This window comes from Stenotrophomonas indicatrix (genome assembly GCA_041545745.1).
GTDB lineage: Bacteria > Pseudomonadota > Gammaproteobacteria > Xanthomonadales > Xanthomonadaceae > Stenotrophomonas > Stenotrophomonas indicatrix_A.
In genome coordinates this window covers 3897736-4010442 of the sequence record CP168152.1, presented here as the reverse complement: position 1 = coordinate 4010442, position 112707 = coordinate 3897736, and the positions used below count along the sequence as shown (strand labels likewise).

Annotated in this window: 101 protein-coding genes (2 of these 101 cut by a window edge); 68 read left to right on the top strand and 33 right to left on the bottom strand. The window is 66.1% G+C overall.

All coding sequences use genetic code 11. The features are described 5' to 3' along the window. The 7 genes from ACEF39_RS18220 to ACEF39_RS18190 form a co-directional block, all read right to left on the bottom strand. A protein-coding gene (locus ACEF39_RS18220) for a sensor histidine kinase (protein WP_500286089.1) crosses the window boundary here: on the bottom strand, nucleotides 1-546 show its start. Its footprint begins 816 nt before the window's first position; the window shows 546 of its 1362 coding nt (coding positions 1-546); the start codon lies at nucleotides 544-546; the stop codon falls past the left edge of the window. Beyond that, entirely contained in the window at nucleotides 543-1889 is a 1347-nt protein-coding gene (locus tag ACEF39_RS18215) for a sigma-54-dependent transcriptional regulator (RefSeq protein WP_500286088.1), read from the bottom strand. Before ACEF39_RS18215 ends, ACEF39_RS18220 begins: the two co-directional genes overlap by 4 nt. Nucleotides 1890-2025: 136 nt before the next feature. After that, complete coding sequence (locus ACEF39_RS18210) at nucleotides 2026-2406, bottom strand: PDZ domain-containing protein (protein WP_500286087.1); 381 nt, start codon at nucleotides 2404-2406, stop codon at nucleotides 2026-2028. A gap of 1 nt (nucleotide 2407) precedes the next feature. Continuing rightward, nucleotides 2408-3622 carry an ABC transporter permease gene (locus tag ACEF39_RS18205; RefSeq protein ID WP_500286086.1) on the bottom strand — a complete coding sequence of 405 codons (1215 nt, stop codon included), beginning with the start codon at nucleotides 3620-3622 and terminating at the stop codon, nucleotides 2408-2410. Nucleotides 3623-3643: 21 nt separating this feature from the next. Further along, nucleotides 3644-4948 carry an ABC transporter permease gene (locus tag ACEF39_RS18200; RefSeq protein ID WP_500286085.1) on the bottom strand — a complete coding sequence of 435 codons (1305 nt, stop codon included), beginning with the start codon at nucleotides 4946-4948 and terminating at the stop codon, nucleotides 3644-3646. 10 nt (nucleotides 4949-4958) lie between these two features. Then, the gene (locus ACEF39_RS18195; RefSeq protein WP_032976565.1) at nucleotides 4959-5681 is read right to left on the bottom strand and encodes an ABC transporter ATP-binding protein; all 723 of its coding nucleotides are present in this window, start codon (nucleotides 5679-5681) and stop codon (nucleotides 4959-4961) included. Between the two features lie 31 nt (nucleotides 5682-5712). Next, complete coding sequence (locus ACEF39_RS18190) at nucleotides 5713-6990, bottom strand: efflux RND transporter periplasmic adaptor subunit (RefSeq protein WP_500286084.1); 1278 nt, start codon at nucleotides 6988-6990, stop codon at nucleotides 5713-5715. 214 nt (nucleotides 6991-7204) lie between these two features. Here ACEF39_RS18190 and glmS point away from each other — a divergent pair, with 214 nt between their 5' ends. Then, nucleotides 7205-9043: a glutamine--fructose-6-phosphate transaminase (isomerizing) gene (glmS, locus tag ACEF39_RS18185; RefSeq protein WP_500286083.1), complete on the top strand. Its 1839-nt coding sequence runs from the start codon at nucleotides 7205-7207 to the stop codon at nucleotides 9041-9043. A 239-nt stretch (nucleotides 9044-9282) separates the two neighbouring features. Here glmS and ACEF39_RS18180 read toward each other — a convergent pair whose 3' ends face one another. Beyond that, nucleotides 9283-10002: an AraC family ligand binding domain-containing protein gene (locus tag ACEF39_RS18180; protein ID WP_500286082.1), complete on the bottom strand. Its 720-nt coding sequence runs from the start codon at nucleotides 10000-10002 to the stop codon at nucleotides 9283-9285. Nucleotides 10003-10154: 152 nt separating this feature from the next. Here ACEF39_RS18180 and ACEF39_RS18175 point away from each other — a divergent pair, with 152 nt between their 5' ends. The 4 genes from ACEF39_RS18175 to ACEF39_RS18160 all read left to right on the top strand — a co-directional run bounded on the left by ACEF39_RS18175 (nucleotide 10155) and on the right by ACEF39_RS18160 (nucleotide 15157). Beyond that, nucleotides 10155-11621, top strand: coding sequence for an efflux transporter outer membrane subunit (locus ACEF39_RS18175; protein ID WP_500286081.1), 1467 nt, complete (start codon nucleotides 10155-10157; stop codon nucleotides 11619-11621). A 110-nt stretch (nucleotides 11622-11731) separates the two neighbouring features. After that, a complete protein-coding gene (locus ACEF39_RS18170) occupies nucleotides 11732-12793 on the top strand; it encodes an HlyD family secretion protein (protein ID WP_500286080.1) in 1062 nt (353 codons plus the stop codon). 8 nt (nucleotides 12794-12801) lie between these two features. Beyond that, nucleotides 12802-14379, top strand: a complete 1578-nt coding sequence (locus ACEF39_RS18165) for a DHA2 family efflux MFS transporter permease subunit (RefSeq protein WP_500286079.1) — start codon at nucleotides 12802-12804, stop codon at nucleotides 14377-14379. A gap of 346 nt (nucleotides 14380-14725) precedes the next feature. Then, nucleotides 14726-15157 (top strand): CBS domain-containing protein, encoded by a 432-nt coding sequence (locus ACEF39_RS18160; RefSeq protein WP_049467102.1) that lies wholly within the window; start codon nucleotides 14726-14728, stop codon nucleotides 15155-15157. Nucleotides 15158-15249: 92 nt separating this feature from the next. Here the strand turns inward: ACEF39_RS18160 and ACEF39_RS18155 are convergent, their stop codons facing one another. Both ACEF39_RS18155 and gloA read right to left on the bottom strand, forming a co-directional pair. Then, entirely contained in the window at nucleotides 15250-15678 is a 429-nt protein-coding gene (locus tag ACEF39_RS18155; protein WP_500286078.1) for a VOC family protein, read from the bottom strand. Nucleotides 15679-15770: 92 nt separating this feature from the next. Next, a complete protein-coding gene (gene gloA, locus ACEF39_RS18150; protein WP_500286077.1) occupies nucleotides 15771-16286 on the bottom strand; it encodes a lactoylglutathione lyase in 516 nt (171 codons plus the stop codon). Between the two features lie 126 nt (nucleotides 16287-16412). Between gloA and ACEF39_RS18145 the strand changes: the two genes are divergently transcribed. Continuing rightward, a complete protein-coding gene (locus ACEF39_RS18145) occupies nucleotides 16413-17525 on the top strand; it encodes a PLP-dependent cysteine synthase family protein (RefSeq protein ID WP_500286076.1) in 1113 nt (370 codons plus the stop codon). 60 nt (nucleotides 17526-17585) lie between these two features. Here the strand turns inward: ACEF39_RS18145 and ACEF39_RS18140 are convergent, their stop codons facing one another. Beyond that, nucleotides 17586-17990: a hypothetical protein gene (locus ACEF39_RS18140; protein WP_180165554.1), complete on the bottom strand. Its 405-nt coding sequence runs from the start codon at nucleotides 17988-17990 to the stop codon at nucleotides 17586-17588. A 169-nt stretch (nucleotides 17991-18159) separates the two neighbouring features. Between ACEF39_RS18140 and ACEF39_RS18135 the strand changes: the two genes are divergently transcribed. Continuing rightward, on the top strand, nucleotides 18160-20190 hold the full coding sequence (locus ACEF39_RS18135; RefSeq protein WP_500286075.1) for a M3 family metallopeptidase: 2031 nt from the start codon (nucleotides 18160-18162) through the stop codon (nucleotides 20188-20190). A 107-nt stretch (nucleotides 20191-20297) separates the two neighbouring features. On the opposite strand, the gene ACEF39_RS18130 is transcribed toward ACEF39_RS18135, so the two are convergent. Both ACEF39_RS18130 and ACEF39_RS18125 read right to left on the bottom strand, forming a co-directional pair. Then, on the bottom strand, nucleotides 20298-21098 hold the full coding sequence (locus ACEF39_RS18130) for an SDR family oxidoreductase (protein WP_500286074.1): 801 nt from the start codon (nucleotides 21096-21098) through the stop codon (nucleotides 20298-20300). Then, entirely contained in the window at nucleotides 21095-21661 is a 567-nt protein-coding gene (locus tag ACEF39_RS18125) for a DUF1415 domain-containing protein (protein ID WP_500286073.1), read from the bottom strand. The genes ACEF39_RS18130 and ACEF39_RS18125 overlap by 4 nt, the downstream gene beginning before the upstream one ends. Before the next feature lie 195 nt (nucleotides 21662-21856). Here ACEF39_RS18125 and ACEF39_RS18120 point away from each other — a divergent pair, with 195 nt between their 5' ends. From ACEF39_RS18120 to ACEF39_RS18110, 3 genes are all read left to right on the top strand, one after another. Then, nucleotides 21857-23323 carry a benzaldehyde dehydrogenase gene (locus tag ACEF39_RS18120; protein ID WP_500286072.1) on the top strand — a complete coding sequence of 489 codons (1467 nt, stop codon included), beginning with the start codon at nucleotides 21857-21859 and terminating at the stop codon, nucleotides 23321-23323. 17 nt (nucleotides 23324-23340) lie between these two features. Continuing rightward, nucleotides 23341-24468, top strand: a complete 1128-nt coding sequence (locus ACEF39_RS18115) for an NAD(P)-dependent alcohol dehydrogenase (RefSeq protein WP_108266658.1) — start codon at nucleotides 23341-23343, stop codon at nucleotides 24466-24468. Between the two features lie 382 nt (nucleotides 24469-24850). Continuing rightward, nucleotides 24851-25942 carry a helix-turn-helix domain-containing protein gene (locus tag ACEF39_RS18110; protein ID WP_500286071.1) on the top strand — a complete coding sequence of 364 codons (1092 nt, stop codon included), beginning with the start codon at nucleotides 24851-24853 and terminating at the stop codon, nucleotides 25940-25942. Between the two features lie 38 nt (nucleotides 25943-25980). Here ACEF39_RS18110 and ACEF39_RS18105 read toward each other — a convergent pair whose 3' ends face one another. Further along, nucleotides 25981-26463 carry a YajQ family cyclic di-GMP-binding protein gene (locus tag ACEF39_RS18105; RefSeq protein ID WP_089236993.1) on the bottom strand — a complete coding sequence of 161 codons (483 nt, stop codon included), beginning with the start codon at nucleotides 26461-26463 and terminating at the stop codon, nucleotides 25981-25983. 135 nt (nucleotides 26464-26598) lie between these two features. On the opposite strand from ACEF39_RS18105, the gene ACEF39_RS18100 reads away from it, so the two are divergent. The 3 genes from ACEF39_RS18100 (at nucleotide 26599) to ACEF39_RS18090 (ending at nucleotide 29404) form a co-directional block, all read left to right on the top strand. After that, nucleotides 26599-27495 carry a DMT family transporter gene (locus tag ACEF39_RS18100; protein WP_089236991.1) on the top strand — a complete coding sequence of 299 codons (897 nt, stop codon included), beginning with the start codon at nucleotides 26599-26601 and terminating at the stop codon, nucleotides 27493-27495. Between the two features lie 215 nt (nucleotides 27496-27710). After that, a complete protein-coding gene (locus ACEF39_RS18095) occupies nucleotides 27711-28718 on the top strand; it encodes a methionine ABC transporter ATP-binding protein (protein WP_500286070.1) in 1008 nt (335 codons plus the stop codon). Continuing rightward, nucleotides 28715-29404, top strand: a complete 690-nt coding sequence (locus tag ACEF39_RS18090; RefSeq protein ID WP_025877307.1) for a methionine ABC transporter permease — start codon at nucleotides 28715-28717, stop codon at nucleotides 29402-29404. Before ACEF39_RS18095 ends, ACEF39_RS18090 begins: the two co-directional genes overlap by 4 nt. A gap of 117 nt (nucleotides 29405-29521) precedes the next feature. Here the strand turns inward: ACEF39_RS18090 and ACEF39_RS18085 are convergent, their stop codons facing one another. Continuing rightward, nucleotides 29522-30121 (bottom strand): lipocalin family protein, encoded by a 600-nt coding sequence (locus tag ACEF39_RS18085; RefSeq protein ID WP_500286069.1) that lies wholly within the window; start codon nucleotides 30119-30121, stop codon nucleotides 29522-29524. 126 nt (nucleotides 30122-30247) lie between these two features. On the opposite strand from ACEF39_RS18085, the gene ACEF39_RS18080 reads away from it, so the two are divergent. Together ACEF39_RS18080 and ACEF39_RS18075 are read left to right on the top strand one after the other, a co-directional pair. Then, the gene (locus ACEF39_RS18080; RefSeq protein WP_500286068.1) at nucleotides 30248-30565 is read left to right on the top strand and encodes a hypothetical protein; all 318 of its coding nucleotides are present in this window, start codon (nucleotides 30248-30250) and stop codon (nucleotides 30563-30565) included. Nucleotides 30566-30634: 69 nt separating this feature from the next. Continuing rightward, a complete protein-coding gene (locus ACEF39_RS18075) occupies nucleotides 30635-32731 on the top strand; it encodes a prolyl oligopeptidase family serine peptidase (RefSeq protein ID WP_500286067.1) in 2097 nt (698 codons plus the stop codon). Nucleotides 32732-32849: 118 nt separating this feature from the next. Here the strand turns inward: ACEF39_RS18075 and ACEF39_RS18070 are convergent, their stop codons facing one another. Then, a complete protein-coding gene (locus ACEF39_RS18070; RefSeq protein WP_500286066.1) occupies nucleotides 32850-34043 on the bottom strand; it encodes a pyridoxal phosphate-dependent aminotransferase in 1194 nt (397 codons plus the stop codon). Between the two features lie 194 nt (nucleotides 34044-34237). On the opposite strand from ACEF39_RS18070, the gene ACEF39_RS18065 reads away from it, so the two are divergent. The 10 genes from ACEF39_RS18065 (at nucleotide 34238) to ACEF39_RS18020 (ending at nucleotide 43411) form a co-directional block, all read left to right on the top strand. Then, a complete protein-coding gene (locus tag ACEF39_RS18065) occupies nucleotides 34238-36370 on the top strand; it encodes a S9 family peptidase (protein WP_500286065.1) in 2133 nt (710 codons plus the stop codon). A gap of 56 nt (nucleotides 36371-36426) precedes the next feature. Beyond that, nucleotides 36427-36849: a YbaN family protein gene (locus tag ACEF39_RS18060; RefSeq protein ID WP_500286064.1), complete on the top strand. Its 423-nt coding sequence runs from the start codon at nucleotides 36427-36429 to the stop codon at nucleotides 36847-36849. 128 nt (nucleotides 36850-36977) lie between these two features. After that, nucleotides 36978-37217, top strand: coding sequence for an LPS translocon maturation chaperone LptM (lptM, locus tag ACEF39_RS18055; RefSeq protein WP_176019553.1), 240 nt, complete (start codon nucleotides 36978-36980; stop codon nucleotides 37215-37217). Further along, on the top strand, nucleotides 37210-38061 hold the full coding sequence (gene dapF, locus ACEF39_RS18050) for a diaminopimelate epimerase (protein ID WP_500286063.1): 852 nt from the start codon (nucleotides 37210-37212) through the stop codon (nucleotides 38059-38061). The genes lptM and dapF overlap by 8 nt, the downstream gene beginning before the upstream one ends. Then, nucleotides 38058-38732 carry a DUF484 family protein gene (locus ACEF39_RS18045; protein ID WP_500286062.1) on the top strand — a complete coding sequence of 225 codons (675 nt, stop codon included), beginning with the start codon at nucleotides 38058-38060 and terminating at the stop codon, nucleotides 38730-38732. Before dapF ends, ACEF39_RS18045 begins: the two co-directional genes overlap by 4 nt. Before the next feature lie 16 nt (nucleotides 38733-38748). Beyond that, nucleotides 38749-39642, top strand: a complete 894-nt coding sequence (gene xerC / locus ACEF39_RS18040; RefSeq protein ID WP_500286061.1) for a tyrosine recombinase XerC — start codon at nucleotides 38749-38751, stop codon at nucleotides 39640-39642. Nucleotides 39643-39817: 175 nt separating this feature from the next. Then, nucleotides 39818-40018 (top strand): DUF3079 domain-containing protein, encoded by a 201-nt coding sequence (locus ACEF39_RS18035; RefSeq protein WP_025877286.1) that lies wholly within the window; start codon nucleotides 39818-39820, stop codon nucleotides 40016-40018. A 74-nt stretch (nucleotides 40019-40092) separates the two neighbouring features. After that, nucleotides 40093-40644: an ATP-dependent protease subunit HslV gene (hslV, locus tag ACEF39_RS18030; protein ID WP_025877284.1), complete on the top strand. Its 552-nt coding sequence runs from the start codon at nucleotides 40093-40095 to the stop codon at nucleotides 40642-40644. Nucleotides 40645-40720: 76 nt separating this feature from the next. After that, nucleotides 40721-42100, top strand: a complete 1380-nt coding sequence (hslU, locus tag ACEF39_RS18025) for an ATP-dependent protease ATPase subunit HslU (RefSeq protein ID WP_230112563.1) — start codon at nucleotides 40721-40723, stop codon at nucleotides 42098-42100. 76 nt (nucleotides 42101-42176) lie between these two features. Further along, nucleotides 42177-43411, top strand: a protein-coding gene (locus ACEF39_RS18020) for an IS3 family transposase (protein ID WP_500285465.1) whose coding sequence is annotated in 2 segments (ribosomal slippage) — nucleotides 42177-42528 and nucleotides 42528-43411 — 1236 coding nt in all. Because the reading frame shifts where the segments join, the coding sequence is not laid out codon by codon here. A 123-nt stretch (nucleotides 43412-43534) separates the two neighbouring features. Here ACEF39_RS18020 and ACEF39_RS18015 read toward each other — a convergent pair. Next, the gene (locus ACEF39_RS18015) at nucleotides 43535-44194 is read right to left on the bottom strand and encodes a TetR family transcriptional regulator (RefSeq protein WP_500286060.1); all 660 of its coding nucleotides are present in this window, start codon (nucleotides 44192-44194) and stop codon (nucleotides 43535-43537) included. A 227-nt stretch (nucleotides 44195-44421) separates the two neighbouring features. Here ACEF39_RS18015 and smeD point away from each other — a divergent pair, with 227 nt between their 5' ends. From smeD to smeF, 3 genes are all read left to right on the top strand, one after another. Next, complete coding sequence (gene smeD, locus ACEF39_RS18010) at nucleotides 44422-45603, top strand: multidrug efflux RND transporter periplasmic adaptor subunit SmeD (RefSeq protein ID WP_500286059.1); 1182 nt, start codon at nucleotides 44422-44424, stop codon at nucleotides 45601-45603. Nucleotides 45604-45615: 12 nt separating this feature from the next. Beyond that, on the top strand, nucleotides 45616-48741 hold the full coding sequence (gene smeE / locus ACEF39_RS18005; RefSeq protein WP_500286058.1) for a multidrug efflux RND transporter permease subunit SmeE: 3126 nt from the start codon (nucleotides 45616-45618) through the stop codon (nucleotides 48739-48741). Between the two features lie 110 nt (nucleotides 48742-48851). Further along, complete coding sequence (gene smeF / locus ACEF39_RS18000) at nucleotides 48852-50252, top strand: multidrug efflux RND transporter outer membrane subunit SmeF (protein WP_500286057.1); 1401 nt, start codon at nucleotides 48852-48854, stop codon at nucleotides 50250-50252. Between the two features lie 135 nt (nucleotides 50253-50387). Here smeF and ACEF39_RS17995 read toward each other — a convergent pair whose 3' ends face one another. From ACEF39_RS17995 to ACEF39_RS17980, 4 genes are all read right to left on the bottom strand, one after another. Beyond that, on the bottom strand, nucleotides 50388-50810 hold the full coding sequence (locus tag ACEF39_RS17995; protein ID WP_500286056.1) for a low affinity iron permease family protein: 423 nt from the start codon (nucleotides 50808-50810) through the stop codon (nucleotides 50388-50390). A gap of 73 nt (nucleotides 50811-50883) precedes the next feature. Continuing rightward, a complete protein-coding gene (locus ACEF39_RS17990; protein WP_089236961.1) occupies nucleotides 50884-51210 on the bottom strand; it encodes a hypothetical protein in 327 nt (108 codons plus the stop codon). A gap of 74 nt (nucleotides 51211-51284) precedes the next feature. Continuing rightward, a complete protein-coding gene (locus tag ACEF39_RS17985) occupies nucleotides 51285-51545 on the bottom strand; it encodes a hypothetical protein (protein ID WP_500286055.1) in 261 nt (86 codons plus the stop codon). 201 nt (nucleotides 51546-51746) lie between these two features. Beyond that, on the bottom strand, nucleotides 51747-52199 hold the full coding sequence (locus ACEF39_RS17980; RefSeq protein ID WP_094002387.1) for a nucleoside deaminase: 453 nt from the start codon (nucleotides 52197-52199) through the stop codon (nucleotides 51747-51749). A gap of 79 nt (nucleotides 52200-52278) precedes the next feature. Here ACEF39_RS17980 and ubiE point away from each other — a divergent pair, with 79 nt between their 5' ends. The 5 genes from ubiE (at nucleotide 52279) to ACEF39_RS17955 (ending at nucleotide 58940) form a co-directional block, all read left to right on the top strand. Continuing rightward, complete coding sequence (ubiE, locus tag ACEF39_RS17975) at nucleotides 52279-53040, top strand: bifunctional demethylmenaquinone methyltransferase/2-methoxy-6-polyprenyl-1,4-benzoquinol methylase UbiE (protein WP_025877269.1); 762 nt, start codon at nucleotides 52279-52281, stop codon at nucleotides 53038-53040. Between the two features lie 215 nt (nucleotides 53041-53255). Further along, a complete protein-coding gene (locus tag ACEF39_RS17970) occupies nucleotides 53256-55184 on the top strand; it encodes a M1 family metallopeptidase (RefSeq protein ID WP_500286054.1) in 1929 nt (642 codons plus the stop codon). A gap of 127 nt (nucleotides 55185-55311) precedes the next feature. After that, entirely contained in the window at nucleotides 55312-56043 is a 732-nt protein-coding gene (locus ACEF39_RS17965) for a hypothetical protein (protein ID WP_500286053.1), read from the top strand. 59 nt (nucleotides 56044-56102) lie between these two features. After that, nucleotides 56103-56660 carry an HAD family hydrolase gene (locus ACEF39_RS17960; RefSeq protein WP_500288048.1) on the top strand — a complete coding sequence of 186 codons (558 nt, stop codon included), beginning with the start codon at nucleotides 56103-56105 and terminating at the stop codon, nucleotides 56658-56660. A gap of 306 nt (nucleotides 56661-56966) precedes the next feature. After that, nucleotides 56967-58940, top strand: coding sequence for an LTA synthase family protein (locus tag ACEF39_RS17955; RefSeq protein WP_500286052.1), 1974 nt, complete (start codon nucleotides 56967-56969; stop codon nucleotides 58938-58940). A 184-nt stretch (nucleotides 58941-59124) separates the two neighbouring features. On the opposite strand, the gene ACEF39_RS17950 is transcribed toward ACEF39_RS17955, so the two are convergent. Next, nucleotides 59125-60063 carry a carbohydrate kinase family protein gene (locus ACEF39_RS17950; protein ID WP_059065157.1) on the bottom strand — a complete coding sequence of 313 codons (939 nt, stop codon included), beginning with the start codon at nucleotides 60061-60063 and terminating at the stop codon, nucleotides 59125-59127. A 282-nt stretch (nucleotides 60064-60345) separates the two neighbouring features. Between ACEF39_RS17950 and ACEF39_RS17945 the strand changes: the two genes are divergently transcribed. The 5 genes from ACEF39_RS17945 to rodA (ACEF39_RS17925) all read left to right on the top strand — a co-directional run bounded on the left by ACEF39_RS17945 (nucleotide 60346) and on the right by rodA (ACEF39_RS17925) (nucleotide 66233). Then, entirely contained in the window at nucleotides 60346-61392 is a 1047-nt protein-coding gene (locus ACEF39_RS17945; RefSeq protein WP_025877255.1) for a rod shape-determining protein, read from the top strand. A 121-nt stretch (nucleotides 61393-61513) separates the two neighbouring features. Then, a complete protein-coding gene (gene mreC, locus ACEF39_RS17940) occupies nucleotides 61514-62566 on the top strand; it encodes a rod shape-determining protein MreC (RefSeq protein WP_500286051.1) in 1053 nt (350 codons plus the stop codon). After that, nucleotides 62563-63048 carry a rod shape-determining protein MreD gene (gene mreD / locus ACEF39_RS17935; protein ID WP_089236951.1) on the top strand — a complete coding sequence of 162 codons (486 nt, stop codon included), beginning with the start codon at nucleotides 62563-62565 and terminating at the stop codon, nucleotides 63046-63048. Before mreC ends, mreD begins: the two co-directional genes overlap by 4 nt. A gap of 3 nt (nucleotides 63049-63051) precedes the next feature. Then, nucleotides 63052-65124 (top strand): penicillin-binding protein 2, encoded by a 2073-nt coding sequence (mrdA, locus tag ACEF39_RS17930; RefSeq protein ID WP_500286050.1) that lies wholly within the window; start codon nucleotides 63052-63054, stop codon nucleotides 65122-65124. After that, the gene (rodA, locus tag ACEF39_RS17925; protein WP_500286049.1) at nucleotides 65121-66233 is read left to right on the top strand and encodes a rod shape-determining protein RodA; all 1113 of its coding nucleotides are present in this window, start codon (nucleotides 65121-65123) and stop codon (nucleotides 66231-66233) included. The genes mrdA and rodA (ACEF39_RS17925) overlap by 4 nt, the downstream gene beginning before the upstream one ends. A gap of 277 nt (nucleotides 66234-66510) precedes the next feature. On the opposite strand, the gene ACEF39_RS17920 is transcribed toward rodA (ACEF39_RS17925), so the two are convergent. The 3 genes from ACEF39_RS17920 to ACEF39_RS17910 all read right to left on the bottom strand — a co-directional run bounded on the left by ACEF39_RS17920 (nucleotide 66511) and on the right by ACEF39_RS17910 (nucleotide 68469). After that, nucleotides 66511-66813 (bottom strand): hypothetical protein, encoded by a 303-nt coding sequence (locus tag ACEF39_RS17920; RefSeq protein ID WP_500286048.1) that lies wholly within the window; start codon nucleotides 66811-66813, stop codon nucleotides 66511-66513. A gap of 88 nt (nucleotides 66814-66901) precedes the next feature. After that, a complete protein-coding gene (locus ACEF39_RS17915) occupies nucleotides 66902-68215 on the bottom strand; it encodes a type II toxin-antitoxin system HipA family toxin (RefSeq protein ID WP_500286047.1) in 1314 nt (437 codons plus the stop codon). Beyond that, nucleotides 68212-68469 carry a helix-turn-helix domain-containing protein gene (locus ACEF39_RS17910; RefSeq protein ID WP_500286046.1) on the bottom strand — a complete coding sequence of 86 codons (258 nt, stop codon included), beginning with the start codon at nucleotides 68467-68469 and terminating at the stop codon, nucleotides 68212-68214. The genes ACEF39_RS17915 and ACEF39_RS17910 overlap by 4 nt, the downstream gene beginning before the upstream one ends. A gap of 332 nt (nucleotides 68470-68801) precedes the next feature. On the opposite strand from ACEF39_RS17910, the gene rodA (ACEF39_RS17905) reads away from it, so the two are divergent. The 5 genes from rodA (ACEF39_RS17905) to ACEF39_RS17885 all read left to right on the top strand — a co-directional run bounded on the left by rodA (ACEF39_RS17905) (nucleotide 68802) and on the right by ACEF39_RS17885 (nucleotide 74567). Beyond that, nucleotides 68802-69878 (top strand): rod shape-determining protein RodA, encoded by a 1077-nt coding sequence (rodA, locus tag ACEF39_RS17905; RefSeq protein ID WP_500286045.1) that lies wholly within the window; start codon nucleotides 68802-68804, stop codon nucleotides 69876-69878. A gap of 458 nt (nucleotides 69879-70336) precedes the next feature. Then, the gene (locus tag ACEF39_RS17900; protein ID WP_500286044.1) at nucleotides 70337-70588 is read left to right on the top strand and encodes a hypothetical protein; all 252 of its coding nucleotides are present in this window, start codon (nucleotides 70337-70339) and stop codon (nucleotides 70586-70588) included. Nucleotides 70589-70860: 272 nt separating this feature from the next. Then, entirely contained in the window at nucleotides 70861-72006 is a 1146-nt protein-coding gene (gene mltB / locus ACEF39_RS17895) for a lytic murein transglycosylase B (RefSeq protein ID WP_500286043.1), read from the top strand. Continuing rightward, on the top strand, nucleotides 72003-73247 hold the full coding sequence (locus tag ACEF39_RS17890) for a septal ring lytic transglycosylase RlpA family protein (RefSeq protein ID WP_500286042.1): 1245 nt from the start codon (nucleotides 72003-72005) through the stop codon (nucleotides 73245-73247). Before mltB ends, ACEF39_RS17890 begins: the two co-directional genes overlap by 4 nt. Nucleotides 73248-73349: 102 nt before the next feature. Then, a complete protein-coding gene (locus tag ACEF39_RS17885) occupies nucleotides 73350-74567 on the top strand; it encodes a D-alanyl-D-alanine carboxypeptidase family protein (protein ID WP_500286041.1) in 1218 nt (405 codons plus the stop codon). Nucleotides 74568-74835: 268 nt separating this feature from the next. Here the strand turns inward: ACEF39_RS17885 and ACEF39_RS17880 are convergent, their stop codons facing one another. Continuing rightward, nucleotides 74836-75894, bottom strand: a complete 1059-nt coding sequence (locus ACEF39_RS17880) for a lipid A deacylase LpxR family protein (protein WP_500286040.1) — start codon at nucleotides 75892-75894, stop codon at nucleotides 74836-74838. 295 nt (nucleotides 75895-76189) lie between these two features. Here ACEF39_RS17880 and ACEF39_RS17875 point away from each other — a divergent pair, with 295 nt between their 5' ends. The 7 genes from ACEF39_RS17875 to gnd all read left to right on the top strand — a co-directional run bounded on the left by ACEF39_RS17875 (nucleotide 76190) and on the right by gnd (nucleotide 83537). Then, on the top strand, nucleotides 76190-76468 hold the full coding sequence (locus ACEF39_RS17875; protein ID WP_032975372.1) for a YbeD family protein: 279 nt from the start codon (nucleotides 76190-76192) through the stop codon (nucleotides 76466-76468). Between the two features lie 20 nt (nucleotides 76469-76488). Further along, a complete protein-coding gene (gene lipB, locus ACEF39_RS17870; protein ID WP_229979891.1) occupies nucleotides 76489-77169 on the top strand; it encodes a lipoyl(octanoyl) transferase LipB in 681 nt (226 codons plus the stop codon). A gap of 17 nt (nucleotides 77170-77186) precedes the next feature. Then, nucleotides 77187-78197 carry a lipoyl synthase gene (lipA, locus tag ACEF39_RS17865; protein WP_500286039.1) on the top strand — a complete coding sequence of 337 codons (1011 nt, stop codon included), beginning with the start codon at nucleotides 77187-77189 and terminating at the stop codon, nucleotides 78195-78197. Nucleotides 78198-78386: 189 nt separating this feature from the next. Next, complete coding sequence (locus tag ACEF39_RS17860) at nucleotides 78387-80564, top strand: carboxy terminal-processing peptidase (RefSeq protein WP_500286038.1); 2178 nt, start codon at nucleotides 78387-78389, stop codon at nucleotides 80562-80564. 177 nt (nucleotides 80565-80741) lie between these two features. After that, nucleotides 80742-81365 (top strand): DUF2242 domain-containing protein, encoded by a 624-nt coding sequence (locus tag ACEF39_RS17855; RefSeq protein ID WP_500286037.1) that lies wholly within the window; start codon nucleotides 80742-80744, stop codon nucleotides 81363-81365. Nucleotides 81366-81382: 17 nt separating this feature from the next. After that, nucleotides 81383-82621 (top strand): hypothetical protein, encoded by a 1239-nt coding sequence (locus ACEF39_RS17850; protein ID WP_500286036.1) that lies wholly within the window; start codon nucleotides 81383-81385, stop codon nucleotides 82619-82621. Between the two features lie 10 nt (nucleotides 82622-82631). Further along, nucleotides 82632-83537 (top strand): phosphogluconate dehydrogenase (NAD(+)-dependent, decarboxylating), encoded by a 906-nt coding sequence (gene gnd, locus ACEF39_RS17845; protein WP_500286035.1) that lies wholly within the window; start codon nucleotides 82632-82634, stop codon nucleotides 83535-83537. Nucleotides 83538-83947: 410 nt separating this feature from the next. Here gnd and ACEF39_RS17840 read toward each other — a convergent pair whose 3' ends face one another. Further along, nucleotides 83948-84991, bottom strand: a complete 1044-nt coding sequence (locus tag ACEF39_RS17840) for an oxidoreductase (RefSeq protein WP_500286034.1) — start codon at nucleotides 84989-84991, stop codon at nucleotides 83948-83950. A 188-nt stretch (nucleotides 84992-85179) separates the two neighbouring features. Between ACEF39_RS17840 and ACEF39_RS17835 the strand changes: the two genes are divergently transcribed. The 4 genes from ACEF39_RS17835 to ACEF39_RS17820 all read left to right on the top strand — a co-directional run bounded on the left by ACEF39_RS17835 (nucleotide 85180) and on the right by ACEF39_RS17820 (nucleotide 89535). Further along, nucleotides 85180-85563, top strand: coding sequence for a BON domain-containing protein (locus ACEF39_RS17835; RefSeq protein WP_500286033.1), 384 nt, complete (start codon nucleotides 85180-85182; stop codon nucleotides 85561-85563). A gap of 201 nt (nucleotides 85564-85764) precedes the next feature. Continuing rightward, on the top strand, nucleotides 85765-87582 hold the full coding sequence (locus ACEF39_RS17830; RefSeq protein ID WP_500286032.1) for a sensor histidine kinase: 1818 nt from the start codon (nucleotides 85765-85767) through the stop codon (nucleotides 87580-87582). Continuing rightward, nucleotides 87579-88019 carry a response regulator gene (locus tag ACEF39_RS17825; RefSeq protein WP_025878695.1) on the top strand — a complete coding sequence of 147 codons (441 nt, stop codon included), beginning with the start codon at nucleotides 87579-87581 and terminating at the stop codon, nucleotides 88017-88019. The genes ACEF39_RS17830 and ACEF39_RS17825 overlap by 4 nt, the downstream gene beginning before the upstream one ends. Nucleotides 88020-88023: 4 nt before the next feature. Continuing rightward, on the top strand, nucleotides 88024-89535 hold the full coding sequence (locus ACEF39_RS17820; protein WP_500286031.1) for a two-component system sensor histidine kinase NtrB: 1512 nt from the start codon (nucleotides 88024-88026) through the stop codon (nucleotides 89533-89535). 72 nt (nucleotides 89536-89607) lie between these two features. On the opposite strand, the gene ACEF39_RS17815 is transcribed toward ACEF39_RS17820, so the two are convergent. Beyond that, the gene (locus ACEF39_RS17815; protein ID WP_500286030.1) at nucleotides 89608-90351 is read right to left on the bottom strand and encodes a proteasome-type protease; all 744 of its coding nucleotides are present in this window, start codon (nucleotides 90349-90351) and stop codon (nucleotides 89608-89610) included. 93 nt (nucleotides 90352-90444) lie between these two features. Here ACEF39_RS17815 and folK point away from each other — a divergent pair, with 93 nt between their 5' ends. Further along, nucleotides 90445-90945, top strand: a complete 501-nt coding sequence (gene folK / locus ACEF39_RS17810; protein ID WP_500286029.1) for a 2-amino-4-hydroxy-6-hydroxymethyldihydropteridine diphosphokinase — start codon at nucleotides 90445-90447, stop codon at nucleotides 90943-90945. A gap of 61 nt (nucleotides 90946-91006) precedes the next feature. On the opposite strand, the gene ACEF39_RS17805 is transcribed toward folK, so the two are convergent. Beyond that, nucleotides 91007-91744, bottom strand: coding sequence for a pteridine reductase (locus tag ACEF39_RS17805; protein WP_500286028.1), 738 nt, complete (start codon nucleotides 91742-91744; stop codon nucleotides 91007-91009). A gap of 59 nt (nucleotides 91745-91803) precedes the next feature. Between ACEF39_RS17805 and ACEF39_RS17800 the strand changes: the two genes are divergently transcribed. Together ACEF39_RS17800 and ACEF39_RS17795 are read left to right on the top strand one after the other, a co-directional pair. After that, complete coding sequence (locus tag ACEF39_RS17800; RefSeq protein WP_500286027.1) at nucleotides 91804-92988, top strand: class I SAM-dependent methyltransferase; 1185 nt, start codon at nucleotides 91804-91806, stop codon at nucleotides 92986-92988. Next, on the top strand, nucleotides 92985-93377 hold the full coding sequence (locus tag ACEF39_RS17795) for a VanZ family protein (RefSeq protein ID WP_500286026.1): 393 nt from the start codon (nucleotides 92985-92987) through the stop codon (nucleotides 93375-93377). Before ACEF39_RS17800 ends, ACEF39_RS17795 begins: the two co-directional genes overlap by 4 nt. Nucleotides 93378-93696: 319 nt before the next feature. Here ACEF39_RS17795 and ACEF39_RS17790 read toward each other — a convergent pair whose 3' ends face one another. The 3 genes from ACEF39_RS17790 to ACEF39_RS17780 form a co-directional block, all read right to left on the bottom strand. Next, nucleotides 93697-96054, bottom strand: a complete 2358-nt coding sequence (locus ACEF39_RS17790) for a beta-N-acetylhexosaminidase (RefSeq protein ID WP_500286025.1) — start codon at nucleotides 96052-96054, stop codon at nucleotides 93697-93699. Between the two features lie 112 nt (nucleotides 96055-96166). Beyond that, the gene (locus ACEF39_RS17785; protein ID WP_500286024.1) at nucleotides 96167-98830 is read right to left on the bottom strand and encodes a TonB-dependent receptor; all 2664 of its coding nucleotides are present in this window, start codon (nucleotides 98828-98830) and stop codon (nucleotides 96167-96169) included. Between the two features lie 143 nt (nucleotides 98831-98973). Beyond that, entirely contained in the window at nucleotides 98974-99990 is a 1017-nt protein-coding gene (locus ACEF39_RS17780; RefSeq protein ID WP_500286023.1) for a glucokinase family protein, read from the bottom strand. Between the two features lie 384 nt (nucleotides 99991-100374). Here ACEF39_RS17780 and ACEF39_RS17775 point away from each other — a divergent pair, with 384 nt between their 5' ends. From ACEF39_RS17775 to ACEF39_RS17750, 6 genes are all read left to right on the top strand, one after another. After that, the gene (locus ACEF39_RS17775; RefSeq protein WP_500286022.1) at nucleotides 100375-101667 is read left to right on the top strand and encodes a sugar MFS transporter; all 1293 of its coding nucleotides are present in this window, start codon (nucleotides 100375-100377) and stop codon (nucleotides 101665-101667) included. A 39-nt stretch (nucleotides 101668-101706) separates the two neighbouring features. Beyond that, nucleotides 101707-102774 (top strand): LacI family DNA-binding transcriptional regulator, encoded by a 1068-nt coding sequence (locus ACEF39_RS17770; RefSeq protein ID WP_025878684.1) that lies wholly within the window; start codon nucleotides 101707-101709, stop codon nucleotides 102772-102774. A 7-nt stretch (nucleotides 102775-102781) separates the two neighbouring features. After that, complete coding sequence (locus ACEF39_RS17765; protein WP_500286021.1) at nucleotides 102782-103810, top strand: SIS domain-containing protein; 1029 nt, start codon at nucleotides 102782-102784, stop codon at nucleotides 103808-103810. Next, the gene (nagA, locus tag ACEF39_RS17760) at nucleotides 103810-104958 is read left to right on the top strand and encodes an N-acetylglucosamine-6-phosphate deacetylase (protein ID WP_500286020.1); all 1149 of its coding nucleotides are present in this window, start codon (nucleotides 103810-103812) and stop codon (nucleotides 104956-104958) included. The genes ACEF39_RS17765 and nagA overlap by 1 nt, the downstream gene beginning before the upstream one ends. 2 nt (nucleotides 104959-104960) lie before the next feature. Next, a complete protein-coding gene (locus ACEF39_RS17755; RefSeq protein WP_500286019.1) occupies nucleotides 104961-106028 on the top strand; it encodes an acyltransferase family protein in 1068 nt (355 codons plus the stop codon). Between the two features lie 329 nt (nucleotides 106029-106357). After that, on the top strand, nucleotides 106358-109399 hold the full coding sequence (locus tag ACEF39_RS17750) for an autotransporter family protein (RefSeq protein ID WP_500286018.1): 3042 nt from the start codon (nucleotides 106358-106360) through the stop codon (nucleotides 109397-109399). Between the two features lie 190 nt (nucleotides 109400-109589). Here the strand turns inward: ACEF39_RS17750 and ACEF39_RS17745 are convergent, their stop codons facing one another. Beyond that, the gene (locus ACEF39_RS17745) at nucleotides 109590-110012 is read right to left on the bottom strand and encodes a hypothetical protein (protein WP_500286017.1); all 423 of its coding nucleotides are present in this window, start codon (nucleotides 110010-110012) and stop codon (nucleotides 109590-109592) included. 372 nt (nucleotides 110013-110384) lie between these two features. Here ACEF39_RS17745 and ACEF39_RS17740 point away from each other — a divergent pair, with 372 nt between their 5' ends. From ACEF39_RS17740 to ACEF39_RS17720, 5 genes are all read left to right on the top strand, one after another. Then, a complete protein-coding gene (locus tag ACEF39_RS17740) occupies nucleotides 110385-111425 on the top strand; it encodes a S41 family peptidase (RefSeq protein ID WP_500286016.1) in 1041 nt (346 codons plus the stop codon). Nucleotides 111426-111428: 3 nt separating this feature from the next. Then, nucleotides 111429-111767, top strand: a complete 339-nt coding sequence (locus ACEF39_RS17735; RefSeq protein ID WP_500286015.1) for a hypothetical protein — start codon at nucleotides 111429-111431, stop codon at nucleotides 111765-111767. Nucleotides 111768-111813: 46 nt separating this feature from the next. After that, nucleotides 111814-112116: a type II toxin-antitoxin system HigB family toxin gene (locus ACEF39_RS17730; protein WP_375069311.1), complete on the top strand. Its 303-nt coding sequence runs from the start codon at nucleotides 111814-111816 to the stop codon at nucleotides 112114-112116. Further along, a complete protein-coding gene (locus ACEF39_RS17725; RefSeq protein WP_500286014.1) occupies nucleotides 112113-112472 on the top strand; it encodes a helix-turn-helix domain-containing protein in 360 nt (119 codons plus the stop codon). The genes ACEF39_RS17730 and ACEF39_RS17725 overlap by 4 nt, the downstream gene beginning before the upstream one ends. A gap of 87 nt (nucleotides 112473-112559) precedes the next feature. Further along, a protein-coding gene (locus tag ACEF39_RS17720; protein ID WP_049467432.1) for an SseB family protein crosses the window boundary here: on the top strand, nucleotides 112560-112707 show its start. Its footprint extends 287 nt past the window's final position; the window shows 148 of its 435 coding nt (coding positions 1-148); its start codon is at nucleotides 112560-112562; its stop codon lies beyond the right edge, outside the window.

Below are 112707 nucleotides of genomic sequence, written 5' to 3'. Positions count from 1 at the left end.
GCCGATGGCGTCGCGCAGCTCCACCGGCAGCTGCTCGAGCACGTCTTCCATGCGCTGGCCTTCCAGCTTCCAGCCGCTGTGCAGCAGCTTGCGCGCGGCCAGGTTGGAGAACACCACGCGGGAAATGCCATCGCCACCGGCGGCGATCAGCAGCATCGCCACCGGCGTGTTCTGCACCATGGTATCCAGCAGCAGTTCGCGCTGCACCAGGCCCTGGCGCTGCGCACGCAGCACTTCGCCCAGTTCGCGGTGCGCCTGCACCAGGTCACCCAGTTCGTCATTGCCGGGCCAGTAGATGCCGAAGTTGTACTCACCGTCGCGGTAGCTGCTGGTGGTCCCGGACAGCGCCCGCATCAACGAGCGCACCGGTGCGGTGGCGCGGCGCAGTGTCCACCACATCAATGACAGCAGGATGATCGTGGAGACCGTGGTCACCACCCAGCCATGGTCCATCCAGTAGGCCAGCAGCCACGGCAGCGCGGCAGCCAGCGCCAGCACCGGCAGCAGGCGCAGGAACAGGCGGAAGGTGAAGGAGCGCCGTTTCATTCGCGCGGAATGCCGTGCCGATCCATGCGCCGATACAGCGCCTGCCGGCTCAGTCCAAGCTCGGCGGCGGCCTGGGCGATGACCCCGTGGTTGCGCGCCAGCACTTCCTCGATGCGTGCGCGGTCGGGATCATTGCCGGCGCTTGGCGTCGGGCGCGGAGCAGCAGGTGCGCGCGGCAGGTTGAGATCGCCTGCTTCGATGCGGTTGCCCGTGGCCAGCAGTTCGGCACGCTGGATCACGTTGCGCAGCTCGCGCACGTTGCCCGGCCACAGATGTCGCTGCAGCGCACTGGCCGCCGCGCTGGACAGCGGCTTGTCGATGCTGAGGAAATGCTCGGCCAACGGCACGATGTCGCCGGGGCGGTCGGCCAGCGGCGGCAGCGCCAGTTCCACCGTGTTGAGCCGGTAGTACAGGTCTTCGCGGAACGTGCCCTCGCGGATCATTGCCGGCAGGTCGGCATTGGTCGCACTGACCACGCGCACCTTGACCTGGCGTTCGCGGTTGGAGCCCAGGCGTTCGAAGCGCCCCGTCTCCAGCACGCGCAGCAGCTTCATCTGCCCGCCCAGCGACAGGTTGCCGATTTCATCCAGGAACAGCGTGCCGCCGTCGGCTGCCTCGAACTTGCCTTCGCGCGCCTTGTTGGCGCCGGTGTAGGCGCCGGCCTCGGCACCGAACAGTTCGGCCTCGATCAGTTCGGAGGGCAGGGCGCCGCAGTTCACCGCCACGAACGGGCCCTTGGCCACCAGCGAGTTGGCCTGGATGATCTGCGCGATCTTCTCCTTGCCCGCGCCATTGGGGCCGGTGATCAGCACCGGCAGCTCCGAGCGCGCGACCTGGCACGCCAGGGCGATCACCCGCTCGCTGGCGGGGTCGGCGAACACCGCGCCGCACAATGCGTATTTGTCTTCCAGTGCATGGCGCTGGCGTTGCTCGCGCTGGCGTCGCTGGTCCAGTTCGCGCCGCGCTTCGGACAGTTCCAGCAGGTTGTTGACCGTGGTCAGCAGCTTGCGGTCATCCCAGGGTTTGGCCAGGTAGTCGGCGGCACCAGCCTTGACCAGGTCCACCGCGCTGCTCAGGTGGGTCCACGCAGTCAGCAGGATCACCGGCAGATCGGGGTGGCGTTCGCGGATCTGCGCGAACAGTGCCTCGCCTTCCTCGCCGGAGGTGGTGTCCTCGCTGAAGTTCATGTCCTGGATCACCAGGTCTACCGCCTGCGATTCCAGCAGCGCCAGCCCTTCGGCCGGGCTCTGCGCCTGCAGGGTGTCGATGTCGTGCAGGGAGAACAGCACGTCCAGCGCGGTTCCCACGCTGGCGTTGTCGTCGATGATCAGGATCGCAGGCATTCGGCGGCTTCTGGGAGGGCAGGGAAGCGCCGGAAAGCGCCGGCGCCGCGCACGGAAAAGGGTGGATGAGGCCGGAGCTTTCGGCGCCACCCACCAAGCATAGCCAAACCGATGGCGGCGCAGGAGCCGCCCGGCCTCAGCGCCGTGGCGGAGGCGGAGGCGGGGGAGCCGGCGGCGCCAGCGCGGGGCGCCACTGGGCCACGTTCACCGGCACGGTGAGCATCCGCCCGTCGCGGCGCAGCAGCAGGTAGACGGTGGGCGTCGATACCGCCTGCACGGCGTCGACGAGCTGCTCGATCTGCCGCACCGGCGAATCGTCCACGCGCAGGATGCGGTCGCCGCTGCGCACACCGAAGCGGGCTTCCGGGCTGGCCACATCCACCCGCACCACGCCCTCGGTCGAGCGCAGCGCCAGCCGCGCATCGTCCTGGCGCCACTCCAGCGTCTGCGCGCTGCTGGTGCCGGCGAGTACCGGCAGCGGCAGGGCCAACAACAGCACCAGCAGGCTGGCACGCATCTCACGCGCCCCGCGTGGCGACGGCCGGGGGCACCGCCGCAGCGCGGCGGGCCGGACCGAACACGGCGATCTGGCCCAGCAGCCACAGCAGCGCTGCGCCCAGCGGCAGGTACAGCAGCGGCATGCGCGGCAGCTCGTACATGTTCATCAGTGCCAGGTTGATGGCGTACGCCGCCAGCATGCCGAGCACAATGCCGAGCGTGGCCAGCAGGAAGTTCTCGGTCTGGAAGTAGCGCAGGATCTGCCCACGGGTGGCGCCCAATGCGCGGCGGATGCCGATCTGCTTGCTGCGCTGCTGCACCCAGAAGCTGGCCAGGCCGACGATGCCCAGTGCGGTGACCACCAGCAGCGCGATGCACACGGTGACCAGCAGGCCGACCATGGAGCGGTCGTTCTTGAAGTAGTCGGCGCGCTGTTCCTGGTAGGTCAGCTTCTCGCGCACCAGGCGGTTGGGGTCGTTATGCTCCAGCGCGGCCAGCGCGCCCTTCAACACTTCATCGCGGCGTTCCGGTGAGGTCCGCAGCATGTACGGCCCACGGGTGAAGTCGGTACGTACCGGCAGGATCATCGACAAGGTGCTGTTGTCGTTGTAATCGGTGGGGGTGGCCAGATGGGCGACCACGCCGACCACATGCAGGGCCTGGTTGCCCATGTAGAACGTCTTGCCCAGCGCACTCTGGTCCGGGTACATCTTGGCGGCGACCTGCTGGTTGATGATTACCGGCGCGGCGCGGTCAGGCTTCGGGTTCTTCTGCGCTTCTTCCAGGTCGATGTACTCGCTGGGCAGGAAGTCTCGCCCGGCGACCAGTTGCAGGCCCAGCGTGGACAGAGCGTTCTCACCAACCATGTACTGCGACACGAAGGCCGTCGGGCGTTCCTGCTCCCGCTCGCGCGAGATGCTGGTGTTGCTCGAGTTGCGGCGGAACGGCAGCTGGTTGACCTTGGCCACGCTGGTCACGCCGGGGATCGCGCGCAGCGACGCCAGGTCTTCGTTGGTGCGGGCCATGGCGTTGGTCTGCTTGCCGATGCCGCTGACCCGGACCATGACCAGTTCGTTCTCGGCCAGGCCACTGGGCTGGCTGATCTTTTCCACGCGCTGGGTGACCAGGAACAGGGCATTGCAGACGATGGCGCAGGTCAGGGCGATTTCCAGCACGATCAATGCGGCTGCGGTCTTGTGCCGGCGCAGGGTGCTGAGGATGGGGCGGATGTCCATGGAAAGTCCTCGTTCTGGTGCTTACTGCGACTTGAGCTGGATGGCCGGGGTGACCTGCATCGCGCGCCAGGCGGGCAGGAAACCGGCAGCGACGCTGGCGAGCAGGGTCAGGCCGAGGGAGAGCAGCAGCATGTTGCCGTCCAGGTGGGCCAGCTTGGCGTAGTCCACCGGCTGCTGGCGCACTGCATACAGGCCCAGCAGTGCCAGGCCGATGCCGAGCACGCCACCGACCACGCCCACCGCGCCCGCCTCAACCAGGCATTGCAGGAAGATCTGCCCGCGGCTGGCGCCCAGTGCGCGACGCACGCCGATCTCACCGCTGCGGCGCAGGAACTTGGCCAGCAGCAGGCCGACGGTGTTGACCAGGCAGACACCGAGGAAACCCAGCGCCAGCCACATCTGCAGGCGCACGTCGCTGGGCACCGCGTTGTTGAAGGTCAGCCACTCCATCACGCTGCGCAGGCGCACGTTGGCGGGGCGTTCGAAACGGCCGGCAGCACGCTGCTGGTCCGAATAGTTGACCAGGTAGCGGCGATAGTCTTCGGCCTTGGACGGGTCAAGCTCCACCCAGTACTGGATCCAGGTGCACGGTGCATTGATGGAATTGCTGTCGTCGCCGGGAGCACCGTCGCGGAAGCAGTTCATGTTGCCGTTGCTGCCGAACTTCAGGTCCATCGCGGTGGACAGCGGCATCATCAGATCCTCTTCGCGGCCGTAGTTGCCCACGGTCAGGTCGAAGAAGTGAGGTTCCGGATTCCAGGTGTCCATCACGCCGATCACCCGCAGCGAATGGCCATCGACACGGACCTGGCGGCCGACACTGTCGGCACCCTGGAACAGCTTGTCGTTGATGACCTTGGACAGCACCACCACGCGGGCGCGGCCGTCATCGTCGCTGGCCGTCCAGGCGCGGCCATACAGCATCGGCACGTTGAACATCGGGAAGAAATCGGCTGAGGTCCAGCGCGTATCGATGTTGAACGGCTTCAACGTGCTGCCTTCCGGTTCGACGGTCACAGCGCCGGCACTCATCATCGCCTGGCGCTCGCCACGCTTCTCGCGCAGCAGCGTCTCGGCATCGAAACGGGTCATCTGGGTTTCCGGCTCTTCGCCGGTCAGGTAACCCGAGCGCGGGCGCGGATCGACCTGCACGTAGAACAGGCGGTCGCTCCTGTCCGGGATCGGGTCGCCGGACAGCACATGGAACACGGTCAGGGTGGTCATCGAAGCACCGATGCCCAGCGCGATGGCTACCACCATCAGCGCGGTCAGTACCTTGTTGCGGCGGAAGCTGCGCACCGCCAGTCGGGCGTAGTAGGCGAACATGGGCGTGCCCTCACTCGTTGACGGCGACGATGCGACGTGGGGTGGCCAGCACCGGCTCGCGTACCAGGTCGGTGACCTGGCCGTCGACGATATGCACGTTGCGCTGCGCGCGCGCGGCCAGTTCCGGGTCGTGGGTGACCATCACGATGGTGGTGCCGGCGGCGTTGATCTCCTCCAGCAGTTCCATCACCCCGCGCGCCATCTGCGTGTCCAGGTTGCCGGTCGGTTCGTCGGCCAGCAGCAGACGGGGGCTGCCGGCCAGGGCACGGGCAATCGCCGCGCGCTGCTGCTGGCCGCCGGAGAGTTCGTTCGGGTAGTGCTTCATGCGCGAGCCCAGGCCGACCTGGCTCAGCGCCTTCTCGATGCGCTCGCGGCGCTCGCCGGCGCTCATCTTGCGATAGCGCAGCGGCACGTCCACGTTGTCGAACAGGTTGAGGTCCGGAATCAGGTTGAAGCCCTGGAAGATGAAGCCGATCTTCTGGTTGCGCAGGCGGCTGCGGGCATCATCGCCAAGCTTGCTGACGTCCTGGCCATCCAGCATGTAGGTGCCGCTGGTGAAGGTCTCCAGCAGGCCGGCGATGTTGAGGAAGGTGGTCTTGCCGGAGCCGGACGGACCGGTGACGGCGACGAACTCGCCTTCCTTGACCTGCAGTTCAAGAGAACGCAGCGCGTGGGTTTCCACCTGTTCGGTACGGAAGACCTTGGCGACCGAACGCATTTCGAGCATGTACATGGGGTGTCCTCTCTCCAGGATGTATGAGTTGTCAGTTGACGGAGACGCGTTCGGCGTCCTTGAACAGGTCGCTGCCCGAGACCACGATGCGGTCCCCCGGCTGCACACCCGACTTGATTTCCACTTCGCCCAGGCTGCTGACGCCCAGTTCGATCGGACGGCGCACCGCGGTGCGGCCATCCATCACGTACGCCACGCCGTTGCCCTGTTCCACGAACGGGCCACGCTCGACCTTCATGACGTTCCTGCGGGTATCCAACAGCACCCGCACCGACATCCGCTGGCTCTGGCGCAGGCCTTCCGGCTGGGCGGCGGCAAAGCGGACCCGGGCATTGACCTCGCCATTGACCACTTCCGGCGACACCGCACTGATCTCGCCCGGGAACGGCTGGCCGTTGCCGCCGGTCAGCTGCGCCGGCATGCCGATCGCCAGATCGCGCGCGAAGCTTTCCGGTACCTTGATCTCGACTTCGAACTTGGACAGGTCGACCACACCGAGCACCGGCGCGTTGGCAGCAAGGTTGGTGGCCTGGGTGGCCTGCACCTGACCGACCTGGCCATCGAACGGTGCGCGCAGGGTCAGCGCGTCGACCTGGCGCTGCACTTCGGCCACCACGGCCTTCTGGCGGTCGGCCAGCAAGCGCTTGTTGCGGGCGTCCAGGTCCGCGCCTTGGCTCTGCAGGCGCGCATCGGTGGTGGCATTGGCCAGGCTGATGTCGGCCTTCTTCAGGGTGTCCTGGGCCTTGGCCAGATCGATCTGCGGCACCGCACCGCCATCGAAGCCGCGCTGGTAGCGCTGCAGGTCGCGGTCGGCGGCCTGCCGCTCGATGCTGGCCTGATCGGTTTCCTTGCGCGACTTGGCACGGGCCAGGGTGGCATCCAGGTTGGCGCGGCTGGCCTCGGCTTCCAGGCCGGCCAGGGTGGCCTCCTCCTGGGCGAGTTTGCTGCGCAGCTCGGGGCTGTCGATGATCGCCAGCTCCTGGCCCTTCTTGACCACGTCACCGGCGACCACCTTCAGGTCGACGGTGCCGGCGGAGATCGCATACAGCACCGGGTTGTTGGCGGCGATCACACGGCCGTCGGCGGCGATGTCGCGCACCAGGTCGCCACGCTGCACCTCGGCCACGCGCACCCGGCTGCTGTCGAACGAGCGGCTGGCGTTGGACCAGGCATGCACGGCCCAGCCGATGCCGGCGAGCAGGGCGATGCCAGCCAGCGCCGGCCAGCGGTAACGGTGCCATGCGGCCTTGGGAGCACTGGCCGAAGCGGAGGAAACGATCTGGTCCTGGGCGGAGGTGTCGCGGATCATCGGGTTCGTGCCTGTCGGTGGTGCCAGAGTGGTGCCCTACATAAAGCACACAGCGTGCCAATTTTATTTCCTTTTCCATCAATGATTTGCAGATCTACCGTTGCTGTCCGGGTGTCCGCGGACACCTTTCCGGACACTTTCATTAAGCGGACAGGAGGGGGCTGGCGGACACGCAGGCTAGAATGCGGCGACCGTCTTCAAGGAAATGCGTGACATGTGTGGAATCGTGGGTGCGATCGCCGGGCGCGACGTGGTGCCGCTGCTGATCGAAGGACTGAAGCGACTGGAATACCGCGGTTACGATTCCTCCGGCATTGCGGTGATCGATCAAGCCGAACGGCCCGACGTGCGCCGCGTGCGCCGTACCGGTCGTGTCTCGGAGATGGCAACTGCTGCCGAGGCTGAAGGCTTCAACGCCAGCCTGGGTATCGGCCACACCCGTTGGGCCACCCATGGCGGTGTCACCGAGGCGAACGCGCATCCGCACATCAGCCATGGCGTGGCGCTGGTGCACAACGGCATCATCGAGAACCATGAAGAGCAGCGTGAGAAGCTGCGCACGCTGGGCTATACCTTCGAGTCGCAGACCGACACCGAAGTGATCGCCCACCTGATCCACCACCACCTGAAGAACGGCGATGACCTGCTGGTCGCGCTGCAGCACACGGTCAAGGAACTGACCGGTGCCTATGCACTGGCTGTTGTCAGCCGTGCCGAGCCGGAACGTTTCGTCTGCGCCCGCATGGGCTGCCCGCTGCTGGTCGGTCTGGGCGAGGGCGAGAACTTCGTGGCATCCGACGTGTCGGCCGTGCTGTCGGCCACGCGCAAGGTGATCTTCCTGGAAGAGGGCGACACCGCCGAGATCCGCCGTGATGGTGTGAGCATCTTCGACGGTAACGATCAGTCGATCGAGCGCGATGTGCATCTCTCCGATGTCTCGCTGGCCTCGCTGGAGCTGGGCCCGTACCGGCACTTCATGCAGAAGGAAATCCACGAGCAGCCGCGTGCACTGGGCGACACCATCGAAGCGGCGATCGACGCCGGTGGCTTCCCGGCCGAACTGTTCGGCAGGAATGCCGAAGCGGTGTTGTCGGGCATCGAGGGCGTGCAGATTCTGGCCTGTGGTACCAGTTACTACTCGGGCCTGACCGCGCGCTACTGGATCGAGGCCATCGCCGGCCTGCCGTGCAGCGTGGAGATCGCCAGCGAGTACCGCTATCGCGCCGCGTATGCCAATCCCAAGCACCTGATCGTGACCATCTCCCAGTCCGGCGAAACGCTGGATACGATGGAAGCGCTGAAGTACGCCAAGTCGCTGGGCCACAAGCACACGCTGTCGATCTGCAACGTGCCGGAAAGCGCGATTCCGCGCGCCAGCGAACTGGTCTGCTACACCCGCGCTGGCGCCGAGATCGGCGTGGCGTCGACCAAGGCCTTCACCACCCAGCTGGCCGCGCTGTTCCAGCTGACCGTGGTGCTGGGCAAGCTGCATGGCCGCGTTGATGCCGCACAGGAAGCGGACTACCTGGAGCAGCTGCGTTTCCTGCCGGGCAGTGTGCAGCATGCGTTGAACATGGAGCCGCAGATCGCTGCATGGGCCGAACGCTTCGCGCGCAAGAGCAGCGCGCTGTTCCTGGGCCGTGGCCTGCACTATCCGATCGCCCTGGAAGGCGCGCTCAAGCTGAAGGAAATCTCGTACATCCACGCCGAGGCCTACCCGGCTGGTGAGCTCAAGCACGGGCCGCTGGCGCTGGTGGACGAGGACATGCCGGTGGTGGTGATCGCGCCCAACGACAGCCTGCTGGAGAAGGTCAAATCCAACATGCAGGAAGTGCGTGCGCGTGGCGGTGAGCTGTTCGTGTTCGCCGACCAGGACAGCAACTTCAACGCGTCCGAGGGCGTGCACGTGATCCGCACCCCGCGCCATGCCGGCGTGCTCAGCCCGGTGGTGCACACCATCCCGGTGCAGCTGCTGGCGTACCACACCGCGCTGGCACGCGGCACCGACGTGGACAAGCCACGCAACCTGGCCAAGAGCGTTACGGTGGAGTAAGGCCGGACGTGGCTGGCGGGTGATGTGCTGCCCTCGATGTGTTCGCGCTATAGAGTGGGCAAGCCTCAGACCGCCTGAACGACGGTGTATTCCACGACGTGCTGATCAAGAACGAGGGCGAGGGCGCGGTTGCTCTCGCCCTCTGCATCCTCCACACCGGCCAGACTGGACGCCACCGGCAAGAGCAGACGCTTCGGCGGCGGGTACTGCAGGGAATACGTCGAACCAGTCTGCGCGGTTCATGCTTTGGAAACCAGGTACTCGGTGGGTGACACCCCGAGCGAGCGGCGGAACATCGCCGAGAAGGCGCTGGGGCTCAGATAGCCATGCTCCAGCGATACTTCCAGGATGGATGCCCCCGAGGCCAGCCGGGGCAGGCTGAGCAGCAGGCACATCCGCCGCCGCCAGTCGCCGAAACTCATCCCGACCTCGCGGTGGAACAGCCGTGCCACTGTCCGTCCGCTGACGTGCATCCGTGCGGCCAGATCGTCCAGCGTTACAGGCTCGGCAGGCTCGGCGATCATCCATTCGCACAGACGCAGCAGATGTGCGTTGCGCGGTAATGGAACGTGCAGCCCAAGCCGCGGCGCCACTTCGATCTCGTCCAGGATCAGTTCCATGATGCGGTGGTCCCGCCCGCCATCGCGATAGTCCAGCGGTATGCTGGTGGCAGCAATGATGGCCTCGCGCAGCAGCGCGGAGACCTCGATGACCTCGCAACCGGTGGGAAGATCCGGCCGTATCCCGGGTGCAACGTAGATGGTCCGCATCGCGACCTCGCCGGCAATGCGGATCCGATGCTCCACGTCCTCTGGCATCCACACGGCCCTGCCGGATGGCACGACCCAGCTTCCCTCGGCGCTGATGACCGTCAAGACCCCGGTCAGCGCGTGGATCAACTGCGCGCGGGCATGGCGGTGCGCGGCAATGTGTTCGCCGTGAGGATGTCGGGTGGCCAATGCCGCAACGGGGCGCTCGGTTGCGTGGCACGCCCTGACAGTGCGTTTTCTGTCCATATCTAGACGATGGTAGTCCAGTAGGCGGGAGAAGGACAGTGTGGCGGGTGATGTGATGTGTGTCCTGGGCACACGCCACCCCAAGTACCCCGTCAATGATTGTCTTCCGTCCTTTGCTGTTGTCTTTTCTGGTCTCTTCCGCGCTGTGTGGGTGCGCGGTCGGTCCCAGCAGTTCGCCACGTTCCACCCTCGCCCCGCCGCCGATGACTGTCGTCGACAACGACGCGATCACGGGCGCGCCCGCCGTGCCCCGATGGTGGCGCCTGTATGGCGATGCCACGCTGGATGCGCTGGTCATCCAGGCCCTGGAAAACAATCGCGATCTGCGGGTTGCGTCGGCCAACCTGCAGTCCGCCTACGCGGTGCTCCGCGAACGCGAGGGTGATCGGCTGCCGACCACTACGGTGTCCAGCGATGTCGGCTATGGCAGCACGATGAGCGACCAGATCGCGGCCGCACTGGAGCAGACCGCAGTCCGCACCGGGCAACGCCATGGCGTGGGATTCGCAACCGGTTGGAGCCTGGATCTGTTTGGCCGGATTGCTCGATCCATCCAGGCGGCGCGGGCAGATGCCGAGGCGATCCAGGCCACCGAAGACAGCGTGCGGGTCGTCGTTGCCGCCGAAACCACGCGCGCCTACGTGGAAAGTTGTGGCTACGCCTCGCGTGCCGACATTGCCCACCGCTCGCTGGCCCTGGTCAGTCGCAGCCTGGCACTGAAGACGGCCCAGCGTGATGCAGGGAATGCGACATCACTGGATGTCGCGCGTGCCGCTGCGCTGGTCGAGCAGACCCGCGCTGCCATTCCCGCGCTGGAGGCAGGTCGGCAGAATGCCCTGTATGCACTGGCCGTGCTTACCGGGAGGACGCCGGACGACCTGCCCGCAGACGCAACCAGCTGCGCCGCAGTTCCGCAGCTTGATACCCCGCTTCCGATCGGTGATGTCACCACGCTGCTGCAGCGGCGGCCGGACATCCGGGAGGCACAGCGCCGGCTGGAAGCCAGCACCGCGCGCATCGGCGTGGCTACCGCGAGCCTGTATCCCACGGTTTCCATTCTGGGTACCGTGGCCAGTTCGGCGCCGACGCCCGGCGGGTTGAGCGATCACGGGTCGATCGCCTGGAGCCTGGGCCCGGCCTTGTCCTGGCGCTTCCCGAACAGCAGCGCGGCGCGCGCGCAGATCGCCGATGCCGAAGCGCAGGAACACGCCGCGCTTGCGCGTTTCGATGCGGTGATCCTGGCCACATTGAAAGACGTGAAACAGGCGCTGGCGACCTACCAGGCAGCACTGCGTCAGCACGCTGCGCTGAAGACAGCTGCCGTGCAGAGCGGTGAGGCGCTTCGACTGGCGCAGGTGGGCCGACACGCCGGCGCGGCGAGCGAGCTGGACGTGCTCGAGGCGGAGCGCCGCGATGTCGAGGCACAGGCCATGGCCGCGTCCGCCGAGGCGGAGATCGCCGCCGACCAGATTGCGTTGTTCCGGTCGCTTGGCGGCGGCTGGGAGCAGGCGCCTGCCGTACATCTCCCCACCATCACCCGCAGCGATGACGCCGCGCGCTGATCCACCCTTTTCCCCCGCACTCCCCGATAGACGACATGACAGACACAGACATTCCACGCGGCGCACCCGTTCGTTCGCCCCGCTCCCTCCTGCGGATGAAGCGCAGGCCCATGGTCATCGGCGCAATCGTGCTGCTCGTCCTGGCCGGCAGCGGTGCCGGGCTGCGCTGGTGGACAGTAGGCCGCTTCCAGGTCAGCACCGACAACGCCTACGTCAGGGCCGACATCGTAACGGTCAATCCACGAATCGCTGGCTACATCGCCACGGTCCGGGTGCGCGACAACCAGCACGTGGCCGTGGGTGAGATTCTGGCCACGCTGGATGATCGGGACTATCGCTCGCGCTTGGTCCAGGCCGAAGGCGCGGTCGCAGTGGCGACGGCGCAGGTAAGGGCGCAGCGGGCTGCCATCGCCAACCTCGACGCGCAGAGCACGCGGCAGCAGAGCGTGATTGCCGCTGCTGCCGCAGATCTGCGGGCGCACCAGGCAGATCTCCGTCAGGCCGCCCAGGCCTACCGCCGGGAACGGCTGCTTGCCGACCAGCAGGCATCGGATGCGAAGCACCTAGAGGCCGCAGATGCCAGCGCACAGCGCACTGCAGCGAACGCGGATGCTGCGCGCGCTGCGGTGGCTGCGAGCACGGCTTACACCAGGGTACTGGTGACCGAGCGTGAGCGCGCGAGCGCCGCGCTTGACCAGGCGCAGGGAGCATTGGTGCAGGCCCAGGCAGGTCTGGCCCTTGCCACCCTTGACCTGGAGCACACGGTGATCCGTGCACCGCAGGCCGGAACGGTCGGTCAACGCAGCTTGCGGATGGGAGATTACGTGGGTGCCGGCGCACCGCTGATGGCGATCGTGCCGGACCAGATCTACATCGTCGCGAACTACAAAGAGGTGCAGCTGGAACGCGTGGCGCCGGGCCAGCCTGTGGAGATCGAGGTCGATGCACTCGGCGGACGCGCCTTGAAGGGACACGTGGAAAGCTTTGCCCCTGCCTCCGGCGCACAGTTCGCGCTGTTGCCGCCCGACAACGCGACCGGGAACTTCACCAAGATCGTCCAGCGCATGTCGGTGCGTATCACCGTGGATGCCGGCCAGGCGAAGCTGTCGTTCCTGCGGCCGGGGATGTCGGTGGTAGCGGCCATCGACACACGCGCGGATCGCGCGCCATGAGCGCCACCATGGCAACCCCTGCCGAGGATGCAGTATCACTGCGTGCGTGGGTCGCGGTGATCGGTGGCGTGGTTGGCTGCTTCATGGCGGGCATGAACGTGCACGTCACCAATGCGTCGCTGCCGGATGTGCGCGGATCATTGGGTGCCACCTTCGAGGAAGGATCGTGGATCACCACGGCCTATCTTGTTGCGGAGATCATCGTCATTCCGTTGGCAGCGTGGCTGGCATCGGTTTTCACCGTGCGCCGCGTGCTGATGGTGGGGGCCGCAGGTTTCGTGCTCTTCTCGATGGCCTGCTCGATCGCACCCAACATCAACGCGATGATCCTGGCGCGCACGCTGCAGGGCGCGTTCGGCGGTGTGCTGATCCCACTTTCGTTCCAGCTCATCGTGACCGAGCTGCCATCATCAAAACATCCGTTTGGCATGGCGTTGTTCGCCATTGCCAACAACGTGGCGCAGGCGGCGGGGCCATCGCTCGGCGGTTGGTTGACCGATGTCTATTCCTGGCGGGCGATCTTCTATCTGCAGGTGCCGCCCGGCCTGCTGCTGCTGGCCGCCATCGGCTGGTCGATCCGGCCGCAGCCGATGGCGCTGCACAAGTTCCGGAGCGGCGACTGGGGCGGCATCATTGCCATGGCCCTGGGCTTGTCCGCGCTGCAGATCATGCTGGAGGAGGGCGGTCGCAAGGACTGGTTCTCTTCGACGTTCATCATCGAGGCAGCGCTCATTGCCGCAGTGGGCCTGGTGGCATTCGTCGCCATCGAGCTGCGCCGCAGCGAGCCGTTCCTCAACCTGCGGCTGCTTTCCCGCTACAACTTCGGGTTGGCCAGCCTGATGCAGTTCACCTTCGGCGCGGTGGTGTTCGGGGTGGTGTTCCTCATCCCCAATTACTTTGCCGATGTGCATGGTTACAACGCTCGCCAGATCGGGTTGACCATGATTCCGTACGGCATCGTGCAGTTCATCATGTCCTTCGCCACGCCGCCGCTGATGAAGCGCACCAGCGTGCGGACCGTCATCGTGCTGGGCTTCGTCATCATGGCGGTGGGCTGCCTGATGAACATCCACCTGGATGCCAACGCGGCAAGCAACGTCATCGTGCCGTCGTTGATCGTGCGTGGCATCGGCCAATCGCTGATCGTGGTCGCACTCAGTGTGATGGCCGTGGAAGGGCTGGAACGCACTGAGCTCGGCTCGGCGGCAGGCGTGTTCTCGATGGTGCGCAATGTGGGTGGCGCGATCGGTATCGCTGTAGCCAGCCAGTTCATCGTGACGCGGGAGCGACTGCATGCGTTGCACATCGGGGAATCGGTCACGTCCTTCGCGCCAGCGACCCAGGCGCGCGTGGTCGAGCTGGTCAGGATGCTGGCCAAAGCGCCCATGGACAGCGCCACTGCTCTGTTCGGCAATGGACATGCACTGGAACGGCAGCAGGCGTTCGCGATCCTGGACAGGATCGTTCATCGCGAAGCACTGCTGCTGGCCTACAGCGATGCCTTCCTTGTGGCAGGCATTGCCATGCTTGCCTGTGCGGCTGGCAGTCTGATGCTTCGTGGCAAGAAGCATGTCCGCCCAGGGTGAAGACCGGTGTTGGCAATCGGCAAACTTTAGGGCTCCCTGCAGGCAGCATTCAGCGGCGGTTTCACCCACGGTGCCATTCTCTGGATCGTTGGCCGGTTCCCACGACAATCTGTCCCATCGATGCCGCTAGTGACCGATGGACGCAGTCGTAGAATCAAGTTGACCGAGATCCGGGTTGAGCCGTTGAACCCGCCTCGTTCGCGTTGCAGCACCTAGCCCGCCTGCTGGCGAAATGCCAGATCCGGCAAAGTGCGCCAGACGTGCGCTGAAGGGTCTGTTCCCGGGGAGGGGGCGAATCGGCAGAGCACACTTTTTTGACTTGAGTGACCTGCACCAGGAAACAAGAATGAACGTCCGCGAGCTCCTGCAATCCAAGAAAGAAGCTGTCATCACCATCGACACGGAAGACACGATTGGTGCCGCCGCGCACAAGATGAGCGCGAATAAAATCGCCGCACTGGTAGTGATGAAGGATGATGCCCCGGTCGGCATCATTTCCGAGAAGGACATCGTCCGCAGCCTGGCCGATGATGGTCCGCAGGCTGGCCGACGGGTGATTTCCAGCCTGCCGTCCACCGGCCTGGAAGGCATTGCGCCGGACGCCACGTTGAAGCAGGCCATGTCCCTGATGACCTACTCGCGTCGTCGCCACCTGATGGTCACCGATGGCAACCAGCTGGTCGGCATCCTCAGCCTGGGTGACATCGTGAAGAACCTGCTGGGCGAGCTGGAACTGGAAAAGGCCGTGCTGCAGGACATCTACATGGCGGCCCACTGAGGCCTGCGCAGTGCGATGAGACGAAGCCGGGCAATGCCCGGCTTCTTCGTTGGTAGCGCCGGGCCATGCCCGGCGAGCGCGTAGCGCAGGAATCAGAAACTGACCTTCACCGAATCGGCGCTGTAGTTCGCCGGGCCGTGGTAGACGACCTCGATGTTGTTGCCATCCGGATCGAGCACGAAGGCGCCGTAGTAGCCGGGATGGTAAGGGCGCTCGCCGGGCGCGCCGTTGTCCTTGCCGCCAGCAGCCAGCGCAGCGCTGTGGAAGGCATCGACGGTGGCGGTATCGCGGGCCTGGAAGGCCAGGTGGTGGCGGCCGGTCAACTGGCCGGCGGCGGCCTCGCTGCTGGCGCTGGAAATGAACAGCTCGTCGGCCCAGAAGTAGTCATCGCCTTCACCGGCGATGGGAATGCCGATCGTGTCGAACACCGCTTGGTAGAAGCGGCGGCTGGCGGCCAGATCGCGCACGACCAGCTGGATGTGGTCGATCAGTCGCCCGCGGTGCAGTTCCATCGTTTCCATGCCAACCTCACAAAAAAGGGGACGGAGGGGATTAAGTCGCTTTCGGCCCAATAGTGCCAGAAACGACTTAATCCCCTCCGTCCCCTTTTTGGTCAGTTGGAGATGATCTCGACCCAGTAGCCGTCCGGGTCCTTGATGAAGGCGAGGTTCTTCATGCGGCCGTCGGTCAGGCGCTTCTGGAAGGTCACGCCCAGGTCTTCGAAGCGCTGGCAGGCCGCTTCGATGTCCGGCACCGACACGCAGATGTGGCCGAAGCCGCGCGGGTCGCTGTTGCCGTCGTGGTAGACGGAGCCTTCCTGGTTCTCGGTACCGTGGTTGTGGGTCAGTTCCAGCACGCCCGGCAGGCTGGCCATCCACAGGCGCCGGGTGTCGTCGTCTTCCGGCACCGCAGTGCCGGCCGGAACGTAGGCCAGGAAGTACAGGCTGAACTGGGCCTCGGCGAAGTCGCGCTTGTCGATCAGCTGGTAGCCCAGCACGCGGGTGTAGAAGTCCAGCGAGGCGGTGGCGTCCTTGACCCGCAGCATGGTGTGGTTGAAGACGAAGCCGGTGGTCTCGGCCGGGGCCTGGGCGGCGACGCCGGGGACATCGCGCAGGGCGGGAATGGTCATGGGGGAGGTCCTTCAGAGGGGGCCGTTGCCGGCCGGATGGGTGTCATTCTACGGGCCGGCAGCTGACGGCACCGCGACGTACAATGGACAGATCGCACCGTTCCGTCCTGATGACCATTGCCCGCCATGTCGCAGCGTGAATGGGTGGCCGCCGCCATCCGCAAGATCGAAGCCGATTTCAACCGTTCCGCCGATACCCACCTGATCCCGCTGGCCTTGCCCGGGTTCGAGGGCATCGAGGTGTATCTGAAGGATGAGTCGAGCCATCCCACCGGCAGCCTCAAGCACCGGCTGGCGCGTTCGCTGTTCCTGTATGCGCTGGCCAACGGCTGGCTGCGTGAAGGGCGGCCGGTGATCGAGGCCTCCAGCGGCTCCACCGCCGTTTCCGAGGCCTACTTCGCGCGCCTGCTCGGCCTGCCGTTCATCGCAGTGATGCCGGCCACGACGTCGCCGGAGAAGATCGCCGCGATCGAGTTTCACGGTGGCCGCTGCCATCTGGTCGAGCGCGCCTGCGACCTCAACTGCGATTCGGAAAAGCTGGCCCGCGAAACCGGCGGCCACTTCATGGACCAGTTCACCTATGCCGAGCGCGCCACGGACTGGCGTGCCAACAACAATATCGCCGAATCCATCTTCAAGCAGATGGCCGAGGAGCCCAGCCCGATTCCGGACTGGATCGTGTGCAGCCCCGGCACCGGCGGTACTGCCGCAACGCTCGGGCGCTACGTCAGCTATCGCCGGCACGACACCCGCATCCTGTGTGCGGATCCGGAAATCTCGGTGTTCTTCGATGGCTACCAGGCTGCCCTGGCCGGTGGCAATGAGTGGCGCGGCATGACCTGCAACGGCGGCTCGCGGGTGGAAGGCATCGGCCGGCCGCGGGTGGAGTCCAGCTTCATCCCGACCAGTGTCGATGCCATGGTGAAGGTGCCCGACGACTTGAGCCTGGCCGCGATGCGGCACGTCAGCCGCCAGCTGGGGCGCCGCGTCGGTGGCTCCACCGGCACCAATTTCATCGGCGTGCTGCAGGCGGCGCAGTGGATGCGCGAGGCTGGCCGCCAGGGCAGCATCGTCAGCATCCTGTGCGACAGCGGCGATCGCTACGCGCACAGCTATTACGACCCGGCCTGGTATGTGCGGCAGGGAATCGATGTGGACACCGCCGACGCGCAGGTAGCGGCGGCAGCGGCCGGGCAGGGCCTGCCTGGATTGCCGTGGTGTAGTCTGGAAGCGCTGTAAGCCGGACTTCTGCAGGGTCGAGCCATGCTCGACCCGTGTTTCGCGTGGCGCTGCGCAGGCTCAGTAGCCTGCGGCCATGAACGCATCCAGCACCGCATCGCGCAGGGCGTCGGGCAGGGCCTCGATCTCCACGGCGCGGTCGTCCAGGTGCAGGCGCGGGTCCAGGCTGCTGGCCCGGCCCTGGGCCAGGGCCTGCAGCCACAGCAGCACGCAGATGACGAATTCGCGCTCGTGGCCCAGCCGCACCTGGCTGGCACCGCGCTCGATCACTTCGAACGGATACCATTCCTGCTCGTCGCTGAACCTGCCGCCCTGGTGTTGCAGCGCCTGCAGCTGCTGCAGGTGGCGCGGCGCATCGTCGCCCGCATCGCACAGCGCGGCGATCCAGGCCAGTTCGGTCGGGCTGGCCGACAGCGCCAGCGATGGTGAACGTACTGCGGATGGAGCTGGAGCCAGACCTTCCATGTGGGGCCTCCTCGACACGTTCCGCTGCGGTCTCCCCCGCGCCGCAAGCTTCAGCCGACGGCCGTAAGGCCGACGTGAACAATGGCCCGCCCCCCTTGTCTGCCAGCCCGGCAAGCGCCATATCGATCTGGCTGCCCGCACTGCCGGGCCCGTTATCTGGAGACCTGCCGTGACCGTTGCCAACCCCCTGCTCGATTTTTCCGGCCTGCCGCGCTTCGAGGCGATCCGCCCTGAGCATGTGGCGCCGGCGCTGGACGTGCTGCTGGCGCAGGCCGAGGCGGCGGTCAGCGCTGCCGAGCAGGTGCAGCCGGTCAGCTGGCAGACCTTCGTTACCCCGCTGGACGATGCCACCGAACGGCTGTGGCGTGCCTGGGGCCTTGTCGGCCATCTGCAGGGCGTGGTCAACACGCCCGAGCTGCGTGAGGCGTACAACAGCAACCTGCCGAGGGTGACCCGCTTCGCCAGTGCGCTGGGGCAGAACCTGGCGTTGTACCGCCAGTACCAGGCCCTGGCGGCCAGCACCGAAGCGGCCGGTTTCGACGAGGCGCGCCGCAAGGTGCTGGAAAACACCCTGCGTGATTTCCGCCTCGGCGGTGCCGAACTGGATGCGGAGGCGCAGCAGCGTTTTTCCGCCATCAAGGAAGAACTGTCGGCGCTGTCGGCCAAGTTCTCGCAGAACGTGCTCGACGCCACCGATGCGTGGTCGCTGATCGTCGAAGACCCGGCGCGCCTGGCCGGCGTGCCGGACGACGTGAAGGCTGCTGCACGCGCCGCTGCGGAGAAAGACGGCAAAGCGGGCTGGAAGCTGACCTTGCAGATGCCGTGCTACCTGCCGGTGCAGACCTGGGGCGAGGACCGCGACCTGCGCGAGATCCTGTACCGCGCCAGCGCGCAACGCGCTTCCGAGTTCGGCGACGATGCGCTGGACAACGGCGGCAACATCGATCGCATCCTTGCACTGCGTGCCGAGCTGGCCGCGCTGCTGGGCTTTGATTCCTACGCCGACTATTCGGTGGCCACCAAGATGGCCAGCGACCCCGCCGAAGTGCTGGGCTTCCTGCGTGACCTGGCTGCGCGCGCCAAGCCGTTCGCCGCCAAGGACCGCGCCGAGCTGGAGCAGTTCGCCCGCGAGCATCTCGGTATCGACAGCCTGCAGGCCTGGGATCTGGCGTTCGCCGCCGACCGCCTGAAGCAGGCGCGTTACAGCTACTCCGAGCAGGAAGTGAAGCAGTACTTCACTGAGCCGAAAGTGCTGGGTGGCCTGTTCTCGGTGATCGAACAGCTGTATGGCCTGCGCGTGCAGGAAGACAGTGCGCCGGTCTGGCATGAGGACGTGCGCTTCTTCCGCCTGGTGGATGCGCAGGGCACCCTGGTCGGCCAGTTCTACCTGGACCTGTATGCCCGCGAGGGCAAGCGTGGCGGCGCGTGGATGGATGACTGCCGCAACCGCCGCGAGCGCGCCGATGGCAGCGTGCAGACGCCGCTGGTGTACCTGGTATGCAACTTCGGCCGTGGTGCCGATGGCAAGCCGGCAACCTTCAGCCACAATGAAGTGACCACGCTGTTCCATGAAATGGGCCACGGCCTGCATCAGCTGCTGACCCGTATCGGCGAACTGGGCGTGGCCGGCATCAACGGCGTGGAGTGGGATGCGGTGGAGCTGCCCAGCCAGTTCATGGAGAACTTCTGCTGGGAATGGGACCACCTGCAGGGCATGACCGCGCATGTGGAAACCGGCGAGCCGCTGCCGCGTGCGCTGTACGAGCGCATGCTGGCCGCACGCAATTTCCACAGCGGCATGGCGACCGTGCGCCAGCTCGAATTCGGCCTGTTCGACATGCTGCTGCACAGTCAGTTCGAAGCTGCACAGGACAGCGTGCTGGCACTGCTTGAACGCGTGCGTGGGGAAGTGGCGGTGAACCATCCGCCGAGCTGGAATCGCTTCCCGCACCAGTTCAGCCACATCTTCGCCGGTGGTTATGCCGCCGGTTACTACAGCTACAAATGGGCTGAAGTGCTGAGTGCCGATGCGTATGCCGCGTTCGAGGAAGCGCCGCAGGCGCTGGCAGCAACCGGCGCGCGTTTCCGCGACGAGGTGCTGTCACGCGGCGGTAGTCGTCCGGCCGCCGAAAACTTCAAGGCCTTCCGCGGCCGCGCGCCGCAGATCGACGCGCTGCTTCGCCATTCGGGCATGGCGTAAGCAGGTTGCCGCCATCCACGCATGGCGTGGATCTACCGGAAATCGATGCGTGATGCCCTGGTAGGTGCCAACCTTGGTTGGCATCTACCGGGTGTCGTGGCCCGGGATCATTCGGCGTAGATCATCTTCCGGGTCATGCCGCCGTCGACGATGAAATCCTGGCCGGTGCTGAAGCCGGACAATGAGGACAACAGGTACACCGCCAGTGCGCCGATGTCCCCTGGTTCGCCGACGCGGCCAACCGGATGCTGGGCATGGTCGGTGGCCGAATACTGCGGCACGTGCCGCCGCGACGGCGCCTGCCAGGCATCGGTGCTGATCCAGCCGGGGCTGATGCTGTTCACCCGCACCGCCGGTCCGGCACTGATCGCAAGCGCATGGGTGAAGGCCACCAGGCCACCCTTGGCCGCTGCGTAGGCTTCGCTGTGCGGCTCGGACTGCCAGGCGCGTGTCGATGCGATGTTGATGATTGCGCCTGCATCGGCCGACAGCGCCGGCAATGCATGCTTGCTGCACAGGAACGCACCATGCAGCGACGACAGCCGGCGCTGCCATTCTTCCCAGTCCATGTCCTGCAGCAGGGTGCCGTGCGGCCCGGCGATGCCGGCATTGTTGACCAGGCCGTCGACGCGGCCGAAGCGTTGCAGGGCCACCGCGATGAAGTCGCGTACGCTGGTTTCGTCGGTGATGTCCAGCCGCTGGAACGCGGCATCATCGCCGCGCTGCCATTCGGCAAGGGAGGCCTGGCCTGCCTCCACATCCAGATCGCCGATCAGCACCCGGCCGCCGGCCCCGAGCACCGCCTGGGCGATGCCGCGGCCGATGCCGTTGGCACCACCGGTGACCAGCACGACTCTGTTGTGCAGCGGCGCAACTGGCCAGGCAGCAATCGGCGGCACTGCGCTCATGACAGGTCGTCACCGCGCAGGCGACGGTGCCAGCCCTCGACACCAATCCGGTCCAGGGTCTGGATGTTGCGCTCGACGATCACGTCCGGATCCGGGTAGACATCCACCGCGCGTTCCACGCTGTCTTCGCGCAGCAGGTGCAGGGTGGGGTAGGGCGCGCGGTTGGTGTAGTTGCTGGCGTCATCAGCGGCGACACCATCGAACTGATACTCCGGGTGGAAGCTGGCCACCTGCAGGATGCCCTGCAGGTCCAGCGCCTCGATCGCCGCATCGGCGTTGTCGAGGAAGTCGTTGTAGTCGAGGAAGTCGGTCAGCACCTGAGGGTGCACGATCAGCGTGGTATCGATCTGCTCGGCCGGCGTGTCGCGCAGCAGCACCAGTTCTTCGGCCAGTTCTTCCACCAGGGCTTCGGGTGTGGTCGCGTCGCTCAGCACGATGCGGACCTGGTCCTTTACATACACCGCCTTGGCGAACGGGCACAGGTTCAGGCCGATGACGATGCGCTCCAGCCATAGGCGGGTGGCGGCGATCGGGTCATCGGTGGGCAGGGGGGTGTCGGTCATGGCGGGCGCATCGGCTGGCGTGGGTGGCCATTGTAGGCGTGCCGGTGCGGGAGCGCCGTTCACTGTGCAGGAACTGGACAACGGCGATGCTGGAAATTCCCATCGATTCAATCCCTTGCCGATATCACGCCAATGGCCGATTGCCGGCGCTGCGGGCCAGGCGTGCAATGGCGGCACGACACAGGAGGACTTCACATGACTGCATCTTCCCCATGGCTGCCGGACACACTCTGGTCAGGCGCCTTCTTCGATGGTCAATGGAGCGCTGCCGCACAGCGCCAGCCAGTGATCGAGCCCGCCACCGGGCAGTCGCTTGGTGAGATCGGCCTGGCCGACGTGGCGCAGGTATCGCGTTCTGCAGCCGCTGCGGCGCAGGCACAACAGGCATGGGCGGCGGCGCCGTACGAACAGCGCGCCGAGGTGCTGCGCAAGGCTGCACGCCTGGCCGAAGAAAACATCGATACGCTGGTCGACTGGCTGGTCCGCGAAAGTGGCTCCACCCGCCTGAAGGCTGGTTTCGAGGCCAAGGTGACCATCAAGGCGCTGCATGAGGCCGCCGCGCTGCCTTCGCGCAGCGTGGGTGAGATCCTGCCGTCCGAGCCTGGGCGCCTGAATCTGGCGCGGCGCCGTCCGCTGGGTGTGGTGGGGGTGATCTCTCCGTTCAATTTTCCGCTGTACCTGGCGATGCGCGCGGTGGCGCCGGCGATCGCGCTCGGCAATGCCGTGGTGCTCAAGCCGGACCCGCGCACGGCGGTGTGTGGTGGTGCGGTGATCGCACGCCTGTTCGAGCAGGCTGGTCTTCCGCAGGGTGTGCTGCACATGTTGCCCGGCGACGGCGCCGCCGGTGCCGCGCTGACCAGCGACCCGCATGTGGCGATGATCCAGTTCACCGGCTCGACGGCGGCCGGACGCAAGGTTGGCGAAGCCGCCGGCAAGCACCTGAAAAAGGTGTCGCTGGAGCTGGGCGGCAAGAACGCGCTGATCATCCTCGACGATGCGGATCTGGACCTGGCCGTGGCCAACACCGCATGGGGCGTGTATCTGCACCAGGGCCAGATCTGCATGGCCACCGGCCGTGTGCTGGTACAGCGCAGCATCCATCAGGCGTTCCTGCAGAAGCTGGTGGCCAAGGCGAAGTCGCTGAAGGTGGGCGACCCGGCACGCGAGGACGTGGCGCTGGGCCCACTGATCAATGCCGTGCAACGCGACCATGCGGCGCGCGTGGTCGACGACGCGGTGAAGGCAGGTGCGTCCCTCGAAACCGGCGGCACCTACCAGGACCTGTTCTTCGCACCGACCGTGCTCGGCAACGTCAGCGCGGACAATCCGGCGTTCAACGAAGAGATCTTCGCGCCGGTAGCGGTGGTGGTGCCGTTCGATGACGACGACGAAGCCGTGCGCCTGGCCAATGACAGCGAGTACGGCCTGTCGATGGCGATCGTCTCCAGCAACGTCGGCCGCGCGCTGAAGCTGGGCGAGCGCCTGCGTACCGGCCTGCTGCACATCAACGACCAGACCGTGAACGATGAGGTCATCAATCCCTTCGGCGGGGTAGGGGCGTCCGGCAACGGCACCAGCATCGGCGGCCCGGCCAACGTGGAGGAATTCACCCAGTGGCAATGGATGACGGTCAAGGGCGAAGCCCCGGCCTATCCGATCTGATCGAGGAGAACGCAACGATGAGCAGCAACAGTGGATCGCGTGACATCACCGCCGCCGTGGTGCGCGGCAAGGAACAGCCCTTCGTCATCGAGCAGGCGCGCCTGCGCGGCCCGCAGGACGACGAAGTACTGGTGAAGATCGTGGCGACCGGCCTGTGCCACACCGACCTGATCGTGCGTGACCAATACTATCCGGTGCCGCTGCCGGCGGTGCTGGGCCATGAGGGCGCGGGCATCGTCGAGGCGGTCGGTCCCAACGTGCGCGAGCTGAAGGCCGGCGACCACGTCGTGCTGACCTACGGCCAGTGCGGTCACTGCAATCCCTGTCGTGGTGGACATGGTGCGTACTGCCGCGATTTCTTCGCGCTGAACTTCGGTGGCGACGATGGCCACGGCCATACCGCCATCACCGATGCGCAGGGCCAGCCGCTGCACGATCACTTCTTCGCACAGTCGTCGTTTGCCACGTTTGCGCTGGCGCGCGAGATCAACGCCATCAAGGTGCCTGACGATGCGCCGCTGGAGCTGCTCGGGCCACTGGGCTGCGGCATCCAGACCGGTGCCGGTGCGGTGCTCAACTCGCTGCAGGTGCGATCGGGCAGCAGCTTCGCCAGCTATGGCGCAGGTGCGGTGGGCCTGAGCGCGGTGATGGCGGCCAAGGTCGCCGGTGCCACCACCATCATCGCCATCGACGTGGTGCCCTCGCGGTTGCAGCTGGCCATGGAGCTGGGTGCCACCCACGTGGTCAACAGCCGCGAGACCGATGTGATCGAGGCGGTGCGTGCGATCACCGGCGGCGGCGCCGATTTCGCACTGGAATCCACCGGTCGGCCGGAGGTGCTGTCGGCCGGCATCGAAGCCTTGGCCGGGCTGGGCATGATGGGCGTGGTCGGTGCGCCGAAGCTGGGCACGACCGCCAGTTTCGATGTGAACAACCTGCTGCTGGGTGGCCGCAGCATCCGTGGCATTGTCGAGGGCGACAGCGTGCCGCAGGTGTTCATTCCGCAGCTGGTGACGCTGTACCAGCAGGGGCGCTTCCCGTTCGACAGGTTGGTGAAGTTCTATCCGCTGGAGCAGATCAACCAGGCGGCCGAGGACAGTACGCGGGGCATCACCCTGAAGCCGATCCTGCGGATCGCTGCGTGAGGTGAGGGTTTGCAGGGCTGCGCCCTGCACCCGCCGAATCGACGGCAACGTCAAAAGCGGGCATTCCGTGGGATGGCGGGGTGGGTCCGGTTGCGGGGGACGCCGTGAATCCGTCCCTGGAGGCTTGGGCGCGCCATCCATGGCGCTTACACCCCCGCAACCGGACCCACCCCGCCTTCGACAGGTTCCCGCTGCTGTTGGTAGGTGTCGACCTTGGTCGACACATGAATGCTTGACGGAGAAGGAAACGTACTTTCACGGAACGGCGCGTCGTGGAAGTAGATCCACGCCATGCGTGGATGAACGCCTGACGGAAACGGAAACGCTCCGTTGCCGGGACGTAACGCGGGCGTGGCGTGCGCGGGTGTACCCTGCGTCCATGATGGCCACGACAGTCGGGCAACAGCAGTTGGTGGCGGCGCGTGCCGCTTTTGCCGAGGGCGACGTGCAGTCGCTGGCGATGCTGCCCTTGCCGTTGCAGCAGTCCTGGCAGCGTTCGCATGCGGCCGGTGTGCGCCCCGGCCAGGAGCCGTATTACCCGCCATTGCAGGGCAACGGCCACCACCTGGAATCCCGCCACGACCGCCGCCTGGCGCGTTGCGTGCAGCCCGAGCTGGAGCAGTTGTGGGCCGCGTTCGGTGCGCGGGGATGGACGATGTTCTGCGCCAACCTCGAGGGCATGGTGATCGTGCATCGCGCCCATGGCCTGGAAGATGCGCCGCTGCTGCGGCCGATCCAGGTGGGCCGGCGGCTGGGCGAGGCCGAGATCGGCACCACCGCGCCTGCGGTCAGCCTGGCCGATGACCTGCCCGCCTTGGTACGCGGCAACGAACACTATCTGCAGCGATTCGCTCCCGTGTTCTGCTTGAGTGAGCCGCTGCATGATCTGCAGGGGCAGGTCTGCGGTGCGATCGACATCACCGGGCTGGGGGAGCGCGATCCGGCATTGCTGCAGGGCTATTTCCGGCAGGCGGCGCTGGCCATCGAGAACCGCTTGATGCACACGCTCAGCGATGTGCACCTTCTGGCGGTGCAGCATGATCCGCGCTGGCTGGCATCACCGCTGCAGGGCCTGTTGGCGGTGCAGGAAGATGGCCAGTTGCTTGCCGCCAACCGCGTCGCCCGGCGTCTGCTCGGCCTGCCACGGCGTGGGCCGCTGCCGTTGCTGTCGCTGGACACGTTGTTTGCCGGCGCCAGCGCCGCTCAGCGACGCCGACTGCTGCAGCCTGGTCCTGCGCATCGGGTGCGGTTGGGCGAGGGCAGTGCGGTCCATCTTCAGCATCTGCAGGCACCGCGCGCTGCACGGTCGCGTTCGCCGGCTACGGCCGCGGCGCCCGTGCAGGCGGCGCCACTGCGTGACCAGCAGCGCGATGCAGCGCGGCGAGCCGCACGTGCTGCCGAAGGCAACCTCAGCCTCGCCGCACGCCAACTCGGAATCTCGCGGACAACGCTGTACAAACTGCTGCGCGAGTGAGGCCGGCAACCGGGGCCGGCGCTACACCCCGGCGTCGATCAATCGCGGAAGTTGTTGAACTGCAGCGGCAGCTCGAACTTGCCGGCCTTCAGCACGGCGATGGCGTCCTGCAGGTCGTCGCGCTTCTTGCCCATCACCCGCAGCTTATCGCCGTTGATCTGGGTTTCCACCTTCAGCTTGGCTTCCTTCAGCGCTGCGGCGATCTTCTTGGCGATCTTCTGCTCGATGCCCTGCTTGACGGTGATCTTCTGCCGGGCCTGCGCAAGGTTGGTTTCCACGTCGCCATATTCCAGACTGAGCACGTCGATGCTGCGGGCGGCCAGGCGTGCGCGCAGGATGTCGTTCATCTGCTTGAGCTGGAACTCGCTCGGCGCGGACTGGGTGATCACTTCACCCTCGCGCTCGAACCTGGCGTCCACGCCCTTGAAGTCGAAACGGGTGGCAAGCTCGCGGTTGGCCTGGTCGAGTGCATTGGTCAGTTCGTGGGTGTCGACTTCGGACACAACGTCGAAGGAAGGCATGGGCGTTACTCCGCAGAAATCAGTGGCTGCCATTCTATCGCGGGGGCCCGTGTGCCTGCCCGTGCAGGGTCGAGCCTTGCCCGATAGGACCGCTCGGCAGACCCAACAATCCGGCATGGTCGGTGATAATGGGCCATGAACCTGCAACGCTCCCCTTCGCGCGCCGTGGCCTGGATGGTCGCTGCTGTCGCCTGTTTTTCGCTGATGGACGCTGGCATGAAGCAGCTCTCGGCCAGCTATCCCTCGTTGGAGGTGACCTTCCTGCGGGGTGTGGCGTCGCTGCCCTTCGTACTGGTCTGGGTGCTGGCCAGTGCCGGGCCACGCTCGCTGATCCCGCGTCGCTGGGGCCTGCACCTGCTGCGCGGCGGGCTGGGCATGGCGATGATCGGCTGCTTCGTGTTCGCCCTGCGCGACCTGCCGCTGTCCACCGCCTACACCATCTATTTCGTTGCGCCACTGCTGATCGCTGCGTTGTCGGTGCCGCTGCTGGGCGAGCGGGTCGGGCCGCGGCGCTGGGTCGCCATCGGCATCGGCCTGGTCGGCGTGCTGGTGGTGCTGCGGCCGGGCGTGGGCGGTTTCATCTCGGTGCCGGGCCTGATGGTGCTGGCCGCTGCCACCGCCTATGCCATCGCCGCGATCACCGTCAGCCTGCTGACCCGCACCGATACCTCGCAGTCGATGGTGGTCTGGTTCCTGGTCATCATGGCCATCGGCGCCGGGCTGCTGGCAATCCCCGGCTGGGTGCCGCTGCAGATGGCGCATGCGCCGTTGATCGCCGGCATGGGCCTGGCCGGTGCGCTGGGCCAGATCGCGCTGACCAAGGCCTTCCAACTGGGTGAGGCATCGATGATCGCGCCGCTGGAGTACAGCGGTCTGGTCTGGGTGATCGGCTGGGATCTGGCCTTCTGGGGGCAGTTGCCGGATGGCTACACCTGGGCGGGCGCGGCGATCATCGTCGCTTCGGGCCTGTACCTGCTGCACCGGGAACGGGTGAACCGGCAGGAGCCGCCGAAACCGTTGGACCATCCCTGAACCGGTTTGGCCGGGGAATGGGGTCAGAGCCCCTGCGGGGATCCGACCCGGGGTCAGATCCCCGCAGGGGCTCTGACCCCATTCCCCGGCCAATGAGCCGGTGCGGGCGCCTTAGAACCAAAAGGAATAACATTCTGGCCCATGGCGCGGGCGCGCGAGCGCCGGCGCTGGTAGGCTGCACGCCCCTTCCATCGCCCTCCCGGTGAGCTGATCCCGTGATCGAGTTCCAGCGCCTGCACAAATCCTACGCCGTTGCCGGCCGCGCGGTCAGCGCGCTGCAGCCGCTGGACCTGACCATCGAGGCCGGTGAGGTGTTCGGCATCATCGGCCATTCCGGTGCGGGCAAATCGACGCTGATCCGCATGATCAACCGTCTGGAAGAGCCCAGCGGTGGCCGTCTGCTGATCGCCGGTGAAGATGTAACCGCGCTGGAGCCGGAGGGCCTGCGCGCGCTGCGCCGCCGGATCGGCATGATCTTCCAGCACTTCAACCTGCTGTCCTCGCGTACGGTTGCCGGCAACGTCGCCTTCCCGCTGGAACTGGCCGGTACGCCGAAGGCCGAGATCGATGCGCGCGTGGCCGAACTGCTGCAGACCGTCGGCCTGCAGGCGCATGCGGACAAGTACCCGGCGCAGCTGTCGGGCGGGCAGAAGCAGCGTGTGGGCATCGCCCGCGCGCTGGCCACCCGCCCGCAGATCCTGCTGTGCGATGAGGCCACCAGCGCGCTCGATCCGCAGACCACCGCATCGGTGCTGGCGCTGCTGTCGAAGATCAACCGCGAACTGGGCCTGACCATCGTGTTGATCACCCACGAAATGGACGTGATCCGCCGCGTCTGCGACCGCGTGGCCGTGCTCGATGCCGGCCAGCTGGTCGAGACCGGCCCGGTGACCCAGGTATTCCTGCATCCGCAGCACCCGACCACCCGTCGTTTCGTCAGCGAATCGGAGCAGGTGGACGAGGGCACGCTGCACCGCGATTTCGACGCGGTCGGTGGCCGTGTCGTGCGCCTGACCTTTCTCGGCGCTGACACCTACGAACCCCTGCTCGGCAGTGTCGCGCGGCAGACCGGGGTCGACTACAACATTCTGTCCGGCCGTATCGACCGGATCAAGGACACCCCGTATGGCCAGCTGATCGTCGCCCTGGTGGGCGGTGACCAGTCCGCCGCGCAGGCCGCATTCGTGGCCGCCGGCGTGCACGTTGAGGAACTGCGTCGATGATCATCGCCACTGCTGGCGGCTTTTTCCGTCACCTGGATGCGGGCAAGTGGGCCGATATCGGCCAGGCCACCATCGACACCCTGCTGATGCTGGCCGGTTCGCTGCCGCTGACCCTGGCCATCGGCCTGCCGCTGGGCGTGCTGCTGTACCTGTTCGGTGCGCCACAGCTGAAACGCCGGCCGGTTGCCTACGGCGTGCTTGCGCTGGTGGTGAACCTGCTGCGCTCGGTGCCCTTCATCATTCTCATGATCGTGCTGATCCCGGTGACCCTGTTCATGATGGGTACCTCGCTGGGCGTGCGTGGCGCGATCGTGCCGCTGGTCATCGGCGCTGCGCCGTTCTATGCGCGACTGGTGGAAACCGCGCTGCGTGAAGTGGACCGTGGCGTGATCGAGGCGACCCAGGCAATGGGCGCCACCACCTGGCAGCTGGTCACCCGCGTGCTGCTGCCCGAAGCGCGGCCAGGCCTGATTGCCGGTGCGACGGTGACCACCGTGGCCCTGATCGGTTTCACGGCGATGGGTGGTGCGATCGGTTCCGGTGGCCTCGGTGATCTGGCGTTCCGCGATGGCTACCAGCGCTCGCATACCGACGTGGCGCTGGTCACCGTGGTCCTGCTGCTGGTGCTGGTGCAGCTGCTGCAGATGCTGGGCGACCGCCTCGTCGCGCATTACAGCCGCAGATAACAGAATGCCGGGCGGCGCCCGGCATCGTTGGGGTAGTGCCGGCCGCTGGCCGGCAACCTCATGAATTCCTGAAGCATCCTGCAGTTGCCGGCCAGCGGCCGGCACTACCGCATTCGATCAACGCACGTTCGGCACTTCGTAGCCCAGCTTGCCGACCTGTTCGGCGTGCTGCGGCACGCGCTTGAGCTTGTCGGTGTTCACCCCGTACTCGTCGCGCAGGCGTTCGGCCAGGTCCTTGTACAGGGCCTTGTCCATGTCAGGCGTGCGGGCGAAGATCCAGGCCATCTCGCGGCCCGGATAGCCGATCAGCGCCCAGGAATAGTCCGGCGCTACTTCCAGCACCCGCGAATGGGTCGGCACGACCCGGTAGAACCAGGTGCGCCAGCCGTGGTTGCCACTGTCGGGATCGACGCTGGCGCGCGCGCGGATTTCCTGCAGAGGCTCGCCGAAACCATCGCGGTAGCGATAGGTGATGGCGACCTTGTGGTCCTCGCGTAGCTCGTACTGGTTGACGCTGGCGACGTGGCCGCGTTCGATGAAGTTCGGCACGCGGCCGATCACGTACCAGGTCCCCATGAAGCGCTGCAGGTCGATGGCCCCATCTGCAGATGCTTCCGCGGCGCTGTTGCGGGACGACGGTGGGGAATTGGCAGCCAAGGCCGGACCGCCCAGGGACAGGGCCAGCAACACAGCGCAGAGCGGGCGGATCGAGGTCATGCGGGAGCGGGCTCCAGTGGGCTTGCCCGCGCATGGTCACTGTGTGCACGCAATCCGTCAATGGTGTCGCAGCCGGTGAGAAGCCCCGCAGCCAAGCTGGTCCGCATCGACCACCGGAGAATCCGCATGCGCACACGTCCCCGCCACCGCCCGCCAACTGAACGCGTCAGCGAACGTGCCGAGCCACGCCTGTTGCGGGCGGCGCCGCAGATCGCCCTGGCCGGGCTGGCCGTGGTCCTGGTGTGGCCGGCCGCGCGCGGTAGCAGTGTCTGGCTGGGTTGGTTGCCGCTGTGGCTGGTCGGCATGCCATTGGCGGCCTGGTGGGCACTGCTGCGCTGCCCGTTGCCAACGCTGGCCGCGTTCCGCTCGCTGCGACGCGACACCGGGCAGGCCCGGCGCTTCTCCCAGTCACGTACGCGCAAGGCACACCCCGCCACGGCCTGACCTTCGACACGGGGGCGGCCCCGGTGATCCATGCTAGCGTTCCACGGCTAATGACTGCCTGGAGCTGCAATGTCACGATTCGCTTCCGCCTGCCTGCTGGCCGGCATGATGACCGCTGCCTCAGTGGGCACTGCTGTGGCCGCTGAAGACACCGACCGTTACGCCTGGCTGGAGGACGTCACCGGCGACAAGCCGTTGTCCTGGGTCAAGGAACAGAACGCCAAGTCCGAGGCACGCCTGGCGCAGACCCCGGCCTTCAAGCAGATGGAGACCAGCATCCGCGAGGTGCTCGACTCGGACGCCAAGATTCCCGGCGTGCAGAAGATCGGCGACTACTACTACAACTTCTGGAAGGACAAGCAGCACGAGCGCGGCCTGTGGCGCCGTACCACCCTGGCCGAGTACCGCAAGGCCTCGCCGACCTGGGAGACCGTGCTCGACCTCGATGCGCTGAACAAGGCCGAGAACGAAAACTGGGTCTGGCACGGCGCCGACTGCCTGCGTCCGGATTACAGCCGCTGCCTGATCGCGCTGTCGCGCGGCGGTGCCGACGCCGATGTCACCCGCGAGTTCGACCTGGCCAGCAAGAGCTGGATCAAGGACGGCTTCTTTCGTCCCGAATCGAAGGGCGGCCTGAGCTGGATCGACCGCGACACCGTGTTCGTCTACACCGATTTCGGCAGCGGCTCGATGACCACCTCCGGTTACCCGCGCGTGGCCAAGCTGTGGAAGCGTGGCACGCCGATGTCCGCGGCCAGCCTGGTCTATGAAGGCAAGCCGGAAGACATGTACATCGCGGCGATGCACGATGACACCCCGGGCTTCGAGCGCAACCTGGTCAGCCGCACGCTGGCCTTCTACAACAACGAGATCTACCTGCGCGGCGACGATGGCAAGCTGACCAGGATCGACGCGCCGAACTCGGCCGAGAAGGGCCTGCACAAGCAGTGGTTGACCCTGGAACTGCGCGATCCGTGGACCGTGGGTGGCAAGACCTACGCCTCCGGCGCACTGCTGGTGACCAAGCTGGATGATTTCCTGGCCGGCAAGCGCGACTTCGAGGTGCTGTTCACCCCGACCGCGACCACCTCGCTGGCCAGTGCCTCGTGGACGAAGAACCACCTGGTGCTGAATGTGCTTGACGACGTCAAGAACCGCCTGTCGGTGCTGACTCCGACCGCCAAGGGCTGGCAGAAGAGCGATTTCGTCGGCGCGCCGGCCTTCGGCACCCTGGGCGTCAGTGCGGTCGACAGCAATGACAGCGATGCAGTGTGGTTGACCGCCACCGACTACCTGACCCCGACCACCCTGGCCATCGCCGACATCGGCAAGGCGCCGGAAGTGCTGAAGACCATGCCGGCGTTCTTCGATGCCGACGGCAAGGTCATCGAACAGCACTTCGCCACCAGCAAGGATGGCACCCGCGTGCCGTACTTCGTGGTGCACGACAAGGCGATGAAGCTCGATGGGTCCAACCCGACCCTGCTGTACGGCTACGGTGGCTTCGAGATTTCGCTGACCCCGGCGTATTCCGGTGGCATGGGCCGCGCCTGGCTGGAGAAGGGCGGCGTGTACGTGGTCGCCAACATCCGTGGTGGTGGCGAGTACGGCCCGCGCTGGCACCAGGCGGCGCTGAAGCAGAACCGTCACAAGGCCTATGAAGACATGGCTGCGGTTGCCCAGGACCTGGTCACCCGCAAGATCACTTCTGCCAAGCACCTGGGCGTGCAGGGTGGCAGCAACGGTGGCCTGCTCACCGGCAACATGCTGACCCAGTACCCGGAGCTGTTCGGTGCGGTGGTGGTGCAGGTTCCGCTGCTGGACATGAAGCGCTACAGCCACCTGCTGGCCGGCGCTTCGTGGATGGCCGAGTACGGCAACCCGGACACCAGCGACTGGGAGTTCATCAAGACCTTCTCGCCGTACCACCTGTTCGACGCGAAGAAGAGCTACCCGCCGGTGCTGTTCACCACCTCCACCCGCGATGACCGCGTACATCCGGGCCACGCCCGCAAGATGGCCGCGAAGATGATCGATGCCGGCAAGGACGTGACCTACTACGAGAACATCGAAGGCGGTCATGGCGGTGCGGCCAACAACGCGCAGGCTGCGCACATGTCCGCACTGGCCTACAGCTTCCTGTGGGAGCGGTTGGGCGGTAAATAAGCAGAACGGAAAACGCCGCCCCAGGGCGGCGTTTTTCTCGACCGGTAGTGCCGGCCGCTGGCCGGCAAACCAGGGATGCGAGGATGCTGCAGTTGCCGGCCAGCGGCCGGCACTACCGTCAGCGCGACCCGCCCCAGCTTTTCAACCCGCGCGCGATACGGTCCACCGCGTCCTGCAACCGCGGCACTTCCTGGGTATAGGCCAGGCGCACGTGCTGGTTCGATCGGTGGAAGCCGAAATCCAGGCCCGGGGTGAATGCCACGTGCTCGGTCTCCAGGAAATGCGCACAGAACGCCTGCGCGTCATCGGTGAACGCGCTGACGTCGGCGTACAGGTAGAACGCACCCTGCGGCTCCACTTCGATGCGGAAGCCCAGTTCGCGCAGGGCCGGCAGCAGGAAGTCGCGGCGCTGCTGGAAGGCCTGGCGGCGCTGCTCGAAGATCGCCATCGCCTCGTCGCTGAAACAGGCAAGGGCTGCATGCTGGGCGATGCTCGAGGCGCTGATGTACAGGTTCTGCGCTAGCTTCTCCAGGTCGGGTACTGCCGCCGGCGGTGCCACCAGCCAGCCCAGTCGCCAGCCGGTCATGCCGAAGTACTTGGAGAAGCTGTTCAGCACGAAGGCACTGTCATCGACCTGCAGCACGCTCGCTGCGTCCAGGCCGTAGGTCAGGCCGTGATAGATCTCGTCAACCACCAGGTGGCCGCCGCGCGCATGTAGCGAAGCCGAGAGGGCCGCCAGTTCATCGGCTGACAGCACGGTGCCGGTGGGATTGGCCGGCGATGCCACCAGTGCGCCAACGCTGTCGCCATTCCAGTGTTGCTGCACCAGTGAAGGGGTCAGCTGGTAGGCCGTTTCGGGACCCACCGGAACGAGCTGCGCGCCGCCTTCCACCAGCCGCAGGAAGTGGCGGTTGCACGGATAGCCGGGATCGGCCAGCAACCAGTGACGGCCCGGGTCGACCAGCAGGCTGCTGGCCAGCAGCAGCGCGCCGGACCCGCCCGGCGTGACCAGGATGCGTTCGGGGTCGATATCCAGGCCGTAGTGGCTGCGATAGAAGCCGCTGATCGCCTGGCGCAGGGCGGGCAGGCCGCGTGCGGCGGTGTAGCGGGTGTGGCCGGCGGCCAGTGCCGCCTGGCCGGCACGCACGACCGGTTCGGCGGTGGTGAAGTCCGGTTCGCCGATCTCCAGATGGATCACATCGTGACCGGCCTGTTCCAGCGCCTGAGCGCGGGCCAGCAGGGACATCACATGGAAGGGAGCGATTTCGTGGCTGCGCCGGCTGTAGCCCGGCGTGTGGGGCAGGGTACTCATGCCCCACATGGTACGCCGGGTGCCGGGGTCGGATCCCTTTTGCATGCAAAAGGGCTCTGACCCCAACAGGAACCGCGCACCATGACGATCCGCAGGGTTGCCGCTTCTCCGCGATTGGGGTCAGATCCCTTTTCGGGAAAAGGGATCTGACCCCGTCGAAGACCATTGCATTGAAGCGCCTGGAGCCTTATTTCATGAAATCCACTCTCTGCCTGTTGCTTGCGAGCCTGATGACCAGCACCGCTACCGCCGCCACCCCGCCCGTTCCGCCGGATGTTGAGAAGCGTCCGCACGTGGTCAAGGCGCCGTTCGGCGCGACCCGCAACGATGACTATTACTGGCTGCGCGACGACAAGCGCGAGGACAAGGCCATGCTGGCCTACCTGCAGGCCGAGAACGCCTACGCCGACCAGCTGCTGGCACCGCTGAAGCCGTTGGAGGATGCGCTGTACGGCGAGATCGTCGGCCGCATCAAGCAGGACGATGCCAGTGTGCCGGCGCGCGAGCGCGGCTACTGGTACTACAGCCGCTACGAGACCGGCCAGGACTATCCCATCCACGCGCGCCGCAAGGCCAGCATGGACGCGCCGGAAGAGGTCCTGCTCAACGTCAACACGATGGCTGCCGGCAAGGGCTATTTCAGCGTCGGCTCGATGGAGGTCAGCCAGGACAACCAGCTGCTGGCCTGGGCCGACGATGACGTGGGTCGCCGCCAGTACGTCATCCGTTTCAAGGACCTGCGCACCGGCGCGGTGCTGCCGGATACGATCACCGGCACCTCCGGCGACCTGGTCTGGGCCGACGACAACCGCACCGTGCTGTATGTCGAGAACGATCCGGAAACCCTGCTGACCGTGCGGGTGAAGAAGCACGTGCTGGGCACCCCGGCCAGCGCCGACACCGTCGTCTACGAAGAAAAGGACGACAGCTTCTACATGGGCATCGGCCGCACCCGCGACGATCGCTTCATCACCATCGGCGTGCACAGCACCGTGTCCTCCGAGGAGCGCTACGCGCCGGCCAGCGACCCGGCCACGTTCACCGTGCTCGCCCCGCGCCAGCGTGACGTGGAGTACGACGCCGACCACTACGATGGCCGCTGGGTGATCCGCACCAACGATGGTGCGAAGAACTTCAAGCTGGTGACCGCACCGACCGACGCCACCTCGCGTGCGCAGTGGAAGGACTGGATCGCCCATGACGATGCGGTGTTCATCGAAGGCTTCGAACTGTTCGATACCTACACCGCCATCGCCGAACGTTCCGAAGGCCTGGAGCGCATCCGCCTGCTGTTCAAGGACGGTCGCAACGACTACGTGAAGGCTGACGAACCGGCCTATTCGATGGGCCTGGGCGACAACACCGAGGCTGACACCACGTGGCTGCGCTACGTCTACACCTCGATGACCACGCCGACCACGGTGTTCGAGCTGAACACCGCTACGGGTGAACGCCGCCAGCTGAAGGTGCAGCCGGTGATCGGCTATGACGCCTCGAAGTACGAGACCGACCGGGTGTGGATCACCGCGCGCGACGGGGTGAAGGTGCCGGTGTCGCTGGTCTATCGCAAGGGCTACAAGAAGGACGGCACCGGCGCGCTGTTCCAGTACGCCTACGGCAGCTACGGCATGTCGATGGACCCGTACTTCAACCAGACGGCGGTGAGCCTGCTCGACCGTGGCGTGGTGTATGCCATCGCCCACATCCGCGGCGGCCAGGAAATGGGCCGCGACTGGTACGAGAACGGCAAGCTGCTGCACAAGCAGAACACGTTCAACGACTTCATCGACGTCACCCGTGGCCTGGTGGCTCAGGGCTGGGCGGCGAAGGATCGTGTCGCCGCCTCCGGTGGCAGCGCCGGTGGCCTGCTGATGGGCGCCATCGCCAACCAGGCGCCACAGGACTACCGCGTGCTGGTGGCGCAGGTGCCGTTCGTGGACGTGGTCACCACCATGCTCGACCCGACCATCCCGCTGACCACCAACGAGTACGACGAGTGGGGCAACCCCGAGCAGAAGCCGTACTACGAGTACATGTTGTCCTACTCGCCCTACGACAACGTGAAAAAGCAGGCCCATCCGTCGCTGTTCGTGGGTACCGGCCTGTGGGATTCGCAGGTGCAGTACTGGGAGCCGGCCAAGTGGGTGGCCAAGCTGCGTGATGACAACACCGGCCACTTCCCGATCCTGTTCCGAACCAACATGGAAGCCGGCCACGGCGGCAAGTCCGGGCGCTTCCAGCGTTACCGCGAACTGTCCGAGTCGTATGCGTTCGTGCTGCAGCAGCTGGGCATCGAAACGCCCGCTGCCGGCGCTGCGACGGAATGACGCATCGTGGCGGCGGTGATATCGCCGCCGCCACCTGCGCTGGGTATCCTTGCGCGATGAGCCTGCCCGAACCGTCTGCCAGCAAGGACCTGCCAGCGCCCGCCCGGCAGGTGCGGTTCCGTTGGGCGTGGTGGCTGCTGGCCTATGCCAGCCTGGGCACCGGCATCGTCGGCATCTTCGTGCCGGGGCTGCCCACCACCGTATTCATCCTGATTTCGGCCTGGGCCGCCTCGCGCGGCTCCGAGCGCCTGCACAGCTGGCTGCTGCAGCACCCGCGCTTCGGCCCGGCCATCACCAACTGGCAGGCACATGGTGCGGTCAGCCGCTACGGCAAGTGGATGGCCACGATCACCATGGCGGTGTGCGCCGGCATCATGCTGTGGTGCGTGCCGGTGGCTTGGGTGAAGTGGTTCTCCATCGGCAGCATGACCGTGGTGGCGATCTGGCTGTGGACCCGTCCGCTGCCACCGGCCGATTGATCTCTCCCGCCGGGCATGGCCCGGCGCTACCACGGTGCCCGGTTGCGGTAGCGCCGGGCCATGCCCGGCGGATGCGTGGCGCGGCACCCTGCACCAACCGCTCAGCCGCCAATGGCTATACTCGGGGCATGAACATCCCCCATCGCAATGTCATCCTGATTCCGCTGGCAGCGGCCTCGCTGCTGTTCCTCGCCGCATGCGGCAACAAGGGCCCGCTGGTGCTGCCGCAGAAGCCGGTGCCGGTGGAAGAAACCGTCGAGCCGGCCGCCGATGCCGACGCCACGCCCGCCGCCACCCAGAGTACTGGTGACGGCAGTCCGTCCGTCACTCCGGATCCGGTCAAGAAGGTGGACGACGGGAATGAGTAAGGCCGGTTCCAACGGCCTGCGCTTCAGCAAGATGCACGGCGCGGGCAACGATTTCGTGGTGATCGACCTGCGCGACGGCACCCCGCCGCCCACCCCGGACCTGGCCGCGCGCCTGGCCGACCGCCATACCGGCGTTGGCTGCGACCAGATCCTGACCATCGAGCCGCCGCGTGCCGAAGGCTCGGTCGCCTCGTACCGCATCTGGAACGCTGATGGTTCCAATTCCGAGCAGTGCGGCAACGGCGCGCGCTGCATCGCGGCCTGGCTGGTGCGCGAAGGCAGTGCGCAGGGCGATCGCTTCGTCATCGACAGCCCGCTGGCCAGCCACGCCGTGGACGTCCTCGGCGATGGCCAGTACGCGGTGGCGATGGGCGTGCCGCTGTTTGAACCGGCGAAGGTGCCGCTGATCGGCTTCGCCCACCCGCGCGAGGAATACCTGCTGCCACTGCAGGGTGAGACCGTGCGCTTCGCGGCGGTGTCGATGGGCAATCCGCATGCGGTGATCGAAGTAGGCCTGGTCGACGCCGCACCGGTCGAGCGCGTGGGCGGACTGCTGCAGCAGCATGCCTCGTTCCCGAAGTCGGTGAACGTGGGCTTCGCCCAGGTAATGGGCCCGGAACATGCGCGCCTGCGTGTGTTCGAGCGTGGCGTGGGTGAAACCCTGGCCTGTGGCAGTGGCGCCTGCGCTGCCGCAGTGACCCTGATGCATCGCGGCCGCCTGCAGCGCGATGCGCGCATCAGCCTGCCCGGTGGTGACCTGCGCATCCAGTGGCCGGGCGATGGCCAGCCGGTGGTGATGGCGGGCCCGACCGCATTCGTCTTCGAAGGGGAGTGGATCGCATGACTGAGACCGTCGACAAGCTCGGTGCCCATGAAGTCGCCGCCTGGTTGCGGCGTCATCCGGGCTTCCTCAAGCAGTTCCCGGACCTGGCGCTGACCCTGGTGGTGCCACGCGATGACGGCCCGACCGCATCGCTGGCCAGCTACCAGCTGGACGTGCTGCGCGAGAAGAACCGTGAGCTGGCGCGACGGTTGGCCGACCTGGGCGCCACCGCGCAGGTCAACGAGCGGCTGGCGGTGCGCACGCATCAGCTCACCCTGGCCTTGATGAAGCAGGACAACGCCGCCGATACGCTGCGCGCGATGGCCGCGTCGCTGCAGGAAGATTTCGCCGGCGATCTGGTGCGGCTGGTCGTGCATGCGCCGGTAGCCGGGCTGGAGCAGGCCGAGTGGCTGCAGGTGCTGGCTGCCGATGATGCGCAGCTGGGCCCGTTCCGCGACTGCCTGAAGGATGGTGAGCCGATCTGTGGACGGCTGCACAGCGACAAGAACGCGGTGCTGTACGGCGCGCGCAGCGAGGAAGTGCAGACCACCGCGCTGCTGCCGTTGCCGGGCGTTGGCCTGATCGCGGTGGGCAGCCATGATCCGAACCGCTTCTATCCCGGCATGGGCACGCTGTTCCTGCGGATGATGGGCGAGGCCCTGGTGACCGGGCTCAAGCGCTTCGCGGATTGAGCGGGAAACGACGACGATGAGCGCGGTGCAGGCGTTCCTGCAGCACCTGCAGGTGGAGCGGCGGATGTCGGCGCATACGCTCGATGCCTACCGCCGCGACCTCGACGCATTGTCGGTGTGGGCCGAACCCCGCGGCGTGGCTGTGGAGGCGCTGGATACCGACGCGGTGCGCCAGTTCGTTGCCGACGAACATCGCCGTGGCCTGTCGGCCAAGAGCCTGCAACGCCGGTTGTCGGCCTGCCGCAGCTTCTATGCCTGGCTGCTCAAGCATGGCCGTATCGAGGCGAGCCCGGCAGCGACGCTGAAGGCGCCGCGTGCGCCGCGACGGCTGCCGCAGGTACTCGACGCCGATGAAGCCGTGCAGCTGGTTGAACTGGAACCGGAAGGCGAGCTGGGTCGTCGTGACCGCGCGCTGCTGGAACTGTTCTATTCCTCCGGCCTGCGCTTGAGCGAAGTCTGCGCGCTGACCTGGCGCGATCTGGATTTCGCCAGTGGCCTGGTCAACGTGATGGGCAAGGGCAACAGGCAACGTCGCGTCCCCTTCGGAAAGCCGGCGCGCGAGGCGCTGCTGACCTGGCGCAGCGAAAGCGGCGGTGGTGCCGCCACACCGGTTTTTCCGGGCCGCAACGGGCCGATCAGCCAGCGCGCGGTGCAGATCCGCATCCGCCAGCTGGCGCAGCGCCAAGGCCTGTTCAAGCACGTGCACCCGCACATGCTGCGGCACAGTTTCGCCAGCCACATCCTGGAATCCTCCGGTGATCTGCGCGGCGTGCAGGAACTGCTCGGCCATGCCGACATCGCCACCACGCAGATCTACACCCACCTGGATTTCCAGCACCTGGCCAAGGTCTATGATGCGGCGCACCCGCGCGCGAAACGCCGCAAAGACCCGCCCGACAAGGCGGGGTAGCGCCGGGCCTGCCCGGCGGCTGTGCGATCCATGTGGCGTGTATGCGACGCCGCCCGAGCTGCGCGCTCGCTGGGCATGGCCCGGCGCTACCGGAACGGCCGCCGCTTGATCTGGATCAGGGCGGGGCAGTGGTCGCCGGTGCATCGTGGCCGCAGGCCACGACGAGATGCCGACCATGGCAAAGCCCATTCCGCTGCGCCCCAAGCACCCCGAGCGCATCTGCTGGGGCTGCGACCGTTACTGCGCTGCCGACGCACTGGCCTGTGGCAACGGCTCGGGCCGCACCCAGCACCCGATCGAGACGCAGGGTGAGGACTGGTACGTGGCGTGGGGCATTGAACCCAATCCGGACCGGCCATCGCATGCCAAGCGCTGAACGGCAGCTATCGGTACGGGCTTGATCGCTTCGGCGGCTGTCCCCATGTCCCGTGAACAGCTATCGGAGGCCGCATGGACCCCAGTCAGAATCCCACCGTTTTCCACGCCACCACCATCGTCTGCGTTCGTCGCGGCGAGCACGTGGCCATTGCCGGCGACGGCCAGGTTACCCTCGGCCACACGGTGATGAAGGGCAACGCACGCAAGGTCCGCCGCCTCGGCCGTGATGGCCAGGTGCTGGCCGGCTTCGCCGGTGCTGCCGCCGATGCCTTCACCCTGTTCGAGCTGTTCGAAGCCAAGCTGGAAAAACACGGTCAGCTGCAGCGCGCTGCGGTGGAGCTGGCCAAGGATTGGCGCACCGAGCGTCGCCTTGGCAAGCTTGAAGCCCTGCTGGCCGTGGCCGACAAGGAAACCTCGCTGATCATCAGCGGCACCGGCGACGTGATCGAGCCGGAGGACGGCATCATCGCCATCGGTTCCGGTGGTTCGTATGCGTTGTCCGCTGCACGCGCGCTGATGGCGCACACCGAACTGGACGCACGCACCATCGCCAGCGAAGCGATCAACATCGCCGGCGACATCTGCATCTACACCAACCGCAACGTGGTGGTCGAGGAGTTGTGACGGGGAACCGTCACACGCATTCCTGATCCGCCGGGCATGGCCCGGCGCTACCGACAACGCATTCGTGAGCACACCCATGCCGCACAAGATCGAAGTTTCCTCCGCCACCATGACCCCGCGCGAGATCGTGCAGGAACTGGACCGGCACATCGTCGGCCAGCATGACGCCAAGCGCGCGGTCGCCATCGCCCTGCGCAACCGCTGGCGCCGCATGCAGCTGCAGCCCGAGCTGCGCAACGAGGTCATGCCCAAGAACATCCTGATGATCGGTCCGACCGGCGTCGGCAAGACCGAGATCGCGCGCCGCCTGGCCACGCTGGCCAACGCGCCGTTCGTCAAGGTCGAAGCGACCCGCTTCACCGAAGTCGGCTACGTCGGCAAGGACGTCGAGCAGATCATCCGCGACCTGGCCGATACCGCCGTCAAGCTGTACCGCGAGCAGGCCAAGGTGCGCGTGCGCACGCAGGCCGAAGAGCGCGCCGAAGACCGCATCCTCGATGCGCTGCTGCCGCGTCGCAGCGGTGGCATCGGCTTCGACCCGGAGGCGGCGCGCAACGAACCGTCGGCGCAGGACAACGAGACCCGCATCAAGTTCCGCAAGATGCTGCGCAATGGTGAGCTGGATGATCGCGAGATCGAGCTTGACCTGACCGCCAACGTCAGCATGGACATCATGACCCCGCCGGGCATGGAGGAAATGGGCCAGCAGCTGAAGTCGATGTTCGCCAACCTCGGCGGTGGCGCCAAGGCGCACAAGCGCACGCTGACCATCAAGGCCGCGCGCCCGCTGCTGCAGGAGGAAGAAGCCGGCAAGCTGGTCAACGAGGACGATATTCGCACCGCCGCGATCGAAGCCTGCGAGCAGCACGGCATCGTGTTCATCGACGAGATCGACAAGGTCGCCAAGCGGGGTGATGCAGGCTCGTCTGGCGGTGATGTCTCGCGCGAAGGCGTGCAGCGCGATCTGCTGCCGCTGGTGGAAGGTTCCAACGTGTCCACCAAGTACGGCACGATCAAGACCGACCACATCCTGTTCATCGCATCGGGCGCGTTCCACCTGGCCAAGCCCAGCGACCTGATCCCTGAGCTGCAGGGCCGCTTCCCGATCCGCGTGGAGCTGGGTGCGCTGAGCAAGGCGGATTTCGTGCGCATCCTGACCGAACCGAAGGCGGCACTGACCAAACAGTACGAAGCACTGCTGGCCACCGAAGGCGTCAAGGTCAGCTTCACCACCGACGCCATCGACCGCCTGGCCGAGATCGCGTTCCAGGTGAACGAGCGCCAAGAGAACATCGGTGCACGCCGTCTGCACACCGTGCTGGAGCGCCTGCTGGATTCGCTCAGCTACGAAGCGCCGGACCGCGATGGCGAAACCCTGTCCATCGACAGTGCCTACGTGGACGCGCATCTGGGCGAGCTGGTGCAGGACCCGGACCTGAGCCGCTACATCCTGTAAGCGGGAATGCGAAAAGGCCGCCGTGACCCGTCCTGAATTGGGTTGACACCTTTTCCCTCTGGAAAAGGAATGTTCAATGAAATCAACAATCAGGCGCAGCCAACGGGATTACTCGCTGGCCTTCAAGTTGTCGGTGGTAGACCAGGTCGAGCGCGGGGAGCTGACCTACAAAAAGGCCCAGGAGCGTTATGGGATCCAAGGGCGCAGCACGGTGCTTTCCTGGCTTCGTCGGCATGGTCGGCAGGATTGGTCAGCTGGGGCATCATTGCCTCCCATGAGCACTGTCCCCAAAGCCGGGGCGGCCAAGCCGCTGACGCCGGAACAACAGATCAAGGCCCTGCAGGTCCAGTTGCGGGAGGCAAACGAGAAGGCGCAGTTGTTCGAGGCCATCGTGGATGTCCTCAAAGAGGATTACGGGGTAAAAATCGTAAAAAAGCCTTCCGGCAAGTCCTCACGCAAGGGCGCCTCAAAGGCGTAAGCGTGGCAAGGGCTTGCCGCCATTTCGGCATCAGTCGGCAGGCGTTCTATCAGGCCGGTCACCGCCATCAGCGGCGAGACGCTGCTGATGCTACGGCACTGTCGCTGGTGAGCGACTGCCGCGCGCGCCAGCCTCGGGTGGGTACGCGCAAGCTGCACCATCTGATTGAGCCGAAGCTGCAGGCGGCGGGGATCGCTCTGGGGCGCGATCGTTTATTTGACGTGCTCCGAGAAGCGCGCTTGCTGGTGCCGCAGCGCCGCGCGTATCACAAGACGACCGATAGCCATCATCGCTTCCGCAAGCATCCCAATCTGCTCAAATCCGGTGAAGGATGCATCGTTCCCAGTGGCTGCGAACAGGTGTGGGTGGCTGACATCACCTATCTACCAACAGATGGGAAGTTCGTTTACCTGAGCCTTGTTACCGATGCGTGGTCACGCAAGATCGTAGGCTGGAGCGTGAATGAGACGCTGCAGACCGAACATACCGCGCAGGCATTGGAGATGGCCCTGAAAACCCGGAAAACGAGGCAACGGCTGATCCACCATTCGGATCGGGGCATCCAGTACTGCTCGGACAACTATCAGAAGATCCATGCCAAGCACGGCCTGACCTGCTCCATGACCGACGGCTACGATTGCTATCAGAACGCTCTGGCAGAGCGGATCAACGGGATCCTCAAATGCGAGTTTCTGCTCCGTCGCCCACGGGACCTGGGACAGGCTCGGCAGATGGTGGCTGAGGCAGTGGAGATCTACAACGCCGAGCGCCCCCATCTGTCCCTTAAAATGCAGACGCCCGATGCGATGCACCGGGCGTCCTTGGCCGCCTGACGGCGGCCGGATCATCCACCCCATAGGTGTCAACCTATGGCAGGACGGGTCATAAGAGGGGCGCGCTCTGGTAGTTGCCGACCTTGGTCGGCACACGAAGGGCATGCCGACCAAGGTCGGCATCTACCGCTCCGGCAGCGGTTCCGGCATCGAACCTGGTACGAACACACCTTCCTTCACGTAGGCGGCCAGGGTCATGTCCAGGGCCAGCATGCCATCGCGCTTGAGGTCCATCAGGTCCGGTTCGACCATTGCGCCGTGCAGTACGCCGAGTACGGTGGCATGCAGCATGCGTGCGGCGATCTTCGGGTCGGCGCCGTCGCGCAGCTGGCCCAGTTGCTGGGCACGGCGCAGGGCACGTTCCATCCGGTCCAGGGCGTCGCGGAAACCGCTCTGCTGCAGTTCGGTCAGCACCCTGGTGTCGGCCGAGGCATCGCTGCGCAGCATGATCTCCATGGTCTTGCGCAGGCGCTCATCCTCGGACAGCTCGATGAACGAATGGACCATCACCGCACGCAGGTCATGCACCGGCGTGGTGCGCTGCTCGGTGGAGGTGCGCTCCAGCTCCTGCATGAAGGGCAGGTGCACCCGCTCGACGATCGCGGTCAGCACCTCGCCCTTGTTCTTGAAATGCCAGTACACGGCGCCGCGGGTATAGCCGGCGCGGGCACCGATCATCTCCAGCGTGGTCCGGGCCACACCGTGTTCGTGGAAACAGGCTTCGGCGGCATCCAGGATGCCTTCGCGGGTTGCCTGGGTGTCCTCTTTGGTCTTGCGGGCCATGAGCGGGTACGAGTGCAGGTGAAACGTGGCTGAATTGTACCGCTTTACAAACAAACGCGCATGTATGTATATTTCCTTCCCATCATTCCCGTCGTGTGTGTGGCAGGCCTGTTCTGGCTCCCACTCCACCCGGGTGGGCGCTGTTCGCGCGGTCTTCACTCCTGCAAGGGGAGGGTCCGTCGTATCAGCACCTGCTGAGATCCCTCCCTTCAAGAGCCATTCCCATCATGTTGCTGAGCCGAATCCGACCCTTCGCGTTGTCGCTGGCGATTGCTGCCACCGTCGCTGCCTGTGGCGGCCAACCCCAGGCACCCGAACAGGGGCCGGGCCAGGTCAGCGTGGTCACGCTGAAGTCCGAAACCGTCGGCCTGACCCGTGAGCTGCCAGGCCGCACCAATGCCTTCCTGGTGGCCGAAGTGCGCCCGCAGGTCAACGGCATCGTCGCCAAGCGGCTGTTCACCGAGGGTGGGATGGTCAAGGCCGGCGAGCCGCTGTACCAGATCGAGGACGCCAGCTACCGCGCCCAGGCCAGCAGCGCACGTGCGCAGCTGGCCCGCGCCGAAGCCACCGCCAATGCGGCGCGGCTGAGCGCCAAGCGCATCACCGAGCTGGCCAAGGTTGACGCGGTCAGCCAGCAGGATCTGGAAAACGCCGTGGCGGCGCAGAAGCAGGCCGAGGCCGATGTCGGCGCCGCCAAGGCATCGCTGGATGCCGCCAACGTGACCCTCGGGTATGCGCGCATCACCGCGCCGATCAGCGGCCGCATCGGCAAGTCCAGCGTCACCCAGGGCGCGCTGGTCAGCGCCGGCCAGGCCACGGCGCTGGCAACCGTGCAGCAGCTGGATCCGATCTACGTCGACCTGACCCAGTCCTCGGCCGAGCTGCTGCAGCTGCGCCGCGAACTGGCCGCCGGCCGCCTGCAGGACAACCAGCAGACACCGGTCAGCATCCTGATGGAAGACGGCAGCACCTTCGAACACAAGGGCACGCTGGAGTTCTCCGAAGTGAGCGTCGATCCGGCCACCGGCAGCTTTGCTCTGCGGGTCAAGGTCGACAACCCCGACGGCCTGCTGATGCCGGGCATGTACGTGCGCGCGGTGATCGGCGGCGGTGTGCGCAGTGATGCGGTGCTGGTGCCGATGCAGGGCATCGCCCGCGATCCGAAGGGTGATACCAGCGCGATGGTGGTCGGCAAGGACAACAAGGTGGAAGTGCGCCCGGTCAAGGTCAGCCGCACCGTCGGCGACAAGTGGCTGGTCGAGGACGGCCTGAAGGCCGGTGACAAGGTCATCGTCGAAGGCCTGCAGAAAATCGGCCCGGGCATGCCCGTGAATGCCACCGAACAGGGCGCCGCCCCGGCCAAGCCGGCTGCCGCCCAACCTGCAGCTGCGGCCGCAGGCGCGAAGTAAGCGGAGAACCCCATGGCACGTTTCTTCATCGATCGACCCATCTTCGCGTGGGTCATCGCGATCATCATCATGCTCGCCGGCGGCCTGGCCCTGTTCAAGCTGCCGATCTCGATGTACCCCAACGTCGCACCGCCGGCGGTGGAAATCAGCGCCAGCTACCCGGGTGCTTCGGCCAAGGTGGTCGAAGACTCGGTGACGCAGATCATCGAGCAGAACATGAAGGGCCTTGATGGCCTGATCTACTTCTCCTCCAACAGCTCGTCCAACGGCCAGGCCACCATCACCCTGACCTTCGAGAGCGGGACCAACCCCGACATCGCCCAGGTGCAGGTGCAGAACAAGCTGCAGCTGGCGATGCCGCTGCTGCCGCAGGAAGTGCAGCGGCAGGGCATCAACGTGGCCAAGTCCAGCTCGGGCTTCCTGAACGTCATCGCCTTCGTGTCCGAAGACGGCAGCATGGATGCCAACGACATCGCCGACTACGTCGGTTCCAACGTCGTGGACCGTCTCAGCCGTGTTCCGGGCGTGGGCAACATCCAGGTCTTCGGTGGCAAGTACGCCATGCGCATCTGGCTGGACCCGAACAAGCTGCACACCTACGGCATGTCGGTGCCGGAAGTGGTCGCTGCGGTGAAGGCACAGAACGCGCAGGTGGCCATTGGCCAGCTGGGTGGTGCGCCGTCGGTGAAGGGCCAGCAGCTCAACGCCACCATCAACGCGCAGTCGCGCCTGCAGACCCCGGAACAGTTCCGCAACATCATCGTGCGCGGTGCGCAGGATGGTGCCGAACTGCGCTTGGGCGACGTTGCCCGCGTCGAGCTGGGCGCCGAGTCGTACGACTTCGTCACCCGCTACAACGGCCAGCCGGCCAGCGGCCTGGCGGTCACCCTGGCCACCGGCGCCAACGCGCTGGATACCGCTGCCGGTGTCGATGAAACGCTGAAGGAACTGGAAGGCTTCTTCCCGGCCGGCCTGAAGGCCGAGATCCCGTACGACACCACCCCGTTCGTGCGCGTGTCGATCAAGGGCGTGGTGCAGACCCTGCTCGAAGCGATCGTGCTGGTGTTCGTGGTGATGTACCTGTTCCTGCAGAACTTCCGCGCCACCCTGATCCCGACCATCGCCGTACCGGTGGTGCTGCTGGGTACCTTCGGCGTGCTGTCGGTGCTGGGCTTCTCGGTGAACATGCTGACCATGTTCGCGATGGTGCTGGCCATCGGCCTGCTGGTGGACGATGCCATCGTGGTGGTGGAGAACGTCGAGCGCATCATGTCCGAAGAGGGCCTGTCGCCGCTGGAAGCCACCCGCAAGTCGATGAGCCAGATCACCGGCGCACTGGTGGGCATCGGCCTGGTGCTGTCGGCGGTGTTCGTGCCGATGGCCTTCATGAGCGGCTCCACCGGCGTGATCTACCGGCAGTTCTCGGCGACGATCGTGTCAGCGATGGCGTTGTCGGTGCTGGTCGCGATCGTGCTGACGCCAGCGCTGTGCGCGACCATGCTCAAGCCGCTGAAGAAGGGCGAGCACCATGTCGCCCACCGCGGTTTCGCCGGTCGCTTCTTCAACGGCTTCAACCGTGGCTTCGACCGCACCAGCGAGAGCTACCAGCGCGGCGTGCGCGGCATCCTGCATCGTCCGTGGCGGTTCATGGGCATCGTGGCCGCGCTGTTCCTGCTGATGGGCGTGCTGTTCGTGCGCCTGCCCAGCTCGTTCCTGCCCAACGAAGACCAGGGCGTGCTGATGGCGCTGGTGCAGACGCCGGTGGGCGCAACCCAGGAGCGCACGCTGGAATCGATCGCCGCGCTCGAAAAGCACTTCATGGAAAACGAGAAGGGTGCCGTTGAATCGGTGTTCTCGGTGCAGGGCTTCAGCTTCGCCGGCATGGGCCAGAACGCGGGCATGGCCTTCGTCAAGCTGAAGGACTGGAAGGATCGTGACGCCGACAACGGCGTGATGCCGATCACCGGACGTGCGATGGCCGCCCTGGGGCAGATCAAGGATGCCTTCATCTTTGCCTTCCCGCCGCCGGCCATTCCGGAACTGGGTACGGCCTCCGGTTACACCTTCTTCCTGAAGGACAACAGCGGCCAGGGCCACGACGCATTGCTTGCGGCCCGCAACCAGCTGTTGGGCCTGGCGGCCGGCAGCAAGAAGCTGGCCAACGTGCGTCCGAACGGCCAGGAAGACACCCCGCAGTTCCGCATCGATATCGATGTGGCCAAGGCCAGCTCGCTGGGCCTGTCGATCGACCAGGTCAACACCACCCTGGCCACCGCATGGGGCAGCTCGTACATCGATGACTTCATCGATCGCGGCCGCGTCAAGCGCGTGTTCGTGCAGGCTGACCAGCCGTTCCGCATGGTGCCGGAGGACTTCGATCTCTGGTCGGTGAAGAATGACAAGGGCGAAATGGTTCCGTTCAGCGCCTTCGCCAGCAAGCATTGGGACTACGGCTCGCCGCGCCTGGAACGCTACAACGGCGTGTCGGCCACCGAAATCCAAGGCGAACCGGCCCCGGGCGTGGCGTCCGGTGATGCCATGGCCGAGATCGAACAGCTGGCCAAGCAGTTGCCGGCGGGCTTCGGTGTCGAGTGGACGGCGATGTCCTACCAGGAACGCCAGGCGGGCTCGCAGACGCCGCTGCTGTACACGCTGTCGCTGATGATCGTGTTCCTGTGCCTTGCCGCGTTGTATGAAAGCTGGAGCGTGCCGACCTCGGTGCTGCTGGTGGCGCCGCTGGGCATCCTCGGCGCGGTGTTGGCCAATACCTTCCGCGGCATGGAGCGCGACATCTATTTCCAGGTGGCGATGCTGACCACGGTGGGCCTGACCAGCAAGAACGCGATCCTGATCGTCGAGTTCGCCAAGGAGCATCTGGAGAAGGGCGCGGGGCTGATCGAAGCGACGATGCACGCGGTCCGCGACCGTCTGCGCCCGATCATCATGACCTCGCTGGCCTTCGGCATGGGCGTGCTGCCGCTGGCGATCTCCAGCGGTGCCGGCTCCGGCGCCAAGCAGGCGATCGGCACCGGCGTGCTCGGCGGCATGGTGGTCGGCACCGTGCTCGGCGTGTTCTTCGTACCGCTGTTCTTCGTCGTGGTGCAGCGCGTGTTCAAGAAGCGCAAAGCCACCGAGTGATTCGAAACGGTAGTGCCGGCCGCTGGCCGGCAACTGCTGATCGCTTGCTGTGAATCCAACGAGGTTGCCGACCAGCGGCCGGCACTACCTCCTGCCATCCGGCAGTACCGATGGAAGTCATTCCAATGAAAAATGCACCTCTGTTCCTCTCCATCGCTGCGGCACTGGCGCTTGCCGGCTGCGGCACTCTGGCGCCGAAGAACACCGCAGTGGCCCCGGCCATTCCATCGCAGTGGCCGGCGGAAGCCGCGCAGGGCGAAGTGGTCGATGCGGCAGCGGTCGGCTGGCGCGACTTCTTCACCGATGAGCGCCTGCAGCAGGTGATCGGCCAGGCGCTGGACAACAACCGCGATCTGCGCGTGGCCGTGCTCAACGTCGAAAAAGCGCGTGGCCAGTACCGCGTGCAGCGCGCAGACCGCGTGCCGGGCGTGGCCGTGACCGGGCAGATGGACCGCCGCGGCGGCGACGTGCCGGTGACCGAGCAGTTCAGCGCGGGCGTCGGCGTGGCCGAGTTCGAACTGGACCTGTTCGGTCGCGTGCGCAACCTGAGCGAGGCCGCGCTGCAGCAGTACTTCGCTGTAGCCGCCAACCGTCGCAACGCGCAGTTGAGCCTGGTGGCCGAGACCGCTACCGCCTGGTTGACCTACGGTGCTGACCAGCAGCGCCTGGCGATCGCCGAAGCAACGGTGAAGACCTATGAGGATTCGCTGCGTCTGGCCGAAGCACGCCATGAGCGTGGTGGCAGTTCGGCGCTGGAACTGACCCAGACCCGCACCCTGGTCGAGACTGCGCGCACCGATGCCGCGCGTCTGCGTGGGCAGCTGGCCCAGGACCGCAACGCGCTGGCACTGCTGGCCGGTGGCCAGTTGGATCCGGCGCTGCTGCCGGACAGCATCGCGCCGCAGGTACTTGCGCTGGCACCACCGCCGGCTGGCCTGCCCAGCGACGTGCTGCTGCAGCGCCCGGACATCATGGCGGCGGAACACCAGCTGCTGGCCGCCAATGCAAACATCGGTGCCGCACGCGCCGCCTTCTTCCCCAGCATCTCGCTGACCGGCAGCATCGGCAGTGGCTCGGGTGAACTGTCGGGCCTGTTCGACAGCGGTACGCGGATGTGGAGTTTCCTGCCGAAGATCACTTTGCCGATCTTCCAGGGCGGCAAGCTGCGCGCGAACCTGGCAGTGGCCAACGCCGATCGCGATATCGCGTTGGCGCAGTACGAAAAATCGATCCAGAGCGGTTTCCGCGAAACCGCCGATGCGCTGGCATTGAATGTCAGCCTGGATGAGCAGGCCGCCTCGCAGCAGCGCCTGGTGGAAGCGGCCGAGCAGGCCAACCGCTTGTCGCAGGCACGCTATGACGCCGGCCTGGACAGCTTCGTCACCCTGCTGGATGCACGTCGTACCGCCTACAACGCGCAGCAGACACAGCTGCAGACGCAGCTGGCGCAGCAGTCCAATCGCATCACGCTGTACAAGGTGCTGGGCGGCGGCTGGCACGAGCGCGGGTAAGCCGCGCCTCTGGTAGGTGCCAACCTTGGTTGGCACAGGGCCAGCCGACTGCGCTGACGCATCCGTGCCAACCAAGGTTGGCACCTACCGGAGCAGGTCAAGATTGGCGTGGGCCAGTCAGGCCAAGCGCCAGCGTCACACCGCTTCGTCATCCCGACGCTCGGCGCGGCAGGCGCGTACCCGCGTCAGCGCATCGCCGGCTTCGCGCGCCATCTTCTCGTATTCGGCGCGGATTTCTTCCAGGCGCTCTTCGTCCAGCTCTTCCAGGTCCAGCAGCTCGTTGTTGGCTTCGGCGGTGGCGCGGATCAGTTCATCCAGCTTGATCTGCATTGCCGCCGTGTCCGAGTTCTGCGTGTGCTGGATCAGGAACACCATCAGGAAGGTGATGATGGTGGTGCCGGTGTTGATCACCAGCTGCCAGGTATCGTTGAACCCGAATATCGGGCCGCTGATACCCCACAGCACGACGATCGCCACTGCGGCCAGGAAGGTCCACGGCGAGCCGGTGGCGGCCGCGGCCTTCTTGGCGATCGTATTGAACAGGTTCCTTGCGCTCATCGTTATCGTTCCACTGGAATGACGACGATCATCGGCACGTGGGCGTGCAGGTGCCGTGCAGTCGAGCGTGGGCTCAGGCGCGCAGGCGCGGTGCTTCCTGGCTTCGAACGGGGCTGGCCAGATAGACGTGCTGCCAGCAGCGTTCGACGAACTCACGGGCCTGTGCTTCGGTCAGGCGCGGCATGATCTGCAGGGCGTACTGGGTCTGGAACAGTTCGTCGCGTTGGGCATTGCTGGCGCGCGGTTGGGTGATCAGCGAATCACAGGCGAACTTGATCCATGGCACATAGGTGCCGAATGAAGTATGCGCGAGTGCGCCATCGGCGTGCTGGCGGCGCCAGTAATCCAGCTCCGCATCGACATTGATGACAGGGGGAATGGCGGGAACTTCAGCGTGCATGACAATCCAATCGGTTGGAAGTGAAGGGAGTGCGGACCCGTTACAGTGTGGACCGGGCGGCGGTGCATGCCGCGTCAGCGCGATGTGCAGCCAGCGTGGCGATGGCGCAGCAGCTGTGCGTATTCAACCGCACCCAGGCGTTCGGCCATGCCGGCCATCGCATTGCACAGGCGCACCAGCTCGCGGGGATGGTCGTGCAGAAGAGCCTGCTGAATGTCCTGGTGGGCGCTCCAGAGCGGCGCACTGCGCTGGTGCAGTGCGTATTGCTGCTGCACTCGGTTCCATATCGCCGCCAGAGCCCGGTCGCTGGGAGGGCGTACGGCATGCGCTTGCATGGTCGGCTCCAATCCGGGGCGGGGGCGCCCGGTTGCATTCCACCCTAGACGTGGCTGCGCAGCAGGATGTTAGTGGTGCGTGTTGACTGCACGCAGCTGACTGCGCAGCAGTTCACGTTGAAACGTGCAGACGCTGCCGGCACAAGGCTGTGCCGGCACTGAAGCGTTCATCAAGGCGGGCTCATCAGCCGTGGTGGATGCTCATTCGCCGATGTCTTCGTTCCAGATTTCCGGATATTGCGCAATGAAACCGCCGAGCAGGTCCACGCATTCCTGGCTGTCCAGATCGATCACGTTGACGCCGTTTTCCCGCAGCCAGTCGATGCCGCCCTGGAAGGTGCGCGATTCGCCGACCACTACCGTGCCGATGTTGAACTGCCGCACCAGGCCCGAGCAGTACCAGCAGGGGGCCAGGGTCGTGACCATGATGGTGTCCTGGTAGCGGCGCTGGCGGCCGGCCTTGCGGAAGGCGTCGGTCTCGCCATGCACGGACGGGTCACCTTCCTGCACGCGGCGGTTGTGCCCGCAGCCAAGCAGGCGGCCGTCGTTGTGGTACAGCGCCGCGCCGATCGGCACGCCGCCTTCGGCCAGCCCCTGGCGGGCTTCGGCAATGGCGGTCTGCAGCAGGGCCTGGTAGTCGGGCGTGGTGATCATGCGGGGCTCCGGTAGGTCGTGGGGCGCCATGATACGGCCAGCGTTCCCCGCAGGGGCCGGGCGGTGCGATAATCAGGGCATGAGCGAATCCCCCTACAAATCCGGTACCACCCATTTCGGGTTCCGCGACGTTGACGCCAAGGACAAGCAGAAGCTGGTCGGCCAGGTGTTCACGTCGGTCGCGCGCAACTACGACCTGATGAACGACCTGATGAGCATGGGCGTGCACCGGGCATGGAAGCGCTACTACGTAGCCACCGCGCAGGTGAAGCCGGGTGACCGCGTGCTCGACCTGGCCGGTGGCACCGGCGATATCGCCGCGCTGCTGAAGGAGCGCGTCGGTGCCGAGGGCTCGGTGGTGCTGGGCGACATCAACGCCGGCATGCTGTCGGTCGGCCGTGACCGCCTGACCAACCGCGGCCTGGTGCTCGGCCTGGACTACGTGCAGTGCAACGCCGAGGCCCTGCCGTTCCCGGACAACAGCTTCGACCTGGTGACCATCGCCTTCGGTCTGCGCAACGTGACCGACAAGGACGCCGGCCTGCGCGAGATGTTCCGCGTGCTGAAGGTGGGCGGCCAGGCCCGTGTGCTGGAGTTCTCCGAAGTCACCGCCGACTGGTTCAAGCCGATCTACGACTTCCACTCGTTCAAGATCCTGCCGAAGCTGGGCAAGCTGTTCGCCAATGATTCGGACAGCTACCAGTATCTGGCCGAGAGCATCCGCAAGCATCCGCCGCAGGAAGAACTGAAGGCGATGATGGGGCAGGCGGGCTTCGAGCGCTGCCACTACAAGAACCTGACCGGCGGCATCGTCTCGATCCACTCCGGCTACAAGCTGTAAGCCTCGCTTTGGTAGGTGCCAACCTTGGTTGGCACACGCCCGCCGCGAGCGATGATGTATCCGTGCCAACCAAGGTTGGCACCTACCTGTAGATGCCGACCTTGGTCGGCATAGGCCCCCACCGCGCGCCCGCCGCCATTACCCCGCACCGCGCAACGCTTCCCGGCCGGGGGAGAGGTACCATTGGGGTTTGATCCCCGTAACGGTCCCGATTCATGCGCAATCCGCTGATGCTCCTTCCGCTGGCCGTGGCCCTGGCCGCCGGCTGCTCCCAGGAGGCGGCCGCACCCGCCGCCGCCCCGACTGCCCAGAAGGCTCCCGCCGCCCCCGTGAACGCCGAAAACCGCAGCCACGATGAAAGCTCGTACGCCGAGCCGGACAAGGTCGTCGTCAAGGACATCGCGCTGGATCTGAAGCTGGACTTCGACCAGAAGCAGATCGGCGGCACCGCCATCTACACCCTGGAATGGAAGCAGAAGGATGCCAAGCAACTGGTGCTGGACACCCGCGAGCTGAGCATCGCCAAGGTTGAAGCGATCGCCGCTGATGGCGCGCGCAGCCCGCTGCAGTTCGTGCTGGCCCCGGTGGACAAGGTGTTCGGCAGCAAGCTGACCATCGAAACCCCGGAACAGCCGGCCAAGGTCGAGGTGACCTACCACACCGCACCGACCGCCTCGGGCCTGCAGTGGCTGGCGCCGTCGATGACCGAAGGCAAGAAGCTGCCCTTCATGTTCAGCCAGTCGCAGGCGATCCACGCCCGTTCCTGGGTGCCGCTGCAGGACACCCCGAGCGTGCGCTTCACCTACAGCGCGCACGTGGTCTCGCGCCCGGACGTAATGGTGCTGATGAGCGCCGACAACGACCCCAAGGCCGCGCGTGACGGTGACTACACCTTCAAGATGCCGCAGCCGATTCCGTCCTACCTGCTGGCCATCGCGGCCGGCGACCTGGTGTTCGAGCCGATCTCCGGCCGCTCCGGCGTCTGGGCCGAGCCGACCATGGTCAACAAGGCCGCCAAGGAATTCGAAGACACCGAGAAGATGATCGGTGCCGCCGAAAAGCTGTACGGCGAATACCGCTGGGGCCGCTACGACATGCTGGTGCTGCCGCCGTCGTTCCCGTTCGGCGGCATGGAAAACCCGCGCCTGACCTTCGCCACGCCGACCGTGATCGTCGGCGACAAGTCGCTGGTCTCGCTGGTCGCCCATGAACTGGCGCACAGCTGGTCGGGCAACCTGGTGACCAACGCCAGCTGGAAGGACATCTGGCTCAACGAAGGCTTCACCACCTACGTCCAGGGCCGCATCACCGAAGCCCTGTACGGCAAGGAGATGGCCGAGATGGAAAAGCAGATCGACCAGACCGATCTGCTGGCCGAAGTGAAGGACATGAGCCCGGCCGACCAGGCGCTGGCGCTGCCGCCGCTGAACGAACGTGACCCGGACGAAGCCCTGAGCCAGGTGGCCTACGTCAAGGGTTCGTGGTTCCTGGAATTCCTGGAACAGCGTTTCGGCCGCGAAACCTTCGACCCGTTCCTGCGCGGCTGGTTCGATGACCACGCCTTCCAGAGCGCGAATACCGACCAGTTCGTCGAGTACCTGAAGAAGAACCTGCTGCCGAAGAATCCGTCGGCGGTCACCGAAGCCGAACTGAAGGCGTGGCTGGACGAGCCGGGCATTCCGGCGTTTGCAGCCAAGGCACAGTCGCGCAACTTCAGCAGCGTGGATACCGCGCGTATCGCCTTCGCCAGCGCCGGCACCGTGCCGAGCAGCCAGGTGATCGCCGAGTGGAGCACCCAGGAGTGGGTCCGCTTCATCGACGGCCTGGGCGCCACCCAGCCGCTGGACAAGCTGGCCACGCTGGACAAGGCCTTCCACTTCACCGGCACCCCGAATGGCGAGATCGCCATGCGCTGGTACCCGCTGACCATCCGCAGCGGTTACGAGCAGGCCAATGAAGCGGCCGCTGCGTTCATCGAGCGTGTCGGTCGTCGCAAGCTGATCCTGCCGATCTACGCTGAACTGGTGAAGACCCCGAAGGGGCTGGAGCTGGCCAAGCAGGCGTTCGAGAAGGCCAAGCCGGGCTACCACCCGATCACCACCGCCTCGGTGCAGGACATGCTGGCCAAGGCTGAAGCGAAGTAAACGGTAGTGCCGGTCGCTGGCCGGCAACCCAGGCACTGCTTCACCGGCAACGGCGGGGAAACCCGCCGTTGCTGTATCCGCTTTTCGCTGCCGATAGAATCGGCATGCACCCGTAAAGGACTCCGCCATGAAACGACTGATCCTGCTCACCGCCTGCACCCTGGCCCTGGCTGCCTGCAGCAACCCCGAGGAAGAACGCAAGGCGCAGGAAGCCGCCGCTGCCGCCGTGCAGGCGCAGAAGGAAGCCAAGGCCGAAGACGTTGCCAAGCAGTACGACATGGCCGTGGCCGCGCAGGACTGGGAGCGCGCGCGCCTGCATGGCGCCTCGCTGCTGGACCAGTACAAGGACACCGCCGCCGCCGAGCGCATCGCCGCCGGCTTCGACGAGGTCAAGGCCAAGGGCGATGCCGCGCGCGACCTGCGCCGCATGCAGGCGCTGTGGCAGTACAACCAGATTCCGGTCGGCAGCAAGGGCAACCAGGTGTCGGCGCAGATCTTCAGCAAGGAGCGGGTGGATGTGGATGGCAGCGGCGCCAAGCCGGTGCAGCTGGTATTCCGCGACCACCCCGAATGGAAGCGTCATGCCTACCTGGTGCTGCAGGCCGGCGATTTCCGCTGCCCGCAGTGCACGGTCAAGGTTACGGTGGACGGTGGCAAGCCGATCTCCATGGCGGCCTGGCGGCCGAAGACCGACGAGGCGATCGCCCTGTTCATCACCGACCAGAAGGCGTTGTGGAAGCTGGCAGCCAAGGGCAAGTCGATCAGCATCGAGTTCCCGGTCAAGGCCGGTGGCACGCGCACGGCGGTGTTCGAGACCGGTGGCGTGGATGCCAGCCGGATGCCGGCGTGGTGGCATTGACCGTGGATGCACCCGTGGCTGCGCCGGCACTGTCGACGATCCGCCACTGGGTGTTCGACATGGATGGTACGCTGACCGTGGCGGTGCATGATTTCGCGCGGATCAAGCGCGAACTGGCGATTCCGCAGGAGGACGATATCCTCACCCACCTGGCCGGGTTGCCGGCCGCGGAGGCCAGCGCAAAGCACGCCTGGCTGCTGGCGCACGAGCGTGCGCTGGCCGCTGCGTCCCAGCCGGCGACGGGGGCGGTGGCGCTGGTGCGCGCGCTGCAGGACACCGGCTGCCGGCTGGGCATCCTGACCCGCAACGTGCGCAGTCTGGCGCAGGTCACCCTGCAGGCCATCGGACTGGGCGACGTATTTGCCGAAGACGACATCATCGGTCGCGACGAGGCCGAGCCGAAGCCCTCACCTGCCGGGCTGCAGTACTTCCAGCAGCGCTGGCAGGTGGCCCCCACGCAGGTGGTGATGGTGGGCGATTACCGCTTCGATCTGGAATGCGGCCGTGCGGCGGGCAGCCGCACGCTGCTGGTCAATGCCCCGGACAACCCATGGCCGGGCATGGCCTGTTGGCACCTGGCCGATTGCGCGGCGGTGCTGGAGCGCTGGCGAGGCTAGCGCGGCGCCCTCTGCGCTGTGGCGGGGACCAGGAGAGCGCCTGCGGTCAACTGCCGACTGTCATCACAGTGTATTGTGCGAGGCCGGCTGGACGTTCTTCGAATGACCGGCCGGGGTTGAAGCGGAGGCGGTTGGGGAACCATCGCTGCTCAGTGCCGCGGCCTGATCGAAGCCGCGGTGGGCGTTGAAGGTGCCGGCGGGTGGTTTCGCTGCACTGGTGGTGGCGTCGGGTAACACGTTGTCCGGTGTGGCCCGCTGCCAAGGATGGGGCATGGGTGTCCTTGGCTCCATTTCTGGATTCCTTTCATGCTCCGAACTGTGTGGGTGTCGCTGTACCGGCGTCTGTGTCCGATTGCCGCATTTTCCCTGTTTGGCCTGGTAGCCCTGTCGTTGTCGCGACTGGGGTTGGCGCTGTGGCACGCCGTACGGGTCAGTGCTGCTGACGGCTGGGCCACGGTGTTCCTGCAGGGGCTGCGGGTGGATGTGTCGACCCTGTGCCTGCTGTACGGCATCCCGGCGGTGCTGGCACTGCTGTTGCCGCAGGAAGGACGCGTGGGCCGCGCGTGGCGTCATCTGCTGCGGTGGTGGCTGATCCTGGTGAGCCTGCTGCTGGTGTTCATGGAGCTGGCGACGCCGAGCTTCATGGCCGAGTACGGCCTGCGCCCCAATCGCCTGTTCCTGGAATATCTCATCTATCCCGAAGAAGTCGGGATGACGCTGCTGCGCGGCCATCTGCTGGCCGTGGTGATCGAAGTCGCCGCAGTGATCGTGCTGTTCTGGGTGCTGCTGCGTGGGTCACGGCGCTGGGTCGGCAACAGCCCGCGGGGCGCAGTCGAAGCCGGATGGCTGTGGCGGCTGCCATTGGCGTTCCTGGTGCTGCTGCTGGCGGCGCTGGGCGTGCGTTCCAGTCTGGGCCATCGGCCCTTGAACCCGGCACTGGTGGCATTTTCCACCGACCCGACCATCAACGCCTTGCCGCTGAACTCGCTGTACACCGTCGGCTATGCCGCGCGGCAACTGGCGAGCCGCAGCGAAACCTCGCGTGTCTACGGTGACCTGCCGCTGGCCGAGGTGGTCAGCGAACTGCGCGCCAGCAGCGGCCTGCCGGCATCGGCATATGTCTCCGAGGCATTGCCGAGCCTGGCGCTGCGTCCGCCGCAGTACCAGGGCAAGCCGCGCAATCTGGTGATCGTGCTGGAAGAAAGCCTGGGCGCGCAGTTCATCGGCAGTCTCGGCGGACGGCCGTTGTCACCCAACTACGACCGCCTGAGCAGACAGGGTTGGGCGTTCGAGCGCCTATATGCGACCGGCACGCGGTCGGTCCGCGGCATCGAGGCGGTACTGACCGGGTTCCCGCCGACCCCGGCCGAATCGGTGGTAAAACTGCCCGCCAGCCGCCAGCGCTTTTTCACCCTGGCCGATGTGCTGGGACGGCATGGCTACGACACTGGTTTCTATTACGGTGGCGAAAGCCATTTCGACAACATGCGCGAGTTCTTCCTCGCCAACGGCTTCAACCGCATCGTGGACCGCAAGGATTACCGCAAGCCGGCATTTGTTGGCTCCTGGGGTGCGTCTGACGAAGACCTGTTCGGCCGTGCCGACCAGCAGTTCCGGCAGCTGAAAGCGCAGGGCAAGCCGTTCTTCGGCCTGGTGTTCACCTCCAGCAACCATGATCCGTTCGAGTTCCCGGACGGCCGCATCGACCTGTACGAGCAACCGAAACAGACCCGCGACAATGCCGCCAAGTACGCCGACTACGCGCTGGGCGAGTTCTTCCGCAAGGCGATGGCGTCACCTTACTGGGAGGACACCGTGTTCCTGGTGGTGGCTGACCATGATTCGCGGGTGTTCGGCAAGAACATGGTGCCGATCGGCAACTTCCATATTCCCGGGTTGATCCTCGGCGGCGGCATCGAGGCGCGCCGTGATACCCGCATCGTCAGCCAGATCGATCTGCCGCCGACCCTGCTGTCACTGCTGGGCATTGCCGATGCCACCCCGGCGGTGGGACAGGACCTGACCGACCTGCAGCGGCTGCAGCCCGGACGCGCGCTGATGCAGTACGACCGCAATCTGGCGTGGATGGAGGGCAACGATGTGGCCATCCTGCAGCCGGACAAGCCCGCGCAGGGCTTCCGCTACGACCCGGCCAGCGACCAGCTGCAGCCGCAGCCGCTGCGGCCGGAACTGGCACGGCGCGCACATGCCTACGCGATGTGGGGCACGCTGGCCTACGAAAAAGAGCTGTACCGCTTGCCGGAGAAGGCCAAGCCCTGAGCCGGAAGGGCGGGGCGGCGATGCGGTGCCGGCCGCTGGCCGGCAGTGTCGACCAAGGTCGACACCTACCAGAGGCATTCCCGCCAGAAGCATTCCCGATAGCGCCTCGGGTGGACAGCCCCCTTGTTGTTCAAGGGGGCGCGCCGAAGGCGCGGGGATAAGGAGAAATGCGCGGGCAGTTCGTTTACGCGTTCAACGCGTAACCGAACTGCTGCTTGAACTGCTCGTTGAACTCATCGAAGGTGAAGCGCTGGTTCTGGGTGCCCGGGTGCTCGACCTTCAGCGCGCCCATCAGGTTGCCCATGCGGCCGATGGTCAGCCAGTCGAAGCCCTTCTGGATGCCGTAGATCAGGCCGGCGCGGAAGGCGTCGCCGCAGCCGGTCGGATCGACCACGCGGCGCTCGTGCGCCGGCGGGATGTCGTAGCTCTTTTCCGGGGTGTGGATCACCGCGCCCTTCGGGCCGCGGGTGGTGATGTAGGCCTTGACCCGGCTGACGATCTCTTTTTCGTTCCAGCCGGTGCGTTCCTGCAGCAGGTTCGACTCATAGTCGTTGACCACCACGTAATCGGCCTGTTCGATGAACTCGCGCAGTTCCGGGCCATTGAACAGCGGCATCGCCTGGCCCGGGTCGAAGATGAACGGAACGCCGTCTTCGTGGAATTCCAGCGCGTTCTGGATCATGCCTTCGCGGCCGTCCGGGCCGACCAGGCCGAGGCTGACGCCCGGCACGTCGCGCACGTGGTTTTCGTAGGAGCGCATCATCGCGCCCGGGTGGAAGGCGGTGATCTGGTTGTTGTCGTGGTCGGTGGTGATGAACGCCTGCGGGGTGAACAGCTCATCGATCACGCGCACGCGGGTGAGGTCGATGCCCAGGGCATCGAAGTGCTCGCGGTACGGGCCGAAGTCCGAACCCACCGTGCCCATCGGGATCGGATCGCCACCCAGCAGGTGCAGGTTGTAGGCGATGTTGCCGGCGCAGCCGCCGAACTCGCGGCGCATGCGCGGCACCAGGAACGACACGTTCAGGATGTGCACCTTGTCCGGCAGGATGTGATTCTTGAACTGGTCCGGGAACACCATGATGGTGTCGAAGGCAAGAGAACCACAGATCAGAGCGGACATCGATGTAAGCCTATGCGGTGAATTTTGGGATGGGCCGGCCCACTTCGGCAGGCAAGCAAACGGCGCCCTTGGGCGCCCGACGGCGCAAAGGTTACCCGCTGGTGCCGCTCAGGGCCAGAACCAGGTGATGCCCGATCAGGCCGAAAGCCTGTGAAGGCGCGGGTTCAGCTGGATTTCTCCTTGCTCGGCGGCAGGCAGGTTGCTAGGCTTGTCGACCTCGATTTCTGCCCATTTTTTCGCCATCCCGCGTTGGGCGCGACACCCCTCAGGATCAACTCCCAGATGTTCAAGAAACTGCGCGGCATGTTCTCCAATGACCTGTCCATCGACCTGGGCACGGCCAACACCCTCATCTATGTGCGTGGGCAGGGAATCGTGCTGAACGAGCCGTCCGTGGTCGCTGTGCGCCAGGATCGCGCCATCGGCGGTACCCGGTCGGTGGCAGCCGTTGGCGCCGAGGCCAAGCAGATGCTCGGCCGTACCCCGGGCCACATCACCACCATCCGCCCGATGAAGGACGGCGTCATCGCCGACTTCACCTACACCGAGGCGATGCTCAAGCACTTCATCAAGAAGGTGCACAAGTCGCGCTTCCTGCGCCCGAGCCCGCGCGTGCTGGTCTGCGTGCCGGCCGGCTCGACCCAGGTCGAGCGCCGCGCGATCAAGGAATCGGCCGAGGAGGCCGGTGCCCGTGACGTGTTCCTGATCGAAGAGCCGATGGCGGCCGCGATCGGCGCCGGCATGCCGGTCACCGAGGCCCGTGGCTCGATGGTCATCGATATCGGTGGTGGCACCACCGAAGTGGCGGTGATCTCGCTCAACGGCATCGTCTATTCCGCTTCGGTGCGTATCGGTGGCGACCGCTTCGACGAATCGATCACCAACTACGTGCGCCGCAACCACGGCATGCTGATTGGTGAAGCCACCGCCGAGCGCATCAAGGTCGAACTGGGCTGCGCCTACCCGCAGGCGGAAGCGATCGAGATGGAAATCTCCGGCCGCAACCTCGCCGAAGGCGTGCCGAAGATGATCAAGATCAGCTCCAATGAAGTGCTTGAAGCGCTGCACGAGCCGCTGTCGGGCATTGTCAGCGCGGTCAAGCTGGCACTGGAACAGACCCCGCCGGAACTGTGCGCCGACGTCGCCGAGCGCGGCATCGTGCTGACCGGTGGTGGCGCCCTGCTGCGCGACATGGACCGCCTGATTTCCGAGGAAACCGGTCTGCACGTGCAGGTGGCTGACGACCCGCTCACCTGCGTGGCCCGCGGTGGCGGTCGTGCGCTGGAACTGGTCGACATGCACGGCAACGAGTTCTTTGCGCCGGAATAAGCCGTCCCGGCTGCCTGCGCCCGCAGCGCCCCTCCGGGGTGCGGCCCGCTACGTTGGCGGGTCGGCACCGGCGGGGCGCCCGCGTGTTTCCCTTCCGCCTTCTGCCAGTTGAATCGCTGCCGTGCCGCCCTACGCCGGACCTCCCGTCGCTTCCCGATCCGGTGATGCCGCCAGCCCGCTGCGGCTGCTGGCCTATCTCGCACTGGCAATCACCCTGATCGTCCTCGACGACCAGGCCGGCTGGCTGGCGCGTCTGCGCGAGCAGGCCAACAGCCTGGTGCAGCCGGTGTGGGCCCTGGCCGGTCTGCCCGGCAAGCTCGGCGGGCAGGTGCGGGATACCGCCGCCAGCCACGGCCAGCTGGTGACCGAAAACCGCGAGCTGCGCAACCAGCTGCTGCTGGCCAACGCCCGCCTGACCCGCCTGCAGACCGCCGCGCTGGACAATGCCCAGCTGCGCGAACTGCTGAACGTGGCCGAGCGCAGTGGCCTGGACGTGCAGCTGGCGCCGATCCTGGACATCGACCTGGACCCGGTCAAACAGCGCCTGGTGCTCGACGCCGGCAGCCGCGAAGGCGTGCATGTCGGCCAGGCGGTGATCGATGCCGGTGGCCTGATGGGCCAGGTGATCAGCGTGACCGGTGGCACCTCCACCGTGCTGTTGCTGACCGACCCGGACCACGCTGTGCCGGTGACCGTGGCCCGCAATGGCGTGCGCCTGATCGTCTACGGGCGTGGCGACAAGCTGGAACTGCGCGACATCCCGCTCAGTGCCGGCGTGGAAGTGGGCGACGAGATCGTCACGTCCGGTCTTGGTGGCCGGTTCCCGGCCGGATTCCCGGTCGGCACCATCACCGCCCTGCGCCCGGACGATACGCATGCCTTCCTGGTGGGCGAACTGAAGCCGGCCGCGCAGCTTGATCGTGGCCGCGATGTGCTGCTGCTGCGCCCCGGCGCCGCAATTCGCTTGCCTGCGGCCAGCGAATTGCTTCAGCCAGGTTTGCCTTCGGCAAACCAGACTGCCGGGGGGGCATCCCACCTTACCCCCGCGCCTTCGGCGCGCCCCCCTCAACAAGAGGGAGGTTCTCCCTCAGCCGGGTCCACGGTAGTGCCGGCCGCTGGCCGGCAACCTCAGCAAACTCAACCGCAGCCGGCCACGCCGGAGGCACAACGATGAGCCGCCTTCGCGACAACCGCTGGGTGCTGCCGGCCAGCGTGGTGGTGGCCCTGTTGCTGGGCCTGCTGCCGTTGCCGGCGCTGCTGCAGCCGCTGCGTCCGTATTGGCTGGCACTGGTGCTGGCGTACTGGGTGATTGAAGCGCCCGAGCGCGTCGGCCTCGGCATTGCCTTCGCCAGCGGCGTCGTCGCCGACCTGCTGTATGGCGGGGTGCTGGGCGAACAGGCGCTGCGGCTGGTGATGCTGGCCTTCATCCTGCAGCGCTTCCGCGCGCGCATCCGCTTCTTCCCGATGTCGCAGCAGATGCTGGCCATCGGCGGCCTGCTGTTCAACGACCGCATCGTCAGCGCGCTGGTCCACATCCTGGTGGGCGAGCCGACCCTGCCGTGGTCGTACTGGTGGGCACCGCTGCTCGGCATGGGCCTGTGGCCGCTGGTGTTCGTGCTGCTGGATGCGGTGCGCTTCGGCAAGCGCGGGCGCTGAGCCATGCTGCCGCGCCGCCAGGTCAAGAATCCGCACGCCGAAGCTGAACAGTTCCGGCGCCGCGCGGCGCTGGGCTTCTTCGGCGTGCTGGTCTGCCTGCTGGGCCTGGGCGGCTGGTACTTCAAGCTGCAGGTGCTGGACCACGACATCTACGCCACCCGATCCGAAGCCAACCGCATCAAGCCGCGGCCGGTAGTGCCCGGGCGCGGCATGATCTATGACCGCAACGGTCGGTTGCTGGCTGAGAACGTACCGGCGTTCCGTCTGGATGTAACCCCGGACAAGGTCAAGGACATGGATGCCACCTTGGAAGGGCTGGCGAAGATCATCCAGATCAGTCCGGAAGAACTGGAAGCGTTCAACAAGTCGCGCAAGGCGCGCCGCAAGTTCCTGCCGGTCACGCTGAAGCTGCGCATGAGCGATGAGGAAATGGCGCGCTTCGCAGTGGACCGCTGGCGCTTTCCCGGCGTCGAGCTGGAACCGTACCTGACCCGTCGCTATCCCTATGGCGACCTGTTCGCGCACATCATCGGCTACGTCGGCCGGGTCGACGACAAGGATCTGGAGATCCTCGGCGAGGGCAATGCCGCGCTGACCCACATCGGCAAGTCCGGCCTGGAGCGCTATTACGAGCAGGAGCTGCGCGGCAAGGTCGGCTACGAACAGGTCGAGACCAACGTGCAGGGCCGCGCGATCCGCACCATCGGCCGTGTCGCGGCACAATCCGGCGCCGACCTGCGGCTGTCGATCGATGCCGACCTGCAGCGAGCGATGGTGGCCGCTTTCGGCGAGTTCGAAGGCGCGGCGGTGGCGATGGACCCGCGCACCGGTGAAGTGCTGGCGATGGTCAGCCTGCCGTCGTATGACGCCAACCTGTTCGTCAACGGCATCTCGCACGCCGACTTCAAGGCGCTCAACGAGAATCCCTCGCGGCCGCAGTTCAACCGCCTGGTGCTGGGTGGCGTCGCCCCCGGTTCGACCATCAAGCCGCTGATCGGCCTGGCCGGCCTGGACAGCGGGGTGCGCCGGCCCGAAGACAAGATTCTCTCCACCGGCATGTTCTACCTGCCCGGCACCTCGCGTGGCTGGGGCGATGCCAACCGTGGCGGCCATGGCTGGACCGATCTGCGCAAGTCGATCACCCAGTCGGTCAACACGTACTACTACAAGCTGGCCCTGGACATGGGCATCGAGCGCTTCGACCACTACATGGGTTATTACGGCTTCGGCCAGCCGACCGGTATCGATCTGACCGGCGAGATCGGCGGCATCCTGCCCTCGCCGGCATCGAAGTACAAATCGCGCAAGGAGCGCTGGTACCCCGGCGACACCGTCAACGCCAGCATCGGCCAGGGCGACTGGAAGGTCACCCCGCTGCAGCTGGTGCACGGCGTGGCAGGCATTGCCAATGGGCAACTGCGCCAGCCGCATCTGGTGATGCAGCAGCGCGCCGGCTTCGATGCGGACTGGACGCCCGTGCCGCAGGGTGAGAGCAAGCCGATCAGCCCGACTGCGAGCAACCTGCAGGCCGTGCGCGAGGGCATGATGGGCACCATGCAGCCCGGTGGCAGCGGCGCGCGTGCCGCTGCCGGCGCACCGTATGTGATGGCAGGCAAGACCGGTACCGCACAGGTGATCAGCCGCCGCGGCACCGCGGCGGTGAACCCGAGGAGCCTGCCGATGCACCTGCGCCACCGCGCGCTGTTCGTCGGCTTCGCACCGGCCGACAACCCGGTCATCGCCGTTGCGATCGCGGTGGAAGGCGGCGGCTACGGTGGTTCGGCAGCTGCGCCGATCGCGCGCAAGGTGTTCGATGCCTGGCTGCTGGGCAAGATGCCTGAAGGCATGCAGCCGCTGGACAGCGAACGCGGCACGACCGCCATTGGCGCCACCGCGTTCGACAACGAAGACGTGGGCGCGCGCCAGGCCGGCGACGCGGCTGCGGCGCAGCTCGGTGAGCATGCGGTGGTGGTCGGCGTACCGCTGCCGGCACCGACACCTGCTCCGGCGCCGCAGCCCTCGGCAGCACTGCCGGCCACGCCACGTTCCACGGTTGCTGCGGAGGCGGCCCGATGAGCGCGTTCCTGCGTTGGGCCGGGGAAATGCTGCAGCGGTTCTTCAGCAGCCTCGACTGGGTGCTGTGCCTGGCTCTGGGCGCGCTGATGGTGATCGGCCTGGCCACGCTGAAGAGTGCTGGCGGCGACAGCCTGGTGATGGCGCAGGGCGTGCGTTTTGCCGTGGGCCTGGCGGCGATGTGGGGCATCTCGCGGGTACCGATCCTGCGCATCCGCTCGGCGACGCCACTGATCTACGCCATCTCGATGATTCCGTTGCTGGCGGTGTTCGTGCTGGGCACGGGCAAATACGGCCGGCAGTGGCTGGACCTGAAGTTCTTCTACCTGCAGCCGGCCGAACTGCTCAAGGTCAGCCTGCCGATGATGGTGGCCTGGTATCTGCACAAGATGCCGTTGCCGCCGCGCTTCAACACAGTGCTGGTGGCGATGCTGATCATCGGCGTACCGACCGGGCTGGTGATGCTGCAGCCGGACTTCGGTACCGGCGTGCTGATTGCCGCCAGTGGTGTGTTCGTGCTGCTGCTGGCTGGCCTGCCGTGGTGGTGGGTGGGGCTGGGTGTGGGCGGCGTGGCAGCGGTGGCGCCGGTGGCCTGGTTCTGGTTGCTGCGGCCGTACCAGAAGGACCGCATCATGATGTTCCTCGACCCGGAAATGGATGCGCTGGGTGCGGGCTGGAACATCATCCAGTCGAAGATCGCCATTGGTTCCGGCGGTTTCGATGGCAAGGGCTGGGGCGAAGGCTCGCAGTCGCACCTGAATTTCATTCCCGAGCAGACCACCGACTTCGCGTTCTCGGTGCTGAGCGAGGAGTTCGGCTGGATCGGCGTGGCGCTGGTGTTGACGCTGTATCTGGTGGTGATCGGGCGTTGCCTGTGGATCGCCAGCCAGTCGCGCGATTCGTACTCGCGGTTGCTGGCCGGTGCCACGGGCCTGGCGTTCTTCGTCTATGTGCTGGTGAACGGCGGGATGATCTCGGGCCTGCTGCCGGTGGTGGGCGTGCCGATGCCGCTGATCAGTTACGGCGGTACGTCGGCGGTGTCGCTGCTGGCGGGGTTCGGGTTGGTGATGGCGGTGCGTCGTCACAATCCGGTGCATGGCGGTTACGGGTAGTTTCCAGCCATCGGCGCAGCCCCCCGTGGGTGGTTGCTGAAAGCAACAGCCGTGGTTGGCCGGGCGGGGTGGACTGCGCAGGGGACGCTGCAAGTACGTCCATGTAAGCTCGGTCGCCGCATCCATGCGGCTCACGCCCCTGCGCAGCCCACCCCGCCCGGCCTCTGACAGTTTCCTGCGGTGGCCACCCAGGCAAAGAGAAATAAAGCAGAGCAGAAGCGGGTCGCTTCGCTCTTTGTAGTGCCGAGCCATGCTCGGCTCTTCTGGAATGTGCGCATCACGCAGCCTGCAGCTGCACATCCACATACTCCGACAGGCCTCGGCAGGCCAGCAGCAGACCTTCGCGGGCGTCGTCGTCCAGGTGCTGCGTGTCGTCGCCGTCCACGCGCACGCGTTCGCTGGCGTGCAGTAGTTCCAGCAGGAAGGTCAGCCCGGCGTTGGCGCGGTCGATGCGCGCCATCGCCATGCACGGCGCCTGCGTTCGCCCCTTGTGTGGCCACGGCTGACCATCTGCTGCTTCCACTTGGCGGATGTGCTGCAGGCAGTCCAGCAGGGTAGGGCCGTCGGGCGCGTACGCCAAGGGCATTCATCAGACGAGGGGTCGATAGCGACAAACAGCGCCGTAGCCGTGCGCGACCTAACGGCTCAGCCCATGGGATCGTCTCGGGTCAGGTCGGAGCGGCCAATGAGTTCGCGTCGGGCTTTTTCACCGGCTCGGGGTCGGACAGGTCCTGGAAGGATTCGCCCAGCGCCGGGCTATCCATGCCGTACACCGGCTTGCCGCGCAGGGTCTGCATGCCCTGCTGCCAGGCCAGCAACATGCGCTTGCCGATTACATGAAAACCTTCATGCTGCGCCATGGCCTCGCGCACCGCAGGGGCGACTTCGTCGATGGCCTGGCCGATCTTCTCGACGATGGCGCGCTGGTCACGGGCGGTAACGTTGAACACCGAAAGCAGCGTCCGCTCCAGAAGCCTGCCGGGCTCCCAGGTCTTGCGCCCGCCCAGGCTGATCGCCGGAGGATTGCGTGCGTAGTCGGGATAGGCTGCCGTCGTCAGCATGTCGTACACCGGTGTGACCTGCGCATCGTCGCGGCCTGTGTACAGCAGTGCGATGTTCTTGGCATGGCAATCGGCGTTGCGCAGCCCGTGGGTCAGCAGCAACTGCGTGGCCAGATGCTGCAGCGCCAGCTGCCGCCCGGGACCCCGTACGTGATCGCGCACTGCCTTGGCGATGCGCTCCCAGGTTGTCTCGTACTTCTCTGCCGGGCGCATGCCCAGCAGCGCACAGAAATCTTCCATGCCGTACTTGAGCTGGCCGGCTTCATCTACATCGAAGCGATGCACCACCAGCGCCTGCCCGTCACGGGAGACCTCGGTACGCGCGGTTGGCAGCACCCTTGCCGCCACCTGCATGGTGAGGTGCTCGTTGAGCGCAATAAACGGCAGGTTGGTCGCCGAGCCCTTGATGATGTGCTGGCGGGTGAACAGGGTGACCTTCCTGCGCGGGTCCTGGCCGCTGACCTCGCGCTGGTCGAGAAACTTGGGCACCATGCCGGATACACCGCTCGTGGCATGCTGGCGTACCAGTTCCTCGAAGGCCTCTACCGAGTTGTCGCCCTGCAGCAGCTGCGCCACGTCCACTGCCCGGGTCGGCTCATCCAGCGGCGCGCCGCGCGGCACCACTTGCACCCGGCCGATCATGTTGCGACCGATGACCGATAGCAGGTTCATCGGGCCACCACCGATCAAGGGACCGAACTGCTCCTGCAGCACTTTCAGCAGATAGCCTTCGGGCAGGTTCATCTGAAAGAACGGTTGCAGCTGATCGTTCCAGTCCCACGGCTCGCGCCGTACCGGCATGGTCAGCGACACCAGATCGTCGGGCACGACATCGGCGTTGTACAGGAGACGGCAGTTGAAACTGTCGAGGCTTTCCAGCATCGCCACCTCACGCCCGGCGACATACACAGAGAGTGTCATCGCCGCAGCCCATGCTCACGGGCAAGCGACTCCAACGAGCCGCTATGGCCTTCCATGCTGTACTGCATCTCCATGCCCAGCACGGCCAGCACCGCCAGCAGCTTGCGGGCACCAAAGTCGGTGGCCTTGCCCAGTTCGAAACGGGACAACGTATCGGACGCCACCCCGGCTTGCGCGGCGACTTCAATCTGGGTCATGCCCAGCGCCCGGCGGCGCTCGGCCACCGCCAAGCCAAGTTCGGCGAGAGTCTGCATTAGATGAATAAGTCTAATTATTGAGATTGAGTGCGAATATTAGATGTATTAGTCTAATATTCAAGTAAAAATGGTGTTGGCATTCAGCCCGTGGATGTCTCTTCGGGAGCGCCCTGCCACCTTGGTCGCGTGGAAATTAGATTGATTCGTCTAATTTTATGGCATTTCACCGAGTATTCGACGAGTACGTCTAATTGCGTGGCGGCGCCCGTTTGGTTGGAAGGCACTCCGCGAAAGACAGCACAGCATGCGCCCGGCCGAACACGCCCGCTGTAGCTGACAGCTTCACGAAAGCGCCGGTTGCTACCGTGCCGCGGGTGAAATGGAAACGAATGCTTGGCGGCTGCCGTGAGGCGGTCCGCACGATCGATCTGCCGTTGCTGATCGCGTTGTTGATCCTGATGGGCGCGGGCCTGGCGGTGCTGCACAGCGTGAACGGGCCGGTGCATGGGCAGGCGATGCGCTTCGCCGGTGGCCTGGTGGCGATGTGGCTGCTGTCGCGGGTTTCGCTGCTGCGCCTGCGCGCGTGGACGCCGGCGATCTATGCACTGTCGATGCTGCCGCTGATGGCGGTGTACGTGATCGGCACCGGCAAATACGGGCAGCGCTGGCTCAACCTCGGCGTGTTCTACCTGCAGCCCTCGGAACTGCTCAAGCTCAGCCTGCCGTTGATGATGGCCTGGTATCTGCACCGCCAGCCGTTGCCGCCATCGCCGCGCACGGTGCTGACGGCCGCAGTGCTGATCGGGGTGCCAGCGCTGCTGATCCTGATGCAGCCCAATCTCGGCACTGCCACCCTGGTGACGGCCAGCGGCGTGTTTGCATTGCTGCTGGCTGGGCTGCAATGGCGCTGGGTGGTGGCCGGCTTGACTGCGGTATCGGTGGCTGCGCCACTGGCGTGGTTCGGGCTGCTGCGGCAGTACCAGAAGAACCGCGTGCTCACCTTCCTGGATCCGGCCGCCGATCCCTTGGGCACCGGTTGGAACATCCTGCAGTCGCGCATCGCCATCGGCTCCGGTGGCATGCAGGGGCGCGGCTGGGGCCACGGCACACAGGCCACGTTGGATTTCCTGCCCGAGTACACCACCGATTTCGCGTTCTCGGTGTTGGCCGAGGAATTCGGCTGGATCGGCGTGGTGACGGTGTTCGCCTTGTATCTGTTCGTGGTCGGGCGTTGCCTGTCGATCGCGGTGCAGGCACGCGACACGCACGCGCGGTTGTTGGCCGGCAGCCTCGGCCTGGCGTTCTTCGTGTACGTGCTGGTCAACGGCGGGATGATTTCCGGCTTGCTGCCGGTGGTGGGCATTCCGATGCCGCTGATCAGCTACGGCGGCACTTCGGCGGTGTCGTTGCTGGCGGGGATCGGCCTGGTGATGGCCGTGCGTGGGCATCGGCCGGTACACGCGTAGGTTTCCAGCCAACGGCGCAGCCCCTCGCGGGTGGCCGCTCAATGCGATTCATCGATTGGGCCGGGCGGGTTGGGTTCGCGGGGGACGCCGTGAATCCGTCCATGGAGGCTTGGCCGCGCCATCCATGGCGCGGACACCCCCGCGAACCCAACCCGCCCGGCCTCTGACGGTTTCCTGCGGCGTCCACCCACGCAAGAAGAAAAAAGATCAAAAGCAAAAGCAGCATGGCCGGTTGCCCGCGCTTCCAGTAGAGCCGAGCCCGCGCTCGGCTCAGAGCGAAGCGACCCGCTGTTGCTCTTCGCTCTTCTTTTCTCTTTGCGTGGGTGGACGCCACAGGAACGTGTCCGTGGCCGGGTAGATGGGTTGCGCAGGGGCGTGAGCCGCATGGATGCGGCGACCGAGCTTACAGGGACGTACTTGCAGCGGCCCCTGCGCAGCCCATCTACCCGGCCCTCCCCATGAATCGCTTCGCGGCCACCCACGAGGGGCTGCGCCGTTCGCCGACCTTCGCCGCCGATGCACACATGAATCTGCGCAAGCGCATTTCTGTAATCGTTCCCACAACGCCGCACAGCAGCATGGCCGCTGACGAAGTTCCATTAAAAGTGGGCGCCAATTCACATTTTGACGCCGCGTTGATCCTGATCAATGGACTTGTCGCAATCGGCCTGCACAATGGCGGCCCGTTCGGCATGGCGCGCCGTCTTTGATGCAGCGCGAGGGGCGTCGGATGGGAAAGCAGTACTGATCCAACAGGTACAAGGAGCGCGGAGCACTGCCACTGGGGAGCGGCAGCCGCGCAGGTACCGACCGGGTCCGGTGGCCGGTTGCGTCTGCGGGGATGGGGACGCAACCGGCAACCTCTACCTGAATGGGGTAGGTCAATCACGACGCCTTCACATTTCATGCTGAACGCGAGCAAATCGTTGTGATTCATGGCCTTAGGGGTTTTAATTCATCCATGACCTGCTAACCTGCGGTGATGATTCGACGTTCTCTGGCCTGCATGCTCACCCTCGGCCTGGTCGCCTGTGCGACCCAGCCGACGTCCCCACCGACTTCGCCCCAGGCCAGCAGTACGCCGCGCCACCCGGCGGCCAAGCCTCAGGCCCCGGCCGAAGCCGCGCCTGAAGCGCCAGCCGCTACGGCAACGCCGGTCGATCTCACCCCGGTGCCGTTCGAAACCGCGCGCGCCAGATTCATTGCCGACACTGCCAAGCGCTACGGCCTCAAGCCCGACGAGATCCGCAACGTGCTCGACCAGGCGCAGGTGCGCCAGCCGATCATCGCCGCCATGTCGCGGCCGGCAGAGCGGGTCAAGCCGTGGAACGAATACCGGCCGATGTTCATCAGCAAGGCACGCATCGATGGCGGCAAGGCGTTTCTTGCCCAGCATCGCGCCGAACTGGACCGTGTGCAGCAGCGCACCGGCGTGCCGGCGGAAGTGATCGTGGCGATCATCGGCGTGGAAACCAGCTACGGCAAGAATGCCGGCAGCCATCGCGTGCTCGACGCCTTGTATACGTTGGCCTTCTATTACCCGCGCAGTGGCGACCCGACCAAGCTGGAGCGCGAAGTGCGCCGCGAGCTGTTCTTCCGCGATGAACTGGCCAAGCTGTTCGAACTCGGTCGCGAGGAAAAGCTGGACATCACCACGCTCAAGGGCAGCTATGCCGGCGCGATGGGCATGGGCCAGTTCATGCCCTCCAGCTATCTGGATTACGCGGTGGACGGCAACGGCGATGGTCGCCGTGACTTGTTCACCAGCTACGACGACGTGTTCTCCTCCATCGCCAACTACTTCGTGAAGAAGGGCGGTTGGGTGCGTGGCGGCCAGGTTGCCGTGCCGGCCACGCTCGCCGCCGACCGCGAGGAGTTCAACCCGACCGAGTGGATGCCCACCTGGTCGCTGGCCGACCTGGCCCAGCGCGGCTACCAGCCCAGTGCGCCGGTGCAGCCGGGTGCCACGGCCACCCCGATCACCCTTGAAGGCAGCACCGGCAAGCAGTACTGGCTGGGCTTCCAGAACTACTACGCAATCACCCGCTACAACCTCTCGAAGATGTACGCGATGGCCGTGTTCCAGTTGTCGCAGGCCATTGCCGGACAGGAGCTGCCCCCGGCATGAACATCAGATGGCTGGTCCCTGGATTGATCGTCCTCGCGCTGGCCGCCTGCAGCAGCGCGCCGAAGAAGCCGGCGACCGCCGGCCACGGTGGCAAGACGTCCAGCACGGTGGTGCAGGGCAAGGGCGGGCGTCCGGCGCATTGTCCGGAGGGCTCGCCGTACGCGGCCGCCACCGAGGACATGTCCACGCGTGGCAACTACACCGCCGGTGGCCTGTACAAGCCCGGTGTGAAAGACACCACGCCCAGTTACGTGCCCAACGTGGCCTGCATTCCCGAGCCGCTGGTCACCAATGAGGACCGATCGGCGATCGGCAACAAATCGCCCTACGTGGTGCTGGGCAAGCAGTACAAGGTGCTCGACGACACCCGCAACTACGTCGAGCGTGGCACTGCTTCGTACTATGGCGCCAAGTTCCACGGCCGCCTGACCTCGAACCGCGAGGTCTACGACATGTACCAGTTCACCGCTGCGCACAAGACCTTGCCGCTGCCCAGCTTCGCCCGCGTGACCAACCTGGACAATGGCGAATCGGTGATCGTGCGCGTCAATGATCGTGGTCCGTTCCACGATGGCCGCGTGGTCGATCTCAGCTATGCCGCCGCCGTGCGCTTGGGCATCACCCAGCGCGGTACCGGCAACGTGGAAGTGCGCGCGGTGCAACCGGGTGAAACCAACCTGATGGCGCAGAAGCCGTCGCGCCGCGAGCGCCGTGCTGCTGAAGCGGCTGCGGCCACCGCTGCCGTCGCCAGCGCCCGCCCCGCACCTGCTGCACGCGCGGTCGCCGACAGTGACATCGATCGCCTGGTCAAGCGCCTGCCGGCCGACGCCGCGCCCGAGCGTGGGCAGCCGGCTACCACCCAGGCCGCGGTCAGTACGATGCCGGAGGTGGCGGTCAGCAGCCTACCGCCCAGCGCACCCGCGTCGCGCCCCGCAGCGCCGGTCGTGGCCACCGCCGTGCCGCGCGGCCCGGCCCCGGCCAGCAGCCCCAGCCTGTCGCAGAAGGTGGTGGGCGCGGTGATGCTGCAGGTCGCCAGCTTCTCCAACCGCGACAACGCCAACCGGGCGATGGGCCAGCTCAACGCCGCCGGCATCGTCGGTGCCACCATCAGCGACATCGCTGCCGGTGGTCGTACCCTGTGGCGCCTGCGGGTTCCCGCCAGCGACCATGCCAGCGCGGCGGAACTTGCCGGGCGCATCTCGGGTCTGGGCTTTGGCTCGCCACAGATCGTCAAGGACTGATTCCGCCCGGGCCGGTGCTGCCGGCCCTTGCCACCCCGGCCTTACAATGGTCACCTCGCCCCATCCTTCATTTTCCGGCCGTCCCCTGGAGCCTGCTGTCCCATGAATTTCCGTTCCGCCGCCACTGCCCTGGCCGCCACCCTGGTGGTGGGCCTGGCCTCCGCCCAGACGCCGCTGCCGACCCCGGCCACCCCGACGCCTGCCGCTGCTGCTGCCCCCGCCACCGTGGCCACGCCGCCGGCGCCCGCACCCCGCGTGTCCAAGGCCTGGGTGCTGATGGACTACGCCACCGGCCAGGTACTGGCAGGTGAGAACGTCAATGAACAGCTGGCCCCGGCCAGCATCACCAAGGTGATGACGTCCTACGTGATCGCCGCCGAGGTCAAGAACGGCAAGGTCCGTCCGGACGACCAGGTGATGATGAGCGAACGCGCCTGGCGCGAAGGTGGTGCTGGCACCGACGGCAGCTACAGCGGCTTCCCGGTCAACCAGACTGCACGCCTGGAAGACATGGAAAAGGGCATGGCGATCCAGTCCGGCAATGACGCCGCGATCGCCCTGGCCGAGCACGTGGCAGGCAGCGAAGAAGCCTTCGCTTCGCTGATGAACAGCTACGCCGCCAAGATCGGCATGAAGAACTCGCACTTCGTGAACGCCCATGGCCTGACCGCCCCGGGCCATCACAGCAGCGCCTACGACCTGGCCCTGCTCGGCCGCGCGATGGTGCGCGACTACCCGGAAACCTACGCGTACAACAAGATCAAGGAATTCCAGGTCGGCAACATCAAGCAGCCGAACCGCAACCTGCTGTTGTGGCGCGATGGCAGCGTGGACGGCATCAAGACCGGCCACACCTCCGAAGCCGGCTACTGCCTGATGAGCTCGGCCCAGCGCGGTGACCAGCGTCTGGTCGCGGTGGTGCTGGGCGGCGAGTCTGAAAAGCAGCGCGCCGATGACAGCCTGGCCCTGTTGAACTGGGGCTTCCGCTTCTTCGAGACCCACCGCTTGTACGAGCCGGGCAAGGCCGTGGCCGAGCACAAGGTATGGAAGGGCACCACCGACAAGGTGCAGCTGGGCGTGGCGCAGCCGATGCTGGTCAGCGTGCCACGCGGTCGCTACAACGACCTGAAGCCGAGCATCGACGTGCCCAAGACCCTGGAAGCACCGTTCACCGCTGGCCAGCAGATCGGCACCGTCAAGGTCACCCTGGATGGCAAGCTGGTGGCCGAAGCGCCGCTGGTGGCCGTGGCAGCGGTCGAGCAGGCCGGCTTCTTCAAGCGCCTGTGGGACAGCTTCTGGATGTGGTGGGAATCGGAATGATCCGCAGCCTGCTGCGGTGAACGGAAAAGGCCGGCGAATGCCGGCCTTTTCTGTTTCGGGAGCCGGCTCTGCATGAGCCCGTCCGGATGCCGGTAATGCCGGCCGCTCATGATGCCGCCCGGATACGGGTAGTGCCGGCCGCTGGCCGGCTCCCCATGAGCCCATCCGGCTATACCTGGAGCCGGCCAGCGGCCGGCACTACCACCGGCCCATCCGGCTATGCCTGGAGCCGGCCAGCGGCCGGCACTACCACCCTCAGCCCGATCGCTTACAGCGAGCGGCTGATGGTGAAACTGCCAAACACCGGCGACTGCCGCTGGCCATCGAATTCGCGGGTGCTGTGGTAGCGCGCCATCGCGAACTTCCAGCGGCCGCGCATCACCGCGATGCCATAACCGCCTTGGGCGACCACATGACGCTTGTCCACGCTGTGGCTGTTGCGGAACGTGTTGCCATCCAGGGTGATATCGCGGATCACCCACGCCGCATCGGTGGTGGCAAACAGGTGCCACGACCAGCCGCTGGGCTTGCTACCCCGGGTTGGTGCGGTGTTCTCGCCGGCCGGGCGCAGCGGGGTGCTGCCGAAATCGTCCGGCAGCTTCCAGCCGAAGCGCACTTCGCCGCCGATGTTCGCCTTGGTTTCCAGGTTGCCGATCGAACCGCCGTAGTGGCTGATCGCATCCCAGCCCCAGCCGTCGGCATTGACGCTGGCATCGCCCGGCCAGCGGCGCATGCGTTCGTGGGTCAGCATGAACACCGGTTCGTTGTGCAACTGGTTGTCCCAACCCTTGAACTTCTCATCGCCCAGCACGCTGTGCACGGCGTCCTGCACCTGCTTGCCCTGCGCCCACGGCCCGACCACGCCCAGCGACAGCTGGGTGGTCTGCAGGCGATCGCCACTGCGCGCGTTGAAGCCGAAACTGACCAGCAGCACGCCGGCATACGGCCGGTCATCCTCGATCAGGTCGCTGCGGGTCGGGTCGGTAGGGGTGAAGATGCCCTGGGCCATGCTGAAAATCATGTTCTGCTGTTCGAACTTGCCCGGGTGCAGTGCCTCCAGGTGGCTGTTCACCCAGCGCGCCAGGCGCGGCAGGCAGGGGTCATCGGTGTAGTCGACCAGGTTGGGCGAAACCAGGGTCAGCTGGGCGCCATTGGTATAGCCCTGGTCCTGGTGGCGGCCGCCGAACAGGTCGTTGTCGACGCGGAAATTGACCTGCGGTGGATGCTCGCGCATCGCGTCCGGGCCGCATTGTTCGGCCGCCTGGGCGGAAAGGGGAAGGGCGGTGGCCAGCAGGCCGGACAGCCCGAAAGCTGCGAGGTGACGCATGGATGGGATGATCATCGGGAAGGGGGCTTTTGTTTGTCGTTTTATGCAACGACACGTTACTCCCGGTGCCGTGACGGAACGAGCGCGCTGGGATCACTTGTCTGTTCCGAAAACAACATTGTCTGATCGATACAATTGGTTACCGCAGGCGGAGCCGAGGGGACGGGGGCGGGCCCCTCGGAGTTGGATCCGGGCCTGAATGGACGTTCAGCTGCAACGCAGCGGCCCGCCTGCGGTGCCGCCGGCCTATGTGAATACTCTTGGGTTTGTTGCCCTGCGGCCCGATAATGGGCGCATGGAAATCAAGTCCGACAATCCCGAACACGGCTTCCAGTTCCCCGGTCAGTTCGAGCTCAGCGCGATGGGCCCGGCCAACCGCGGCCTGGAGCATGAACTCCCCCGCCTGCTGCTGGCTGCTGGCGTTGACGTGGTGAACGAGCGCATCAGCTGGAAGCATTCGTCCAACGGCAAGTACGTCTCGGTGCGCCTGGTCTTCCGGGCCGAGAACCGTGAACAGTACGACGTGGCCCACCAGGCCCTGCGCGACCACCCGGAAGTGAAGTGGACGGTGTAGCCGTCAGCTGCCCTGCCGAAGTGGCGGCCCCCGAGGCGCGTCCGCCGCGCCCGGCGGTGGTCCGTGACCTGGGGCGCCAGCCCTACGAACCGGTCTGGCACGCCATGCAGCGTTTCACCGACCAGCGCGACGACGACACGCTCGACGAACTGTGGGTGGTCGAGCACGATCCGGTGTTCACCCTGGGCCAGGCCGGCAAGGTCGAGCACGTGCTGGCGCCGGGTGAGATCCCGGTGGTCCACGTCGATCGCGGCGGCCAGGTGACCTACCACGGCCCCGGCCAGATCGTGATCTACCCGCTGCTGCGTCTGCCGCGGCTGGGCATCGGCGTGCGCGACTACGTGTGCCGCATCGAGCAGGCCATCATCGACACGCTGGCCGAGTGGAACATCGGTGCCGAACGGCTCGACGGCGCCCCGGGCGTCTATGTCGGTGGCGCCAAGATCGCCGCGCTCGGCATCCGCGTGCGCCGCGGCTGCACCTTCCATGGCCTGGCCTTCAACGTGGCCATGGACCTTGACCCTTTCCATCGCATCAACCCCTGTGGTTACGAGGGGTTGCAGGTGACCACGGTGCTAGACTTGGGCGGTCCGTCCGGGATGGACGCCGTCAAGCCGGTGCTGCTGGACCACCTGGCCCGCCAGTTCGGCCTGCTGCTGCAGCCCGTGCCTGAACTGCCTGATCTCTCTGCGGCCGCCTGACCGCCCCCGGAAACGCCATGACTGAAACCACTGCCCGCACCATTCCCCTGCAGATCGTGCAGGCCGAGCTTCCGTCCACCGCGCCGTTGCAGGCCGGGGTCAAGCAGATGGGTGGGGACAAGATCAACCGTTCGCCGGTGCAGTTCGCCGACGTGCCGGTGCTGCGCAAGCCCTCCTGGATCCGCGTGCGCATTCCTTCGGGCAATGCCGTGCAGAACCTGAAAGCCAAACTGCGCGAGAACCGCCTGGTGACTGTGTGCGAAGAGGCCAGCTGCCCGAACATCCACGAATGCTTCAGCCACGGCACCGCCACCTTCATGATCCTGGGCGAGGTCTGCACCCGTCGCTGCTCGTTCTGCGACGTGGCACACGGCCGGCCGAAGCCGCCCGATGCCAACGAGCCGGCCAGCCTGGGCCAGACCGTGGCCGACATGGGTCTGAAGTACGTGGTGGTGACCAGCGTCGACCGCGATGACCTGCGCGACGGCGGTGCCCAGCACTTTGTCGACTGCATCACCGCCATCCGCGAGAAGTCGCCGGGCACCCGCATTGAAGTGCTGACCCCGGACTTTCGCGGCAAGGGCCGCATGGAGCGCGCGCTGGAGATCCTCGCGCAGAACCCGCCGGATGTGTTCAACCACAACATCGAAACCGTTCCGGACCTGTACCGCAACGTGCGCCCGGGTGCCGATTACCAGTGGTCGTTGAACCTGCTGAAGAACTTCAAGGCACAGCACCCTGACGTGCCGACCAAGTCGGGCATCATGCTGGGCCTGGGCGAAGACTTCGAACAGATCAAGGCCACCATGCGCGACCTGCGTGCGCACAACGTGGACATGATCACCATCGGCCAGTACCTGCAGCCGACCGCGCATCATCACCCGGTGCTGAAGTACTGGACCCCGGAAGACTACAAGGCGCTGGAAGTCTACGGTTACGAGCTGGGCTTCAGCCACGTGGCCTCCGGCCCGATGGTGCGCTCGTCGTACCACGCCGACGTACAGGCCAAGGGCGCCGGCGTTTCCTGACGCTCCGCCGGTGGGTGCGGACCGTTGGTCCGCACGCCTTCGCCTGCATTCACAATTTGCTACACCGGCCCCGCTAGGCTGGTTTTCCACCGAACGTGGGCGGGTGACAAACCCGGCAACTTTCGGCACTGTCGCGGTGTCTGAACACCCTGCAGTCTCCCCCTTGGCAAGGCGCCTTCGAGCACGTCAATGAAATTCAAAGCCCCCGCATTCCTGATGGCCCTGGCGCTGGTCGCGCCGCTGGCGCTGGCGGCCAAGGCCGACTCGCCGGCGTTGCCGGCTGCCTCCACCGCCGATCAGGTGACCACCTCCAAGCTGGTGTACGGCCTGTTGTCCGACAGCCGCTACGCCTATCGCCCGCGTGCGCTCGATGAAGCCACCTCCAAGGATGTGTTCAAGCGCTACCTGGAGACGCTGGACGGCGGCAAGCAGTACTTCACCCAGGCCGACATCACCCGCTTCGCGCCGTTCCAGGCCGGCATTGCCAATGCCATCCGCGGCGGCGAACTGGAGCCGGCCTTCCAGGTGTTCGCGATCTACAAGCAGCGCGTCGGCGAGCGGGTGGCCTATGCGCGCAAGCTGCTCAAGCAGGAACCGGATTTCACCACCGATGAGCGCTTCGAGTACGACCGCAAGGACGTGCCGTGGGCGGCGTCCAATGCCGAGCTCGACGAGCTGTGGCGCAAGTCGGTGAAGAACGATTGGCTGCGCCTGAAGCTGGCCGGCAAGAAGTCCGATGACATCCGCAAGACGCTGGACAAGCGTTACGCCACCCTGGAAAAGTCGGTCAACGAGCTGAAGGGCGAAGACACCTTCCAGTTCTTCATGAACGCCTACACCAGCGCGGTTGATCCGCACACCGATTACTTCACTCCGCGTACCGCCGAGAACTTCAACCAGGCGATGTCGCTGTCGCTGGAAGGCATCGGCGCGCAGCTGCAGCGCCAGGACGACGTGGTGGTGATCCGCGAGATCATCGCCGGTGGTCCGGCTGCCGTGGATGGCACGCTGAAGCCGGGGGACCGCATTGTGGGTGTCGGCCAAGGCAAGTCCGGGCTGGTGGAAGATGTGATCGGCTGGCGCATCGATGATGTGGTGGCCAAGATCCGTGGCGCCAAGGACACCGATGTCAAGCTGGAATTCATTCCTGCCGAAGCCGGCGTTGACGGCAAGCACCACACGCTGGTGCTGACCCGGCAGAAGGTGCGCCTGGCCGAACAGGCCGCCAAGGGCGAGACCATGACCATCCCGTCCGCCAATGGCGAGCCGGCACGCAAGGTTGGTGTGATCAAGCTGCCGACCTTCTACCAGGACTTCGAAGGCCGTCGTCGCAACGCCGCTGACTACGCTTCGGCCACCCGCGACGTGGCCAAGCTGCTGGCCGGTTTCAAGACCGACAAGCTGGACGGCGTGGTGCTGGATCTGCGCAACAACGGTGGTGGTTCGCTGGATGAAGCCATCGAGCTGACCGGTCTGTTCATCGAGCAGGGTCCGGTGGTGCAGGTGCGCGAATCCGGTGGCCGTGTCACCGTCAACAGTGACCGCAACCAGGGCGTGGCATGGGACGGTCCGCTGGCCGTACTGATCAACCGTGGTTCGGCGTCGGCATCGGAGATCTTTGCCGGTGCCATCCAGGACTACGGTCGTGGCCTGGTCATCGGTGAAACCAGTTTCGGCAAGGGCACGGTGCAGAACATCGTCGACCTGGACCGTTGGCCGAGTGGCGAATCCCAGCGCTTTGGCCAAGTGAAGCTGACCATCGCCCAGTTCTTCCGCATCAGCGGCAGCAGCACCCAGCACAAGGGTGTGGTGCCGGACCTGGCGTTCCCGGCCAGCGTCGATGCCACCGAGTTCGGCGAGAGCACCTACGACAATGCGCTGCCGTGGACCCGCATCGCCGCGGTGCCGCACACCCAGTACGGCAACTTCGCGCCGCTGCTGCCGAAGCTGGAAACGCGCCATGACTCGCGTATCGCCACCGACAAGGAATTCCAGTGGTGGAACGAGGACGTGGAGCAGTTCCGTACTGAAGCAGCGAAGAAGTACGTTTCGCTGAATGAAGCGACCCGTCGTGCCGAGCGCGAGCGCCAGGACACCCAGCGCAAGCAGCGCCAGATCGTGCGCAAGGAACTGGGCCTGGCCCTGGACCCGCTGGCCGATGACAGCAGCGATGACGGCCTGACCGGCAACGAGCGCGACATCGTCAAGGATGCCGCCCGCGAGAAGGCCGCCGAGAAGCGCCCGGATCCGTTGCTGCGTGAATCGGCCTCGATCCTGGCCGACGCGGTGAACCTGCTGGAGGCCGACCGTCCGCTGTCGGCGCAGGTGCTGCCGCAGTCCACCGCCGCAGGCCGCTGGGCCGACTGATTGACTGAAAAAGGGGACGGAGGGGATTAAGTCGTTAGTGACACAAACGACTTAATCCCCTCCGTCCCCTTTTTTGCATGAACCGGGTACAACGGTGGGGGACGGGCCCGGTGTTTTCGACCCGGCGCACACGGCCAGGGGGCTACCCTCGTGATTACCGTCTTCGCAGGAGTACCCATGCGGGCCTCCCTTCTTTCTGCTTCCCTGCTGGCTGCCATCAGTGCCTTGGCATTGTCCGCCTGTGGCGGTCGTGCCGCCGACAGCAGTCTGTTGCGGGAGTCCTTCGACTCCGGCGACACCTTCTCGCGCACCGTCGATGGCCGTCCGGCCGAAGCCTGCGAGGCGGCACGGCGCACGCTGCTCAGCCAGGGCTATGCCATCGCACGGTCGGACGACGCGCAGGTGGAAGGCAACAAGAATTTCCAGCCGCGCGAGGATGACCACGAACAGCTGGTGCTGCGTATCTCGTGCGCGCCGCGTGGCAGCCAGGCGCTGGTGTTCGTCAGCGCCGTGCAGGACCGCTATGCGCTGAAGAAGAGCCCGACCTCGGCCAGTGTCGGCGTGGGCGCGTTGGGCTCGGTGTCGCTGCCGTTCGGCAGCAATGACGACTCGCTGGTGAAAGTGGCCAGCAGCACGATCACCGATGCCGAATTCTATCGGCGCTTCTTCCAGCGCCTGCAGCAGTACCTGCCGGCGGCAGTGAAAGCAGAGCCGCAACCGCAACCGCAACCGGCTGCGCTGCCGCCGCCCCCCGCCGGGCCTGAGCCCGAACCAGCGCCGGCAGCAACGGACCAGGGCTGAACGTGCGTGGCAGGGTGATGGCCTGGGCCCTGCTGCTGGGCTGGCCGCTGAGCGCACTGGCCGCTACGGCCGAGTGCACCCAAGGCCTGCTGCAGCGGCTGGGATGGCGCTTCGAAACCACCGCGATCAGCGCACCGCAGGTGCAGGATGGGCCGGTGTGCACGCGTGCCTCGCTGGCCGAGGCGCAGGCGGCCGGTGATCTGCGTGTGCGCTGGCCGGATACGCTGGCTGAGGCCGACCGGCAGGCCCTGTTGCAGCAGCTGCTGGACGACCCGGCCACGGTCTGCGCCTACGCGTTTGAACTGGGCACGGCCGTGCAACGTGCCACGCAGGCACTGCAGGACAATGAAACCTTCCGCTTCACCGGTGTGCAGCTGGGTTGGATAGGCTTTGGCGCTCGTGGTGCCCAGGCACAGGGGTGGCAGCGGGTACGCAGCTTCGGCCGCGGCTATGTACCGGCCGCCAGCAACAGCCGCGCACTGGATGCGTTCTATACGGGCCACGTGCGCGCCGAGTGCGGTGTCGGCCGCCAGGTCGCGCAGCTGGCCACGCAACGCGAGCTGTACGGCGATGCGGCCTTCGATACGGAATTCGCGCCCGCCGAACTGTCCATCGGCACGTTCCTTGGCCTGCACGACACCGACAGCATCCTGTTGGGTGCGCAGGCAGGCCAGTTCATGGCCGACGGCAAGGCCGTGCGCACGTCGGCGATGGGGCGGCAGGCCTTTGTCGGACTGCCGGGCTTCATCGAACACGTCTTCGACAAAGGCACCTTGGACGATCTCAGCAACCAGGCGGAGAACTTCGTCGTGGTGGAGGTGGGCGAGGGCGCCGCGCAGGCGCTGGCCGCGCACGGCGGCCTGGCCTGGTACGACCAGCGCAATCGTGCGCTGTGGCAGCTGGCGCAGGGTATTCCGCGCGTCGGCCAGCGCTACTTCGAGCGGCTGCTGTACGAGCGTGATCCGGCCCTGCGTGAGCAGTTGGCCCCGCGCTATCGTGAAATCGTGCAGCAGATGGACCAGTTGCTGGACGATGCGTTCTACCAGCAGTTCGTGATCTACGCGCACCCACGCGGTATACGTCCTGTCGGCTATCACATCATCCGCCTGCTCGACCGGAATCCGCGGACGCCGTTTTCCATCGACCTGGCGTTGCACAATCTGCATACCACGCTCTACCGGCGTTGGCGCGAGGCGCAGTTGCGCCACTGCGCGACGACGGGCCAGCCAGGCAGTCTGACTTCCGACAACAACTGAAGGTGAAACAATGGATATTGCAATGATCGGCCTCGGCCGCATGGGCGCCAACATGGCCCAGCGCCTGCACCGAGGCGGCCACCGCGTGGTCGGCTACGACCCGGGCGAGGGTGCCCGCCAGCGCGCCGCTGAAGCCGGCCTGGAAGTGGTTGATTCGCTGGCCGCCGCAGTGGCGGCGCTGCCGGTGCCGCGCGTAGTGTGGCTGATGGTGCCGGCTGGCGAGACCGTGGACCAGACGCTGGGCCAGTTGAACCCGCACCTGGCCGAAGGTGACGTCGTCATCGACGGTGGCAACTCCAACTACCAGGACTCGATCCGTCGCGCCAAGGCGCTGGCCGAAGACGACCTGGGCTACGTCGACTGCGGCACCAGCGGTGGCGTGTGGGGCCTACAGGAAGGCTACAGCCTGATGGTAGGTGGCGATGCCGCGGTGGTCGAGCAGATCGCACCGCTGCTGCGCACGCTGGCACCGGCCGAAGACCGTGGCTGGGCGCGCGTGGGCCCGTCCGGCGCAGGCCACTTCACCAAGATGGTCCACAACGGCATCGAGTACGGAATGATGCAGGCCTACGCCGAAGGCTTCGCGCTGATGGAGCGCAAGAAGGAAATGGAGCTGGACCTGGCCAAGGTGGCCGAAGTCTGGCGCCACGGCAGCGTGGTGCGTTCGTGGCTGCTGGACCTCAGCACCGAAGCGCTCAAGCGCAATCCCTCGCTGGATGGCATCGCACCGTACGTGGAGGATTCCGGCGAAGGCCGCTGGACCGTCGCCGAAGCGATTGCGCTGGACGTACCGGCCCCGGTGATCACCCTGTCGCTGCTCGAACGCCTGCGTTCGCGCGAGTCGAACTCGTTCACCGACCGCCTGCTGTCGGCGATGCGCAACGAATTCGGCGGCCACGCCATCAAGAAGTCGTAAGCACCGGTTTGACGTGGATCCACGCATGGCGTGGATCTACTGTGTCGACCAAGGTCGACACCCACCAAAAGCAGGCAATGCCGTGTCGACCAAGGTCGACACCCACCAAAAGCAGGCAATGCCGTGTCGACCAAGGTCGACACCCACCAAGAGCAGGCAATGCCGTGTCGACCAAGGTCGACACCCACCAACAGCCGCGTGAACCTGTCGAAGGCGGGGTGGGTCCGGTTGCGGGGGCGTGAGCCGCATGGATGCGGCGACCGAGCTTACATGGACGTACTTGCAGCGTCCCCCGCAACCGGACCCACCCCGCCATCCCTCAGCAGCCCAGCTTTTGACGTTGACGTTGACGTTGACGTTGACGTTGACGTTGACGTTGATTCGGCAGGTGCAGGGTGCAGCCCTGCCGATCACCCCACCTGCACTCGCCGCCCTTCGCGCGCACTGTCCATCCCCGCCTGCAACAACCGCATCACCTGCAGCGCCTGCTGCGCACTGACCGTCGGCGCGCCTTCGCCCTGCATCGCCGCTGCGAAGTCGGCATACAGGCGCCGGTAGTCACCGGGCAGGTTGTCCACGGTGCTGCGCTCGACGTTGTCCTCCGCATCGCAGTGCAGCAGTTCGCCGTGGCGCGGATCGACGCCCCATCCCGGTGCGCCTGGCGCGACGCCGCGACGCAGCTGCGCCTCCTGCACGTCCAGGCCGTGCTTGATCCAGCTTGCGCGGGTGCCATGCACGGCGAAACGAGGTGCAGGCGCAGCGACCAGTGAACCGGCATGCACGATCGCGCGATGGCGCGGGTAGTGCAGTACCGCGTGGAAATAGTCGACGCCGCTGCCGCCTTCGCGCTGCACGGCAAGGTCCGCATCGATCGCCTGCGGGCAGCCGAACAGCACCAGCATCTGGTCCAGCAGGTGCGGCCCCAGGTCGTACCACAGGCCGCTGCCCGGCCCATCCTGCTCGCGCCAGCGTTCGCGCACCTGCGGACGATAGCGGTCGAAATGCGCGTGGCATTCGGCGATGTCACCGAGTGTGTCGTCGGCACGCAGTGCCTGCAGGGTCAGGAAGTCCGCATCGAAGCGCCGGTTCTGGAACACGGTGACGATGCGTTCGGCGCTGCGCGCTGCAGCCAGCACCTGCTCGGCTTCGTCAACGTTCACCGCGAACGGTTTGTCCACCAGTACGTGCTTGCCAGCGGCCAGCGCGGCGATCGCCAACGGCGCGTGCTGTTCGTTCGGGGTGGCGATGACCACCGCATCCACTGCAGGGTCATCGAAGACCTCCTGCGCGGTAGCGCGTACGTGGACGTCGGTGAAGGTGCGCAGCAGCGTATCGCGCTGCGAACTGACCACGCTGTGCAGGGCCAGCCCCGGCGTGTGCTGGATCAGCGGGGCGTGGAAGACGCGGCCGGCAAGGCCGTAGCCGATCAGGGCCAGTTGCAGCTCAGGGCGCATGGGAGGACTCCGCGCAGATCGTGAAGTGCAGGACAGGAACCTCAGGGTAAACGAGATGACTACGCGCCCGGAAGCTGAACCATTGCCGCCGCTGCTGCGCCCATTCACGTGAGCATGACCGCAGCGCCACGTCTGCACTACAAGCACTTGGCGACACTGGGCGCACCCACCAGTAGGAGAACCAGACGATGAGCACCACGACCCGTACGCTGTTGGCTTCCGCCCTCACCCTGGGCCTGGCGCTGTCCTCCTCGGCCGCATTCGCCCAGGACACCGCAGCGAAGAGCCCGCCGAAAACCGATCATTCGGCGATGACCCATGCGGACCGCCATGATTCCAACGAGCCGGTCACAGACAGCTGGATCACCACCAAGGTCAAGGCCGATCTGCTCACCAGCAGCAATGTGCCGGGTACCGAAGTGAAGGTGGAAACGGTCAATGGCGTGGTCAGCCTGAGCGGCACCGTCGCTACCCAGGCCGAGCACGACAAGGCTGTCGCCACCGCCAAGGGCATCAAGGGTGTGACCCGCGTTGATGCTTCCGCGCTGAAGGTCAGTGCCGCCAAGCGTTGATCGACACCACAGGTTGCCAGCAGGGGCGCTCCCATGGGGTGCCCCTGTTTTGTGGTGTCGGGCCTGCTCGACGCGTACTGGTGGACGGCCCGCCTGATGGACCGATTACCCCAGAGGTGTGACCGGCTGCGCTATATTGCCGGTTCCGCTGCGGCCGATCCTGTCCGGATCGCACTCCCGCAGCTGAGCTGACGAGGAACTATGGCGCTGGTTTTCAGTGATGACATCTGGGATCGCTGGCGACTGCCTGCTCTGGCATTGGCAGCGGCAGCCATCATCGTGGTCCCGTGGTTGACCCTGCGCAAACTGCAGCAGGACAACGAGCTGGCCATGGGCTGGGTGACCCATACCCAGCAGGTGACCGTGGCCCTGCAGCAGCTGCAGACCGACGTGCGTGACATCGAATCGGCTGCGTTGACGCTGTCCAAAGGTGTGGATGCGCCAGGCCTGCGCGAGCGCATGGCCAAGTCCAACGATATCCCCGAGCGGCTGGCCGAACTGGGCCGGATGACTCGCGATAATCCCGACCAGCTGATCCGCATCGGCCGCATCCAGTCGATGCTGGAAGGCCGTATGGGGGTTGCGCGTGAGCTGGCCAGGTCCGAGCCGAACAGCGACCAGCGCGAGCTGGTGCAGGACCTGAGCACGCGCTACCCGATCCGCGGCCTGGTGGAAGAGCTGCAGGCCAGTGAGGAAGCGCTGCTGGCCCAGCGCGCCGCCCAGGCGGAGCGACAGAAGCGGCAGACCAACTTCGTGTCGTGGAGCTCGCTGTTGGTGCAGCTGGCGCTGCTCGGTCTGGTGCTGTGGCTGCTGCAACGGCAGATCGGCCGCCGCCTGCAGGCTGAACGGCAGTCGCAGCGCGCGGCTGCGCGCGCGGCGTCGGTGCTGCAGACCGTGCGCGAGCCGATCGTACTGCTGGATCGCGAGCTGCGCGTGCAGCTGCACAATCCCGCGTTCTCCGAGTTGTACGGGCTGCAGGATGAGCGCGCCGACGGTCTGCTGCTGGAAAATGTAGGCGAAGGCGCGTGGCGTGATCCGGTGGTTCGCCAGCGTCTGGCCGATGTGCTGCTGCGCGGCCGCGAGCTGTGGGATTTCGAACATGAACAACGCGGCGCCGATGGCATGTCCCGCTACATGCTGCTCAACGCGCGGCGCATGCCGCTGCCTGACACCGACGACGAAGTGGTGTTGCTGACCATCAGCGATGTGACCGTGCAGCGTGCGGTGCAGACACGCGTTGAAGAGCTGAACCGGCAGCTGGAAGGCAAGGTCGCCCAGGTCTCGGAGGTCAACCGTGAGCTGGAAGCATTCAGCTATTCGGTGTCGCACGACCTGCGGGCGCCGCTGCGCCATGTCGCCGGTTTCTCGGACAAGCTGTCGCGCCATCTGGGCGAGGCGGCCGACGAAAAGAGCCAGCACTACCTGGGGGTGATCTCCGGTTCAGCGCGGCGCATGGCCACGTTGATCGACGACCTGCTGGTCTATTCGCGCCTGGGCCGCGCCGCGATGCGCCAACAGACCGTGGACATGCAGTCGCTGGTGGCCGATACGCGCGCGATGCTCGACGCGAACGTGCAGAGCGAAGCCGAGAGCAGCGGCCACGCGCATCAGGTGGAGTGGAGCATCGCGCCGCTGCCGATCGTGGTGGGCGACGAAAACATGCTGCGCCAGGTCTGGCTGAACCTGCTGGGCAACGCGGTGAAGTACTCGGCCAACCGCGAGCCGGCGAAGGTCCGCGTGGACTACCAGCAGCAGCCCGATGGCGGTCATCAGTTCACGGTCAGCGACAATGGTGCAGGCTTTGACATGGCCTACGCCGGCAAGTTGTTCGGCGTTTTCCAACGCCTGCACAAGGCCAGCGACTACCCCGGCACCGGCATCGGCCTGGCCAGCGTGCGCAGGGTGCTGACCCGCCACGGCGGCCGCATATGGGCCGAGGCCGCACCGGATGCCGGCGCCACCTTCCACTTCTATCTTCCCCCCGTGCTCGACGCGGACAAACAGGGCCCCATCACATGACGACGCTGCGCACCATCCTCCTTGCCGAAGACAGCCCGGCCGACGCCGAAATGGCGATCGATGCGCTGCAGGAAGCGCGCCTGGCCAATCCCATCGTGCACGTCGAAGACGGCGTGGAAGTGATGGACTACCTGCTGCGCCGTGGCGCCTTCGCCAGCCGCGAAGAAGGCCTGCCGGCGGTGCTGCTGCTGGACATCAAGATGCCGCGCATGGATGGCCTGGAAGTGCTGCGGCAGATCCGCGAACACGATGAGCTGAAGCGGTTGCCGGTGGTGATCCTGTCCTCTTCACGCGAGGAAAGCGACCTGGCCCGCAGCTGGGACATGGGCGTCAACGCGTACGTGGTCAAGCCGGTGGACGTGGACCAGTTCTTCGGCGCAGTGCAGACCCTGGGCAAGTTCTGGGCACTGATCAACCAAGCTCCGGAGATCGAGTAAGCCCATGCCCCTGACCGGTCCCGCGCTCGACGCATTGCGCATCCTGCTGGTGGAAGATTCCCCCGAGGATGCCGAGCTGATGTCCGAACAGATGCTCGATGCGGGCCTTGAGGCCACGTTCGAGCGTGTCGAGAGCGCGGACGATCTACGCCGTGCGCTGGCGCGCTTCCAGCCGGACATCGTGCTGTCCGACCTGAGCATGCCGGGCTTTTCCGGCGACGACGCGCTGCGCATCGTGCGCGATGCGTTGCCGGAAGTGCCCTTCATCTTCGTCTCCGGCACCATGGGCGAGGAGAATGCGGTGGCGGCCCTGCAGAAGGGGGCCAACGATTACATCATCAAGCACCAGCCGGCACGCCTGCCGTCCGCCGTGGCGCGCGCGGTGCGTGAGGCACGCAGCGCCATCGAGCGCTCGCGGGTGGAAACCGAGCTGATGCGCGCGCAACGGCTGGAAAGCCTGTCGCTGCTGGCGGCGGGCCTGAGCCACGATCTGCGCAACATCCTGCAGCCGCTGCTGATCATGCCGGACCTGCTGAAAGCGCGTACCGAGGATCCGCAACTGCACCACTTGGCCGACGTGATCGCCGAGTGCGGTCGCCGTGGCCATGAGATGGCCGAATCGATGCTGTCGTTCGTGCGCGGTTCGCGCAAGGCCAGCGAACGCATCCACATCGATGACCTGTTCCAGGCCGTGGCGCTGCTGTTGCGCAGCAACGTGCCCGATGGCGTCCGCCTGGACCTGGTGGTCGAGGATGAGGGGCTGGTGGTCGATGCCAACTACACCGAACTGCAGCAGGTGTTGTTGAACCTGGCGCTCAATGCGATCCAGGCGATGCCCAATGGTGGCAACCTGAGCCTGACCGCCAGCCATGGTGGCCAGCGCGATGGCGAGGACTGGCTGCGCATCGCGGTGGTCGATGAAGGCACCGGCATGGATGCGGACACGCTGTCGCATCTGTTCAATCCATTCTTCACCACCAAGGCCAATGGCACCGGGCTGGGCCTGATTTCCTGCAAGCGCATCGTTGAAGGCGCCGGTGGCAGCATCCACGTCAACAGCCAGTTGGGGCAGGGCACCTGCTTCGAGCTGCGTTTGCCGATGCATGCCAGCGCCGAGGGCGGCGAACCGATCGAACAACTGGTGGCGCTGGGCAGTGGCCAGTCGATCCTGGTGGTCGATGGTGAAGCTACCCGCCTGTCGCTGCTGGGCAATGCGCTGTCCAGCCAGGGCTACCAGCTGCAGCTGGCCTCCGATGGCCCGGCCGCGCTGCGCTGGATGCAGCAGGAGGCGATGCCGGCGTTGGTGATTGCCGATGCCGGCTCCAAGCTGTTGTCGGCCAGCCAGTTGCTGGGCGAGATGGCCACGCTTGGGTATCGCGGTCCGGCGCTGATACTGGAAGATGCTGCCGGGGAAATGCCGGCGGATGTGTTCCCCGCAGGCATCGAGGTGCACCTGCTGCGCAAGCCGCTGCAGATGCAGCAGGTATTCCGCGCAGTGGCCGACGCACTCGGCTGATACAGGGGGGACGGCCGCTGGTCGGCATCCGCACAGGATTGGATCATTGTGGTTGCCGGCCAGCGGCCGGCACTACGGCTGCCCGGGTTCCCATGGAAACCGCGGCAGGCTTTCCACGGCCTGTTCCAGCCGCCGCGACCAGTTCTGGTGGATGTCGGCGTACAGCGGTGAATCGGCGCCCAGCCGCAGCTGCTGGCTGATCCGCAGTTCGCCGGCGCGCAGCAGCGCAAGGTCGACCGGCAGGCCCACCGACAGGTTGGAACGGATGGTCGAATCCAGAGAGACGATCGCGGTGCGCGCGGCATCTTCCAGGTGCGTGGACGGCGTCACGATGCGGTCCAGGATCGGCTTGCCGTACTTGGATTCACCGATCTGCAGATAGGGCGTTTCCGGCGAGGCAGCGATGGCGTTGCCCAGCGGGTAGACCATGTACAGGCCGGGCTGTTCGCCGGCAATCTGCCCGCCGAAGATCAGGGTCGCCTGGGTGTTCACCCCGTCATGGCCGTGTTCGGTGTGCTGGCTCTGCACCTGGCTGTCCACCAGCAGGGAGCCGACGTAGGCCGCAGCCTCGAACAGATGGGCCATGTCGCGCAGGTTCGGCGTGCGTCGCTCGTCAGCATCGCGCTTCAGCCGCGACACCAGCAACTGGGTTGTGGCCAGGTTGCCCGCAGCCATCATCACGTAGGCGGCCTGGCCGGGATATTCGAACACGTGCAGTTTGCGGTGCACGCGGACATCGTCCAGCGCAGCATTGGTGCGGGTGTCGGCGGCGAAGACCAGGCCCTCGTCCACCTCGATTCCAACGCAATAGGTCATGTCGGTGCCCTATCATATGCGTCCCGGATTGTAGGCAGGCCGTTGTGACGATGGCATGCCCGCGCTCCACCTGATTGCCGTCACCGGAACCGCATGACCACCGTGCTCCTGAGCCTGGGCAGCAACGTCCACCCCCGCCGCTACCTCCACGCTGCGGTGGCGGCCCTGCGCGAGCGCTTTGGTGCGCTGCAGGTGTCTGCCGCCTACCGTACCGCCGCCGTCGGTTTCGAGGGTCCGGCCTTCCTCAACAACGGCGTTGCCATCGAGACCGACCTGCCGCTGCAGGAGCTGGATGACTGGCTGCATGCACTGGAAGATGCGCACGGTCGTGACCGCAGCGGTCCGCGTTTCTCCGACCGGACCCTGGACGTCGATGTGGTGTTCTATGGCGACCTGGTGGTGGAAGGCCCCGGCCATCTGCGCATTCCACGCCCGGAACTGAAGCATGCGTTCGTGCTGAAGCCGCTGGCTGATATCGCCCCGGATTTCATCGATCCGGTCAGCGGCCTGGACCTGGCCACGCTGTGGCGCGCACACAAGCAGTATGGCGAAGTGTTCGAGACGGTCGAGCTGGACCCCGACGCGGTGGATTGACCCGACGCAGCCACCCATGGGGTGGCTCTACTGTAGAGCCACCCCATGGGTGGCTGAACGATCAGCTGACCGTACGCCCACCATCCACACGCAGGGTGTGGCCGGTGACGAAGCTGGCCTCGGCCGCCAGCCAGTACACCGCTTCGGCGATTTCCTCGACCGTGCCGATCCGCGCCAGCGGCGTGCGCGCCAGCAGCGCCTCGCGGGCGAAATCGTCCTTGCCCTGTTCCGGCCACAGGATCGCACCGGGCGCCACCGCATTCACCCGCACCTTCGGCGCCAGTTCCAGCGCCAGCGAGCGGGTCGCCATTTCCAGCGCCGCCTTGGCCATGGTGTAGGCGATGTGGTCTCGCATCGGGTCGGTGCCGTGCAGGTCGGTCAGGTTGACGATGCAGCCGTGCTGGCGGCGCAGGTACGGCGCGGCGGCCTGGGCCAGCAGCAGGGGGGCGCGCGCGTTGACCGCGTACAGCTCGTCCATCGCCTCGGCGGTGACCTGGCCGAGCGGGGTGGGGAAGAAGTTGGAGGCGTTGTTGACCAGCGCATCGAGGCGGCCGAAGTGGGCCACCGCCTGCTCGACCAGATCGGCCAGGGCGTCGGCGTCGCGCAGGTCGGCCTGCAACGCCAGCACGCTGCCGGGGCGCTCGTTGTCCAGGTTGAAGGCGGCCTGCTGCAGTTCGGCGCTGGAGGTATTGGCGTGCAGCACCACCGACCAGCCACAGGCGTGGAACTGGCGGGCGATGGCCGCGCCGATCCGGCGTGCGCTGCCGGTGATCAGGGCCACGGGGGCGGTGTCACTCATCGAGGGTCCTCCAAGGCTCGGCTATCCTGTGCACCATTGTCACCGCATTCGAAGACGCCATGCAGCCTACCTTCCCCCTGCCCGAAGCCGATGCCTTGGCCCACAGCGATCAACTGGCCGCCGCCCTGCGCGCCGAGATCCTCGCACAGGGCGGGGCGATGCCGTTCTCCCGCTTCATGGAGCTGTGCCTGTACACGCCGGGCTGGGGCTACTACAGCGCCGGCGCCAGCAAATTCGGCGGCAGCGGCGATTTCACCACCGCCCCCGAGCTGGGCAGCCTGTTTGCCGGCAGCGTGGCCAATGCGCTGGCGCCGGTGTTCGGCCAGCTCGATGCGCAGGCACGGATGCTGGAACTGGGTGGCGGTACCGGTGCCTTCGCCGAGGCGGTGCTGCTGCGCTTGGCCGAGCTGGACGCGTTGCCGGCCCGCTACGCGATCCTCGAACCCAGCGCGGACCTGCGCCAGCGCCAGCAGGAGCGTCTGCAGCAGAACCTGCCGCCTGAACTGGCCAGCCGGGTGGAATGGCTTGATCGCCCGTTCGAGGACGACTGGGACGGCGTGGTGTTCGCCAACGAGGTGATCGACGCGCTGCCGACACCGCGCTTCCTCATCAAGGACGGCGAGGTGTACGAGGAAACCGTCGAACTGGACGGGCAGGGCAACTTCATCCGTGGCGCGCAGCCGGCCGACGTCCTGCTCAACGGCGCGGTGCGCCATATCGAGCGCTACCTGGAAAAGCCCTTTGCCGATGGCTATCGTTCCGAGGTGCTGCCGCAGCTGCCGTACTGGCTGCAGGCAGTGGCCGGTGGCTTGCGCCGCGGCGCGATGCTGTTCGTGGATTACGGCTACAACCGGGGCGAGTTCTACCAGGAAGAGCGCGATGACGGCACCGTGCGCGCGTTCTACCGCCACCACGTGCACAACGAGATACATCGTTGGCCGGGCCTGCAGGACATCACCGCATCGGTCGATTTCACCGCCATGGCCGAGGCCGGCCTGCACGGCGGTTTCGAGCTGGCCGGCTACTGCAGCCAGGCCAGTTTCCTGCTCGGCAACGGCCTGGACCAGGTTCTGACCTTGGCCGAGGAGCGTACCGATGAAGTGGGCCGCATCCAGCTGCGCGACCAGGTGAAGAAGCTGACCCTGCCAACGGAGATGGGCGAGCGTTTCCAGGCCATTGGCCTGCAGCGCGACGTTGATTTCGAACCGGCCTTCGAACTGGGCGACCTGAGCTGGCGCCTGTGAGTGCAGCGTTGCCGGTGATCAAGCCGCTGCGGCGGCCACGCCTGTGGATCGCGTTGTGGGTGCTGGCGGTGTTGGCGGTGATCGTGGTCTGCCTGATTCCGCCGCCGCCGATTCCGCTGCCGGAAAACAGCGACAAGGGCGAGCATTTCCTGGCTTATTTCATCCTGGCCGGCAGCGCGGTGCAGTTGTTCCGGCGTGGCCGCCCACTGCTATGGGTGGGGGCTGGCCTGGTGCTGATGGGCGTCGGCATCGAATTCGCGCAGGGCGCGTTGACCAGCAACCGCATGGCCGATCCGATGGATGCGGTGGCCAACACCATCGGCGTGCTGGCGGGGATGGCCACCGCGTTGACCCCGCTGCGCGACATCCTGCTGCGCTGGCGGGGGTGAAGGCGTGCCAACCAGGGTTGGCACCTACCAGTAGATCCACGCCATGCGTGGATGAATCTTCCCGTCGCCAACCAAGGTTGGCACCTACCAGTAGATCCACGCCATGCGTGGATGAATCTTCCCGTCGCCAACCAAGGTTGGCACCTACCAGTAGATCCACGCCATGCGTGGATGAACCTCCCCGGCGCCAACCAAGGTTGGCACCTACCAGTAGATCCACGCCATGCGTGGATGAATCTTCCCGGCGCCAACCAAGGTTGGCACCTACCAGTAGATCCACGCCATGCGTGGATGAAACCTGCAACGGGCGGATCCGCCGTTATTTCCCCAGCGTCACCTCATCCAGCACCCACATCGCCGGGCGCGTGTCGCCGGTGAAGTTGATGCACAGATCACCCGTACCCGAGGTGCCCTTCGGCAGCACCGCGCGCAGCGTCACGAAGCCATCGGCATCGGTCTGCGCCGGCAGCGGCACCTGCGCCAGCACCTTGCCCGTGCAGTCGCCGCGGCGGATCAGCATTTCGCCGTGCGCGCTCCGGGCCTTCTCGAAGCGGCGCTTCGGCTCGTCGTGGGCCAGCTGGAAGTAGTACGGAATGCGACCCGCACGCACTTCCAGGCTGCCGATGCCATCGAGCTGTGCCTGCGGCCAACGCCAGCACGGCTGGAAGATATCGACGGTGAACACCGCACGCGCACCATCGCGCGGACCATCGTCTTCCAGGCGCAGTACCAGGCCCTTCTCGCCCACGCAGCTGCGCAGTTCTTCGCTGTGCCGCGACAGCAGCGACTGCGCGCTGTACGAGGCCACCGTCGGTTTCGCAGCCAGGGGCTGGCCCTGGTAGAACGCAGCTGCCTGCACCGTCGCGGGAAGCGTGGACGTCAACGGCTGCTGGTACAGCGGCGACTGCGCGGTCACCGGCTGACCGTCGTTGCTGTAGCGCACTTCATAGCCCAGCGGATTGGCCAGCGACACGGTCACCGTGTTTGCCGCGCGGTCATCTGTGTAGGCAACGCCTACGTCGAACGGCGTCTGCGCATACGCCAGGCCCCAGGCCCGGTAGCGCTGCAGCTGCGAGGGCAGGCGGGCCAGGAAGTCGCGGAAATCACGATGCTCCGGCGTGCTCCAGCCGGTCTCGGCCACGGCGGCCAGGCGCGGGAACAGGTTGTGCTGCAGACGTGCGTAGGTGCGCGTGTGCTCGGTGAACATGTTGGCCTGCAGGCCGAGGATGTGACCGCGCTTGTCGGCGGCCAGTTCGGCCGGCACCGGTTCGTAGTTGTAGAGCTTGGCCAGGTTCACCTGCGTCGGCCGGCCCGGCGGCTCGTTCGGCGAGGCGGTCTGCAGGTAATCCAGGTACAGGTGGCTGACCGGCGACATCACCACATCATGGCCCGCGCTGGCCGCAGCCAGTCCGCCTTCGGTACCGCGCCATGACATCACCGTGGCCTGCGGCGGCAAGCCGCCTTCAAGGATTTCGTCCCAGCCGATCAGGCGACGGTCGTGTTCTTCCAGGAAGGTCTCCAGGCGCTTGATGATGTGGCTCTGCATGGCCATCTCATCCTTGATGCCGAGCGCGCGCATGCGCTGCTGCACCTGTTCTGACGCCTCCCACTGGTCCTTCACTGCTTCGTCGCCACCCACGTGCACGTACCTGGCCGGGAACAGGGCGATGACTTCTTCCAGCACGTTCTCCAGGAAAGTGACGGTGCCGTCCTCGACGTTGAACAGGTTCGGGAACACGCCCCATTCGCTCAACGGCTTCAGTGGCGTGTCGATCGTGCCCAGTTCCGGATAGGCAGCGATGGCAGCGGTGGCGTGGCCGGGGACATCGATCTCCGGAATCACCTGGATGTGCAGCTTTGCGGCGTAGGCGATCACTTCGCGGATCTGATCCTGCGTGTAGAAGCCGCAGTACGGATGTTCCTTGCCGCTGACCGGATCGATGCCGCCGTCACCGGCCGGCAGGCGGCAGCTGCCGACTCCGGTCAGCTTCGGGTAGCGCTTGATCTCCATGCGCCAGCCCTGGTCGTCGGTCAGGTGCCAATGGAACGTGTTGAGCTTGTGCGCGGCCATCGCATCGAGCACGCGCTTGATCTCGTCCAGGCTCTGGAAGTGGCGCGCCGAGTCGAGCATGAAGCCACGCCAGCTGAAACGCGGCGCATCCTGGATCTGCACGGCCGGCAGCACGCCGTTGCTGCCGCCGGTGGCGAGCTGGGCCAGCGTAGTGGCGCCGTAGAACAGGCCGGTCTCGTTGCCGGCCTGCACCAGCACGCCCTGCGCGGTGCTTTCCAGTGTGTAGCCCTCGCCGCTGTCGCGGAAGGTCGGCACGATCTGGAAGCGGATGCTGCCGCTCTTGGCGGCGGCCTTGCCGTTGGCCACCGCCAGGCGCGGCCCACCACTGCGCGCCAGCAGGTCGGCGAACTGAGCGGCGACACGCTGTGCGGCTTCGCCATCGGCATGCAGCACGGTGCCCGCGGCGATGGTGATGCCCGCGCCGTTGCCGCGCTGCACGTTGGCCGGTGCGGGAATCAACATCAGGCTGCCGGCGCGCAGCTGCGGGCCGGGGCCGGTATCGAGTGCCGGGGCATCGGCGGCCAGCGCCGGCAGCACGGGCAGGGCGGCCAGCAGGCTGCCCAGCAACAGAAGGCTGCGCATCCTGGCGCGGGTGGGCTTCGTCATCGGAAGGACTCCTTGGATCGGGTGCGATGTTCGCTATACATGAAAAACGCCGGGCCCGGAATGACCCAGGCCCGGCGTGCGTGCACGACTCGGCGATGAAGCTGCCGCTGGATCAGTACTTGAAGCGGAAGTTCAGGTAGTACTGGCGACCGTTGCTGTAGAACGAGGTCGGAATGGCTGCGGTCTGGTAGTACTTGTAGGTCGGGTTGTTGAGGTTCAGGCCATCCAGGCTGATGCTCAGCCAGTCGGTGGCCTTGAAGCTCAGCGACGCCGACAGCGTGCCGAAGTCATCCTGGTAGTACGGGTTGGTGCCCGACAGGCTGATCAGGAACGAAGAACGGTGGGTGTAGCTGACCCGCGCGCCGAAGCGCTCGTTCTCGAAATACGCACCCACGTTGTAGGTGTTCTTCGAGGTGCCCAGCAGGTTGTGCGAACCATCGGACCAGGTGTGCGCGGTGCTGCCGTTGGCGTAGGTGTAGTTGGCGTTGACGCCGAAGTACTCGCCGATCGGCTGCTCGTAGGCCACTTCCACGCCGGTGACCTTGCCGTCGGCATTGATCGGGGTGGAGATCTGGTAGGTCTCAAGCTGGTTGGTCAGTTCGCTGTACAGCTGGCGCGAGACCACGTCGAAGGCGATGTAGTCCTTCAGGTCCATGTGGTAAGCGCCGACCGACAGCAGGCCGCGCGGCATGAAGTACCACTCCAGGTTCGCATCCAGGTTGGTGGACAGGGTCGGCTTCAGGTTCGGATTGCCGCCACCGCCGGTCCGGTTCAGGTCCGAACCGTACGACGATGCGCCCAGCGCCGAGTAGTCCGGCAGGGTCTGGGTCTGCGAAGCGGCCACGCGCAGCACGAGGTTGTCGTCCAGATCGAACTTGATGTTGGCGCTGGGCAGCACACGGTTGCGCTTGTTCTGGAACGCGACGCGTTCCCACATGCCGAACAGGCTGCTCACATCTGCATCGGCAGCATTGCTGACCGCGTTGTAGGTATCGATGTCCTGCTTGATGTTGACGTAGCGCAGGCCCAGGTTGCCGCTCCACCAGTCACCGCGGAAGTTGGCCTGCACGTAGCCGGCGAAGTTGCGTTCCTTCACCCGCCACTCGGCACCGTAGTTGTGGCGACCGTCCGGGCCGTCGTTGCCCGCCAGCCAGGTGGAGTTGTTGGTCACCGCATCCTTCAGCGCACCCGGGGTGAAGTACCAGATGTTGCGCGGGAAGGTGCCGCCGATATCACCAGCGAAACCGTTCGGATAGTTGGAGGTGGCACCGTTCTTCAGCGCACTCCAGATATCACCCGGGGTTGCACCTTCCGGCGACAGCGCTTCGCGCTTGTGGTCGGCGAAGCGCAGGCCGAAGTCGATGGAGCTCAGCACGCCGCCGTCGTTGAAGTACTGGTTGAAGTCGAGCGTGGCCCACTTCTCCTTGTCTTCTGCGGTGACCTGCTGGTTGCCCCAGGTGCCGAAGCTGGTGACGCCATTGGGCGAGAGGTCGCCGCCGACGTTCCAATCGATCGGCGAGCCGGCGCCATGGGTAGCCCAGCTGGCGCCACCGCCGCCGCCGACGGTCACCTCGGCGATGTACTGGCGCGGGGTTTCGCCGGTGCCCTTGGTGCTGCCGGCCTGGAACTTGGCGGTCAGGCTGTCGCTGATCTGCCAATCGGCATCGAAGGTCACATAGCTCGACTTGGCCTTCGACTCGCGGTAGATCATGTCGTACACGGCGTAGTTGGTGCCCGGCCTGCCCGTGTAGGTGGCATTGGTCAGCACGCCATCCTTCACCACATAGCCCGGATCCGGTGCCTGCGACTTGGCGAAGTTGTTGCCGAACATCATGAAGTTGCGGTTGTAGTTGTTCGCCTTCAGCTCGGAGCTGAAACCGTTCAGGCCCAGGGTGAGGGTGTCGGTCGGCTTGAACTGCAGCGAGACCAGGCCACCCCTGCGTTCACGGGTCTGTTCGAACAGGGTCGAACCCAGCAGGCCGGGAACGTTGACGCCGACCAGGTCCGGATTGGTCAGGGCCACCGGGTCGTCGGCGCCGATCTTGAAGAAGCCACCCGGAATTTCCTGCGCTTCACGGCGCAGCTCGCGCTTCTGGCTGAAGCCCTGCACCATCACGCCGAAGGTGCCTTCATCGTTCTTGTAGTTGAACAATGCCGAGTACTGCGGGTCGTTCGACTTGGCCTGGTCCGAACGCACCATGCCGATCGAGCCTTCCGCAGTGAACTGCTTGGAGAACTCCAGCGGCTTGCGGGTGATGATGTTGACGGTACCGGTGGTGCCACCGTCCTGCAGCTTGGCCTGCGAGGACTTGTTCACTTCCACCGAGCTGACCAGTTCCGACGGCAGCAGCGAGTAGCTGACGCTGCGGCCGACGTTGTTGCCCTGGCTGAGCACGAACCAATCGGCCGAACCGACGGTGTGGCCATTGATCAGGGTCTGGGTGAGGCTGGGGCTGGTGCCGCGCAGGCTGACACGGTCGGCTTCGTCGAAGCCGCCTTCATCGGCGCTGGACGAGCTGATGTTGACGCCCGGCAGGCGCTGCAGGGTGTCGGCAACGTTGTGTGCCGGCAGCTTGCCCACGTCTTCGGCGGTGACCACTTCCACGCGCGCATTGGCTTCGCGCTTGGTGTCCAGCGACTTTTCCATCGAACCGCGGATACCGGTAACGGTGACGGTGTCCAGATCGGTGGCGGTCGGGGCGGCCTGCTGCGCGTGCGCACTGAAGGCGATGCAGCTGACGATGGCGGCCGAAAGCAAGGTCTTGCGGGTATTCATGATGTCTCTCCTCATCACTCGATTGGATGCCGGCGGCGATATGGGATTGCGGTTGCGATGACGTGCGCGGGGCGGCGGCGATGTCCCGGGCAGTGGCGTGCCACGTACTGCGTGCTGCGATTGCGTTGAAGCCGTTTGCAGGTTCAGGCGTCGGCGTGGAGCAGGTACCAGCTGGCAGCGCCGATCACGCCCAGCTGTCCGTGTTCGACCACCTTCACCGGGATGCGTGCCAGCGCCTCGCCCATCGGCCCCTTCTGCAGATAGCGTTCGACGAAGGTGCTGGTACGCAGGTACTCGCGGATCTGCGGCAGGATTCCACCGGCCAGGTAAACCCCGCCGTGGGCGCCATAGAACAGGGCCATGTCGCCGATGGTGCTGCCGAGCAGGCCGCAGAAGACATCCAGCGCCTGCCGTGCCAACGGATCGGTGGCGGCCATCGCCGCGGCGGTAACCGCATCGGGGCTGGCCAGCGCCGGTGCCTGGTCCTGCAGGGCGCAGATCGCGCGGTACAGGTTCATCAGGCCGGGGCCGGAGATCGCATGTTCGATCGACACATGCGCGCGGTCGCGCTGCATGTGGCGGACGATCGCCATTTCCAGTTCGGTGCTGGCGGCCAGGGTCGGCTGGCCGGCTTCGGTGGCCAGGACCACCGGGCCGTTGGCCGTGGGAATCCACAACGCTGCACCCAGGCCGGTGCCGGGGCCGACCACCAGCGTCGGGCCGCGCGGTGCACTGTCCGGGCCACACAGGTGCAGCACGCCACTGGCATCGACCTGCGCGGCGGCATAGGCCACAGCTTCGAAGTCGTTGACGATGTGTACCCGATGCAGGCCGACGTCGGCCTCGATCTGCCGGGCCGACAACGGCCATGGCACGTTGGCGGTGATCACCGTGCCGTCTTCGCGGGCATAGCCGGCGGTGGCCACCACGCAGTGCGACGGGCGCGGGCCTTCGGCCAGGAAGTCGGCAAGGATCGCGCTGAGCCCGGCATGGTCGGCGTTGCGGTACTTGCGGTAATCGAGCACCTGCACCGGATGGGCATCGTCGCCGCTGGCCTGGACCCGGGCGACACGCACATGGGTGCCGCCAACGTCGGCAGCCAGGAACGAGGGCGCGACGCGGGACAGGACATGGGCCGGGGCGGGATGGCTGGCGGTCACGCGGGCTCCTGCTGCAGGTGGGGCCGGCCCCGGGAAGGGCGACGATGGAGCCGGCGATTGGGCGGAGTCTGTAACCGCGTTGACAACGATGTCAACGAGTTCGTGACACTTTCGTTGCTGCGCCGCAACGAATGCAGATCGCCGTAAACGTTTACATGGCGTGAATGCGGCGCCCTCGGCGGAACCGTTGCAGCAAGGGGCTTCAAGGGCCAAGCGCATTCAGCGGATGGCCGTGCAACGCGCTTGCGCAGTGCAGCATGAGGTCCGGTGACCCGTGCACGGAAGTTGACAAACGGTCGCTGTCCATCGAAAGAATGTGACAACGTTGTTCCCAGCCACTCTCCGACGCCGTGTTCTGCGGCCGTCGCCGCAGGAGCCTTCCTGATGTCAGCCGTCCCCGCTGCAAGCGCACGCCCGAACGTGGCCTCGTCCATCGCCATCGTCGGCGTGCTGTTTTTCCTGATCGGCTTCTTCACCTGGCTCAACGGCCCGTTGATCACCTTCGTCAAACTCGCCTTCGAGCTGAGCGAGGTCGGCGCCTTCCTGGTGCTGATGGTGTTCTACCTGTCCTACTTCTTCCTGGCCCTGCCGGCGTCGTGGATCCTGCGCCGCACCGGCATGAAGAAGGGGCTGAGCCTGAGCCTGCTGGTGATGGCCGGCGGCGCCGCGTTGTTCGGTGAATTCGCTACCCAGCGCTGGTATCCCGGCGCGCTCGGTGGCCTGTTCGTGATCGGTAGTGGACTTGCCTTGCTGCAGACCGCGATCAACCCGTACATCTCCATCCTCGGCCCGATCGAAACCGCCGCACGGCGCATCGCGATGATGGGCATCTGCAACAAGATTGCAGGCATCCTGGCGCCGATATTGATCGGTACCCTGGTGCTGCATGGCATCGGTGACCTCGACGCGCAGGTGCAGGCCGCCGATGCGGCCACCAAGACCACGCTGCTCAACCAGTTCGCGGCCAAGATCCACGCGCCATACCTGGCCATGGCCGGCTTGCTGGTGGTGCTGGCGGTCGCGGTATTGTTCTCGCCGCTGCCCGAAATCAAGGCCTCCGAGGCCAATGCCACCCCGGCCGGCGCACCGGGCAAGGCCGAGCGCAGCAGCATCTTCCAGTTCCCGCACCTGTGGCTGGGCGTGCTGTGCCTGTTCGTCTATGTCGGCGTGGAAGTGATGGCCGGCGATGCCATCGGTACCTACGGTCACGGCTTCGACCTGCCGCTGGACCAGACCAAGATGTTCACTGCGGTCACCCTGTTTGCCATGCTCATCGGCTACGTGGTCGGCCTGGCGTTGATCCCGCGAGTGGTCTCGCAGTCGCGCTACCTGACCGTCTCGGCGGTACTGGGCGTGGTGTTCTGCCTGGGCGCCTTCTTCACCCATGGCTATGTGTCGGTCGCCTTCGTGGCCCTGCTGGGCTTTGCCAACGCAATGATGTGGCCGGCGATCTTCCCGCTGGCGATCCGTGGCCTGGGCCGCTTCACCGAAACCGGTTCGGCGCTGCTGGTGATGGGCATTGCCGGCGGCGCGATCATTCCGCAGCTGTTCGCCGTGCTCAAGCAGCACATCGACTTCCAGCTGGTGTTCCTGCTGCTGATGGTGCCGTGCTACCTGTACATCCTGTTCTACTCGGTGGTCGGCCATCGCGTCGGCCTGCCGCAGGACAAGGGCTGATCGGCGATGATGGACGGCAGCCAACCCCAGGAAAAGCCGATGCGCAGAGCGACCATCAAGGACGTTGCCGAAAAGGCCAAGGTCTCGCTGAAGACGGTGTCGCGGGTGATCAACAACGAGCCGTCGGTGATGCAGGCCACCCGTGCGCGGGTGCTGCGTGCCATCGCCGAGCTCGACTACGAACCCGATCCCTCCGCGCGCAACCTGCGCAGCGGCACCACCTTCGTGATCGGGCTGGTGTACGACAACCCGAACCCCTACCACATCATCGGCGTGCAGAACGGCGTGCTCGCCGCCTGCCGCGAAACCGGCTTCGGCCTGCAGATCCATCCGTGCGATTCCAGTTCGCCGCTGCTGGCCGATGAACTGGCCGACTGGGTGCAGCGTTCGCGCCTGGCCGGGCTGGTGCTGACCGCGCCGATGTCCGAACGTCGCGACCTGGTCCAGGCGCTCACTGCGCGTGGCATCAAGCTGGTGCGGATCATCGCGGCCACCGAAGATCCGGCCGATGGCGCCTGCGTGTTCGTTGACGACCGCGAAGCCGCCTACGAAATCACCGAACACCTGATCCAGCTGGGCCACCAGCGCATCGGCTTCCTCTGGGGTGGCACCTCGCACCGGTCGTCGGGCGAGCGCTACGCCGGTTACGAGGCTGCGCTGAAGGACTACGGCATGACCGTGGACAAGCATCTGGTGGTGCAGGGCGACTACACCTTCGATGACGGCTTCCGCGGTGCGCGGCGCCTGCTGGCACTGCGCGAACCGCCCACCGCCATCTTCGGTTCCAACGATGAAATCGCCGCCGGCGTGCTGGCCGCAGCGAAGTCGGCCGGCATGAACGTGCCCTACGATCTGTCCATCGCCGGCTTCGAGGACAGCCCGTTCTCGCGCCAGTCGTGGCCGCCGCTGACCACCGCCAAGCAGGCCACCGAAGACATCGCCCGCCATGCCGCGCGCCTGCTGATCGCGCAGCTGCGCAGTGATGCCTACGACGATGCGCCGGCGCCGCTGCACAACCAGGGCTTCGTGCCACAGCTGGTGGTGCGCGGCTCGACTGCACCGATGCGGCCTGCCGCTGCCCGTCCCCTTCCTTCCGATCCTTCCTGAGCCTGCCATGTCGCTGTCCGACCCCACCGCCACCCTGATGTTCGCCGAGGCCGCTGAAGCGGCCGACGTCGTTGCCCGTCAGTTCGCCCGCAATCATGCCGTGATGGAAACGCTGGCAGCCAGCCTGCGCGCTGCGCCGCCGCCGTTCGTGGTGACCTGCGCACGTGGCAGCTCCGACCATGCTGCGACCTACGGCAAGTACCTGCTGGAAACCCAGCTGGGCCTGGTCGTCGCTTCGGCTTCACCGTCGGTGGGTTCGGTCTACGCCGCACCACTGCAGCTGCGCGGTGCGTTGTTCATCGTCATTTCGCAGTCCGGCAAGAGCCCGGACCTGCTGCGCAATGCCGAGGCGGCCAAGGCCGCTGGCGCGCGCGTGGTGGCGCTGGTCAACGTCGAGGATTCGCCGCTGGCACAGCTTGCCGACACGGTCATCCCGCTGCATGCGAGCGTGGAGAAAAGCGTGGCGGCGACCAAGAGTTACCTCGCCTCGTTGTCCGCGCTGCTGCAGCTGGCCGCGTACTGGAAGCAGGACAGCGCGCTGCGCAATGCGCTGGACCTGCTGCCCGATGCGATGCGCGAGGCCTGGCAGTGCGACTGGAGCGCAGTGACCGATGGCCTGGTGGAGGCCAACAACCTGTTCGTGCTCGGCCGTGGCCTTGGCCTCGGCGCAGCGCAGGAGGCGGCGCTGAAGTTCAAGGAAACCTGCAGCCTGCACGCCGAGGCCTACAGCTCGGCTGAGGTCAAGCACGGGCCGATGGCGCTGGTCGATCGCGGCTTCCCGGTGCTGGCCTTCGCCCAGCCTGATGAAACCGCTGCCGGCACCCGCGCCGTGGCCGAAGAATTCACCGCACGTGGCGCCCAGGTATGGCTGGCCGGTGCCGGCGGCAACCTGCCCGTCGCTGCTGCGCCGCATCCGCTGTGCGCGCCGCTGCTGACGGTGCAGAGCTTCTATCGCGCGATCAATGCACTGGCGCTGCGCCGCGGCTTCAACCCGGATCTGCCGCCGCATCTGAACAAGGTTACGGAGACGGTGTGATGGCAACCGTGCTGCGCAATGCCCGCATTCTTGCCGGCGAGGAGTTCCGCGACGATCTCGCGGTGGTGATGGAAGACGGCCACATCAGCGCGCTGCTGCCCGACGCTGCGCCGCAGCTGGGCACGGCCGACGAGCAGGTGGACCTGGGCGGCGGCTGGCTGCTGCCCGGCTTCATCGATGTGCAGGTCAATGGCGGTGGTGGTGCGCTGTTCAACAACACGCCCGACGTGGCGTCGCTGCGCACGATTGCGCGTGCGCATCGCCGCTTCGGCACCACCGCGATGCTGCCGACCCTGATCAGCGATGACCTCGGTGTGATGCGCGAGGCGATCGCTGCGATGCGCGAGGCCATTGCACAGGGCGTGCCGGGCGTGATCGGCATCCACCTGGAAGGGCCGTACATCGCACCGGCGCGCAAAGGCACGCACGATGCCAGCAAGTTCCGCGTGCCGGACGCGGAAGAGATCGAACTGGTGTCGTCGCTGGACAACGGCGTGACCCTGCTGACCCTGGCGCCGGAGCGCGTGCCGCTGGAGACCATCCGCGCGCTGGTCGAACGCGGGGTGATCGTCGCCGCCGGTCACACCGCCGGTACCTATGAAGAGATCCGTGCCGGCCTCGATGCCGGCATTCGTGGCTTCACTCATCTGTACAACGCGATGTCGCCGCTGCAAGGGCGCGAGCCCGGTGCGGTCGGCGCGGCGCTGGAAGATCGCGACAGCTGGATCGGCATCATCGCCGATGGCGTGCACGTGCATCCGGCCAGCCTGCGCGTGGCGCTGGCAGCCAAGCCGCGTGGCCGTCTGCTGCTGGTGACCGATGCGATGCCGCCGGTCGGTGCCGACGATCCCAGCTACGTGCTGTATGGCGAAACCATCACTGCCATCGACGGCGTGGTGCGCAACGCCGCCGGCTCGCTGGCCGGTTCGGCGCTGGACATGGCCACCGCCGTGCGCAACACCGTGCAGCTGCTGCACCAGCCGCTGGCCGAGGCTGCGCGCATGGCCTCGACCTATCCGGCGCAGTTCCTCAATGTCGATGATCGCCTGGGTCACATCGCCGAGGGCTACCAGGCCGACCTGGTGCTGCTGGACGACGCGCTGCAGGTGCGTGGTACGTGGATCGCCGGCCAGTACGAGGCGGCCTGACGATGAGCAGCGCGCCGCCACGCCGGTTGGGCTCGATCGACGCCCTGCGCGGCATGACCGTCGCGGCGATGCTGCTGGTCAACAACCCCGGTGACTGGAGCGCGGTGTTCGCACCGCTGCGTCATTCCGAATGGCACGGCTGCACACCGACCGACCTGGTGTTCCCGTTCTTCCTGTTCCTGGTGGGCGTGTCGATGGCCTTCAGCGTCGCACCGCGCGCGCTGGATCCGGCCTTACGGCCCGCACTTGCACGTGGCGTGCTGGAACGCGCGCTGCGTATCGCCATTGCCGGCGTGTTGCTGCACCTGCTGGTGTGGTGGGCACTGCACACGCATCACTTCCGCATCTGGGGTGTGCTGCAGCGCATCGCGCTGTGCGCGGCCGTGGTGGGCGTGCTGGCGGTGTATGCGCGCCCGCGCATGCAGGTGGCCGTGCTGGTGGCGTTGCTGGTGGGTTATGCGGCGCTGCTGCTGGGCGTGGGTGACCTTGCGCCCTGGACCAATCCGGCCAGCCGTCTGGACACCACCTTGTTCGCGCCATGGATCTACCAATGGCAGGCCGATACCGGTCTGGGCCATGACCCGGAAGGATTGCTGAGCAGCCTCGGCGCGTTGGCCAGCACCGTGCTGGGCCTGCTGGCCGGTGGCCTGCTGCGCAGCGGCCGAGCCGGTGCATTGGCTGCGCTGGGTGCGATCACCGCCGTGCTCGGCCTGCTTCTGGCGACGGTGCTGCCGCTCAACAAGCAGCTGTGGACGCCCAGCTACGTGCTGTGGACCGGGGGTCTGGCCGCGCTGGCGTTGTGGCTGGGCCACGTGCTGATCGACCGCAAGGGATGGCCGGCGCTGGGCCGGCGCTTCGGCGTCAATGCGATCACCGCCTATCTCGGGGCCTCGGTGATGTCGGTGATCCTGTTGGCGACCGGTGCCTGGGGTTGGGTCTGGCAGCAACTGGCTGCGGCGATGCCACAGGCGTTGGAGCTGGCCTCGATGCTGCAGGCGTTGGTGTTCGTCACGCTGTGGTGGGGCGTGGCCTGGTGGCTGGACCGACGTCTCATTTATCTGAAGATCTGAGCGCGGGCAAAGATGGTAGTGAACGGCTTATCCACGCATGGCGTGGATCTACTGTGGTGATGGGTTGCGGGGCCATCCACGCATGGCGTGGATCTACTGTAGAGCAGGCCTTGGTAGATCCACGCCATGCGTGGATGCTCTCCGCCGGCCAATGGAGGTGAACCGGTTCATCGACATGCGGGCTGTGTGAGTACTTCGCGGCTTCACAACGAAAGCGTGACCGACTGCCGATAAGTTCACCTACCGAAACCATTCATGGCAGGGCAGACTGCATCAGCAGTGTCGTACAGAGCATCCGCAGTTCCTGATCCCCGACCCAGGAGTGCTGTATGTCCCATGTCGTCCCGCGCGGCTTCCGCCGGCGCCGTTTGACCGTTTCCCTGCTGCAGATCCTGGCGATGCCCTCGCTGCTCGCCCTGTCCGCTCCTGCTGCCTGGGCAGGTTGCGATGCAACGGCCCCCGTCGCCGGACAGACCGTTACCTGCAGCAGCACCGCCCCCAATCCCGAGACAGCAGCCATCAGCGCCAGTGGCGCGCCGGGCATCACCGTGAATGTGGGCAATGGCGCGCAGCTGCAGCAGGCCGGCGCGGGCAGCGCCATCTCCCTGCTCGGCGCTGGCGGGCACGTGCTCACCAATCTCGGGGCCATCAGCTCGGCGAGCGGTACCACGGTACAGCTTGGCGGTGGCAGCCGCGTCGACAACACCGGCAGCATCAGTTCCGGCAGCGGTATCGCACTGCAGTTCAGCGGTGCCGGCGACAGCGAGCTGGTCAACCGCGGCACCATCAGTGGCAGCAGTGGCGTGCAGTTCGGTGCCGGCAACGATCGTCTGCAGATGCTGGCCGGCAGCATCACCGGCGGCGTGCAGCAGGGCGACGGCAACGATGTGCTGCTGCTCAGCGGCGGCACCCTCGACAGCCTCGACCAGGGCAATGGCGATGATCAGCTGACCGTCAACGCCGGCACCATCACTGGGCTGGTGACGCAGGGCAGTGGCCGCGATGACTTCGTCATGACCGGCGGCACCATCGGTGCCCTGCAGCAGGGTGACAACATCGATACCTTCCGCATGAGCGATGGACGGATCGTCGGCGCGTTCGAAGATGGCGACCAGGCGTGGATGACCGGTGGCCGCATCGGCCGGGTCAACATGAAGCTGGACAAGAACCTGTGGGACATGTCCGGCGGCACCGTCGACGGCAACGTGGTCACCGGCTTCGACCAGGACACCATCATCATCTCCAACGACGCCTACATCGGCGGCAACATCAGCGTCAGTGGCGGCGCCGACAGCGTGACCATCACCGGTGGCACCGTGCGTGGCCAAGTGCTGCTGAGCACCGGCAACGACACCTTCAACTGGAATGGCGGCGGCATCGCGTACGGCGCCATCGACGCAGGCCCCGACGATGACGTGGCCACGCTGATCAACCTCAACCAGGGCAACATCGGCGCGGTGCCGCTGTTCAACGGCGGCAGCGGCAATGATCGTCTCAGCTTCAGCAACGTCAAAGGCAACGGCGTCGCGCGCTTCCAGAACTGGGAAGCGATCACCCTGGCCAACAGCACCGAGCTCACCTTCGATGGCGACCTGGTGCTCGGTGACAGTGTCAGCGGTACCGGTTCACTTACCGTGGATGACACCAGCACGATCTATGCAGGCAGCGGTACGCATGCAGTGCGTCCTTTCAGCGGCAGCACGTTGGTCAATGTGGCCAACGCCGGGCGCATCGATCTGACCGGCTCCGCACCGGGCGATGTATTTACCGTGCGCGGCAACTACCGTGGCGATGGCGGCGGGCTGTACCTGCGTACCGTGCTGGCGGCGGACAACGCCACCAGCGACCGACTGGTGATCGATGGCGGCACGGCCACCGGCAGTACCGGCATCGGCATCATCAACACCGGCGGCAGCGGAGCGGCCACGCTGGTCGACGGCATCCTGGTGGTGCAGGCATTGAACGGTGCGACCACCGCACCATCGGCCTTCTCGTTGTTCGCACCGGTCTCGGCCGGTGCCTACGAGTATTTCCTGTTCAAGGGCGGCGTCAGCGCCGGCACCGGCGAGAACTGGTACCTGCGTTCGACGTTGGCGGCCGGGCCGGCGCCCGCCCCGAACGGGGGCGGTGAAGTACTTCCGCCGCCTCCACCGACGCCACCGGTGGCACCACCGCCGCCGATTCCCCCGGCACCGCCGCCGCCGCCGGAGGGTGCCACCGATCCGGACCTGACCGCAGGCGAGACCGCGCCACCGCCGCCGCCGCCAGAACCTGCGCCAGTAGCACCGCCCAGCGATCCCCCCGTACCGGGCGTGCCGGTGGCCGGTGGCAGCCTGCCCGGTACCAGTTCGCCGCCGCCCACTGCGGGAGCAACACCCGCCGCGCCGGACGAGAACGGCCTGGTGCCGCTGTACCGCCTGGAGACCGCCGCCTATGCCGTGGTGCCCCCGCTGCTGCGCGAGACCTCGCTGGCCAGCCTGGGCACCTTCCACGAGCGCCAGGGCGAACAGCGACTGCTGTACAACCAGGGCACGTTCCGCACCGCGTGGGGGCGGTTGGTGGGGCAAAGCAGCGAGATCCACTGGAAGGGCGATGCACGGCCCGGCTTCGATGGCGACGTGATGGGTGTGCAGGCGGGCCTGGACGTATGGGCGGCCGCCGGCGACAGCCACCGCAACCAGATTGGCGTGTTCGTCGGCCGCACCCGCGCCGATGGCAAGGTCACCGGACTGGCCGTGGGCTGGGACAACGTGCTGGTCGGCCAGAGCCGGTTGGACGACAAGCACGTGGGCCTGTACTGGACGTTGACCGACAGCAGCGGCGGCTACATCGACGCAGTGGCGATGCAGAGCCGCTACGACGGCCGCACGCGTTCGTCGCGCGGGCTGGGCATCGACCTCAAGGGCGATGGCACCACGCTGTCGCTGGAAGCGGGCAAGCCACTGCTGCAGTTCGGACAGTCATCGTGGTGGTTGGAGCCGCAGCTGCAGGTGATCTGGCAACGCAGTTCGCTGGATGACCAGCGTGATCTGGTGTCCACCGTTTCCTTCGACAACGACAACGCCTGGACCGGCCGTGTCGGCCTGCGCCTGGCGGGCGACTATCAACTGTCTGACAACGGCTGGCAGCCGTACTTCAAGTTGAATTACTGGCACGGTCGCTCGGGCGAGGACCGCATCCTGTTCGACGACGACGCGATCATCAATTCGCAGCGTTCGCGCGCACTGGAAGCCGGTGTCGGCGTGGTCGGGCGCTTCAACCGCACCGTCAGTGCGTATGCTGTGGCCGATTACACCCGCGAGCTGGGTGGCAGCGACAACGGCAAGCGCCGCATCATCGAAGGCAACATCGGCCTGCGCGCGGATTGGTGACGACCGCCGCTTTGGTGGCTTTGGTGGGTGCCGACCTCGGTCGGCACGAATCCAACGGGCGGCATGCACCGCCCTGGTAGGTGCCGACCTTGGTCGGCACAAATCCAACCGACGTCATGACCCGCTCTGGTAGGTGCCGACCTTGGTCGGCACGCATTGGCAGCAGTCAATCAATCCCAACGCCGCCGCATCACAACGGCGAACGCCCCAGCAACGCACCCGCGTGATCGGCCAGCAGCTGTACCGCATGCAACAACCCTTCCTCGGTCTGTGGCGGGCACTGCGCCTCCGCGTCGTCCAATTCCCGCGCGGCCTGCGTGGCCAACAACACACCACCCAGCGCAGACAACGCCAGCAGGCAGCGCGTGGTGCCGGCCAGATCGCGCGCACGTGCCGGCGTGATGCGCAGTTCCGTCCACGGCTCGCCGTCGGCGGCGTGGCAGCGCGTGATGTCGCGCAACCGCTTGAAAAAGACCGGCGTGGGAGCGGCTTCATCCGCTTCGGTCAGCGCGTCTTCCAGTGCCTCGGCAGTGGCGTTGGACAGCTGCAGGTCGGGCAGGGCATCACCTAGCAGTGTGTGCAGGCGCGGATAGGTGGGGTAGAGCGTGGTCATGGCAACAACCTCACAGGGCTGGGCCACCTGCGGGATGCAAGGTGGCGGGCGGTGCGGGTTGGCGTGCCGGTCAAAATCCAAGCGAAAAAGCCGACGGATCGCGAGGATCCCCACGCACCGCCCGCCATGGGCGAGCAGGTGCATTGTCGTGATTGCCGCTGAAGCAGCAATCTGATCGCTTGAATGTTTGATTCGGGACGCCAATCCCGGCCAGCGCAGGTGGCGCTGGCACAGCGACCTTCGCGCGTTTGCCGCCGCGCCGACATGGGCAAAGTTGTAAATCGCAGTCCGATCCTGAAGTGCCTGATACGACACGCCGCGCGACGGCCGAGGCGTTATGCTTCGCCTTCATTCAACGACAGGGAGATGTCGATGCGAAACAGCAAGGGACTGCCGGCACGAGCCGCCTTGATCGCCACGCTGCTGGCTGCGACCGCTGCGACTGCGGCCGACACCATCGAGATCCCATCACCCGCCGCGCAGGCACAGCTGCTGGACATGCTCGAACGCGAGGCGCTGTACCGAAGCAGAGTCGACTGGCCAGCCACGCGCACGCGGCTGAAGGACGCGCAGGGCGATTCCGCCAGGGTTCGGACCGTGCTGGTCGAAGCCATCGGCCGCAGTTCCGGCGGTCACGGCACCTGGATGACCCCGCAACGACAGCAGCAGCGTGTGCAGCGCTTCGCCCGGGAAAATGCCAGCGCCGTTGCCCGCAGCGAAAGCTACGCCACGCACGCACGTGACCCGCGTATCGGCCAGGTGCTGATCGAGGGCTATGCGGCCGACCCCAGTGCGCCGCCGCCGCAGCTGCAGCAGCAGAACATCCAGCGTGCGGTGCGGTGGCAGAACATCATCCGTGAAAAGGACAGCACGCCTCGCTGTGGCTGGATCGTCGACCTGCGCGACAATACCGGCGGCAACATGTGGCCGATGCTGCTGGGCGTTGCGCCACTGCTGCGCACCTCGGCAATGGGCGTCGAGGACGTGGGCTCATTCGAGACCGCCGACGGTCCGGTACGGTGGCAGACCACCGCCAGTGGCGTGCGCATGGGCGATGCGACGGGTCTGGATTTCGGCCAGCCCGGCTATCTACCCAGCCTTGTTGGCGCACCGGTGGCAGTGTTGACCGGCCCGCGCACCGCAAGTTCCGGTGAGGCGACCGTTCTGGCGTTCCGCGGCCGCGCGCAGACCCGCAGTTTCGGCCAGCCCACGGCAGGCGTATCGACTGCCAACGTGGTGCGCCGGCTGGTGGACGGCAGCGCGCTGGTGCTGACAACCAGCGTTATGCGCGATCGCAATGGACATGGCGACGGGCGGAAGATCGCGCCGGACCAGGCCACCGTCGGCGATGCCGCCACGGTGGCTGCGGCCGAAGCCTGGCTGCTCGCCCAGCCGGCCTGCAAGGAGGGCTGAGCCATGTTGCTGATCGGCCAGCACGAACGGGTGCTGATTGTCGGCCCCAGCGAAGCGCACCACTGCCTGCGCTGCCAGGCTGAAACCGAATTCGCACCGCAGCTGCGCTACAGGATGGCGCGCATCGACCTGCTGTTCGGCTTCGTCTACCAGCGTCGCTATGAGCTGGCCTGCACCGGCTGCGAACACGGCTGGGTGCTGGATACCGAAAGCATGGACCAGCAGCTGGGCGGGGTGCCGATCCCGTGGCGACACCGCTTCGGCCTGCCGGTGATGCTGGTGGTGGTGGCCGGGCTGGCAGTGGCGGGGTGGATGTGGCGGATGGGACACGGAGGCATCTGATGGGTCATGGTTTGCATATGTCCCATATTGGGACTAGGATGCGCCCGTGAGAGTCTTCGCGCTGTCTACGCTCAGGCGCTACTGGGAGAGGTTTCCAGAGTGCGAGCAGCCGCTGAAGGCTTGGCACGACGAAGCGAGGCGCGCGACCTGGGCGAGTCCGCATGACATCCGCAGTTGCTATGCGAGTGCGAGTTTCATCGGTAGCAGTCGCGTGGTTTTCAACATCAAAGGCAACAGCCACAGGTTGATTGTCGACGTTACTTATCAGCGTCAGATGATCTACATCAAGTTCATCGGCACCCATGCCGAATACGACCGGATTGACGTAGCGACCGTGGAGGAAAAATGAACATTCGTCCCATTCGCACAGAAGATGACTACCAGAACGCGTTGCGCGAACTGGAGGCCTATTTCGAGAACGAACCCGCCCTGGACAGTGAAGAAGGCGATCGCTTCGAGATTCTCGCCACCTTGGTGGAGGCTTACGAAGCGAAGCATTACCCGATAGAACTGCCGGACCCCATCGAGGCAATCCGCTTCCGCATGGAGCAGGGCGGTCTGACCGTCAAGGACCTGGTACCCTCCATTGGTCAGCTCAACCGCGTGTATGAGGTATTGAATCGCAAGCGTGGATTGACCCTGGAGATGATCCGCAACCTGCACCGCGACCTGGGTATTCCGGCGGAAAGCCTGATCGGCCGCTGAGGTCCATCCCGATGCGGGATGGGGTGTGCGTAGCCTCGTGCAGGGCCTGCTAAAGTTGCAGCCAGCAACCACGTACCGGAACCGACCATGGACCACGAAACGCCGTTCGAACCCGCCAACGATCTGGAAGTGCGCCTGTTGCAGGCCCAGGACGGAACCCTCACGGCCTCGCAGTTCCTCGACGGCCTGCTGACCGCGCCGGTGTTCGTGCTGCTGGACAAGGCCATCGGTGAAG

Excerpts from the sequence above, each read along its gene's own strand:
- ACEF39_RS17815 (WP_500286030.1), bottom strand. The coding sequence starts at position 90,351 with ATGACCTATTGCGTTGGAATCGAGGTGGACGAGGGCCTGGTCTTCGCC.
- ACEF39_RS17970 (WP_500286054.1), top strand. The coding sequence starts at position 53,256 with ATGCGCAATCCGCTGATGCTCCTTCCGCTGGCCGTGGCCCTGGCCGCC.
- ACEF39_RS17840 (WP_500286034.1), bottom strand. The coding sequence starts at position 84,991 with ATGCGCCCTGAGCTGCAACTGGCCCTGATCGGCTACGGCCTTGCCGGC.
- smeE (WP_500286058.1), top strand. The coding sequence starts at position 45,616 with ATGGCACGTTTCTTCATCGATCGACCCATCTTCGCGTGGGTCATCGCG.
- ACEF39_RS17790 (WP_500286025.1), bottom strand. The coding sequence starts at position 96,054 with ATGACGAAGCCCACCCGCGCCAGGATGCGCAGCCTTCTGTTGCTGGGC.
- ACEF39_RS18075 (WP_500286067.1), top strand. The coding sequence starts at position 30,635 with ATGTCACGATTCGCTTCCGCCTGCCTGCTGGCCGGCATGATGACCGCT.
- ACEF39_RS17825 (WP_025878695.1), top strand. The coding sequence starts at position 87,579 with ATGACGACGCTGCGCACCATCCTCCTTGCCGAAGACAGCCCGGCCGAC.
- ACEF39_RS18140 (WP_180165554.1), bottom strand. The coding sequence starts at position 17,990 with ATGGAAGGTCTGGCTCCAGCTCCATCCGCAGTACGTTCACCATCGCTG.
- ACEF39_RS18130 (WP_500286074.1), bottom strand. The coding sequence starts at position 21,098 with ATGAGCGCAGTGCCGCCGATTGCTGCCTGGCCAGTTGCGCCGCTGCAC.
- ACEF39_RS18155 (WP_500286078.1), bottom strand. The coding sequence starts at position 15,678 with ATGGAAACGATGGAACTGCACCGCGGGCGACTGATCGACCACATCCAG.
- ACEF39_RS18195 (WP_032976565.1), bottom strand. The coding sequence starts at position 5,681 with ATGTACATGCTCGAAATGCGTTCGGTCGCCAAGGTCTTCCGTACCGAA.
- ACEF39_RS17875 (WP_032975372.1), top strand. The coding sequence starts at position 76,190 with ATGGAAATCAAGTCCGACAATCCCGAACACGGCTTCCAGTTCCCCGGT.
- ACEF39_RS17950 (WP_059065157.1), bottom strand. The coding sequence starts at position 60,063 with ATGTCCGCTCTGATCTGTGGTTCTCTTGCCTTCGACACCATCATGGTG.
- ACEF39_RS18085 (WP_500286069.1), bottom strand. The coding sequence starts at position 30,121 with ATGACCTCGATCCGCCCGCTCTGCGCTGTGTTGCTGGCCCTGTCCCTG.
- ACEF39_RS18125 (WP_500286073.1), bottom strand. The coding sequence starts at position 21,661 with ATGACCGACACCCCCCTGCCCACCGATGACCCGATCGCCGCCACCCGC.
- ACEF39_RS18035 (WP_025877286.1), top strand. The coding sequence starts at position 39,818 with ATGGCAAAGCCCATTCCGCTGCGCCCCAAGCACCCCGAGCGCATCTGC.
- ACEF39_RS17910 (WP_500286046.1), bottom strand. The coding sequence starts at position 68,469 with ATGCAGACTCTCGCCGAACTTGGCTTGGCGGTGGCCGAGCGCCGCCGG.
- ACEF39_RS18120 (WP_500286072.1), top strand. The coding sequence starts at position 21,857 with ATGACTGCATCTTCCCCATGGCTGCCGGACACACTCTGGTCAGGCGCC.
- ACEF39_RS17885 (WP_500286041.1), top strand. The coding sequence starts at position 73,350 with ATGAATTTCCGTTCCGCCGCCACTGCCCTGGCCGCCACCCTGGTGGTG.
- ACEF39_RS18175 (WP_500286081.1), top strand. The coding sequence starts at position 10,155 with ATGATTGTCTTCCGTCCTTTGCTGTTGTCTTTTCTGGTCTCTTCCGCG.
- ACEF39_RS17805 (WP_500286028.1), bottom strand. The coding sequence starts at position 91,744 with ATGAGTGACACCGCCCCCGTGGCCCTGATCACCGGCAGCGCACGCCGG.
- hslU (WP_230112563.1), top strand. The coding sequence starts at position 40,721 with ATGCCGCACAAGATCGAAGTTTCCTCCGCCACCATGACCCCGCGCGAG.
- ACEF39_RS18015 (WP_500286060.1), bottom strand. The coding sequence starts at position 44,194 with ATGGCCCGCAAGACCAAAGAGGACACCCAGGCAACCCGCGAAGGCATC.
- ACEF39_RS18045 (WP_500286062.1), top strand. The coding sequence starts at position 38,058 with ATGACTGAGACCGTCGACAAGCTCGGTGCCCATGAAGTCGCCGCCTGG.
- ACEF39_RS18100 (WP_089236991.1), top strand. The coding sequence starts at position 26,599 with ATGAACCTGCAACGCTCCCCTTCGCGCGCCGTGGCCTGGATGGTCGCT.
- gnd (WP_500286035.1), top strand. The coding sequence starts at position 82,632 with ATGGATATTGCAATGATCGGCCTCGGCCGCATGGGCGCCAACATGGCC.
- ACEF39_RS17990 (WP_089236961.1), bottom strand. The coding sequence starts at position 51,210 with ATGCACGCTGAAGTTCCCGCCATTCCCCCTGTCATCAATGTCGATGCG.
- ACEF39_RS17880 (WP_500286040.1), bottom strand. The coding sequence starts at position 75,894 with ATGCGTCACCTCGCAGCTTTCGGGCTGTCCGGCCTGCTGGCCACCGCC.
- ACEF39_RS17850 (WP_500286036.1), top strand. The coding sequence starts at position 81,383 with ATGGCCTGGGCCCTGCTGCTGGGCTGGCCGCTGAGCGCACTGGCCGCT.
- xerC (WP_500286061.1), top strand. The coding sequence starts at position 38,749 with ATGAGCGCGGTGCAGGCGTTCCTGCAGCACCTGCAGGTGGAGCGGCGG.
- ACEF39_RS17960 (WP_500288048.1), top strand. The coding sequence starts at position 56,103 with ATGGATGGTACGCTGACCGTGGCGGTGCATGATTTCGCGCGGATCAAG.
- mrdA (WP_500286050.1), top strand. The coding sequence starts at position 63,052 with ATGCTGCCGCGCCGCCAGGTCAAGAATCCGCACGCCGAAGCTGAACAG.
- ACEF39_RS17985 (WP_500286055.1), bottom strand. The coding sequence starts at position 51,545 with ATGCAAGCGCATGCCGTACGCCCTCCCAGCGACCGGGCTCTGGCGGCG.
- ACEF39_RS17915 (WP_500286047.1), bottom strand. The coding sequence starts at position 68,215 with ATGACACTCTCTGTGTATGTCGCCGGGCGTGAGGTGGCGATGCTGGAA.
- ACEF39_RS17755 (WP_500286019.1), top strand. The coding sequence starts at position 104,961 with ATGAGCAGCGCGCCGCCACGCCGGTTGGGCTCGATCGACGCCCTGCGC.
- ACEF39_RS18060 (WP_500286064.1), top strand. The coding sequence starts at position 36,427 with ATGAGCCTGCCCGAACCGTCTGCCAGCAAGGACCTGCCAGCGCCCGCC.
- ACEF39_RS18145 (WP_500286076.1), top strand. The coding sequence starts at position 16,413 with ATGTCGCAGCGTGAATGGGTGGCCGCCGCCATCCGCAAGATCGAAGCC.
- ACEF39_RS17775 (WP_500286022.1), top strand. The coding sequence starts at position 100,375 with ATGTCAGCCGTCCCCGCTGCAAGCGCACGCCCGAACGTGGCCTCGTCC.
- ACEF39_RS18170 (WP_500286080.1), top strand. The coding sequence starts at position 11,732 with ATGGTCATCGGCGCAATCGTGCTGCTCGTCCTGGCCGGCAGCGGTGCC.
- ACEF39_RS18065 (WP_500286065.1), top strand. The coding sequence starts at position 34,238 with ATGAAATCCACTCTCTGCCTGTTGCTTGCGAGCCTGATGACCAGCACC.
- ACEF39_RS17995 (WP_500286056.1), bottom strand. The coding sequence starts at position 50,810 with ATGAGCGCAAGGAACCTGTTCAATACGATCGCCAAGAAGGCCGCGGCC.
- rodA (WP_500286049.1), top strand. The coding sequence starts at position 65,121 with ATGAGCGCGTTCCTGCGTTGGGCCGGGGAAATGCTGCAGCGGTTCTTC.
- ACEF39_RS17835 (WP_500286033.1), top strand. The coding sequence starts at position 85,180 with ATGAGCACCACGACCCGTACGCTGTTGGCTTCCGCCCTCACCCTGGGC.
- ACEF39_RS17765 (WP_500286021.1), top strand. The coding sequence starts at position 102,782 with ATGTCGCTGTCCGACCCCACCGCCACCCTGATGTTCGCCGAGGCCGCT.
- ACEF39_RS17820 (WP_500286031.1), top strand. The coding sequence starts at position 88,024 with ATGCCCCTGACCGGTCCCGCGCTCGACGCATTGCGCATCCTGCTGGTG.
- rodA (WP_500286045.1), top strand. The coding sequence starts at position 68,802 with ATGCTTGGCGGCTGCCGTGAGGCGGTCCGCACGATCGATCTGCCGTTG.
- mreD (WP_089236951.1), top strand. The coding sequence starts at position 62,563 with ATGAGCCGCCTTCGCGACAACCGCTGGGTGCTGCCGGCCAGCGTGGTG.
- ACEF39_RS18205 (WP_500286086.1), bottom strand. The coding sequence starts at position 3,622 with ATGGACATCCGCCCCATCCTCAGCACCCTGCGCCGGCACAAGACCGCA.
- ACEF39_RS17980 (WP_094002387.1), bottom strand. The coding sequence starts at position 52,199 with ATGATCACCACGCCCGACTACCAGGCCCTGCTGCAGACCGCCATTGCC.
- ACEF39_RS17800 (WP_500286027.1), top strand. The coding sequence starts at position 91,804 with ATGCAGCCTACCTTCCCCCTGCCCGAAGCCGATGCCTTGGCCCACAGC.
- ACEF39_RS17890 (WP_500286042.1), top strand. The coding sequence starts at position 72,003 with ATGAACATCAGATGGCTGGTCCCTGGATTGATCGTCCTCGCGCTGGCC.
- ACEF39_RS17945 (WP_025877255.1), top strand. The coding sequence starts at position 60,346 with ATGTTCAAGAAACTGCGCGGCATGTTCTCCAATGACCTGTCCATCGAC.
- ACEF39_RS17830 (WP_500286032.1), top strand. The coding sequence starts at position 85,765 with ATGGCGCTGGTTTTCAGTGATGACATCTGGGATCGCTGGCGACTGCCT.
- ACEF39_RS17860 (WP_500286038.1), top strand. The coding sequence starts at position 78,387 with ATGAAATTCAAAGCCCCCGCATTCCTGATGGCCCTGGCGCTGGTCGCG.
- ACEF39_RS17735 (WP_500286015.1), top strand. The coding sequence starts at position 111,429 with ATGTTGCTGATCGGCCAGCACGAACGGGTGCTGATTGTCGGCCCCAGC.
- ACEF39_RS18090 (WP_025877307.1), top strand. The coding sequence starts at position 28,715 with ATGATCATCGCCACTGCTGGCGGCTTTTTCCGTCACCTGGATGCGGGC.
- ACEF39_RS17745 (WP_500286017.1), bottom strand. The coding sequence starts at position 110,012 with ATGACCACGCTCTACCCCACCTATCCGCGCCTGCACACACTGCTAGGT.
- ACEF39_RS18210 (WP_500286087.1), bottom strand. The coding sequence starts at position 2,406 with ATGCGTGCCAGCCTGCTGGTGCTGTTGTTGGCCCTGCCGCTGCCGGTA.
- ubiE (WP_025877269.1), top strand. The coding sequence starts at position 52,279 with ATGAGCGAATCCCCCTACAAATCCGGTACCACCCATTTCGGGTTCCGC.
- mltB (WP_500286043.1), top strand. The coding sequence starts at position 70,861 with ATGATTCGACGTTCTCTGGCCTGCATGCTCACCCTCGGCCTGGTCGCC.
- ACEF39_RS17725 (WP_500286014.1), top strand. The coding sequence starts at position 112,113 with ATGAACATTCGTCCCATTCGCACAGAAGATGACTACCAGAACGCGTTG.
- glmS (WP_500286083.1), top strand. The coding sequence starts at position 7,205 with ATGTGTGGAATCGTGGGTGCGATCGCCGGGCGCGACGTGGTGCCGCTG.
- ACEF39_RS18115 (WP_108266658.1), top strand. The coding sequence starts at position 23,341 with ATGAGCAGCAACAGTGGATCGCGTGACATCACCGCCGCCGTGGTGCGC.
- lipA (WP_500286039.1), top strand. The coding sequence starts at position 77,187 with ATGACTGAAACCACTGCCCGCACCATTCCCCTGCAGATCGTGCAGGCC.
- ACEF39_RS18070 (WP_500286066.1), bottom strand. The coding sequence starts at position 34,043 with ATGAGTACCCTGCCCCACACGCCGGGCTACAGCCGGCGCAGCCACGAA.
- ACEF39_RS18190 (WP_500286084.1), bottom strand. The coding sequence starts at position 6,990 with ATGATCCGCGACACCTCCGCCCAGGACCAGATCGTTTCCTCCGCTTCG.
- gloA (WP_500286077.1), bottom strand. The coding sequence starts at position 16,286 with ATGACCATTCCCGCCCTGCGCGATGTCCCCGGCGTCGCCGCCCAGGCC.
- ACEF39_RS17900 (WP_500286044.1), top strand. The coding sequence starts at position 70,337 with ATGAATCGCTTCGCGGCCACCCACGAGGGGCTGCGCCGTTCGCCGACC.
- ACEF39_RS18080 (WP_500286068.1), top strand. The coding sequence starts at position 30,248 with ATGCGCACACGTCCCCGCCACCGCCCGCCAACTGAACGCGTCAGCGAA.
- ACEF39_RS17770 (WP_025878684.1), top strand. The coding sequence starts at position 101,707 with ATGCGCAGAGCGACCATCAAGGACGTTGCCGAAAAGGCCAAGGTCTCG.
- ACEF39_RS17740 (WP_500286016.1), top strand. The coding sequence starts at position 110,385 with ATGCGAAACAGCAAGGGACTGCCGGCACGAGCCGCCTTGATCGCCACG.
- ACEF39_RS18110 (WP_500286071.1), top strand. The coding sequence starts at position 24,851 with ATGGCCACGACAGTCGGGCAACAGCAGTTGGTGGCGGCGCGTGCCGCT.
- ACEF39_RS17965 (WP_500286053.1), top strand. The coding sequence starts at position 55,312 with ATGAAACGACTGATCCTGCTCACCGCCTGCACCCTGGCCCTGGCTGCC.
- ACEF39_RS17750 (WP_500286018.1), top strand. The coding sequence starts at position 106,358 with ATGTCCCATGTCGTCCCGCGCGGCTTCCGCCGGCGCCGTTTGACCGTT.
- ACEF39_RS18165 (WP_500286079.1), top strand. The coding sequence starts at position 12,802 with ATGGCAACCCCTGCCGAGGATGCAGTATCACTGCGTGCGTGGGTCGCG.
- ACEF39_RS18200 (WP_500286085.1), bottom strand. The coding sequence starts at position 4,948 with ATGTTCGCCTACTACGCCCGACTGGCGGTGCGCAGCTTCCGCCGCAAC.
- ACEF39_RS17955 (WP_500286052.1), top strand. The coding sequence starts at position 56,967 with ATGCTCCGAACTGTGTGGGTGTCGCTGTACCGGCGTCTGTGTCCGATT.
- smeF (WP_500286057.1), top strand. The coding sequence starts at position 48,852 with ATGGAAGTCATTCCAATGAAAAATGCACCTCTGTTCCTCTCCATCGCT.
- dapF (WP_500286063.1), top strand. The coding sequence starts at position 37,210 with ATGAGTAAGGCCGGTTCCAACGGCCTGCGCTTCAGCAAGATGCACGGC.
- hslV (WP_025877284.1), top strand. The coding sequence starts at position 40,093 with ATGGACCCCAGTCAGAATCCCACCGTTTTCCACGCCACCACCATCGTC.
- ACEF39_RS17785 (WP_500286024.1), bottom strand. The coding sequence starts at position 98,830 with ATGAATACCCGCAAGACCTTGCTTTCGGCCGCCATCGTCAGCTGCATC.
- nagA (WP_500286020.1), top strand. The coding sequence starts at position 103,810 with ATGGCAACCGTGCTGCGCAATGCCCGCATTCTTGCCGGCGAGGAGTTC.
- folK (WP_500286029.1), top strand. The coding sequence starts at position 90,445 with ATGACCACCGTGCTCCTGAGCCTGGGCAGCAACGTCCACCCCCGCCGC.
- lptM (WP_176019553.1), top strand. The coding sequence starts at position 36,978 with ATGAACATCCCCCATCGCAATGTCATCCTGATTCCGCTGGCAGCGGCC.
- ACEF39_RS18215 (WP_500286088.1), bottom strand. The coding sequence starts at position 1,889 with ATGCCTGCGATCCTGATCATCGACGACAACGCCAGCGTGGGAACCGCG.
- ACEF39_RS18160 (WP_049467102.1), top strand. The coding sequence starts at position 14,726 with ATGAACGTCCGCGAGCTCCTGCAATCCAAGAAAGAAGCTGTCATCACC.
- ACEF39_RS17855 (WP_500286037.1), top strand. The coding sequence starts at position 80,742 with ATGCGGGCCTCCCTTCTTTCTGCTTCCCTGCTGGCTGCCATCAGTGCC.
- ACEF39_RS18105 (WP_089236993.1), bottom strand. The coding sequence starts at position 26,463 with ATGCCTTCCTTCGACGTTGTGTCCGAAGTCGACACCCACGAACTGACC.
- smeD (WP_500286059.1), top strand. The coding sequence starts at position 44,422 with ATGTTGCTGAGCCGAATCCGACCCTTCGCGTTGTCGCTGGCGATTGCT.